This is a genomic window from Brucella pecoris (genome assembly GCF_006376675.1).
GTDB classification, from domain to species: Bacteria; Pseudomonadota; Alphaproteobacteria; order Rhizobiales; family Rhizobiaceae; genus Brucella; species Brucella pecoris.
Genome location: NZ_VEWK01000002.1, coordinates 1 through 110,558 on the forward strand (window position 1 = coordinate 1; position 110,558 = coordinate 110,558).

The following is a 110,558-nucleotide window of genomic DNA, read 5'->3' on the forward strand; positions in this document are numbered from 1 at the left end:
ATAAATCACCGATCAAGTTCGAGATGATAAACCGTAAATTAGTGACAGAACCTCTCCACTAAATAAGGGCAAGTCCACATGACATAGTCTCCGAGGTCGAGGCGAATGAAGCCAGCCTCAGATCCCTCGCGCACGGGCTTGGACTGGATGACCTTGTTGCCGTCCAATGCCCACCAGATGGCGTCAAGGATCGAAGTCTTGCCCTGCCCGTTCTTCCCGGTGATTTCAACGAGGTTGCCCTCTGGCTTAATCTCAACGGCAACGAGCTTCTTTATGTTCTCGGCCTGAAAAGAGATGACTTTCATTATATGAACCTCAAGTTTCTTGCTGCTTCCGGCCTTCCGCAATGAACCCTTCGCGGACGGTGTCTCTGAGGCGGCGCCATCTTCGGACGCATGCCTGTTCCGGGGTTTCCCGGACCTTCTTCCCCTTGACGGTGACCTCCATGCAGGAGCCGTAACCGCCGCGGATGAACTGCTTGTAGAGCTCGAAGCCAGCCTGAATTTCCCACTCGTCATTCATCGGGAAGCCGCATGTCGTGGGCGAGAGAAACCACTCCTGCCTCGTGGATCAGATCCTTCTGCTCTGTCGTGAGCGGGAGGCCCTGATGCCAGGCGCGAATAGCGACTTCCATCTCCGCGCGTCGGTCGGACGCACGTTGTGCTGCATTCAGAATGTTGGTGTTCATTTTGTCGGCTCGAAATCTACGCTATGAATGACATAATACTATACGCATCGTATGTGTCAACAAATAAAATACGAAACGTATTGACGGAGCGCAAAAAAAAGGAACATAAAGAAAAGGCCCCGCTGCATCTAGCAAATGCACGGGGCCGCGACTGGAGAGATTATTCGTTTAGCCGACGAGGAAATCCAGTGACGATTGAATATCATACGTCACGTATTTCCTCAAGACAAAATGAATGAACCGTCCAGTCTGCTGCAAGGTATGACGGAAACCGGTTCGGCCGTGCAGTAGATGATTGAGCAAGGAACGGGATTCGATCTGGCTCAAAGGGTTTCTGGCGGCGAAAGCTGGTGGTCTGCCCTGATCGGCGTGAGTGCTCACGAAAAAGAGGCCAAGATGGTAAGGCGAGCAAATGCGCCGTTACCTGTGGGATAAGCGGCGGTCGGCTCGGTCGGGCATGGACTACCCCTCCTACTCCAGGAGCCCTTCCATGTTATTCATGGCGGGGTTCTTGGTCTGTGGGAGTCACGACGATCTCTCCATCGAGCATAGACGGTGAATCTATATAGAATCGTAAAGTAGATTGGTTTCTGGGTATGAGCCTATGGAGTGCTCAAGCCTTTAATATTATTGCTAAAATGTCATTCCAAAAAAATGCATGGCGAAACGAAGAAAAACGAAAGCTGGCGCGTCACAGCATAGTCACCTTCGCCTTAACCCGTCCGACAATCGGCACGTCCAAGGCACTCCGTTCATAGCCTTCATATCGAGGGTTACGACCGGTTACTCGAACGAGCGGAGTTCCTTCAGAAGGAAGGACTTCGACCATCTTGATCGCAACTGCATCACCATCATACACAGCGAATGCTCCGGGAGGAGTTGGACGAGTGTCGTTCGTGTCGATGATGACGCGGTCACCCGGAAAGAGTGAGCCAGGAGCGGTCGGATTATACGGATCGTACATATAATCGCCGACAATCTCCATGACACGCGCGCAGTCATTGTGAATATCAAGACCGACTTCGAGGAAGTCCTTCGGCATATCCCAAAACTCATCGAGGTTTGTGGATTTGATAAGTTCTGCCGCGTTGGATTTCGCCTTCAAACGAGCGGCCTGCCCTTCGTCATCGGCTGGATCGGCCAATGGGGCGGTCCCGAATAGCAGCCACGCAGGGTCAACGCCGTAATGCTTTGCGTATAAGAGGGCGTCCTTATCAAATCCGCGTGTGCCATTTTCATGCGCTGTGTATGTGACAACCTTCACGCCCATGCTACGGGCGGCATCCGTTGCCGACTTATACCCAGCGTTTACTCGTGCCACCTTGAGGCGATGGAACGGCTCTTCTTGATGCATAACGAAGTCTCCTGACAAATTAAATACGTTTCGTATTTACCATAGCCAATTCGCATTGTATTACATATCCAACACGGAGTGAATAACAATGCGAGATAACACTACCAAATTTCACGACATCCTGACCCGATACAAACAAGTTATGGCGGAAGTTGAGCAGCTTACCCTGACTGGTCGTCAGATAAAGTTCGTCCGCAATGAGCTTGGTGAAAGCCAGATGGCATTCGCCAAGCGTATTGGAAGCACGCAGGTTTCCGTCTTCAGAGCAGAAGAAAAAGACGGAAAACTTTGCACGGGTCTCATTGTCCTCACCTGCCTTGCGGCAGCGGAGGAGCTCGGGTTCGACATTCCGAGTGATGAGACTTTGCGTGATCCTGTTGGGGAGTGAGCCCCGATGGTTGGCACAGGCAACCTGATTTGGACCGCTGAACTCGATCGAGAACTGCGGTCCCTCGTACGCAAAAATACTCCTACTCGTACTATTGCCCACCTCCTTGGTGTGCACCGGATACAGGTGATCCGACGCATCAAGAAGCTTGAGCTAACTGCTGATAATGCAGGCGAAAAAGTATTCGAGGCTCCTCCTCATATCCAGAGTTACAAGACATCCCGCAGGGGATTTTACGTACCTCCTCATCAGGAGGCGGCTTACTACGACCTCCTGAAATCAGGGGTCTCGATAGACGAGGCGCGAAAGCGTCTCAAAATTAAGAAGCAACCTAAATAGAGGTGCATGATGATGACCAGAGACCACAACACCAAGACTGAACAGGAGCTCTACGAAGAGCAGAAGTTCCTCGAAGGCTTCGCAAACCTGAAGAGCATGGAGTCGGATATGGCCGGCACCAAGGGTGACATGAACGCCGAATACAAGCGGCTGAAGGATCTCGGCTGGTCCAAGAAGGACTACGATTTTGCCAAGTCCCTCGAGGACAAGGACGTCGGTCAGGTTATTGCCGACTTCGAACGCAAGCTCCGTATCGCCCGCATGTTCGGTCACCAGCTTGGCCGCCAGCTCGACATCCTCGACAAGGATCGGACACCGCAGGAAGACCGGGCCTACGACGAAGGCTTCGCAGCCGGGCGCCGTCGCAAGAGCGCGACCAACCCGTACCAGCCGGGCTCGCAGGAGTTCCAGAACTGGCAGAAGGGCCTGAATGACGGCACCGAGCTCGCCAATAAGGATCTCTCCTCAGCTGTGAGCGAGCAAGCGCCAGACTGATCCAGCCTACCGCATTCAACCCGGCAATAATGCCAACAGAAGGAAAATGAAATGAACACTTTGGTTTTTAATCTCCGTGACCGTGTCAAGCTCGCTGAAAGCGGAGAGACTGGCGAGATCATCGGCCGCGCTGAATACACCTACACCGAACCGCATTACCTGATCCGCTATAAGGCTGGCGACGGACGTCAGGTGGAAACCTGGTGGGGCGAGAGCGCTCTTCGCGCTGCCTGATCTATCAATACGACCCGGCATTCATGCCACATGAGAGATAAGCCCGGCGCTAAGGCGCCGCGGCTCACCGGTAAGACCGGATACCTCACCCAATCATACTGAAAGGTTCTCGCGATGGTTTCGTCACCACGCGGACGACCTCGGATTCCATGGTGAGACCATGGCTAAGGGGCGTCTTTCGAAGTTCCAGCAGTCCAAACTGGACGCAGCATTTGCCCGAGCCGACAGGGAGTCGGCGCTGAAGAAGCAGGGCGGCAAGTGCATCTACTGTCTCGATCCGCTGACAGTCAAACAGGTAACCCGCGAGCACATCAAGCCGCGGTCGGCCGGAGGTCTCGATAGCAAGGACAACATCGCGGCAGCGTGTGCTCCCTGCAACCGCCTCAAGGGTTCAACGCCATACGGAAAATTCATGCGGCTCATCAGCGAGCCGAGGTCCGGCGAACCCATCAAGTACCGCCTCGTCTGGTTCTCCAGACAGCTCAACAAACGAATAGCACTGATGGAAAAGCGCGTGATGCGCGCCGTCGGGAGGAAAGAATGACCGTCACCGCATCTGGATATGACCTGAAGAAGAACGAGCTTTACGAAACAGAGGCGTGGGCGACAGAAGCCCTGCTCAACTACTTTCCCGTGCGCGGATACAACGTTTGGGAATCAGCGGCCGGAAATCACAAGATGGCTGACGTGCTGAGGGCCAACGGGGCGGAGGTCTACACCTCTGACATCGAGACTTACTACCGCGAACACGACGAGATCTTCGACTTCCTGTCTGACCGGGATGATTACGAGGTCTACGACTCCATCGTCACCAACCCACCTTACGGCAAGCAGAACCGTACTGCGGTCAAGTTTGCAGAGAAGGCGCTGGCGCGTTGCGCTGGCAATGTGGCGCTGCTCCTGACAGCGAAGTTCGACAGCGGCAAGACCCGCAAACATTTGTTCGCTGACAACCCACGCTTCCTCGCAAAGATCGTTCTCGTCGATCGCATTAGCTGGGAAGGCAACGGCCAGACAGGGACCGAAGACCATGCTTGGTACGTCTGGGGGCCGAAACCTCTGTTCCCTGCCCCGGCCCGTCTTCTCTATGCGGAGCGACCGGCATGAGCGATTCACCCGGAAGCTACCTTGTTATCGATCCGGGCCGGTCAATGGGCTTTGCTTATTGTCTGGCCGGTGGAGAGAACATCCGCCACGGCACCTGGAAGTTCAATCAGAAGAGCGCGGGAGAGGCATATGCCACCTTCGTTCAGTACCTGAAGCGCACGCTGAGCGCCCTGCCCGACCCGCTCGTTGGCATAGAGCTGATGACCATCGTCGATCACGGCACCCCCGGTGGCAAGTCAGCCATCGATGCGCAGCAGGTCATCTTCTCTTCGGGCTGGCCCACCCATGCACAGACTCTGTGCCACACGATGGGGCTGCGGGAGCCGCAGTTCATAGCGATCTCGACATGGCGCTCGAAGACACACGGCAAGCTCCGCGTGCCTGACACCATGAAGAAGGCCAAGCAGGCCGAAAGATCCAAGTGGTTCAAGCTGCAGGCGAAAACGTACTGCGACAAGAACGGATGGTCTTACTCGACTGAGGATGAGGCGGAAGCGCTGTGCATGCTCGACGCCCTCCGCATCATGAATGAACCGGACCACGCCTTTGATCGCGGACGGTCTTTCCAGCAGGAGAATTTCCTATGAGCAATCCAATCAAGCCGGTGATGCGCGTCACTCCAGAGCAGGAACAGGCGATCCGCGATGCGGTTCACCGACATCTGGTCCACGCCACGAACCGCGCCTGCGCGGAGACCGGCATCTCTGGGATGGTTTTCGTTCTGGTCGGCGTCAGCACGTTCCTCGAGGAGCTGACCGAAGTTAGTGCGACTGCTGCGGTGGATTACTTCCGCGCTCTCGCCGATATGTACGACGGCACGCTCAGCAAGGACGTGCGCTCGGAAGCCGATGCTCGTCGTTCCACTGCGGTGGCAGCGATATTTGCCAACCTCGATCTGTATATGGCGGGGGCACAGGGTAATGCGTGAGAGAGTTAGCGGCCGGTTTACCGACAGCTTCCTCGAAGATCTGCGAGAACGCATCCCAATATCGGAAGTCATTCGGACCCGCGCCAGCGTCGACAACAAGAAGAGCAAGCCGAACCGTGGAGATTATTGGTTCTGCTGCCCCTTCCACGGTGAAAACCGCCCATCGTTCCACTGTGAGGATCGCAAGGGACGCTACCATTGCTTCGGCTGCGGCGTTACCGGCAACCATTTCAAGTTCCTCATGGAATTGGACGGCGTTTCATTCCCTCGGGCGGTGGAAATGGTGGCCTCTCTCGCCGGGGTTAATCTCCCCGGCAGGGAAGAGACCGAGAAGGAACGCCGCGAGCGATTCCAGCGTGAACAAGACCGCAAAAAGCGCGACGAGCAGCGCGCCCGGCAAGATCAGAAAGACATGGAGAGGAAGACGGAAACGGTTCGCTCCATCTGGGCAGAAGCAAAGCCGATAGCCGGCACACTGGCTGAGGAATACCTCCGGTCTCGTTCGATCGAGCTGGCAGACTTCCCGGAAGGGACAGAATGGATGCCAAGCCTCCGGTTTCATCCGGGGCTTTCGCTTCAAGGAGCAAAGCACCCTGCCCTGATTGGCGGCGTGCAGAACAAGGACCGCAAGCTGATCGCCATCTGGCGAATCTTCCTTCAGCCGAATGGCAAGGCCCTCGTGAATGAGGACGGCCGGAAGGTGAAGCTCGGTCTCGGTCCTGCAAATGGCGGGGCCGTGCGGTTGGGGCCGGTAACGGAGACGCTGCGGCTGACGGAAGGCATCGAGACAGGTCTCGGGGTAGCGCTCCTGTCCAGCAAGCCAGCTTCTGTGTGGGCCACGTTGTCCACCTCGGGAATGATGGGGTTGGAGATCCCAGAAGGCGTCAAGCGCCTTGAGATCTACGCGGATGGAGACAGGCATCGCCTGCACCAGAGGACCGGAGAGATCGTGGATCCACCCGGAATAGCCGCGGCCAAGAAACTTCAGAAGAGGGCCAGAGAGGCTGGCCTCGAAGCAGTGATTTATGCGTCCCCGGAGCCTGATGACTGGCTCGACGTGTGGACCTTGAGGAAGAACGATGAGCAACGAATCCGTAACGTCCAATACCTATAGCAACATCAAGATCGAGCAGCTTATCCTCGGCGCCATCCTCCTGGACGAAGCCAACTACTGGAACATCCAGGAGCTGATGAACATGGAGATGTTCGCATCGAACGATCATCAGAAGATCTTCGCTGTGATCTATGAGCTGGCAAGTGATGGTCGAGCCGTGCGCGTTCCCATCGTGGCAGGCCGTCTCGGCTCGCTGAGCAACGATCAAGACCCGGACGCCTATCTGTCCATGCTCCTGCACGTTGCCAGCCGTGAAGAAGAGCTGCCTCTTTCAGACTATGCCTATGAGCTGCGCAAGACAGCCAGCCGCCGCAAGATCAAGGCACTGGCCGAAGGAATCCTGAAGTCGGCCAACGACATCAACCTCGACCCTGATCAGATCATCGACCGCGCATCCGAGCGCCTTGCCGATATGTCGCGCAACGCCGCCATTGAGCATGAAGCCAGCGTGTCGAGCACGATCCGACAGATCTATACATCTGCGACACAGCACGGAAGCGGCATGGCATTGCGCCCTTGCCTCAAGGGGCTGGAACAGATGGTCGGGCTCTTCCCGCAGGGATCGCTGGTTTTGTGGGGCGGTAACCCCGGCTCGGGCAAGACGGCAGCGGCGATGCAGCAAATGCTGTTCTCTTCCGTCTCCCACCCAACGTCTCTCTTCGAGCTGGAGATGGACAACATGGCGCTGGTCGCGCGCTCGGTGGCCGGGCAGACCGGCGTCTCCATGCGCGACATCCTGCGCGGCATCGACGAGAAGCAGATGGAATCTCTCATGCAGGCGGAGAAGTTTTTCCAAGACCGCAAGCTGACCATTGTGTCGCCGTCGAAGATGACCATCCAGCAGATCCGCAGCCGAGCCTTCGCTCACAAGCGTAAGTTCGGCCTTGATCTTCTCTGCGTCGATCACTTGAAGCTGGTCGATCGTGTAACGAAGAACCGCATGGACCCGGTCGAACGCGCATATGAAAACGCTCGTGATCTCAAGGCATTGGCGAAGGATCTTAACTGCGTTGTGATCGGCCTCTGCCAGTTCACCAAGGCAGCTCGTCAGAAGGAGCATCCGGAGCCTGAGATGGAAGACTTCTACGGTGGCTCGCTCGAAGAACACGCGGACATCATGCTCGCCAACTTCAACCGATACGACTGGCTGAAGAAAAACCCACCCTCTTCCAACGGAAAAGGCCGGGAGAAGTGGGACTCAGACCTCGAGGTTTCGAGAGGGAAGATTGAAATCTACAAGCTGAAGGACCGCTTTGGGTCGCCGCGCGACAGGCACATCTTCGATTGGGATGGGAAGCTTACCCTGTTCAAGGATCAGGTCACACAGACCACCTTGTGGGAAGACACGGCAGGGATGTGAGGTCAGTCATGAACCAGTTTGAAACGTACACGCAGAAGCAGTTCAGCGGCGGGTTCAAAGCCTTCCTGCGGACGTCAATGGACGGCGAAGCCAAGCCCATTCTCGGGGTCGGAGGCAAGCCGCAGATCTTCCCGACAAGGGAGAGCGCACTCGAAGCTTTGAACAAGCACCTTGTCCGCTACGTCAACGGCCATCTCCACCGGTTCGGTGAAATAGCCGGAGCCGAGATGGCTAAAGCGGAAGGCGCGTTCAAGGAATCGGTGAGACAGAAGGGCAAGACCCGCACGATTTCAGTAACCTACAAAGGACGGGCAAAGCGATGCGCAAAGAAGAAACCTTGAAGATTATCAAGCACTCCGATCGCGATGTTTATGTGGCGTGGGTGCTGTGGGTCATCGGAATGTCGGAGCGGAGCATAGCCACCGTCCTGATGAAAAGGCCGAAACAAATATCTGGATTGGTCACCCGCTCCCCTTACGCCAACCGCTCAGCCATGACAGATTCAGAGCGAAGCAAAGCACTGAGCGAGTTGCTGGGGATCCGGGAGCAGGACGACGGAACGCTTACCGATGGCGGGCTTCTCGACCGGATACCAATGAAGATTATCCCGCTGCGTGGTTCGCAGAGGAAGGGCGCAAGGAGTCGGACATGACTGCCAGCAAGAGACTGATGGGCCGGCTGAAGGCAGCGAAGGAACAAGCGAGCGAAACGCTCAAGCCAGGTGTCCTTCCACTGGTCGCCTTCTATGGTCGAGGCGAGGAGCTCGATGAGCAGCGCTCGCGGATGTATGAAATGATTGGCAGGGTGATGGCATCCGACACGCTAGGAGATGACGTCGTCGCCACTATGCCGGAGCGCCGGTCATTCCTCGATGTAAGAGACGCCGTTACGATTCTTAATGCGCAGGCCAGCCCCATCGAATTTCTGGTATCGAATGGGGAAATGGAATTGGGACCGGACGAAGATGGAATGGGCGGTGTGCGGTTTCACACCGCCATTCGCTTTAGGGATCTCGTTCAGGGAGCGCAGGTCAAGGTGCTGAAGTCAGCCAACCTTGAAGGAACAGGCGGCGGAGGCTTCGGCCCGACGGACATCGTCAGTTATCAGGTGGACTGTCGCAAGATCCTGCAACGACTGAAGAGTGCCATCGGTGACGAGTGGGTTTACCAGATGCTCGAGGCGGTTGTCGTTATGGATGAATGGCTTGATCTATGGCCGGAAAGCCGGAAGGCAGACAAGCGAGGGACCAAGCGGAAGCAGAGACTGAAGACGATTCTCGCCCTGCATTACGGTCTGGATAAGGTAGGGAAGCAGCTCGGCTATATGAACAACGCTGCTTTCAAACAGCGCTGGCATCGTGACGTACCGGAGATGCCTCCGTCAGTTCGGCGTCGTAGTCGGGAGTCCAGGGCTGCAAACCAGCTCGCCTTGCTGACATCGCAAGGCGCTCGGTCAAGGTGAGCTCGCGCTTACCATTGAAAGTAAGGCTCGCCGTGACCGAGTTCTGGATGCCAATCGTGTTGGCTGCTGCGGTTATCTGCTTCTGATTGAAGCCCATACGAATGACCCAGACTCGGAAGTGATTGATTGCCGTTTTCATGAGCTCTCTCGATATTCTTCTGTGATTTCTTCTGCGACACGGAAGTTGTCGTCGTTCAATTTCATAAGCTTGACCAGTACATGGGCGGAGTGCGGGATGTCCTGCTCTCCGTCCAGCCATTTCATGACCCGGTGCTGAGGAACGCCAACGATCTCAGCGAAGTAGGTAGGTGTGATGTCAACCTCATCGAGCAATACAGCAAGCTCGGCTCCAGTAAGGCGACGGTAGCCGCCAGCCTTGCGGGTATCGATGGTCCGGCTGTCGTAGAGACGGATCACCGCTTCCATTGCTGCAACGTACGCTTGCTGTTCCGTGTCGAAGAATTGGATGTTGCCATCCCTACCCCGCACGAGATCGGGGATCAGTCCGGGTAATGAAAATTGTCCGGTGAAGCGGTCACCCTTGGGTAGCGCCTTGGCGATAAGCTTCGATGATGGTTTCTGCGACATGGGAATCCCTCGTTGTTACTGACTCACACTTACCCTCTTATCCCACCTTCGGCCAAGTCGGTCTGTCGTAGCGGCCGGTTTTCTTACGTCCGTTCTTCCAGACCGAGATGAACCCGGTGTTCACGTTTGTGCCCACGTCCGAGAAGGAATTGGGCGGTAGATCAGTCCATTCTGCGCCCATGTCTTCCATCATCTTGCGGAAGGCTATGGACTTGGCGGTCTGCCGGAACTCAGTCCCGGCCGACATGATGGCGACGAGCTGCCCGTCCGGCTTGAGGAACTGGATGGCATGCACGACGTGGTCGATGTCCCGTTCCCGGTCGAAGGGCGGGTTCATGACTACTCTGTCATAGAGGCGAGACGAATCCGGCCGGAGCGACAGGAAATCGGCGCAGACTACGCGGCCGTAGACGCCCTGTGCCTCGAGTTGGTGAGCTAGGTGCGGCTGCACCTCTACACAGTCGACCACATTGTCCATGCGGTACTGATCTATGTAGCGGTCGCGGCCGCCGGACCATTTATCGAGGGCAGCCGGGGTGCTAAGGCAGCGTCGGGCAAGGTTGCCGGTCCCGGCCGACGGCTCAAGGATGTGTATCTGGGGCTCGTCCTTTCGCTGGAGCAGGCGTACATGGCTGATAACCTTTTCGGCAGTCGCGTCTGACGTGGGGTAGAATCCGAAGTAGCGAGCCGGTGTGGTCTTGATGTTCTTGAGAGGATCTTCCTCCTTCGTCATCCCGTCGCCGATCACCTCGCCGTAGTGGTCGGCCAGGATCTCATTGACCTTCTTCACCAGATCTTTGCGGCTGAACCAGAGATGGGCGTTGCCGTTCTTGAAGATACGGACCTTGAAGTATTCGGAAACCACCTCAAACTGCACTGCTTGATTCCATTTCCCTGGGTTCTCGCGGTTGATCTTTTCGACGATGCCCGCATAGCTGGCCTTCGCTGACTTGCCGTCGAGCACGAGGAACGTTCGCTCTACATCGGTCAGCATATCTGCGCGATCACCATACAGATGCGTGCTGCTGCGCAGCAGGTAATCGATGATCATGCGCGAGCCGACCTTGAATCCGTCGTGCGAACGGAAGCGACGGTCCAACTTCGTGAAGACATTGACGATGCCGCGCCGAAAGATCATCTCGGCATCACCTTGGAATCGCTCGAGCGTGGCGTAGATGTTCTCCGGGGTGACGGGCGGCAGCATGCGGTCGATCTCATCCTGATTGATGATCTCACCATTGCGGCCGGTGCGCTCCGGGACATACTTCATCTGGTCGCGCAGCTCGTTCTTGGCCTGCATGTCCATGAGCTGTTCGATGCCAGCGATGTCGATGACGTGGGTCCATACGGTAACGTCGATGAGACGGCGCGCGGTGCGCAGATAGCGGTCACGGTCAGGCAGGTTGACGGCCCGGAAGAACTCCTTGACTTCCTCGGCGCCGTCGTAATGGCGGCTCGGCTTACCGGGAGAAGCGGCCTCCCACATCAAGCCTGCCTTCGTGACGGCGGTCGATGCTTCGGCTATTTTCTCAAATGCTTCTTCGTACAAACGAATTGCTTCATCGCGATAAGCGCAGAGTTGTTCGATCGTTGCAGTGGGTACGAGTGTGCTCACTTCAATCTCCGTGGTTGCCATGTTTGGCGGGATGATGGACGGGGCACCGAAGTGCCCCGCTTGTTGTGTGTGGATTATGGGTTAGTGGCGGCCACCCTTTCCGCCACCGCCATTACCGCCTCCGTTTCCATTGCCGCCACCGCCATTGCCGTGACCATTGCCACCACTGTTGCCATGGCCGTTACCGTTACCGTTGCCATTGCCGTTGTTGTGGCCGCCGTTACCAGAACCTGGACCGGAGCCGTTGTTGTTTCCGCCACCATTGCCGTGGTTGCCGCCGTTGCCATTGCCATTACCTGGGCCGTTGCCGGTGTGGTCTCCGCCATTGTGGCCGCCGTTGTTACCGCCGGAGCCGGTGTCGCCACCATTATCCCCTCCGTTGTCGCCACCGTTGTTCCCGCCAGTGTCACCGCCGCCGCCGTTGTCACCTCCGCCGGTATTGCCACCGGTGTCGCCGCCGCCGTTGTCGCTGCCGCCTCCGGTGTTACCGCCGGTATCCCCGCCAGTGTTTCCACCGTTGTTCCCACCGGTATCCCCGCCAGTGTTTCCACCGTTGTTCCCACCGGTATCACCGCCGGAGTTACCACCAGTATCGCCACCGGAATTGCCGGAACCGCCAGTGTTTCCACCCGTAGAACCGCCAGTGCTGCCGGAGTTCGAACCGCTGTTGCTGCCGCCACCAGAGTTGCCGGCATTGCTGGAGCCGCCGGAGTTGTCGTTGCCGGCAGTGCCGCTGGTTCCACCGGTATTGCCGCCAGCATTGGCGCTGGATTCTCCGCCGCTGGCTGCACCGTTATCGCCCGAGGAGCTCTTGGCGCCTGGGGTGCGGTCGCCACCGGAGTGTTCGATAACCCGCACGCTGCTCGGAAGATCGCGGCAACCCTGAAGCCACTTCATAAGCGTGGCACTGCCGGTGCAGCCATCGGAAGCAAGGGCAGACGAGGTCGAAAGAGCGAGGGATGCGATGAAGATGATGCTAAACTTTTTCATATTGTTCTCCGTTGAAAAAGGGCAACACGCCCCGATATGGCGCCCCGAGAGGAGCGCCATCGCAGTGGGTGTTGAGGTGTGACGGAGGGTGGTTAGATGCGCGTCGGCATCTGAACGAAGGTCAGGTAATCATCGTCCGAGTTGCGGATGACGACCGGATCTCCAGCGCCCATGAGCATGAACTTCGCTTCACCATCGACGTGCGAAAGGATGTCGATCAGGTATTGGGCGTTGAATCCGATCTCCAGCGACCGCTCGTTCTCAATCGAGACATCGACGGATGCTTCACCGAAGTCGACATCACGACACGTGAGAGAGGCTATCCCCCGCAGGAAGTTGACCGAGACCGAGCCGCCCTTTGAAGGGAGAACCGCGCTGGCCTGCTTGACGCCGTCAATGAAGGAAGCCGGATAGATCGTGGCGTGGTGATCGTTGTTCATAGGGATGACGCGGGTGTAATCCGGGAATTGTCCGTCGATGACCTTGCTGTCCACGGTCTCGTCCTCGCCGACAGTGAACCGAACGCCGGTCTTGCAAACCGTGATCATCGTTTCTTCCGGGCAGCCCTTGCGCTTGAGGAGCCGCATCAGTTCAACAATTGTCTTGCGAGGGATGATGACAGCGGGGATACCGTTTGCGCCTTCTGGCGCAGGCATCTCATATCGAGCCAGCCGGTGGCCGTCCGTGGCGACGAAGGTGATGTGGTGCGAGTTCTCGATGACGTGCATATACACGCCGTTGAGATAGTACCGCGTCTCTTCCGTGGAGATAGCGAACTGGACCTTGTTGAGAATTTTGAGCAGCGTGGCTGACGGCAGCGTGAACGTATGGTTTGACTCGTTCAATCGGCCCCGGAAGGCGTGGCTTTCGGGGAAATCTTCGACCGGGATGTCCTGATTCAATGTCAGGTTCAGCTTCCCGATGTTGGCGGTGAGCTTCTTCTGTGACATGGCGAAGTTGATGGCCGGAGCATCCTTCACCTTATCCATTGTGGCTTTGAGCTTGTGAGCATCGACCAGAGCAGTGAAATCCTTGGATACATTGCCCGGCACAAAGGTCGTGGTGCAGATGTCAAGGTCAGTGCCGAGAACATAGACGCCATTCGTCGTCGCCTTGATGAGGACGGTATCGAGAACGGGGGTGATGTTGCGACGTTCGACGATCTTGCAGGCGTTCTCAATAGCCTTCCTGAAAACCGAGTAGTCCAGAGAAGCAGTCGAAACAGTGGCGGTGACGTTGTCGATATTGCTCATGGTATAGATCTCCGTGGGGTCGCATGATTGCGAGGGGGTAGAAAAGAAAAGGCCGGGCGAATGACCCGGCCTTTGGTGTGTTTATGAGGAGTGTGTTACTGCCGTTGGACAGGAGCCATCGACCAGAACATCGAGCCAATCCAGCCGATAAGTGTCCACCCGAAAGCTGTATTGATAATCAATATAGCCCACGAGTCTGGTCGTCCGTGGCGAAAAGCAAAGATCGTCGGCATGAAATAGAAGAAGAGAATGATTCCAACAGCGATGATGTTGAATGGTGAATGGAAAAAGCCTTCTTCCATTTGAGCCTCCCTTGCCCGCTAATACTTCGTGGGGAATTGGATAACCTGATACGCAACCACTTCCCGTTGCATGGAACTCAACATCATAGGGTCGTGAGTTTCAAGAAGTTTTCGCAGTCTCTCCGCCATATCTGATGCAGCGCGGCCAGGGTTGTCGGCTTCAACGACACACTTCAGGCTGATCTGAACGATGAAATCCGGCATGGCATCACATCAATGACGTTGCGACATGGCATGCCAGTTTCGACCGGTAAGCGAGCGCCGCTGCAGCCCGAAGGGCATACAGAGCGTCGTCTGTGTCGGTGATGGCTTCGGCCAGCCCTTCCTTATCGCGGCCGTAGACCGTGAAGAACTGCGCGACCCCGCCGGACTGGTTCCCATTGATGTAGGTTTCGTTGTCCTCCGGGTCGTTCTCATTAACGCAGCCGGCCAGTTCGAGGTGTGTGAACTGCGACCAGTCCGGCTCTTTGTAATCAGTGCAGCAATTAAAAAGCTCGTCGGGCCTCTCGGGTGTCATAGCCTTATCCTTTTGCATACTTGCGAGGTTAAATGTCTCGACGAATACCGAGGAAGACTGGAAATCGTGGTGCCCCGTGAGTTCCGACGCCTTGAAATTTGAAGGTAACCTTCAGACCAATGAGGCTGTCACGTTCTGCCCAGAGCTGGTCACGCTGTGCCTGGCTGAAGCCAGTGCCGAGTTCAAAGCGGACGCCTTGCCATTCGCAGGCCAGCGCACCAAGGGTTCCCTTCGGAATCATGCCAGCCTTGTGGCTGGAGCGTTCGGTGTGGCCGAGTGCGTTGACGGTGGCTTCGTTGCCATTCTCCATCTGCTCGACGGTGCCGAGGATGACCGCCTCGTCGTCGGAGAACCGCTTGACCTTGAGAAGGATTCCTTCACGGGTGGTCGACCGGCCGAACTTATAGATGCTGTTCGGCTTGCGAAGCATCACGCCTTCCCACCCCTCTTCGTCAACGCAGCGCTGCTCGTATGCGTCAAGCTCCTCCAGCGAAGTGATCGTGTCAGGCAGGAGTGGAGACATATTCGAGTGATAGATCGCAGCCATGTCGATGATGCGCTTGCTGTAAGCTTCATCCGGCTCGGAGAATTTGTCGAAGGCAACCAATTTGAACTCGGGCTCGCCATCCTTCCGCATCACCTTGGATTGCACGGTGTTGAAGTCATCGCGCTTGCCGTCGGTGAAGGTGAGTATCTCACCGTCGAGTCCGACGAGGACCGGGCTGGATAAGATGGTGCGGATGTGCTCGTTCGGTATGGGTTTCAGCGACCGGGTCACCGCGCCATCCCGCATAATCAGGCAGCGGATACCGTCGATCTTCGGGGTGGCGTAGTAAGGAAATTTCAAAAGGGCGACGTCAGCCGTCGCCGCGAGAAGCGGCTTGAACATATCGTTCTCCAGTGGGTGCAAAGTTGCGGGTTAGTCCTTGGTGCATACAGCCTTGGCGGCTAATCGCTGTCTTCGCCGTCCATCCGGCATTCAGCAGTAAAGGCATCGATAGCATTCGCTGCCGATGCGGCGCGGTCTGCATTTGTAATGTCGGGCATAGTCAATCTCCTGTGGTGCCATGAATGGCGGGTTCATCTTCGAGGTCGACGGTCACCGCCTCGCCGTTGCCGTCGTGCTCGATGACCTTGTAGACATTGGCCGATGTATCCGGCCGGCGGACGATCTCATGTGCCTGCCGAGCCGCGTCATGTGCGGTCTCGGCATCGATGTCGATCTCCCATGTGACGAGATAGCTAGGCATGTCACTTGTCCTTCAGAAACTGGCGCAGATCGACGATCAGTTCCTCGTGCTCTTCCTGCACGGAATCCTCTTCGTCTTCCCACGCATTGAGATTGCGGCGCAGGAGATCCAGCATCACTGTGGAGGCTGCGATCACCGGAGCATTCGATATGTGGCAGTAAGCAACGTGCTCGTAGTTGCCGTCCGCATCGCGAGGGGTGCAGATACCCACCCATTCTCGTGGCGTATTGGCATCGACCTTGAGCATGGTGCAGGCATGTTCGATGTCGAGCGGGCAGTCGTCGACCGCCCACGGTCCTTGTGTGTGGGGCACGGAATTATCCTTTCATGCCGGGTGGTGGTTAAAAATGGAACGCTTCGCTATCGATCATATCAGCTCGTGTAAGGCTGTCCGTGCCGGCGATCGGAGCGTCGATAGAAACGTTCTTGAAGTGGTCGAACTGACGGTTGTAGGCGGTCACTGCCGCTTTGACGGCTTCATTCAGCTTATTGAGCTCGACCCTGTTCCTGAGAGCCATTTCCATAACCGCCGCGATCACGTCCATCTTTGCGGATGGGTCGAGATAGCCGGGGACCATCGGGCGGATAAGCGCTCGCAATTCGTTTGGCTTCTCCCGCGCCATCTTCAAAGACTTGTTGCGGTAGTATCGGCGCATTCTTATTGCCCGCTCTATTTCTGGCGCTCGTTTTTCGTTAGTATATATTCCGGTGCGCGCTCTACTTTCGCGGCGAAGCTGCCTCGCCCTTTCAAGTAGTACGGGATCGTCCCTTATTTTATCCTGCTTTCGCTTGTCTATTTCCTTAGCCTTTTTAGGGTTTTTCTTTCGCCATTGGCGGACATACTCGCGTTTATATTCGCGGTACTTCTCCCGGTTATCCTCGCGCCATTTACGCTTGTATTCGCGCAATTCGTTCTTGAGCCGCTCAACCTCGTCCAGCGCTTCTTCCGGGTCCATCTGCAGGATGCGATCAAAGTCTGCTCTCTTCATCCATTTCGGACACTTCATCTTTAATCTCTTTTCTGCCATGCGCGGCGGGGTGGTCGGGTTTATATGCTTATGTTGATACACTCACCGAAGGGGACCGACAGAGAACCGAAGTCACGGTTGCGACCATAAACGCCCCACAGAACAGGGTGCGGAGGCTCATCACCGAAATCACCGACGTATAAATCGCTGAGGTAAATCGTGGCCTTTGCGTCCGGGTACTCTGCATTGATGAGGCGGAACGTATCGCTAAAGGCAGTACCGCCACCGCCCTTGGGGTGAAGGACCAGCTCGTCGCCGGTCTCAAACTCCTCGACATGGTTCACTGTGGCGTCGGCATAGATGACGGTGAGCCGGTCAACTGCGCCCTCTCCGAAGGCCCCGTTAATCTCAGCGGCAAAGTCACGGAGGATCTCATCATCGATCGAACCGGAAGTGTCGACCGCAATCACGATGTGACTGACGCCATCAGCAATAGTGCCGGGCGTAACGAGACCGAGCGGCAGAAGACGACGGTTCGGCTTCGCCCAGGAAAAGTCACGGGTGCTGGACTCGTCGATGAAGCGGCGGAGAACAGCCCGCCAGTCGACCTTCGGCATGAGCAGCTCGTCGATGATACGCTGCACGCCAGCCGGAAGTTTACCAGCCTGCGCAGCCTTGGCGGTCATGGCAGCCTGCCTGATCTGCGTTTGCATCTCGGCACGCAGCTCGGCCTTGGCTGCCTCGTCGTGCTGTGCGCAGCCATCCATCGTTCCACCGCAACCACCGGTATCGCCCTGCCCTTCAGCGGAGTCGTCGCCGTTGTTCTCGTCGTCGAGGATACGGTAGATCTCCTCGGCTGAAAGACCGGTGAAGCGCGCCTCGAGCAGGCCGCGCTCTGGCATCTTGCCGACCTTGCATTCGACCAGCTCGCCGTTAATGGCGTAGTCGCAGGCATCGTTCCAGCGGCCGGGCTTACGGGACTGGCGTCGGATGTGATGCTCCAGGGCGTTGTGCATGACCTCATGGGCCAGCACGAAAACCAGCTCGTCCTTCTTCAGCTCATCGACGAAGGGCGGGTGGTAGAAGAGATGACGGCCGTCTGTCGCCATCGTATCGACCTTTTTCGGGTCATCCACCTGCACCTTCTTGAGTTGGAGCATGAGGACGCCAAAGAATGGGTGGTCCCACAGCAGCGCCGTCTGAGCGGCGAGGATCTTGTCTTCGGTTTTCATGTTGGCCTCCGTGTATCAGAATGGAATGTCATCCGGGTCGACGCCCTGATCGAGAGTGGATCTCATGCACGCAGCCACTTCGTCTGCATGCAGTGTCGCCTTGAACGCCTGCAGGAGTTCGTCATCTTCGATCGGGATGAAGGGCACGATCTGCTTTCGAGACAGCATGAACCGCCGCTCCTGCTTGATGAACGAAAGGTAGTAAAGGTGGGTGTTGAGAACGGTTTCGGGAAGCGGAGCAAAGCTCCAGCGATTGTCAGCGTGGTCGCTCTTCCTGAAGTTGTTCATGATGACGTCGGTAGTCAGCACGATTCATCTCCTTGCGATTACCAGCGCGGTCGCCCTGGCAATATCCTCTGGTGAGAGTTTCGATTTCAGGATGCTGGTGATGGTGCCCTCCATGACTGGAGAGTCGTCGAGCCAGGCGTCGGGGTGAGCAGTCTCACAATTGACACCCGGATCTATCTTTTGGGCGATCAATGCCTTTCGGCTGCGGCCAATCAAGCCGCCGCTGCTGGTATTGTTGTTGACCCGATAAGTTCGCTTGCGAGGGTCAAAGACCAATGTCCAGTGTGCTGTCGTCTTGTCGTCCTTGATGCCGATGAAATGCCATCGCAGCTCCTCAGCCTGCGTGCCCGGATGGATGTGTTCAGGGTGGAAGGGACCGAAGACCCTGCGAATGATGGCCATCACCCTCTCCTGTATTGGATAGCCAGCGCCGTAGCCCGAGCAATTTGCTCTGGTGAAAGCTTGGCCTTCAGCATGTCAGTCACGCGGCCAGAACTGACTTCCGACCGCGCTGCTTCGGGGAGGCTGAACAAGTCTTTATGGCTTATGGAAGCGGCATACTTTGCTGCCTGCTTGTTTTTGATGACGCGGCACGTATAGCGCCGCGTATCGAATTGAAACCGGAGAGACCACGCCGTGAACTCCCCGTCCGCTCGGACGCCGGAGAAGAACCAAGTGATGCGCGAGGTCTGTTCTTCCGTCTTGTAAGGGCCGAAGATGGCGCGGATTTCTGCCATGGCATCAGCCTAGAGTGACGTCTTGGTTTCTCATGGCCCACGAAGTGAACGTCTGCGTATGGCTGAGCTTCGGTTCACGGCGCACGGCATCGACACACATCATGATTTCAAACTCACGAGGCAGGCGCTGCATGTAAGCCATGCCGTTGTCGAAAGACCGCTCATCAACCTTACGGGCAAGGCCAGACGAGATTGCAAAGCGGGCTGCCGGGTCTTCCGGAACAGGCGCGCTGTTCGGATTGGCGAGTACCAGATCTAGCGAAGGCAAGTTCTGGTAAACACGAAGGAATCCTTCAAGTTCAGCCGCCGCGCCTTCACCAACGATAGCGGATACACCCTGCAGGCGGAGTGCCGTCGGAAGATTCAGGATCTTCGCCGCCTGTTCCCACGAACGGGGCGTTGGGAACGCACGCTCATCATTCTTCGGCATCGAATGGATCAGTGCCGGACGGAACCGAAGGAAGGCAATGAGCTGCGGATCAACGCCGATCTCGTTGAAGTATTCGACGTGGACATTGTCATGTCCGGCGCTCGTATCTGCATCGACGTCGATGTGAGCGAAGCGGTTAGCGAGAGCGGTAGGCATACGCTGTGCCGCAGCACGGTCAGCCTGACGATTGCCAGCCGCAACCACGCGCCAGCCCTTGGGCAGTACGTAGTCGCCGACCTTGCGGTCAAGGACCAGGCCGAACATTGCCGCCATCATCGAAGGTGGTGCGGCGTTCAGCTCGTCGAGGAACAAGATGCCTTCCTCACCGTCACGTTCGGTCTGCGGGAACTCGTCCGGCACTTTCCAGCGGGTGGTCTCGCCGGAAATATCAGGCAGGCCCATCAACGCCACCGAGTCACGGGTCGAAGCGCGGAAGTCTACCATTCCCCATTTGCGCTCGGTCACAATCTGGCGCAGCGAAGCGGACTTGCCGACGCCGGGAGGGCCCCACATGAATGCCGGGATGTCGGCGTCAATGAAGTGGTTGAGCAGAGTCGTTGCGGACTTGAGGTTCATAGAAGGTCTCCGTGTTTGCCATATCTGGCGAGGTTGGGAAGCCCACCGAAGCGTGACAGCCTGACCGCATCAGCAAGATCTTCACCTTGCAGAAGTGAGGCCATCGCATCAGCGAGCGTGTCACGCTCAAAGCGTGGGAAAGGTGTGAGGTTGTATGGCGACAGGTCGTTGGGCGGTAAGTAGTTGTTGAAGTTCGACCGGTATCTCGGAGCCACTTCACCGAAGTAGCCGCGATACCGTGCTCTTGGTCTAGTGTTCGGCGGGCGGTCGAAGGTCAGCTCGTAACGGCGAGTTCCCAGACCGTCATCGAGGACAAGAACAAACCAGAATTTCAGGTGGTATTCTGTGATCTGTCGTGCATACGGGCCGTACATTACGCCGGTCGGCATGTGTTCACTCTATCCAATGTGGTTCGGAGCCTGCCTTGATTTCAGATACCGCCCAACAATGCAGGTTGCCGATCTTTTGCAGCTTTGCTGCTTCGGCGTCTGCCTGTTTCCGTGTCTCGGCGACGATCCAATGATCTTCGATGTTGTTGCCGCCGTGATTGATGGACCAAGCTACGATGAACATGGCATTTCCTTTCTCGCATGATTGCGGGTGGTTATTTCCACACCTGATAGTCCGGGAAGAGAACGGCGGGACCGCATATAAATGGCAGGTTCGAGAATGACGGTTCCCACCCATTGGACAACACATTGTTGCGGTAAATCTCGGTCGCCCGGATGTTTCGGATGTGACGGTCGTTGATCGAACTGGTCTCGCCGACGAACATATCGCGGTACTCGCCCCGATAGAGCACGTTCACGCGCTCTATCGGTTCGTCGAAGAACGTCCGCACATGCTCCAATAGTTTGGCACGGGGAACTACCGTGGCGCGCGCAACCGTAAACCGTTCCTCTTTGATGTCGCCGAGTACCGGGATGAGGAGAAATCGAACAGGCGATGGGTGATTGCGTTCACTCATGCGAGAAAGTCCGACACGCTGTCGAGGATCTTCTGAGCCTCATCGGCCACGTCGCGGCGGATCGCTGGCCTATCGCGCAGAGTCGAGGCATCGTGCTCGGCCAGTGGCTTGAGCCGTTCGACCATGGCGGAAAGCTCACGGTCGCCAGTGATGTTCAATGCTGGCAGGATGCTAATCAGATCGCGCACATTCTCGACAAGGCTGTCGCGAAACACGCCTTCCGTCTTGTCACCCGGACGACCGGCTGGCTTGTAGGCGTTGAGACGCTCGACCATGCGGCCGGTGACGTCTGCCACGCGGCGGTAAACATCGCGCACCGCTTCCGTGGTGGCGTCGGAGACTTGCTGCTCGATTTCCTCGCGGATGCGGTCTGCCTGGGATTCAGACATCTGGACGCGGAAGTCTTCCGAGGTGGGGACCGGAAGAACCTTGCAGGCAACGCCGAACTTGCTGCGCAAGATGTGAGCGTCCGGGTAGTCGTCGTCCTTGAACATGCCGTTCAGGCGGACACGGGCATCGGCCACATATTGCGGGTAGTCGGCGAGGAATTTGTCGACGGCCCGGTCGAACTTGGCGACCTGACCACGCACCCATGACATATGCTGCAAGTATGCATCGCTCGCCATGATGCGACTGCCGTTGTCCATCCATGGCAATGTGCGCTTGAGGAAGTCCGAGCGGGTTTCGCCGACGATGGATACGATTTCCGCCAATGCCTCCTTCGGGAGGAGCAGCTTGTTGTAGCGGCCAGCGTCGGCGGCAGCGCCGTGGTTCTGGTTGACCTCGTCGGTGATCTGCCGGTCAAGGCGACGGCCTGACCATTGCGAGATGGACAGGGAAACGATCATCGCGCGGCTGGCGAGGACCGAGGAAACGGATTGAGGATTGGTCATGATATTCACGGGAGTCTCCGTTGTGGTGCCATAGTTGGCGGAAATGTGGATTATGGTTCGAGGATTGCGCCTTTGGTAACCGCGAAAATGTCCTGTCGGAGGCGCTGCATCGCACGGTAGTTTGTGTCGCGACGGCTCTCGAAATGGAACGCTGATCGGCGAGTGTCGATTTCTTTGACGCCGGTCGTAATGCATGGATATGCGCGGCCAGCATCTGGTCCGGTCATAATTCGGGACATGCAGCGGCAGTCTAGATCCCGGTCAAGGGCGTAGCCAAGCGCACGGTAGCGGTTTTCCATCTCTGCGACCGAAACGCGCTCGCAGCCAATGGCTAGGCGGTGAATAATCTCGGCCTGCAATGCGGGATCAGTCGTCATGGCTGTCTGGCTCCCACAAGGTTTCGAGTTTGTCGGTGAGCGCAGGGAGCCTGACGGCGCGCAGGCCAGACAATTTTATCCCGGCAAGTCGAGCGCGAGCATTCATCTCCTGCGCATCGCGGATGGCTGTTTCGGGATCAGTCTTGCGCAAGAACAATGGGACGAAGTCGCACCAGATTATCGCGAAAATATCCGCAGCCTCTTCGTCATTGCCATCGTCGACGGCAGTATAATGCTCCTCGCAGTCAGGCGAGATGATGAGCTCACGTCCGCTGAAAAAGCACGGACAAGTGAGTGGAACAATGAAAGGACGGGCAGACATGTTCGTCTCCGTGTGCGCATGGTTGCGGGTGAAAGCGTCAACGACCGCGCAACAAAAGGCGGTAGGCGACGAGCGAAGCGGCGATATAAATCAAGCCGATGGCGATAAAGACGGTCTCAAAAGACATAATGTTCTCTGGTGCATGGTTGCGAGGGGGGGGGGCGTGCCGGTTGCGAGGGCGGGCGGTCACGCGGATTTCCCGCCGAGTTGAGTCAGCCGGCTTTAAAAGCCCGGCGCATGGTACACCTCCGGTTTTGAGGGATCGGAAGTCAGCCTCAAGGGGGCAGAGGCCAAACTATCAGGACACGAGCGCTATCGCGGCGGCCCAGAAAGCAAGCATGAAAACCGTGACGACCACGGCAGGCATGACGTCGTAACAAAGGAAGTCAGCCAGTTCGCGGAGTGCATCTTTCACGCGCGCACCTCTATGCGGCAGGAGCCGACGGCGAGAGTCTTTGCGGCGGACACGGCGCGGTAACGACTTTTGTATGTCGTGAGGTGCTCAAGGATTCCGTTCGGGAACTGGATTGCCAGCGACCAGCGGGTCGTCGAGCGGCGGCGTTCGTTCAATATGACGTATGTGTATGCAATGGGCGCTTTCATGGCGCTGATCTCCTCTTTTCGCATGTTTGCGGGGTGTCTGCTTAGTAGTCGAAGGCGCGAAGCGTCAGGCGGTGCGCGAGTTCGCGGCCGCAGTCATAGGCTTCATCAAGCTCGGTGTAGTCGTTGTCTTCACTGCGAGCAGGGTCGGCCCATGTGGAGGACAGCCGGAACTCCCTCATTCCGAGCAGGAAGGCTTTCAGTTTGTGCATGATTCACTCTCCGTGGGTCGCATGGTTGCGGGGTTCGTGGTGCTAGACCGGCACGTATCGCGAGCCATTCCAGACTTGCAGCGTCTCGCGGTTCGCGGAATCGCTGGAGCGTCGGGCTTGGTTCATGGCGTCGTCAGGATCGTGCGCGCCGATCATGATCCAGCCGAAAGGCGAGCGGCACCGGAAGCTGATAAGCCCCGGCGCGGCGAGTGGGAGATGACAGCTCGAAACGCTATTCATTGATTGACTCCGCTACGGGAATGCCCGTGCACGCTTCAAGGTTCGCGTCAGTGGGCTGGATTGCGGCCGACAGGCAGGCGATGGAGTCCGTGGGTTCGGCGAGCGCATACGCTTCAGCCTCACCTGTTACGGGAACGCATGAAGTCCACTGGCCTTCATCGGACGACTGCGCGACGTCGACACATGCTTCAAGGTCGTCAATATCGCGAAATTCTTCGATGATAGTTGCCTTTGTGAAGCCCTTATCGAACGCGACCACGACATATTGCGCAGGCATGTCAGGGCGCGGAATAGGCGCCGTATCATGCGGGAGCGAGACAGGCAGGAAGGCGAGTGCGGCGAGAATGGTTTTCATTGCAGTGACTCCAAGACGCGAGCGGTTGAAAGGCGTGCGCGCATGGCGTCAGACCGCCGAACCGACTCTTCAAGCTCGCGCAGGAAGGCGGCACGTTGTGCGGCCTTGGCAGTCTCAAAATGTGGGTGGCGGAAAGGCGCATAATCAGCCTGCCGCCGGACGGATTCCGGGCGTGAAAGCATGACAATTTCTCCATGAGCGCATGATTGCGAGATCGGCGTGAAGCCGTGAAAAGGCGCACGAAAGCGCCCTTGCAGGGGTTCACGGAAAAGCCGGGCCCTATTCGGACCCGGCCTTGTCGATTTTTCAGGTTAAGCCGCCTTCGCTTCCGCCGTTGCTTCCGGCTTCGCCTTGATAAGGCGTGGGGCAGGCTTCGCAGGCTTTTCCGCCTTTGGCTGCGTCAGGGCACGCTTGTGCATGGCAAGGAAGTTATTCAAGGCGCGAGCGAAAGCCTTGTCGTCACGGCTTGCCGCTTCATCGTCGATGACCTTTTTCGCCGCGGACTCCACACGTTCCATCAGGGACTTGGCCGCCTTGCTCGCGCCTGCATTGGCTTCCTTGGCATAGTTCGCCGGAGCAATTTCCAGCGCCTTTTCAAGGTTCGATTCCTTGCCCTTCGCATAGACGAACGTCTGCGATTCCTTTTCAAACTTCGCCTTCGAGAAAGCGCCTACCCATGCACGCAATCCGGCACGGTAGTTAACCGGCGTGACGGCATAAAGCGCGTTCACATACTTTGCATCGTTGTGTTCATCCAGATGAGCGATAGCCGAATAGGCGAGCTGGTGCTCCCGAGCCGTGAACGTGGCAACATCTTTCCCACGGCCTTCGATTGCCTTGCCGAGCGCGTTGCCTTTGAGAACGTTGAAAGTAGCCATGATGAATTCCTTTTCCATTTGTCGCATAATTGCGGGGTTTGAAGCCGAATAGCTTCACAAAAGGCAGGCTTTCCCTGCCCTTTATGCTGCAATTCAGTAGCCAAGCCATGCCAGAACGGCACCGCCTGCAATGCATCCGCCGTTGATAGCGGCGATTGTTTCGCCGGATACACAATCGAATAGCTCGCAATCGTCAAAATCGATTGCCTTGTGTCCGTGCCGTGCCAATTCAGCGATTGCCGCATTGATTGAGACGTTGCTTTCCATCGCAGTTTCAAAATCCATTGCCTTGCCTTTCCGTTGAAAAAGCCCGGCCTAACCGCCGAGCTATCGCAACGGAAAAAGCCGGAAAGCTTTTTCAGCAATTCCAGCCTTTTCACGTTGAAAATTCTTTGAATGGTTTATCTCGAAACATCCGGCACTTGCCGGGGACTAGCCTTATAGAGCGGCGCATGTTCAGTGCATCAAACCGGGTTATTCCAGCCGGACCGCATATTGCCTATTGTGCTTTGCCTTATCGCCCGTCCCGTTTCCGGCGGCGCATATTCGCAAGCGTCCTATTGTTAAGTCAGGCCGGACTAACATTCACGTTAGATTTTCTCGCAGGCCCCGATTGACTGGCAAAGCTTGTAAGACTTCACACGCATCAATCACCGATTCGCAACCGCGCCTTTGTTGATCCCTAGAACCTATTCAACCCCGCTAATCCACACTGACAAGTCAGTCACGATTTACGTCCGCCTAGCAAGTAACAGGGCAAAAGCCGTTGTCTTGTTTTCAAAGAACCCGCCTGCCCGTTGCCGGTCTGGCGTATCGTTGCCCCGTTGCCGTTGCTTCGATACACATAGAATAATTCAGAGCGTATTAAACGCAAGCGCTATTTTTAATAAATTATACGTTTTGTATCTAACGTATTGAAAACAAACAAAACAAATTTATACGAAACGAATTACATTTCCGCCACAGCTCCCAAAAAACAGGCTATTTTCAAGCCGGTTTTTCAATGGATCGTCGATGCAATAACAAAACAAAAACAATATGTTAGCGCGCTCAAAAACCGTTTGAGCTGTTATGATTTTTGACCGCCGGAAAATTCGATATGAAGCCAGACGGATACTAATGCGTTGATTTTTTTATGAATTTACTTGTTATCAGTTAAAAAAACCATCACCCAGGTATCACGTGCCCGGCCATGCCATGACGGCAGGAAGGCCGCGCCATAGGCCGTCAACCGCATATGCGGCCGGTAGGCGGCAGGCGCTGGCAATGGTGCAAAAGCGGATAGGCTTTTCACTTTTCCCCTTGCGTGGACTCAAATCGGCGAGTCAAACAAATGCCCATAAGCCATTATTGCCAGCGGCGATAAGGTACGGCCCAGACGCCGGACGCCGCGCATGGTGCACATAACCACAATCCACATACGCTAACAGGACTAGCAGAGCGAAGCGAAGGCGAAGCCGGAAGGCACCTGCCATGCCCCACGCCATGCCAGCGCCTGCCCATGCCTGCCCGCTCATGGCGCGCTATGCCCGTGCCCACGTGCACGCCACCCACGCGCCTACCCATGCACCCACGCGCCTACCCATGCGCCCACGTGCACGCCTCATGCACGCCCACGTGAGCCGCCATCAAATGTCATTGCATATCAATGGGTTAGACCCCGTGGCCGGTTAGGTTCTTCTGGCAGGGGGGCGGGGCACCGCGGGTCGGGCGCAGCGCAGTCTTTGAGTGGTTTTGATCATTTCAATTCTACCCTTCCGATTCCGCGAAAGCCGGGTTTGAAAAACCACGATGGGATCACCTGGTCACACGCTGGTAAACGTAGAAAATTCTGGCGACGGGCTACCGGCCAGTAGAAATATTATTCTCCATAGACGCCGCATTGCAGGGTGATCTGTAGAACAAACATATCGTTTGGGGGTCGAAATGCAGATCAAGCTCGGTGTATCCAACATCTCCTCGCTGAAAAGCTTCACCAAACTTTCAGATCGGCTTGCGAGTGGGAAGTTCAGAGACGACCTTCATCGTGGAGTTGTCGATGCTGGTCGCAAGACCAAGACGAAGGTGCAGCGTGCAGTCACCAAGCAAATGAACCTGAAGGCCGGAAACTACAATAAGTACGTTGTCGCCGGTACGCGGGGTATTTCTCGCAAAGCAATTCTTGCCTTTGACATCTTCGGTGTGAAGGGCGGTACGGACATTGATGAATATCGGGGACTTCGCTCGGTTAGCAAACGCAACCGACTGAATGTTGGCCGCACAGCTCTTGAGCGTGGCTCTGTCCGTTCAGGGGTGTGGAACAATCCGCGCATCTTCAAGCGATCGTTTGAAGCCAACGGAAACTTCTACTCAATGCTGCCACCGAGCGCCGGGACGTCTAGTCGCGCTCCGAAAGTGCTTTGGACCTTCGGCCGGAAGCCTAATCAGCCACGAGGTGCAGGCGGCAAGTTCGCCTCCTCGGGGGTGCAGTACGGCAAGATCCGCCGGTTGTTCGGCCCCGCCCTCATGAAGGAAATCCCGGAAGACGAATCCTTGGATACGTTCCTGCTTTTCGGGCCGCAGCTGCTCGAGCTGCATGTTGGTAAGCGCTTAGAGAAACTCATGAGGTTCTAATGGTTACGAAGAAGCCGGCCCCGAAAAAGGCTCCGCTGAAAAAGCCGGCTGCCAAGAAACCGTCAACCAGAAAGCCTCGCGCTTCAATCAAACCAGAGTTGAAGGTCAAGCTGGCGGACATGATTGTCAACCAGACCGACCTTGCTGAAGCGATCGGGATATCGACGCGCCGACTGCGGCAACTGGAGAAAGAGGAAGAGGTCATCTTCTCGGAATCTCTGGGCAAGTACCGGGTGGGCACGGTCTTCCAATCATACGCAACGTATTTGCGCGAAGGCGCCGTCAAGAAGACTGGCAACGAAGGGCTCGATCAGCTGCGAGCTGAAAAGGTAATCGACGCCAGGATGACGCGCATGAGGAAAGACCGTGAGCTCATCTCTCTCGATGAGGCTCTGGGAACGGCTGATGAACTGGCAGGACTCTTCCTCTCGTACTTGAACGGGTTGCCTGCCGAAATCACGAAGGAACCGCGTGAGCGGCAAAGGCTTCATGACATCATTGATAAAGGAAGGCTTCGCCTCGCCGATCGTCTCGGAAAAAAGATCGATACTTTACGCACGGGTCAGGAAGATGCTGACTCCGAGGACGAGGACTAACCCCATCCAATGGGCGATGGACAATCGAGAGTACCCGGAAACTGCTGGTCACCCAGGGCCGAGAGATCCGCACAAGACTCCATACATGACGAAGTTCGCGATGGCTGTTCACGGCCGTACGCACAAGCGTGTTGTGTTCGTTGTCTCCGCCCAAAGTGGGAAAACAGAAACGTTCCTAGACCTTATCGGGGAGCGCTTAGATACGCAGCCGGTTCCGATCTTGTACGTGGGCCCGTCGAAAGACTTCATCACCAACCAGTTTGAGCCTCGCATTGATGAGCTCATGAAGAGCACCTCCCTGAAGGGGCTGTCTGCGGTGAAGTCGAAGCAGAAGAAAACCAAGAAACTCATCAGCGGTGTGCCGCTGCGACTGGCTCACGGTGGGTCATCGACGGCTCTGAAATCAGATCCCTACGGATTGTGCGTAACGGACGAAGTGGATGAGCTGGCTAGCAACCTGAAAGGTCAAGGCGACCCTGTCGGTATGATCGATGCGCGTGGCGACACCTACCCGGATTTCGTCCACGCCATCACGTCAACGCCAAGTGAGGGGGCTGTCGAAGTGGAAACCGACGACGATAGCGGCCTTGAGTTCTGGGCTGAGGCAGATCCAGAAGAGATCAAGTCCACTGTCTGGCGGCTATGGATGACCGGCACAAGGCATCATTGGGCGTGGCCGTGTCCTCACTGCAAGGAATACTTCATTCCTCGGTTCGCTTGCCTGTCGTGGGATAAGCCGAAAGCGGAAGATGGCAGAGAGCTTCCATCGAAGCCTTCATTAGCCATGAAGACAGCGCACCTCGAGTGTCCTCGCAACGGCTGCCTGATTTATGAAATGGACCCCTCTCCTGATGGTGATCCAGTCAAGACGACAAAGGAATGGATGAACGAGCGCGGCGATTATGTTGCGCCTGGACAATCCATCGACACGGACGGAGTCATCCACGGCGAAGAGCCCGAAAGCTGGACCTTGAGCTATTGGGCTTCAGGTCTTGCATCCCCGTTCAAATCGTGGGGCGATCGTGCTGCGGCTTATGTCGAAGCCGTGCGGTCTGGCAATCCTCGGTCCATCCAATCGGTCAAGAACCAAGGCTTCGGTGAGTTGTACTCGCCGGGCGGTGGCGCTGCCCCTGAATGGGGCGAGGTCATGGAATGCACCGACGATTACGTCATGGGCGAAGTGCCTGAAACCGTTAAGGTTCTGACGCTGACCTGCGACGTGCAGCTTGACCGTCTCATCTACGTTATCCGTGGATGGGGTGCTGGCGGCACGTCATGGCTGGTCGAAGCCCGTGAGCTGTACGGCCTGACCGAGGGTGAGGAAGTCTGGGACACGTTCGCCAATGTGCTGACGGATACCTACGACGGCCTACCCCTCAAGCTGGCTTTGGTCGATTCCGGCTATCGGCCGGGTAAAAAGTTCCTTGTTCCCGAGCACCGGGTTTACGCATTCGCTCGTCGCTTCCCACATCTCGTGCGGGCGACCAAGGGATCGTCAAACCCGATGCGCAAGCCGCTCTTGGCAAACAAGATCGACATTCAGATCGGCGGCAAGGAAATCAAAAAGGGTCTGGATCTACTCCGGCTGGACACCGACTATTTCAAGTCGTGGGTACAGCAGAAGATCCGGTGGGCCAAGGACTCGCCCGGTGCGTGGTATCTGCCCGAGGACATCAGCGAAGATTATGCCCGCCAGATCGTTTCCGAGAGCCGCATGCGCGCTCCCGGCGGCAAGGTGAAGTGGGTGCAGCGGGCGAAGGAAAACCACTTCCTCGACTGTGAATCCATGCAGGGCGCCTGCGCAATGATCCTCAACCTGTCCAAGCTGCGAGACGACGTGAACCCTTCGAGGCGCGTTGTTCGTGAAGTTCAACCTACCGAAATGCCAGAAGCACAGCCGACCCGTCCAGCCCCTAACCGGCCTGCGCGGCCATCGAGCGTGTGGGGCAGCAGAGGGAGCATCTGGTGATGGCCGATGAACCAGCACCGAACGTTTTCACGTTCACGCCGGAAGAGAAGGCAGCCTTCCTCCGGGATCTGAAGGAAGCGTATTACCTCGGCGCCATCCGTGTGAAGTTCCGAGAACGTGACGTTTCCTACCGAAACCGCGCTGACATGAAGGCCATCATCGACGAGCTCGAGGCCGAAGTGAACCCGCAACGGCGTCGGAAGCACACGATCCTGACCACGTTCAGCAGGGGGTACTAATGGCGAACCTACTGGACAAGGCCATCGGGTATTTCAACCCGAAGGCCGGGGCTGCGCGCGCGGCGCAACGACGACGCATGGAGATCCTGGATGGCGCTCGTTCATACGAGGGGGCGTCGACCGGACGTCTTGCTAAAGGCATCAACGTTGTATCGGGTACGGCGGATGCAGAAATCCGCAAAGCGGGACAAACCCTCCGGGATCGATCGAGAGAGCTTGTCCGCAATAATCCGATCGCGACAACGATCGTAGGTAAGCACGCCGACAACTTCGTTGGCTTCGGCATTACCCCTCGCGTCAAAGACGAGAAGGTGATGTCGCTGTTCAATAAGTGGAAGAAGGTTTGCTTCTCTGGCACCGGCCTGGACTTCGACGGCGGCATTTATCTGATGGCCCGCATGATGGTTCAGGACGGCGAGGTCTATGTTCGCCGGCGTATCCGCAGTCGGGGCGACGGGTTCCCCGTCCCTCTTCAGCTCCAGATCCTGGAGTCTGAGTATTGCGACTGGAGCAAGCAGGGTGTTCCGCCCGGCAATCCCGGCAATCGGATTGTTCAGGGTGTCGAGTTCGATGCCATCGGCAATCGCCGCGGTTACTGGATGTTCAACGATCATCCGAAATCTGGCCTGTCGTATCTGACCAGTGGCCTCGACAACGTGGCGAGCAAGTTCATCCCAGAGAACGAGATAGCACATCTGTATGAGCCGCAGAACAATCAGGTGCACGGTGTGCCTTGGCTGCACTCGGTGATGAACGAGATTCGCGAGCTGAAAGACTACGAGCTTGCAGAGAACATCCGCAAGAAAGTCGAGTCCTGCATGGTCGGCATGGTCATCCCCGGCGATGATGAAGTCGACGAGAACGATCCGAACATCGGCCTCGACGAGACCATGGACAAGGCAGACCCTGTCGATGTCACGGACATCTACGGATCCCCATTCGAAAGAATGGAGCCCGGCATGTTCGGCGTGTTGCGTGGCGGCAAGGACATCAAGTTCAACAGCCCGGCCATCTCGGCAGGTGTTGAGGCTTACATCCGCACTCGTCAGCGCAGCATAGCAGCTGGTGTCCGCATGCCCTACGAAATCATGACCGGCGATTTCAGTCAGGCAAACTTCGCTTCTGGCAAGCTTGGCCTGCTCGCTTATCAGGGTTTCGTAGAGATCGTGCAGTGGCACTACATCATTCCGATGGTGCTTCAGAAGGTGTGGGATTGGTTTATCCAAGCCGCAATTCTGGACGGTTCAATACCGAAAACATGGAGTGAAGAGGTCGAGTGGGTTCCGCCAGAAGTGGCAAGCATCACCCGCCTTGACGATGCTCGCGCTGATCTCGCTGAGGTCCGCATGGGCAAGCGCTCTATGCAGGATGTCATCGCTGCAACCGGCCGTGACCCGCAGCAAGTCCTTAATGAAATCGATCAATGGAACACTGCTGTCGACAAGACGGCAAGCAAGGTCGTGCTCGACAGTGACCCTCGCAGGGTGACGTCACAAGGCCAAGCGCAGTGGCTTCAGGACGGCGATTCCAACAGCGGAGGCAGCAATGCCAAAACCCCTTAGAGAGGCTCTTGAGAAAGAGATCCGCATCCCTAAGCCTTATGCGGCCTGTGAGGTGCGCTCTGATACCTTCAACGAAGATGACCGAACGGTCGAGGTTTGCTGGACAACCGGCGCCAAGGTCAAGCGGTACTCTTGGGACGAAGGGTACTACATGGAAGAGCTGGCCGTGGACAAGAAGGCGATCCGTATGGACCGCTTCAACGCCATGTCCCTGCTCGATACCCACGAACAGTGGTCCATGGACTCACGCCTTGGCACGGTAATTCCGGGCAGCGTGAAGATCGAGAACGGTCGGGGCTACGCCACCATCAAGTTCTCCCGCAACGAAAAGGCCGAGACGATCCTTCGGGATCTCAAGGACGGGCACCCGCTGTCCATCTCGGTTGGCTACAAGATTCACCGATACGAGAAGACCGAGGGGTCGGACGGGCAACTGCCTATCCTCCGGGCGATCGACTGGGAACCGATGGAGCTATCCGTCGTGCCCGTACCGGCGGATGCCGAGGCCATCTCTCGATCCGAGCCAACCGGCAAGGACGTCGAAAAAGTTCTGGTTCGCCAGGAAACCCCTGAAGCGGTCGAGTCCGCAAACATCACGGAGACTACACCCATGAATAAGCGCGAAGCAGCTAAGTCCTACAACGGAGATAAACTCGCGGCCCTGGCCCTCGGCGCTGGTATTTCCCGCAGCGAAGGCGAAACCGACGACGCTCTGCGCGCTCGCCTCATCGCCGTTTACGACGAGGAAGACAAGCAGCGCAAGGAAGCTGACGATGCGGCCCGCGCCGCAGCTGAAGCCAATCAGACCCGTGCAGCACAGCAGCCGGTAGCGCCTGTCACGCAGCCAGCTGCCGTCAGTCAGGCAGAGGTCGCAGAGCAGTCCCGCGCTGCCGTCGCTGCCGAACGCAAGCGAGTCAAGGACATCAATGACCTGGCACGCACGGCAGGCTTTGAGGTCAACGACGAAATGGTCCGCACCGCTGTCGACGCCGGCACCGATGTGGAAGCATTCCGCAACGCCCTCTTCGACAAGATGGTCGAGCGTCAGGCGGCCAACCCAACCTTCCCTGTCGTGGAGACTCGCGGAATGCAGGACTCTCAGGAAACCATGCGCCGTATGGTTGCTAACGCAATCCTGCATCGCAATAACGTGGTCACCAAGCTCGAAGACGGTGCCCGCGAATGGCGTTCCATGTCCACCATGGACATCGCCAAGGAACTGCTGCGTGCCCGTGGCGAAAGCACCCGTGGCTCGATGCACGACGTCGCACAGCGCGCTCTGCACAGCACGTCGGACTTCCCGATCATCCTGCAGGACATCACGACGCAGACGCTTCTCAATGCGTACGGCCTGTACGAAAACACCTTCCAGCTCTTCGCAACCCGGACTGTCCTCTCCGACTTCCGTGAAACGAAGGTGCTCGATATCGGTTCGGCTCCTGACCTGCTGCCGAAGAACGAGCATGGCGAGTTCCAGTCCGGCACCCTTCGCGAAAGCGAAGAAGGTATGAAGCTCCAGTCGTACGGTCGCAAGATCGGGTTCACCCGTGAAATGCTGATCAATGACCAGCTGAATGCATTCATGCAGCTCGTCGCGAACTGGGGCTTGAAGGCCGCCAAGCTCGAAGGCGACATCGTCTGGGGCGCGATCCTGAACAACGTCCTGAAGCTGAAAGACAACAAGGTTCTGTTCCATACGGATCACAACAACCTTGCTGGCACCGGCACCGCGATCGATCAGGCAGCGCTTGAAGCAGCCCGCCTGCAGTTCCGCAAGCAGAAGAACATCGACGGTGAATCCATCAACGTCACGCCGAAGTTCCTCTTCGTCGGCGCGGACAATGAAACCGTCGCTCAGAAGCTGATCACCGGCATCACCGTTCCGACCACCACGGCGGACGTTGTCCCGCAGGTGATCCGTTCGATCCAGCCGGTTTACGAGCATCGCATCGACGCTCTGGCAACCAAGGCATGGTTCCTGTTCGCTGATGCGGCATCGACCATGGGTCGCGGTATTCACTACCTGCACCTGCTTGGTTCCGAAACCCCGCGTACGAACGAGCGTCTCGGCTTCGACGTTGAAGGCGTCGAATACACGCTGGCTCACGACTTCGGTGTTGGCCTGACCGACTACCGCTTCGCGTACAAAAACGCCGGCACCGCCAAGTAATCTGGCCTTCGGTCACCATCACCAAGGGCGCTGACCCACGGTCGGCGCCCTATCCATTTGTGCGAAACAAGGGAGCATCCCCATGCGCAATTTCATTCAGCCCGGCAAGGTTATCACCGTTGTCGCGGTAGCAGCCGTCACTTCCGGTTCGCTCGTTGTCGTCGGCAAGATCTTTGGTATCGCTGCCACCTCGGCCGCTATCGGCGAAGAGTTCGAACTAGCTCTCGGTGGCGTGTACGAACTTCCCAAAGTGTCCGCTGAAGCTTGGACTGTCGGCGCCGAGATCTACGCTGACGCCTCTGGCATCGCTACGACGATCGCGACCGGTGCCACCAAGATCGGTGTCGCCGTGGCTGCAACAGCCAACCCGTCCGGTGTCGGCAACGTCCGCCTCAACGCCAACTTCTAATACCGGTGCGCGGTGGCTTGGGAACGGGCCGCCGCCCTCCGTATGGAGTGACCAATGAAACAGTACATCGTCAAGCTGGATACCATTATCCAGGGTCGCCCGGTGTCAGAGAAGGACATTGTCTCTCTCTCCGACAGTGAAGCGAAGGGTTACAAGGCCGCCGGTTTGATTTCCGCGGTCGAGGCTGACGAACCAGAGAAGCCGGTAGCGGCTCCTGCCCCAGCCAAGAAGGCTGAAAAATAAAGAGGTTTCGCCATGGCAATGTTCGACCGGATGGACAAAGTTGTTAGCAAGACGGTCGATCGGGTGAATGCGATCCCGTTTGTATTCACCCCCCATGCGTCGACTCCGAATGGTCGGGCTGGCCCGGACGCCACCCGTAAGGTGGTCAACGGCAAAGGCATCTTCGATTACATCTCGGTCGAATACGGTGTGCAGCTCGGAGTGCGTAGATCATATCGTGAAGCGAACGATCTGCGTTCGCTCCAGTCCGGTAGAGATCCGCAGCTATCTGTCGACCGCCTTTATTTCCCGGTTGGCGCAGAGGAGCCCAAGCAGGGCGACCTGGTGGTTTTCCCAACCCGGCCGGAGCTTCCTGACTTTCAGGTCGTCTCATCACAGCGCGACGGTCTATCCCGCATAGTCCTTATGCTGGTGCAGCTCGGAGGTCAGGCATGAGCGTCTATCGCAGCATCACCCGCATGGCAGCAGTCTGCGCGCTCAACAATTATTTGGAAGCGCCATGGCCGACTCTCGCCGGGCCTTACATCTTCGATTCCAAGATCGAGCCGGTTGAAGACATGAAGATCGACAGGGTGTTCCCCTGCGTCGTCATCTATACCGACTACGACAAAGACCCGTGGCCCAAGTCCGGCCGTACCTACGAAGACCGGTTCATGTCTCTCACCTTCGAATTGCTGGTGGTGCAGACGGTGAAAAAGGACGAGGAAGGTAACGCCGAGCCTTACAGTCTCGAATGCCCGTCGACTGACAGCGAGATCGAGACGACGCTGGATGCTCTCGAGCTGCAGGTGTTCCGCGCCCTGACCAAGGGTAGCACCGCCAGTGACGTCTTTAACTATCTCTGCCCTGCTTACCAGAACGTGGTTAGCCGTCGCGGTGCATCAGTTGAAGGCGGCCTGCGTCTCGCGGCTCGTCAGGTGACCGTGGAAATGAAAGCCATCCGGGAAAACGCTATGGGCGTCATCCCACCTGAGATTGGCGCATTCCTCAGCAGGCTCCAGACATTCAGCGATTACAGCGACCGCATCGACGACATCACCGCCATGCTCACGGCAAATGCGAATGACACGCCAAATGACCGGGCAATGAAGACGCTCGGTTATACCCGTGACCTCGCTGAGAAGCTGGGTTCCCCGACAGGCGCGCAGCCTCTCCTGGCAACGCCGATCGTCTGGCATCACCAAGGGATTCCCCTATGAGCTCGTTCACCGTTTTCGATCGACTAATCGAACGGCTTGAGGCGGTGGAGTCTGTTGTCCGCCGCATGACCGTCCGCCAGAACAACATGTTCCGTGAAGGCGTCGTGAAGGAAGTCGACTACGAGAACGGCACCGTCATCATCACGGCTCACGGCATAGACTCCCCGCCGACGTCATGGTCCGAGCAGGCAGGCGACATCAACGAGTGGACGCCACCGTCGGTCGGGCAGCGGGTCATGCTGCTCTCGCCAGACGGAGACATGGCGAAGTCGGTCATGATCAAGGGCGGGTTCACCGACGATACGCCACAGCCCCACAATAAGGGTGCTGAGAAGCGCGTCGTAATCGGCGGGACAACAATCACCCACACGGCGGAAGGCCTCTTCATAGAAGCCAATGGGACGACGTTTCAGTTCACCGGAGAAGGATTCGTCCAGGTCGGTGGCAAGCAAGAGCACGACGAAAAGAACGTCGGCAGCACGCATATCCATGGCGGCGTAGTGCCTGGAGCAGCGAACACAGACGTCCCTGCAAATTAAGGAGCAGAGCAATGAGCAGCAAGAAAACCTACATTGTCAACGCCGACGGCTACATCGCAGGTGCAGGCCGCAAGAAGGGCGACAAGATCCAGCACATTTCAGACCGCGAGGCCAAGTATCTCGTGTTGTCCGGCCTTGTTTCTGAGATCGGCACGAAGTCGGCCGCCGCGCCAAAGGCAGAGCCGGACCCGTCTGCGCTGGATAAGAAGACGCGCTAATGGCTCGAGTAGGCATTGACGCCCAAACGGGCCGATGCCTCTTCGGATGGGACCACTGCCGGCAGAGCATAGTCACCATTCTGACGACCGAGCTTGGCGAGCGCGTGCAACTGCGCGGCTTCGGGTCCGACATCCCCAACATCATCGACCGGCCACAAATCGTCGAAACCATCATCGATCTGTATGTCGCGACAGCACAGGCTCTTGAGCCTCGCATTGTCGAAGGACGTCAGCTCGGTGAGCCAGGGTTCGTCCTCTTGCGCGCCAACGTAGATGCGGGAACGCCGGGCATCGTCAAGCTGGAAGTGGGTGGTGTGTTCTTCGAGAACGGCCATCTCGGTGACTATTCCAACCCCGTCGAACGAACAGCCATTCTCGCCCTGAAAGAAATCGAAGGGGGGATTCTGGCTGTGGCGTGACGCTGTCCCTGCGAGAGGATTCGCCCGTGGCTATCGACCTGACACTTGTCCCACTGCCGGATGTGATCGAGACGCTCGATTACGAAACCATCTTGAGTGAGATGGTCGCCGACTTCAAAGAGCGGTGGGCCGTGGTGCGGGAAACAAAACCAGAGCTCCCGGCGTACAACGTCGAGATGCTCGAGACTGACCCGGTTAAGATCGTCATCGAAGCTTTCGCTTACCGAGAGCTGTTGTGGCGCGCTCGTGCGAATAACGTTGCTCGCGCACTTATGTTGGCGACAACGACCGGGGCGGATCTCGATAACTTCGCAGCCGACTTCGGCATGACCCGTCGCATCATACGGCACGACGCCGATGGCAACCCCATCTACGAAAGCGACGAAGAGTTCCGTCAGCGGCGCAATCTGGCACCGGACGGCTATGCCGCAGCCGGACCAGAGGATGCATATCGTTATTTCGCATGGTCAGCCGACGGCAGCATCAAGCAGGTGCAGGCCATCAAGGGCGAGAACAATCGGTGCGATGTCATCCTCCTCGGACGTAACGGGGACGGCACAGTCGACCAGGATGTGGTCACGAAGGTCTACGATGCGCTGTCAGCAAAAACCCGTAGGCCATTGACCGATAACGTTTATGTCCGATCCGCTACGATTGTCAGCCAGGTCATTCGGGTGAAGGTCACTGCGCAGACAGGACCGGACATCTCCACGACCGTCGCCAAGGCCAAGGCATCGATTCAGGCATACGCCAGTTCAAGGTCTGCAATTGGCACTGTGCTGCGCGCAGACGGTATCGTCGCCGCCGCTCATAACGGCAATGCGCTCGAGAGCGTGGTGGTGGTCGAGCCATCAACCGATGTCGATCCGGGCAAATACGGAACGGTCTATGTACCAGAGGTAATCGTCGAGGTGGCGTGATGGATAGCGGTGAGTCGTTGCTCCCACTGAACGCGACCGATTTTGAGAAGGCGCTTGAAGGACTTGCTGCCTTCTCCGTCAATCGGGTGGATGTCGATCTCGTCAAGAGAATGCGCGATCCGTATCTCACTTCGGTCTCGCACCTTCCATTCCTTGCATGGGGACGCGGCGTTGATCTCTGGAGAGACAACTGGCCGGAGTGGAAGAAACGCCGGATAACGGCTGAAATCTACGGCATGAAGGGCCTGAAGGGCACTCTGCCGGGGATCAATAAGTATCTGTCTTTTGTGGACGCCAGCATCTACGACGCGGTCATCCCGCCTGTCGGCATGTACCTGACGGACTATTCGGCTGAGGCGCTCGACAAGTGGCGGGAACAGTTCGCCGAGCTTCGGCTCTATCCTTACAGCATACCGGGTGAGCGCCCGGCCTTCGCTGTCGGAGATGGACTGCGCACAGTGCCGGGTTACGTTGGCGGATTCTTCGTTATGGAGAACGAGGCTGCACGGTACTACGGGCGTCGGGCCACTATCGTCGAGGATGAGGTGGAGACCGAGATCCGGTCATTCGACCAGATCGGCACATGGGGCAGCGATGCGGCGGTCGACGTCACAACGTTTGCCATACCAGCAGACTACAACCCGATCGATACCGTCGTGGACAATTGCTACGTGGGGCTTTCCTACGTCGCCGACAAGAACCGTGGCCGGCTGATCACCATCGGTCAGGACGGAACCTTCGGCTCTGGGCAGATCCCGCACGGCGTCGAGAGCGTGACTCCGCTGAGTATCGCGCCAGAGCGAGTCTACGAACGGCATAGCGCGCGCTACCTCGAAGCCTTTCTGGCGACGGGAAGCAAGACCGGCGTCAACTACACGCATGTCTATTCGGATGCGTCTGCGCTCCACATCTACGACCGCTGGCGGTTGCTGGATGATACCAAGGCGCGGATCGGACAGGCGGCTGGCCTGTTCTCGCCGTTCATCAACTACAGCTACATCGGCCTCACTTCATACACCGCTCTGCTCAGGGTCAAGGCTACCTACCGCAGAGAGGGAATGTGGAGCTACGTCGGTCACGCTTTCGTCGGCAATTGCCATATCGGTCTCGCGACCGAGCGCGTCAAGGACGTCGGGGAAGCGATCTACAAGTCGCGTTCTCTGCGTGACCAGATCTGGTTCACCACGGCGACCTACCGCCCCATGCGCATCGCCGATCTAAGTTTCACAGCCGACCAGAAATGGGACGGCATGGTTCCCATTGAGAGGACTTCACTATGAAGATTGCCCGCTTTACCGCCAACCAGAACGCGACCCTCAGCGATTTCGAGAACCTCGCTGAGTTCCCTCGCGATGCCATGGATACCTTGATCTCGGCAGCAGTCAGCGGCGCACTCGATGCTTGCTACTCAGGCGCAACGGTCGCCAAGACGGCAACGACGCAGGTCACGGTTGAAACGCCGGTCATCCTTTTCAAGGACGGCAAGCTCTTCACGGGCAGCGACAGCCCCACTGTTTTGAACCTGCTGGCGCATATGCCGACCTCCGGCAACCGTCGCATCGTGGCGGTGCTGCTTCAGGCACAGACGGCGAATGACGGGACTGAGCCTCGCGATTTCGTGGTCAATGGTTCGGTCTATCCGCCGCAGGTGGATCCGCAGCCAACGGCAACCGTCGAATGGCGCAAGGTCAACGTGGCAATCCAGCTCGGCGATCAGGCACCCTCCCCGGTCAAGCCTGTGGTCGACAGTGCCAACACGGTCATTGCGTGGGTGACGCTATCTTCCACGGAAATCGTACTGGTCGAGCAGAGCACAGACAATCGCATCACCACGATGCGCTCGCTGGACTCCCGCGTGCAGGTGCTCGAAGGCTGGATGGATGAAACGCAGCCGGTCGTCGAAGGTCTCAAGACCGACGTGTCCAAGCTGGTTGCATCGAACGCCGACAAGTTGTCGCGCCAGATGCAGATCTACCTCCTCGAGCAGCTCGCTCGCGTGGCGGAAATGACCGGGATGCCGGAAGGAAAGTCCTACTCGAAGTCGGATTACTTCCTCGACGAAACGGACAGCGATCTCGAGCACCTGCAGTCGGTGACGAAGGTGGAAGAAGGCATCCGGTTCGCTGACGATAACTCGGCGCAGATCACCCTCGGCCTTCTGACACCATCTGACACCAGCATTCAGGTGTCGACGGGCGGCATGGTCTTGCCGCGCTATACCGAGAATAACCTGATCTCGATCACGGAGAAATCGACCGAGCACGCTCTTGCAAACGGCGGCTCGCAGACGATCTCCTACACGCTGAAGACTATCTCGAAGACTCGTATCCGCTACGGCGACCCGTTCCTCGTCTGCACGAACGCAGCGTGGTGGGGCACCGGCCGGTACGATCAGACGAAGGGCATCTTCTACAAGAACGACGGCACGAACTATAACGTCGAGTTTGCGCAGGATAACGGCGGCCCGGCGCATTACATCATGCGCCTGCGTCAGATCTTCTACGACACCTACGAAGAGCCATATTGGGCGGCAACAATCGTGCAGGCGTCTTACACCGGACAGGTGGCAGGCAATACCTTCATGATGCCTCGCTCTGGTTGGGTTCCCGGTTTCAACATCTACTTCAGTCGCGTTGATGCGGGTGGCGGTGACGTCCGTCTCGGGCTTTGCGAGGTGTTCGAAAACGGTGCGCCAAACTACGGAAGCTGTCTGGCGGTCACCACTGTTGCGGCGGCCGACCTGAAGATCCACCCGATCGCGACAAAGTTTGCAATCGAACCGGTCTTCCTCGAAGGTGGCAAGCGGTACGGTTGGTTCGTCATCACCTCCGGCAACCACTGGCTGGCGATGGCTGAAAACAATAAGTACGCACAGGGTTCGTTCTTCGTATCGACGGACGGCCTCTGGTCGCAGGGTAGCATTTCTCTCGACGCCTGCTTCGAAGTGCTGGTTGCAGAGTTCAGTGCCCCTCGCGTTACTGTAAACCTGACGGCGTGGAATCTCTCGGGTGGTATCTGCGGCATTGACCTTCTCACCAAGCAGGTCGTGCCGGATGGCTGCGAGATTTCGTATGAGGTTCAGGTCGGCTCGGTCTGGCATACGATTGAAGCGGTGGCGAGCGGGGTCTCGCCGCTGTTCAATCTGCCGGCCAACATCAACGCTCGCATGGTCCTTCTGGGCACCACAGAGCTGATGCCGGGCATTAACCTCGGGCAGTCGAATGTCACGGTCTCGCGCCCGCGTACCACCGGTGTTCACATCACCAAGGAACGCACGGCACCGGGCCCGGTCACAGAGGTTATTGAGATCCTCGTGCTCGAGCATTACGACGAGGTCAACCATGACCTGACGTGTTCCATCCTGACTGGTTCGGGCTATGGCACAGAGACCGCGCCTACGGCCGTTACCGACGAAGTGCAGGCAGATGGCTCGATCCGTCGCGTCTTCACCTGGACGCTCGGAGCGCCCATCACGTCATGGAAGCGCAAGACGACATACGGCACTAGCTCGGCGCTGGCTGTCTTCCTCGTTTCGTCCGCGACAAGTGCGTCATACCCATAACCATTCGTAAGCGAAACTTCGTAGCGAGCCCGGCCTTTGCGCCGGGCTTTTTCATTCAGGAGATAGCCACATGGCAAAGCCAGAGATCGATCCGGCAAAGCTCTACAAGGTCGACCTTGCGAAAAGCGTGAAGATTGGCCGTTTGATCATCAACCCGTCGAACAGCACGCGCATCCGCGGTGATGCACTCGCCGTGCTGGTCGAGCAGGACAAGAACGCAGTAAAGAACTACGAGGCGGTATAATATGTCTGACCTGTCTAGCTTCCTCTCAACCCAGAATAAAGCGTGGAGCACGCAACTTTGGGACGGCCTCATCGAGGCGATCGGGGCTAGACTGGCGCCCCTCGAAGAAAATCTCGGTATTCAGCGTGAGGTCACCGACGCGATTATCGCTCGCGGCCTCACCGTTATCGAACAAGAGTTGGCTCCTATCGTAAACAACGCGGAAGAATATTTCGGCGGTGCTAAAACGGATCTCGATGCAAAGCTTGTTCGGTTTGAAGAAAAGGTAACCGGTGGAACTGTTATTGCACTGTCTGCGAGTTCATCCAAGCTCGTCTTAGGCGAGCTTGTGACGCTGATCCTAAACCCGAAGGATCGAGAGTTCTTTGCCCCTACACCCTATGTCGCCGTGTCCCGCGCGTCGACTGTTGCAAATTGGGCGATCGGGAAAGTGAGCAGCTTCAATCGATCGACCGGAGTTCTTGCCATCACACTTGAAAAAGTGGAAGGCACGGGCGGACCTTATAATGATTGGGTGATCACAAGTCTCCCTGCCGCGACCATGCTTCAGCAGTATTTCTACGAACAAACTGTTACACTTCGGGCGCAGGTGGCGTCGGATAAATCGGGCACCGCAGCGGACAAGAGTGCGACGGCAACCGCCCGTGACGAAGCTATTTCCGCCCGATCCGGGGCCGTAACCGCGAAAAACGCTGCCGATCAGGTTTTCGCCGATATGCGTAAGGCCGTGGCCGCGCCCGTAGTGACGCCCACCAGCCCTGTCGAAGGCCAGCTTTGGTGGGATGGTTCGATAACTCGCGTTTATCAAAGCGGCGTCGGTTTTGTGCCTACGGTCACTGTCTCGATTGGCGGGCGGCGCTATGAAGAGGGAATATTCGGTGCCTCGCCCGACGGCATTATAACAGTCGGCGGCGGTTTCACAGCGGCAATGGTGTTTCTTGATGGCAAGCTTGCAAAGCAAGACACCGATTATACAGCAGACAGTCCTGTCATCACCGTATTGGATCCTGTTGAAGGGCAGCCCTACTTCGTCGAGGCGTATCTGTCTACCGATGCGACCGACTATGACACAAAGGAGCAGGTAAACACCAAGATTGATGCAGCCATCACGTCTAAACTCGGACAGCCAAACGGCGTCGCGTCGCTGGACAGTACCGGCAAGGTGCCTTCCGCACAGTTGCCAGCCCTGACAACGACAGCAACCGTTGGCGCCGCGATGGCCGGTTCCAATGGGAAAACAACACCTGCGGACGGCGACTTCTTTGCCGGCGTCGAGGCAGGCGGCTCGACCATGTTCAAAACGACATGGGGGAATGTCAAGACTGCGTTGCAAACGTGGATCCGTGGATGGATTACGAAGTCCGATGTTGGGTTGAGTGCTGTCGACAATACGTCGGATGCAAATAAGCCAGTAAGTACTGCGACACTGAATGCACTTAATGGCAAGCTAGGTGCAGATTGGGCGTCTGTCGCGGGCTTTGTAGGAAATACTCCTGATACTCCTTACATTCGTCACCGGGATACCACCACACTTGTTACTCTTGCGAAGTCTTCCGACATTTCTAACGTCAATAATCAATTGAACTATCGGGCCACAGATCATCGTTTTGATGGGTTTATCCAAAACGACGTCTATACCACAGGGACGCGAACCTCTCCCGGCACCGGAGCATCTGGGTACGTTGTTACGTCGATTGAAAAGCCGAACGTAGAACTGTTCTGGGTCCGCAGCAGGCAACCGCAAATCTATATACCGGCATTAGGCTGGCGTGCACTCGGAGGTTGGTAATGAAAAGTTTCGGTAAATTTGTGCCGCAACCGCATGTGGTGGACCTTCCCCCCATGCAGGTTGGGGTTAATGAGGATGGCACACCAATTATGGGGAATAGCACGTCAGTAACGATCTTGATTTTCAAGGATGAAAACGGGGTGGATATTATCGATGTAGCGAAATCCTACCCACATGCCTTCTATATCGCCATTGACGACTATGGCCATGTTGTCTCCATGACTGATGACATAGAGAAATCCCAGATTGCCGAGTTCCAAATCATCGGCATTGACAGCGATTTTGGTTTCACGTCCGGCCCCGGCGGCACCGTCTACGGCAAGTTGTGGAATGGCTCGGAGATTGTTGAGCCACAGCCGGAACCCGTTGTGGTTATCATTCCCGCTGTCACTCTTTGGGAGCGTATGACCGAAAACGAAGCGGAGCAAGTGAATGGCGTAATGGCCACGCAGCCATTTCGTACCCGCAAAATCTTCGAAACCGCAAATACCTTTCGTTCCGATCACGAACTTTGGCCCTTGCTTGAACAAATCGCAACGCAACTATTTGGGTTAGAACGTGGGAGCGAATTGTTGGCCCCACCACTCTGAACTCGTAGCGCCGTCAGAACTGGAAGTAGATAAAGCTCACTGGATTTTCACCGCCAATAACCATTAGGCAGTAGACCCAAAGGCCAACCCACAAGACCGCTCCCGACCGCCAAGGCAATAGGAAGCGTTCTACAAAGGCGAGGCTTGTAGGCCCGACGACTGCGACGATGGCACCGGCAGCTATTATCCAGTCGGCTTTATCGAAGCCTCCTAGACCGCCCGAGCCCGCAAGCCCGCTAAACACCGAAATTGCGGTCGAGAAATCGGGGGAACGAAAGAGTACCCAACCGGCCATGACAAATAGCATCGTCAGAAGCCAGCCCGCTATGGCTGGCGTCTGGAATGATCTTCCTTGCCAATATCGGCAGACGATCAGGCCGACGCCGTGCATCGCGCCCCATACTACGAAGGTCCAGCCCGCGCCGTGCCAAAGGCCGCAAAGCGTCATTGAAACAAGCGTGGCAAAGATAAATCTCGCCTGTCCGGCCCTAGAACCGCCCAACGGGATATAAAGGTAATCGCGGATATATCGCGAAAGCGTCATGTGCCAGCGCCGCCAAAACTCGCGGAGCGAAGTAGCGCGGTAAGGCACGTTGAAATTGATAGGAAGCCTCAAGCCCATCATTAGCGACATTCCTATCGCCATGTCGGTATACGCCGAGAAATCGAAGTAAAGTTGCAGCGAGAAGGCAAGAACACCCATCCAACTATCAAGGAGTGGTTGCGGCGCAATTGCCGACGCCGCGAACATCGGATCAGCAATGGTCGCCAGCGGGTCGGCGATCAGAAGCTTTTTTGCAAGGCCAAGCGTGAGCAGAACAAAGCCGCGTCCGAGCCTTTCATTCGCTCCCGGCCGCAGTGGATCTTTCTCAAACTGCTCAACGATTTCATCGTGGCGCACGATAGGTCCGGCTATGAGGCGCGGAAAGAAAAGGACGAACAGCATAAATCGGCTGAACCGATAGTGCTTCTGGTGTCCGCGCATCTGATCCGCGAGGTACGAAACAAGTTCGAACGTGAAGAACGATATGCCTATCGGCAGAACCCAGGATGAATGCGGCAACGAGATGCCGATGATGCCTTCGATATTGGCGATGAGGAAGTCTGAGTATTTGAACAGGCAAAGCACGGCAAGATTTAGGGCTATGCCAATCCAGAGCAGTGCGCGCAGTCGAAAGCGGAAATAGATTTCCGCGCAAGCCCACGTTAGCGCAGCTTGGCCGAGCAAAAGCGGAACGAAACGAGCGTCCCACCAACCGTAAAAAATCAGAGACGCTACGATCAAGACGCCGATACGAACTTCCGTTTTGCGCGCAGCCAAGAAGTAAAAGGCGAGCGTCAGGGGAAGGAAGATCAGGAGGAATAGCTGTGTTTGAAATAACATCTGTTTACTTCTGCGCCGCCGTCACTTGAAGAATGTCCGTCGACTGGCCGTCGCGGTATGCCCGACCAATCGCCCTAACGATTTGCGCCCCTAGCGGGAGGCGATAGTGCATCGGGTCCCAATAGTTGAGGTCGTTCGTCGTAAACGGCGAAGCAAAGGCCATATCGAATATTGGAATTCCCCGCGCCCCGGCTAATTCCTTAGTACGGCGAAAGCATTCTTTTTCAGCTTGTTCGTTTCGTGTTCCGGGCACGGCAAGCGCCGTGACATTGACCGGCATCCGAACGATTAACGTCTTTGTGTCGTCCGGGATTTCGGAAAGTGTTACGGCAAGCCAGTCGAGTGCAGGGAACTTGAGATTGGCCAATTCTTCGGGCGTTAGTGGCGTCAAGTCTGGCTGCGGTATTGGCTTCTCGTGAATATGGGCGTAGGCGCGTTCCGCGTCGTAGTTATCTTCGCCCGGTGTAAAGTCGCCGAAGCCGTCAGCATCTTGGTAGGGTTGGCGCGACCCTGTCGCGACTTTCACTGATTTGCGAAGAGCGTCCCAAAGCTCAAGATTGAGAATATCCGCGAAATCGTTGATGGGATTTTCGTCATAGAAAGTCTTTGGAAAGAGCCGGAAAGTCACACGTTGTTCGTCTGCCGCTTGATTGCACCAAACCATCCAGTCGAGCGACAGAATAACGGTTTCTGGCTTCTCGACTTGCCGCAAGAATAAGCGCGCGAGTTGCGTTTGTTCCCATGCGGTCGATGCATCCATAGACAGATTTGCGAACTTGCCGCCGAACTCATTTTCCAAATCTTGTGGGGTGAGTAGGCGCGATGAAGACGTTCCAAAGATAGCGGATTGATGCCGACCAGAGCGAGCAATGGACGGATACGTGTACCTTTGATTGTGATCGGCGAACACCTGTGAAAGCGGCGTTATCGGAAAGTTGCCGAAAGGATTAAGAATGAAAACGGCCAAGAATAGCAACGCCACGCTTCCGAATGCGCCAATCACTGTCCATCGGGAGAATGTATTCCAACGCTGGTTTTGGGAAGGCGAAGTGGCGGCCTGATACTGATCGTCGCTTCTTAAAAAAGAATTCAAATAATCCGTGACGGCGCGAATAGCCCTCATAAGTCCCCCAACCCAAAATTAATCCGTCCAAAATCCAAGCGATATGGCCCTATCATAATGGCAACTTGTTTGGAAACGTTCGGATACAAAATGTATCAATGCCGCCAGTCTTTGGCGGCATTTTTGCAACGCTCACAGCCCGGCCATCGTGCCAGGCTTTTGATTTTACACCTGACCTACCCGGCCATCGTGCCGGGTTTTGTCGTTTCTAAGGAGCCGATCAAATGGCAGATATCTATCTTCACGGTGTTGAAACGGTGGAGCAGAACAACGGCCCTCGCCCGGTCGAGACCATCGACACCGGTGTCATCGGCCTGCTTGGCGTTGCGCCTGATGCGGACCCGCTTCTCTGGCCGCTGAACACTGTTGTTCCCGTCTACGGTGCTGGTGGCGAAGTCAAAGGCCTCGGCGCAACTGGAACTTTGAAGGACGCGATTGACGGAATTTTCGACCAAGCCGGGCGCGTGTCGCAGACAATCCTCGTCGTTCGCGTCGAGGAAGGCGCGAACATCAACCAGACGATGAGCAACATCATCGGCGACGCGACGAGTTACACTGGCATGCATGCCCTGCGGACGGCGCAGGGAGAGCATGGCTTGAAGCCAAAGTTGCTCATTGCTCCGGGCTTCATGTCGCAACGACCGGCCGATGGCATCAGCGCAATTGAGATCACGGCGGGTGGCGCAGGTTATACCTCCGTTCCGACAGTCACGATTACCGGTGCGGGATCTGGCGCTGAAGCCGTGGCAACGATCAACTCCACGACCGGAGTGGTCGACGAGATCGTGATCACGAAGCCAGGCTTCGGTTACACCACAGCTCCAACGGTAACGCTGTCCGGCGGGGGTGCAACCACCGATGCCACGGCAACCGCCGCAGTCGGTACGGTCGCTAACCCGGTGACCATGGAATTCCTCACGCTGGCGAACCGATTCCGCGCTGGCGTGATCAAGGACTCCACCGCGACCACGACCTCAGCAGCAATCCAAGACCGCCTGGACTACGACACCGACCGCCTTCTGATTGTCGAGCCAATGGTCAAGGTATTCCGGGATGCGGCTGTTGTAACCGAACCAGCCTCCGCCCGTGTCGCCGGTCTCCAAGCTCGGGTTGACTACAGCGAAGGGTTCTGGGTTTCCCCTTCGAACCATGTTGTCGAAGGCATCGTCGGCATTTCGCGACCGATAGAGCATTCGATCACGGACCCGTCGGCAGAGTCGCAACTCCTCAATAAGAATGCGATTGCCGCAATCGTTCGGGCACCGAGCGGCGGCTTCAAGCTGTGGGGCAGCCGAGTGCCTTCCTCGGACTCGTTGAAAAACTTCTGGTCGGTTCGCCGCGCCCACGACACGATCATCGACTCGGTCGAGCTCGCGTCTGAAGCGTTCATCGACAAGCCGTTCAGCCTTCAGAACCTGACAGACATCGCAGAGACCGTGAACTCGGCACTCCGTCGATGGGCTGCCATGGGCGCAACGCTCGGCGGGCGCGTATGGCTCGACGTGTCTCTCAACACCAAGGAGACGTGGGCCTCGGGGCATCTCTACATCAGCTACGACGCTGAAGCCCCTGCTCCGATCGAGCACATCACGTTCATGTTCTCGCGAAACACCGGCTACTACACGGTCCTTGCCGAGAATGCCGCTCGTGAAATCGCTCGTCTGGCGGGCACTGCCCTCCAGACAGCGTAACAAAACCTCCCGCACGATAAGGAGATCATCCAATGCGGCATATCCTGCAAGGCTTCACCATGTTCATGGAAGGCCTCGACTTCGGTATCGACACGGAAGAGGTTGATCTGCCTCTTCCCCGCCCAATGACCCAGGAATATCGCGGCGGCGGTATGGACCTTGGCGTTTCACAGGCGATGTCGGCCATCGAAGCCCTCGAAGTCACCGTGAAGATGGCGGGGCACAACCCTGACATCATGAAGCGCATGGCCCTTCGTCCTGGGCTCACGACCCGCGTGACCTTCCGTGGCGGTATTCTTCGCGAGCTGGACGGCGGTATCGCAGCCCACGTCTGCATCGTGGAAGGTGCCATCAACGGCAGCTCGCGTGATCGCTGGCAGCGTGGCGAAAAAGGCGGCGTCGAGTTCGTCATGAACTCCATCAAGTACATGCGCTACGAGGCGGACACCGACGTCATCCATGAGCTTCAGGCATGGCCTCCGAAGCGCATCATCAACGGCGTTAACCAGCTCAATGAGCTGAACCAGGCGCTCGGCTACTAAGCCGGGCGTTCTGCTTTTCAGGAGAGTGGAATGAACCAGGTCACGAAGTCTCTCAGCCGAGAGGAAATCGCGAGGGTGGAAGCTCGCAAAGCTGAAACGAAAACACTGCAGGAGGCGATTGCAAAGACGCCTCCCCGGTTTGTGAATGGGGACGAGGGTCGACTGATGGTCGTCGATCTGGATTTCCCGGTCGAGTATGATGGAGTCACTTACAGCCAGATTACCATCCGCCGCCCGGTCATCCGCGAATGGCGCGATTATATTCAGGCGTGCATCGACGCTGTGAATGAGCACGGCAAAGGCGCCGACGAACGTGTCGACATGCCGTGGATGAGCGCCCCAGCAGCTGTTCTTGAAAGCCTAGACTTTGTCGACGGTTCCCGTGTGGAGGCGGCGCAAGAAGGTTTTTTCGCGCAGTCAACGTTACCCCACGAGGAGGGTACGGAGAACCAATCCCCGCCCGAATAGAAGCGTGGCTCAGCATCTCCTACAAGGTAATGCGCGAGAGCAACGGCGGGGTATCCCTTGAATCCATTCTGGACATGACCTTCCCGCAGCTTGTCGAGCTATGGGCCGAGGCTATCCAGCTACAGTAGGTGGATAGTTATGGCATCTCGTGTTGCTACCCTTCGTCTTCAGCTGATTGATTCCGCGAGTGGCACGGCCAAGAAAACCTCGGAAGCCCTCAAGGGACTTGAGTCCACGATTTCCAAGCTCGGGCGCAACGGTGTGGCCGGCGCGAAGAACTTGGGAAACCAGCTCGACTACTTACGCCGTAAGGCTGCGGCCGTCGGTGATTTCAAAGACCTGCGCCGTGGTCTGGCTCAGACCTACGGCCAGTTCCGTCAGGCGCGCACTCACGCCAAGCAGCTCGAGCAGGCTCTTGCATCGGTTTCCAAGCCGACAGCTAAGATGAATGCCGACATGCGCTCGGCGCGTAGCGCTTTGAAGGCAGCGACGTCAGCGTTCAAGGATCAGCGTTCGGCCGTTCGTTCGGCCGAGCAGGCACTGAGATCCTTCAGCGTCAACAGCCGCACCGGGATTTCCGCATCGCAGCGTCAAGTCCGAAACGAGATGGCGCAGACCATCCGCAAAATGCGCGAGATGGAGCGTGAGGCCCGTAAGCCGAAGCGCCCGCCATCACCACCCGGTCGGTCGAGCGGTCCTTCGGTTGGAGGAGTCGTAGCAGGCGCAGCTGGTGGGTATGTAGCACACCGCGCAGGTGGTGTTGCCCGCAACGCATTCCTGGACACGGTCTCTTACGATCAGGCGAAGGCTTATCGTGATGCTCTCGGCTATGATGCGTTTGACGCCAAGGGCCGCGAGGCCATGAACGCGCAGTCTGAGAAGATCGGTTATGAAACGCGCTTCACCAACGCGGACGTTGTCCGTGGGCAGGTAGGCTTGCTGCAGGGTGGTATCCGTGATGCGGACGCTATCATCAACGCCATGCGCCCGATCACGGACTACGCTCTGGCTATGGGCGTCAGCTTGGAAGAGGCGACGGAAACAGTTCGAAGCTCCACACAGATTCGTCAGATCTCGCTGACCGATGCGAAGGCTGTCACCACATTCGTTGACAGCTTGGTCTGGATGGCGAAGAACGCCGGTATGGATGACAGCGACGTTCGCCAGTATGTCCGATACGGCGGCAGCGCCATGCAGAGCGTGGGGCTGTCTGATCCAGTTGCCAACGCCATGGGCGTCGTGCTTCGCCGTTCTGGCTATAAGGGCGACGAGGCTGGTGTGTTCGCACGTACGGCCGCTGCAAAGCTCGGCGCTCCGACCAACCCCGGCCGACTGGCTCTTCAAACGATGGGCCTGAACTTCGATGACTACGTGACACAGCCAGAGGCCTTTAAGGTCGGCGGCATCGACAAGATGATCCAGGAAAACTTCGGTGTCCGTCTGGGCAAGGAGATGCAGGATAAGATCACGAAGTACATCGAGGAAGGCACCTTCTTCAACGAGGATCTCGGGGAAGATATGCCTGTCGGTAGTGACCGCGGCATGTTCACTTCTGGAATCATGGACATCATCGAGCCAGCGTTTGGCAAGATGTCAGCCAAGGACAAGAAGGATCTCGCCAAAAAGCTCGGTGACTTCCACAAGTTCAGTGCGGAGAGCGTCGACTCCGAGCGCTTGCTTATGGATATCCTCAAGTCCGATCCCACGATTGCTCAGCTCAATGCGTTCTTCACACAGAGACAGGGCTCACGAGCCAGCGTGCTCGCAAACAGATTCCCTGAGCTGCAGAATGCCATCCAGCTTATGCAGAACACCCCAGAGGGGATCACCAACAAGATCGGCGTTAAGGCGAACGAAGGTCTCTACGGTGACTACACCCGTGCGACGGGTGCGGTGGAAACGGCGCTCATCAAGATCGTCTCCGATTGGGAAAAGCCGATCAGCGGCGCGCTCAAGGGTGTAGACTATCTGGCATCCGAGTTCACACAGCTGAGTGAAACCACCCGTCGGGTCATTGAAGCTTTGGGTGCTCTCGCCCTCGCTGCCGGTGGCTACGCAGCCATGCAGGCAGGACGCGGTCTTCTTGGTCGAATCCTTGGTGGCGGCGCAGGTGCTGCCGCCTCGACGGCAGGAGGTGCGGCGGCTGGTGCGGCTGGCGGTGGGATCATAAAGAGCGCCCTCAAGCTCGGTGGGCGGGTAGTCGCCAGTCCGCTTGGTGCAGGCGCCATTACAGCTACGGCTCTTAACCAGACCGACCCAGACGGAAACCTATGGGGGCTGACAAGCGGCGTTGACGCATGGGTGGAAAAGCACACGGGTATTAACCCTTCGAACGTTCAGCTCGGACGCAAGCGCACACCCCAGGAATCTCTTGAGGTCGACATCTCGCAGCAGACAGCTCAATGGCCTATCGCCGCTCAACAAGGAATGCGCGAGTATATCGGCGTTCTTATGCAGGGCGGCGCAGAGGCTGAGAGCAAGGCCACGGCCACCGGCGAGCAGATCAAACAGGCTCTGACGGTTAATGGCGCACTGACAATCGATACCGGCCAGCTCGAAAGAGCACTGGGTATGGCACGTCAGTTTGCCGCTGTGGCCCGTGGCGGTAGCGCTGCGGCACCAGCCGTGTCGCCGTCTGGCGGCTCCCTTGATCCGAAGCTCGACGGCAAGCGAGCGGCAGGCGGTCCTGTGAAGGCAGGCGGCGTGTACCAGATCAACGAGCGTGGGCAGGAGATTTTCGTACCGGGATCTAACGGAACGATCATCCCGAACCACAAGATCGGTGGCGGCGGGGTGACTGTTCATGCGCCGATCAACCTCGGCGGCATAACTGTCGGTGCTGGCGCAGATGCTGCCAGCATCAAGGCTGCGGTCCAGCAAGGAGTCGATCAGGCTGTCAGTCAGCTTGATGCGAAATTGCGGCGCTCTCTCGAAGTCGCATTCACCAACATAGCTTATGGAGATGCGTGATGCTTATGGCATGGGGACCGTTCCGGTTCACAGTACCGAACTATTCGGTAGAGACAGTCCGACGGTCCCTGTCGCCGCGCATGGAGGAGCAGCCCGTTATCGGCGCCGCTCCTCTTCTCCATCGGTTAGGTCCGGGCGCAGAGGAGATCACCCTCGAGTCAACATTTCATCCCCGGCACTTCAACGGCCGGGGGCTGTCCCAGCTCGCCGGAGTGCGTGAGGCGGTTAACGCTCTAGTCCCTCTTCATCTCGTTCACGTTAACAGCGCAGGCCAGAACATATTCGGTCAATGGCTGGCGACGTCGATCAGCAATGAGGAGACCACCTTCGACACAGCGGGGACTCCACAGACGGTGACGGTCACCCTCGCAATGAAGCGGTACGACCAGTCAGCCGCTCGTCTGGCAGCGCTATCGTTGTCTGCAGGTGGCATCTCGTTGTCCGCAGGCATAGGCGCAGGCGGATCATTCAACGTTTCACTGAGGCTCGGGTTCTAATGCCAGTCCCTAAATTCTCGATCAGCGCCAATGGCGTAGACATCACTGATCGGCTTGCAGGCTCCGGTGTCAGCATGACCATCACAGATGGCGTGGGAACAAGATCGGATACCCTGTCCATCGTCCTGGATGACATTGACGGTTCGATCGCTGCGCCAAAGACCGGCGCGGTGCTTAACCCGATTGGCGGGTACGAAGGGCAGATGCGGGATTTCGGCCTGTTCTCCGTGGACTCGGTGGTCTTTACGGGCTGGCCGCAGCAGATACAGATTCAGGCGAAGTCCGTCGCAGCAAAGTCCCTCACAAAGCAACGAGAGCCAAAGGCATATCCCAAGAAAGACTTCCCAACATACGGGGATATTTTTGCAGATATCGCCGGGCGCGTAGGTTTGTCTCTCAGCATTTCGGACGGCATCAAAGCCACCGTCAACGTCTATGAGGCGCAGACCGAGGAAAGCTCGGTCGAGTTTATGACGCGCATAGGCGAGAAGCTTAACGCGTCCGTTTCCGTCAAGGCTGGACATGTTGCTGTAGTTGCTCGCGGCGATGGCAAGAGCGCTACTGGCGCGTTCTTACCTGACATAATCGTAGCCCGTGGCAAAAACCTCTTGAGCTATTCCGTCACAGAGAAGGATGAGCCAAAGCACAGCAAGGTCGAGGCATCCTACTACGACAGGAAGAAAAACAAGAAGGAGACGGTCGAGGTTTCGACCGGACTTGAGGGGCCGACGTTCTCGATCCGTGTTCCACTTCAGGACAAGGACGAAGCCGAGCGTCGAGCCGACTCCGAGGCTAAGAAATTACAGCGGAGTGCCGCAGAGGCATCGTTCGAAATCAACGGGGAGCCTTTTGCTCAGGCAGGAGCCAACGTCATTGCCAGTGGATGCAGGTCGAATGTTGACGGGGCTTGGTTGGCTGAGACCGTGACGCACAACTTCTCCGCCAGCGGCGCGTACAAAACGTCCATCTCCTGCAAGAAGCCTAATAAAAGCGGTTCTGGCTCTGGCAAGAATGGCTCTTCCTCATCGTCGGCATCGGCAGGGAAGACAAACCCCGCAGGATCTACGCCTCGGAGCACTCCGCAATATGAAGCGGGCGTGCCAAGCCTGACCGGCGATCCCGGCTCCAACATTGGATAGGAGATGGCAATGCTGAACCGCGTCGTCACGAGCTTAACCGGGGAAAAGGTTTACATCACGATCGACGGTGATGTCCTCGACGCCATCGCATACGCCTACTACGGCAAGCACGGGAAAAATACCGAGGCTTTGATGGAAGCGAACGCTGACCTGCTGGCATACGGCCCGACCCTTCCGGCCGGTCTGCGGGTCAAGCTCCCCACGATATCCCAGGAAGAACAGGCACAGGCGTTTAAAACCCTGTGGGACTGATCGTCTCCCTCACGGGATGACGTAGCCCGCCTGCTTCCCCTTCCACCCGGAGCGGGCGGGCACACCAAACACCATTCAGGAGAAACATCATGTCGCGCATTCCGGCGCAATGGATGCCGCACGTCCCTATGAAGCGGATCATCTGCCATTGGACGGCTGGCACCAACACTGCCAACGACGTCGACAAGAAAGCTTATCACATCCTCGTGCAGGGTGACGGGTCGACTGTCCGAGGGGTCGCTTCCATTGCAGCGAACTCCGGCAAGCTGACCGATAGCTATGCGGCGCACACGCTCAACTGCAATACGGATTCCATCGGGATCTCGATGTGCGGCATGGCTGGCGCTGTGGAGTCACCGTTCATTGCCGGCAAGTATCCGATTACGAAAGTGCAATGGGATGCTCTGGTAGAAGCAGTGGCCGAGCTGGCTGCCACCTACGGGATCGAGGTCACGCCGAAGACGATCCTGTTTCACGCCGAGGTCCAGACGAACCTTGGTATCAAGCAGAAAAACAAGTGGGACGTTACCCGCTTGCCATTCGACGGTAGCATTACCGGCGCGACCCACATTGGCAACCGCATGCGTTCGGAGGTTTCCGCGCGCATGAAGGGCGGCTCTACGGTCGCTCTCGAGCCTATGCCCGTCGGCGGCATGGCCCAAGCCGTCACCCTCGCCAAAACCCGAACGCAGAAGGGTGGCCCGGACACCGGAAGTATCCCCGCAGGCACGACTGTTGAAGTGGTCGCGGTCGATGGGATGCTCATCCAGATCGAGACTCCGGCTGGCTATCTCGTATGGGCTGACCGCAGCGACTTCGATGTGGTCGACGGCCCGGCAGTCGAGACAGACACCAAGCCGAACCCGAAGCGTCAGAAAATCGCAGAGATCCGCAGGCTGCTCGACAGTCTCGAAGCTGACCTCGCCTGACCAATCAGCCGCCCAGGCGGTCCTTTAAGGAGTAATCCCCATGAACTATTCCATCAAAGCGCTTTCCGCGTATGTCGTCCTCGCGCTGGTTGGCGCAGCCTTCATCCTCATCGGTGCGGTTGCCGGTGCTCTGGCGCAGGACGCAGCGACATCGGTGAAGGCCTCGACAATCTTCGACGTCTTCATGCCGTACATTCAGGAAGCGGCATTCGCTCTCATCGCGGCCGCAGTGGGCTGGCTTCTCGTGAAATGGACCAAGCTCACCGGTCTGAGTATCGAAGCAAGCCATCGAGACGCCCTGCAGACTGCACTCAAGAATGCGGTGAACTTCGGTCTCAATAAGCTCGAAGATAAAGCCGACAAGGCGTCCATCGATGTTAAGAGCGCCGTGCTCGCCGCCGGGATCGACTACGTTCTCAAGTCAGTGCCGGATGCGGTCAAGTTCTTCGGGCTCTCGCCCGAGCGCCTCGCCGATCTCCTCGAAGCAAAGCTCCACATCTACCCGGATGTCGGCGAGCTCGTGTCGTATGACGAGAAGTCAAAGGGCGAAGGGGCTGCCGGTGCTTGAGGTCGTTCTTTCGGTACTGGCAGGGGCATTCGCCTCGCTGATCCGAGATCTGTTTAGGGACTGGAGCTATGAGCGAAGTCTGAAGGATCTCGGCGCCGCCGACGCCGTGAGCGAAATATCAAAGCAGTTGCAGGGCAAAGCCGATGAACAACATGAAAATGACATGGCCGATAGGGGCACTGCTTCTGATGTCGCTCGCAGGCTGCGTGACCGCATCGGGACCGCAGGGTGAATTGGCATTGGGGCGGGCGTGTCCTGCCCCGACGCCGCTGCCGAGGCAACAGGCAATACTCAGCTACCTTGAAACGGCTGCGCCCTCCAAGGAGCTCGATGTACTGGCGACTGAGTGGGAGCGGCTCGACGAAGGTGCAAGAAGGGCGCGGGAATAATGGGCGATTTTTTCAAAGAGCAAATGGGCTTCATCCTGGCAACTGCCGGGGGGCTGATCGTCTCAGTCATGTCGTCGGAGCGTCACTCGTTCGTGGTCGCCATCACGCGCGTGGCTGCCGGTCTCTTCTGCGCGACGGTCTTGGCGGATCCATTTATTGATTTCATGCAGCTCGAACCGGGGACGTATCGCAACGGCGTCGCCGGACTTTTTGCAATGATGGGCTACGCGCTCACACGGTTCACCGCGAACATTGACGGCAATACTATGCTCGATTTCATTCGCGCGCTCAGAGGTGGAAAATGACGACACCTGCGGAATCTTCACGCATTGGCGACAAGGTCTTCGGGTGGGTGGTGCTGATCGCCTTCCTCGCTTTTCTCGTTCACCGGCCGGTGTTTCGACTGATCGAGGATATCAGCATGACCCGTGAGGAGCTTGTAATACAACTCGTGCCCAGGGCCATGACGGAAACGGCGGGTTATGCCTGCCGTGCCCTTCACGCCCCTCCGTAGGAAAACTGCAATTCTCTTAATCCTCCCAAGGATACGCCCCGCTGCCGAAAGGTGGCGGGGCTTTTTGCGTTTTACCGGTCTGCTTTTCTGGCTTTTCCACAGCCGAAGAAACCCGTGGATAATACCAACCGTCCGTGGGACACCGGGATGCTATCTTATTGAAACGTATTGCGTGAAATTAATTACACGTGGGACACCTAAACCCACCTTTTCCGGGCTATGCGGCGACTTTTCAAATCTTCTCGACCGCACCATCTTCTCTCAAGAACAATTTAAAACGCTTTCCCCGCAAGGGGTTACAGCTATTTCTTGATTAGAGATCTTCACTTCCCATCGACGCATTACCAATGAAAACGCGCCCTTCGAAGAAAAGCGCGTCTGGTTTATGACGATATTCTCGTTCAGTTTTTGCCTATTTCCGCGATGATTGCGTCGCTATGCTCCCCAAGCTTCGGCGAACGCTTGTCGAGCTTCAGTTCGGCATCGGAGAAGCGAATGGGCGTTCTCAGGCCGGGAACGCCTTGCGGATCAATCTTCATTGCCCTTGCCTCGAATTGCGGGTCTGTAAACACGTCGGCCACCGTGTTGATCGGTCCGGCGGGCACGCCGATTCTGGCAAGTTCGGCTAGAAGATCATCACGTTTCCACGCCTTGGTCTTTTCTTCCAGAAGTGCTGTCAGAGCAGCCCGGTTGGCCACACGTGCCGAATTGCTCACGAAACGCTCATCGGCTGCGATGTCGCCAATGCCAAGCAAGGACGTCAGTTTGCCGAACTGTCCATCATTGCCGCAGGCGATGATGAAATAACCATCGCATACCGGCAGCGTCTGATAGGGCGCGATATTCGGATGCGCATTGCCCATGCGCTTCGGCGATACGCCTGATGCGAGATAGTTCATGGCCTGATTGGCCAGTACTGCCGACATACAGTCGAAAAGTGCCATATCGATGTGCTGGCCTGTGCCGGTACGCTCGCGCATGATGAGTGCGGATTGGATCGCGATCACGCTGTAAAGCCCGGTGAAGATGTCGGCAAAAGCTACGCCGATCTTCTGCGGCTCACCGTCAGGTTCACCGGTGAGATCCATGATGCCGCCCATGCCCTGGATCATGAAATCATAGCCCGCACGCTCCGCATAGGGGCCGGTATGGCCGAAACCGGTGATTGAGCAATAGATCAGGCGCGGATTGATGGCTTTCAGGCTTTCATAGTCGAGGCCATACTTATCCAACCCGCCCAACTTGAAGTTCTCGATGACAATGTCAGCGTCGGCTACAAGCTGGCGCACCAGCTCCCGGCCCTCGTCGGTGCGAAAATCCGCCGTAATCGAGCGTTTGCCGCGATTGCAGGCATGGAAATAGGCGGCGGACTGTTCGCCTTCCACATCAATGAATGGCGGGCCCCATTTGCGTGTATCGTCACCTTCAGGGCTTTCCACCTTGATGACATCGGCTCCAAGATCGGAGAGCGTTTGCCCTACCCATGGCCCGGCAAGAATGCGCGCCAGTTCTACCACCTTGAGACCGTCAAGCGGCGTGTTCTGCATTTTCAGCAATCCTGTATTAGAGCGCATCCCGAAAAGTGTGAAACGGTTTTCGGATAAGATGCGCGTCAAAACAAATAGTTAGAGCGCCGATCTGATGCAATCAGATCGAAATGCGCTCTAAATAAAGAGGCCCGCCCGCGAACTGCGAACGGGCCCGAATGGAAGGCTTGGCGATACAGCGATCAGAAGAAAGCCTGAATGCCGGTCTGGGCACGGCCCAGGATCAGCGCATGAACGTCATGCGTGCCTTCATAGGTGTTCACCGTTTCCAGATTCTGCGCGTGGCGCATGACGTGATATTCGATCTGGATGCCGTTACCGCCGTGCATATCGCGCGCCTGACGGGCAATATCGAGCGCCTTGCCGCAATTGTTACGCTTGACGATGGAAATCATTTCCGGGGCCATCTTGCCGTCGTCGAACAGACGACCGACGCGCAAGCTTGCCTGAAGGCCAAGAGCGATTTCTGTTTGCATGTCGGCCAGCTTCTTCTGGTAAAGCTGCGTGCCAGCCAAAGGCTTGTCGAATTGCTTGCGATCGAGGCCATATTGGCGCGCGCGGAACCAGCAATCCTCTGCCGCACCCAGCACACCCCACGAAATGCCGTAACGGGCGCGATTGAGGCAGCCGAACGGGCCCTTGAGGCCGGAGACGTTCGGCAGAAGTGCATCTTCCGAAACCTCGACGCCATCCATCACAATTTCGCCGGTGATCGATGCGCGCAGCGAAAGCTTGCCACCGATCTTCGGTGCGGAAAGACCCTTCATGCCCTTCTCGAGCACGAAGCCGCGAATAGCATTGTCGTGCGCAGCGGATTTGGCCCAGACCACAAACACATCGGCGATCGGGGAGTTTGAAATCCACATCTTGGAACCGCTCAGGCGGTAGCCACCGTCGATCTTTTCGGCGCGGGTCTTCATGCCTGCCGGATCGGAGCCTGCATCGGGCTCAGTCAGGCCGAAGCAGCCGATCAATTCGCCGGAAACAAGGCCCGGAAGATATTTCTTGCGCTGTTCGTCGGAGCCATAGGCGTAGATCGGATACATCACGAGCGACGACTGCACGCTCATCATCGAACGATAACCAGAATCGACACGCTCGACTTCACGCGCCACCAGACCGTAAGAAACATAGCCCGCATTGGCCGCGCCATATTCTTCGGGAAGCGTCACACCCAAGAGGCCGGCCTGCCCCATGAGGCGGAACAGTTCCGGATCGGTCGTCTCATCCAGATAAGCCTTTTCAACGCGTGGCAGCAGAACGTCCGTTGCAAAAGCTTTGGCCGAGTCGCGGATCATACGCTCTTCTTCGGTCAACTGTTCATCCAACAGAAACGGGTCTTCCCAGCTAAAAGCCGCACGTGACATTAGTGTATTCTCCTCAATGAAAATTCGCAGGAAATATGAACCGTGTGGATGTTTGGTGCAATCGACGTTTACTCATCGATCTATTCCATTTAGTAATGGATCATGACCTCGATATCACGCCGCCTGCTTCCATCCACGAGCGCGCTCGCCGCCTTTGATGCGGTTGCGCGACACGAGAGTTTTTCTGCTGCTGCCGAGGAATTATCGTTGACCCAAGGCGCAGTGAGCCGGCAGATTGCAACGCTTGAAGAACAGCTCGGGACCGCGCTTTTCGACCGCACCAGCCGTCATGTCGTCCTCTCTGATGCGGGACGTGTCTATCTGAAGGTGGTGGGGCCAGCGCTTGCGTCCATCCGTGCCGCTTCGCTGCAAGTGATGTCGCAAATGCGTGGCACCACGCTCAATCTGGCTTTCCTGCCGACATTCGGGACACGTTGGCTGATACCGCGCATACCGCGCTTCGTGGCGAAATACCCAGATATCATCCTCAATTTTGCGACACGTATCGGGCAATTCGATTTTGATCGCGAGGGCCTGGATGCTGCGATCCACATCGGCCAACCGGATTGGCCCAACGCCGACAGCATTTTCCTGATGGATGAAACCGTCGCACCGGTCTGCAGCCCTGCTTTTCTTCAACAGAATCCGGTTCGCGCGCCGGTCGATCTTCTACCGCTTCCCTTGTTCAATATGGCTTCCCGTCCCGGCGCATGGGATCATTGGTTCAAAAGCCTCGACATGACAGCGCCCGCTTCTCCAGGCATGCGCTTCGAGCAGTTTTCAAATGTCTCGCAGGCCTGCATTGCCGGTCTCGGCGTTGCTTTGATGCCCTTATTCCTCATCCGCGCCGAGATCGAGAGCGGCCAGCTTGTCGTCGCCTGTCCGCATACGGTCAAAAGTCCAAGCAGCTATTATTTTGTGACGCCGAAGGCTCGTTCGCACACTCCGGCGGTCTCGGCCTTCCGTGATTGGCTGCTGACGGAAATCAAATATGAAAGCGAAGATCAACCGGCTACGAAACCAGCATAACCATCGTCCAGCGTCTTGCTCAGGATCGTCGAATAGTCGGCGAAGGATCGGTCACCGGACCGGACACGCCCGAATGATGGATCGGCGAACAACTTCATCGGAACGAGCGCAAGCGGCGTCGCGACGGGTGTTAGATGGGCACCCTGCCCGGCCCGCAATGTTGTCAGAATACCGAACATTTCGCCTGTGATGCTTGGGCGGGAAAGCACGGCCATGCGGTACTGGCCGGATGTATTCGTCACCAGATAGATGTGACCCGAAAGATGTGGGACGGAAACCGCACCCTGTTGCGAGAACGAGACGTCGGAACGTTCCCGTTCGCGAAAACTGAGATGGCCGGTATCGAAATCCCAACCAATTTCCGTGATGTAAGCGAAGATCGCTTTGTCCTCGCCAAAGGATGGGCGCAAGGTCAGGTAATTGCCTTCAAGCCATGATACCGAGGCGCGTGAATAGGCTCCCAGCTCTTCCGCTGCATGACCGTTGCCATTGTTGGTGGGATGGCCGGGCGCTTCACTCTCCTGCTCTCGCAAGGCGACACCCATAGCCTGTTCGAGCCGGATGATCGTCGCCAGCGTGAACGGCCTGTGTCCCGACAGCGCCTTTTCCAAAGTTGAAAGGCTGATCCGGGCCTCATCCGCCAATAGCTGGCGTGAAATACGCCGTCGAGCAATTTCCTCACGAACCCGTATCGCGACACGGGTATTGATCTGGTCGGGCAAATGGGAGTCCTGATCGGACATAGCTCATCCTGAATTGCGTACTTTTCTTCACAATTCCACACATATGCGTAACCGGCAAGGCGGTTTGCGGAAAGTGGCGGCTGAAACTTGGCAAAGCTTACGCTGGAGTGGAAACACCGCATCCAGCGACAATGTCTCCAGTTCTTCGAGGTGAACAAGGAGCATGTCATGTCACCCGCGATAAGCCTTTCAAATCAGCGCATTAGAGGCAGGGCTCTCTCCCGCTTCTGTTCATTCGTCTGGTTCTGCAACATGGCGCTACTGCCTGCGCTAGCCGTTATCTTCTGTCTGTTGCAGATCGCTCATGCCCGTGCCGAAGTGCCCGCTTTGGTCACTCCAAACGAGGTTCAATCCGGCAGCCTTCTTCTTGAGACAAACGATGCCGGGCGTTATGTCGAAGCGCCCCGGCTTGCAACCGATGTCAATCTCGACGTGAGCGGCCCGACAGCGCGAGCCCGGCTGACGCAGGCATTCGAGAACCCGACGGACGGTTTCGTTGAAGCCTTGTATGTTTTCCCGTTACCGGAAGACAGTGCTGTCTATTCGCTGAAAATGGTCATCGGTGATCGCGTGATCATCGCTGACGTCAAGGAGAAACAGGCAGCGCGCGAAATATACGAACAGGCGAAAAGCGAAGGGAAAAAGGCCACGCTGATCGAACAGCAGCGGCCAAATGTGTTTACCAATGCGATCGCCAATATCGGTCCGCACGAGAAAGTCGTCATTCAGATCGAGTATCAGCAGGCCGTGCGTCTTTCCGATGGCCGTTTCTCGCTGCGTGTCCCGTTGGTCGTCGCGCCGCGTTACAATCCCGACAATGCCTCCCCCGTTGTTCAGGAAGTCGAAATGAAAAACGGTTGGGGCAAGTCGAACGATGCTGGCAAGCCTGATACTTACAATGCGCCGCTTGTGACGCCTTTGACGCCACCGGCTGCCCTGCGAACCAATCCCGTGACCATCTCAGTCGATCTGAAGGCAGGCTTCCCTCTTGGAAAGGTTGAAAGCCCTTACCACAAGGTCAGGATCGATACGACGAATGACACGACACGAGAAATCACGCTGGATGGAACGGCGGCTGCAGATCGCGACTTCGTTCTGGAATGGAGCGCTGTCGCAACCGATACGCCGCAAGTCGGCCTGTTCCGTGAGCATATCGGTAAAGACGATTATGTGCTTGCCTATGTCACCCCGCCAGCGCTTGCGACCACCCGAAATGCCAAGCGAGAGATCATTTTCGTGATCGACAATTCAGGATCAATGGGCGGCACCTCCATTGAACAGGCGAAGGCCAGTCTGGACTATGCGTTGTCACGTCTTCAGCCCGGTGATCGCTTCAACGTGATCCGCTTCGATGACACATTGACAAGGTTCTTCGAGGACTCCGTCGATGCCAATCAGCAGAATATTGCATCTGCCCGCGGTTTCGTAACGAGCCTCGAAGCACAAGGCGGAACGGAGATGTTGCCTGCCCTTCACGCTGCGCTTGATGACAGCAATCAGGGCAATGGGTTGCGCCAGATCGTATTCCTGACTGATGGTGAAATCAGCAATGAGCAGCAATTGTTCGATGCCATCGCAGCCCGCCGTGGACGCTCGCGTATTTTCATGGTCGGCATCGGCTCTGCCCCGAATTCCTATCTGATGAACCGAGCAGCGGAACTCGGACGCGGAACCTTCACGCATATCGGATCGGCGGCTGAAGTGGATGAACGTATGCGGGCACTTTTCGACAAGCTTGAAAACCCGGCTGTTACCGATCTGAAGGCCAATTTCTCGGAAAAGAATGTGAGCATGACGCTCTCCCTTCTGCCCGATCTCTATCGTGGTGAGCCACTTGTCATCGCAGCGCGAATGGGCAAGGCGACTGGAAACCTTGTCATTGAAGGCCAGATTGATAGGCGTCCGTGGACAGTCAATCTGCCGCTCGATCAGGCAATGAATGCTGAAGGTATTTCGAAATTGTGGGCACGTCGCAAGATCGACGATGCGGAAGTGGAACTTACCCTTGGCAACATTACTCAGGACGCAGCCGATGCGCGCATTCTTCGCCTCGCACTGGAGCATCATCTGGTCAGTCGGCTGACGAGCCTCGTGGCCGTCGAAAAAACACCGTCGCGACCGGCAAATGCGCCACTGACCCGCGCCGATATTCCACTGCAACTGCCTGCCGGTTGGAATTATGACACGCTGTTCGGCATTCGCGCGGATCGCAACGTGAACGATCACGCCAGCATGAAATCGGATGAGCAGAGCGATAATGTTCGCGTCCGCAAAAGCCCTGTCTCGCCGTCGTCCCCGACGCCATCCATCCCTTTGCCACAAACGGCAACACCAGCAACAATGCTGCTCATGCAGGGGCTGGGCCTGATGCTGGTTGGCTTGTTCGTCTTCTGGTTCTTCCGCCGCAAGGAGAATGTGTGATGTTCACCAATCCAGTTATAACCGGGAGCGCGCTGAGGCGCTCCCTTCTTCCAGGGGTAGGCATCGTCTTGATCGTGTTCGGTCTGGCAATTGCTGGTCAGGGCGTTTGGATACATGCCAAGGCGTTTGCAGCGCAAATTCTGCTTGAAAGGGCATTTGCGGAAAGTGTCGAAACCGGCGTTCCGGTTAAGCCCTGGACCTGGGCCGATACATGGCCGGTTGCCCGTATCGAGGCCCCGCGCCTCGGTGAATCGGCGGTCGCTCTGAAAGGCGCCAGCGGACAGGCACTGGCTTTCGGCCCCGGTCATCTCGACAATACGGCGATGGCTGGTGAACGGGGAACGGCCGTATATGCCGCGCATCGCGATACGCATTTCGCATTTCTGAAAAACATCGAAAAGAATGATCAGATCGTCGTCACCCGGAGTGACGGGCAGAGCGTTTCCTATCGCGTCAGCCATATGGTTGTCGCACGTTGGGATGAAGCGAGCATCGTTCCAGATAGCGAGGGCCACCACCTCGTGCTGGCGACCTGCTACCCATTCGACGCCATTACACCGGGGCCGCTTCGCTATCTGGTCTATGCAGATATGGAGACCGGTCGGTCAGGCGATTGACTGGCCGATTGATCGACTTGCGATTTCATATGAATGCAGGCGTTTTTTGTGGTCATGGATCATGCCGGTCAGCATCAATTCATCAGCGCCAGTGCTTTCGGCAAAGGCTTTGATGCCCTTGGCCACAGTGTCAGGTCCACCAACGACACGGCATGACAGCATCTGGCGAACGAGCGCCTGAGCAGATGGATCGAGCCGCTCCATATAGCCTTCGACAGGAGCCGGCAGCTTGCCCGGTCGACCGCTGCGAAGATTGACGAAGGCCTGCAATTGTGACGTGAAAAGATAGTTTGCCTCTTCGTCCGTATCAGCCGCAATTACGTTAAGGCCCAGCATCACATAAGGCTTCTGCATATATTCCGATGGTTCGAACCGTTCGCGATAAAGGGCGATGGCGCGTTCCATTTCTGCAGGCGCAAAGTGTGAGGCAAATGCGTAGGGCAGACCCAGCATGGCGGCAAGCTGTGCGCCAAACAGGCTGGAACCGAGAATCCAGACCGGCACATTCAATCCCTCGCCCGGCACTGCGCGCACGCGCTGGCCGGGTTCCGCCGGTTTGAAATAATTCAGCAACTCGACCACATCTTGCGGAAAGGCATTGGCATCGCTGTCGAGATTGCGACGAAGCGCATGAGCGGTAATCTGGTCGGTACCCGGAGCCCGCCCAAGACCGAGATCAATGCGGCCCGGAAACAGGGAAGCAAGCGTGCCGAACTGTTCCGCAATCACCAGAGGTGAATGATTGGGCAGCATGACGCCGCCCGCGCCGACGCGGATTGTCGAGGTTCCGTTGGCAACATAACCGATCACCACAGATGTGGCAGCGCTGGCGATGCCTGGCATATTGTGGTGTTCGGCAAGCCAGTAACGGTGGAAGCCGAGCCGTTCGGCTAGTTGCGCAAGTTCCAGCGTGTTGTGCAGCGACTGCGCTGCATCATTACCTTCGGGAACGGGCGAAAGATCGAGAACGGATAAGGGTATCATACTGGCTCATATGGGTTGGAACGCGGCATCCGCAACGTTAGAAAGTAAAAAAGGCGACCTATTTCTAGGCCGCCCTTTGTCATTGGTTCAACGCAAGTTTCAGTGATGTTGCGCTGTAGCCGGTTCACCGCCTTCTTCTTTTGATGCGATATACTCGCCTTCCACATCCTTCTTGGCGATGAAGGTGTAGAACATCGGCACCACGAACAGCGTGAAGATCGTGCCGATCACGATGCCGGTGAAGATTACCAGACCCATCGAATAGCGAGCCGCCGCACCGGCCCCGGTCGCGATGATCAGGGGTACGACACCAAGCGCCATCGCCGCCGTGGTCATCAGGATCGGGCGCAGGCGGGTTTCAGCCGCGACGATGATCGCATCCCGGCGGGAAAGACCATGCAGGCGGCGTTGCTGGTTGGCGAATTCCACCATCAGAATACCGTGCTTGGTAATCAGCCCGACAAGGGTGATGAGGCCAACCTGTGTATAGATGTTCAGCGTGCCGAGACCGATATTCAGCGGCACGATTGCGCCGAAGATCGACAGCGGAACCGACATCATGATGATGAACGGATCGCGGAAGCTTTCAAACTGTGCCGCAAGCACGAGATAGATCACGATAACGGCGAGGCCGAAGGCGATCAGGATCGTGTTGCCCTGCTCCACTTCCAGACGTGACTGGCCGGAATAATCCAGGAAGAAGCCTTCCGGCATCTTGGATTTGGCCAGATCGACCAGAGTTTGCAGGCCCTGTCCGGTCGTAACACCCGGCAGAGGCAGAGCCGAAATCGTCGCGGAGTTTAGCTGGTTGAACTGCTCGATTGCCGCAGGCGATGCGTTCTGGTTGATCGTGATGACCGAAGATAGCGGGATCATCGAGCCGGAAACACTGCGTACATAGAAGTCACCGAGCTTTTCCGGGTTCGAACGGTATGCATCAGGCACCTGCGTGATGATGTCATAGCTGTTGGAATCGCGGTCGAACTTGGCGACAGATGCACCACCAGTCAGAAGACCGAGTGTCGAACCTATATCGCTGATCTGCACGCCCAGCGTCGCCGCGCGGTCGCGATCAATAGTGATCGTGATCTGCGGTGCGTTGAAGGAAAGCGAGTTCTGCACAATGATGTACTGGCCGGAGGCCTGTGCTTCGTTCTTGATTTCTTCAGCCAGTGCGAAAACCTGATCGGCCGGGCCGGTCGATTGCAGAGCAATCGAGATCGGTAGACCGCCACCCGTTCCCGGCAGGGATGGAGGTGCGAAGATGAAGGCCTGAACGCCTGCGACCTTGGAGATACGTGCGGTCAGGTCTTCCTGAATTTGCTTTTGCGAGCGGCTACGCTCGTTCCAGTCCTTCAGAACCCACAGCGCGATACCCGATGTCGTGCCGCCGTCCATGCCGACGATCTGGAAGCGGGTCTTCAATTCCGGAAGATCCTTGGTCAGTTCGTCGATCTGTTCGGCATAGAGATTGGTATAGGCCGAGGTTGCATATTGCGGAGCCTGGAACATCGAGAACAGCGCGCCGGAATCTTCTTCCGGTGCCAGTTCGCTCGACGTGTTCATGAACAGGAATCCCGTCAGTCCCATCAGCGCTATAACGATCATCAGCGTGATGCCGCGATAATTGAGCGAGTTGGAGACGCGGCGGTGATACCACTTCTCGAAGCGCGAGAAGGTCCGGTCGATGAACTTCTGGAACCGTGTCTGATCCCCATGCTTGAGCATGCGCGCGCACATCATCGGCGAAACCGTCAATGCGGCAATGCCTGAGATGATAACGGCACCGGCCAGCGTGAAGGCGAATTCGCGGAACAGTGCGCCTGTCAGGCCGCCTGTGAATCCGAGCGGCGCGAACACCGCTGCCAGCGTGATTGTCATGGCGATGATCGAGCCGGTGATTTCCTTCATGCCCTTGAACGCGGCATCCATGGGCTTGAGGCCCTCTTCGATATGCCGGTGAATGTTCTCCAAAACCACGATGGCGTCGTCGACCACAAGGCCGATGGCGAGAACCATAGCAAGCAGCGACAACAGATTGATCGAGAATCCGAGCACGTAAAGAAAGAAACACACGCCGATCAACGAGATCGGAATTGTGACAATCGGAATCAGCACCGACCGGAACGAGCCGAGGAAGACGATGATAACCAGGATGACGATGGCGACGGCTTCGCCGATGGTCGTGAAGACTTCCTTGATCGAGGAGCTGATCTGCTCGGTCGCGTCGTAAACGAGAACGAGTGACATGCCTTCCGGCAGCGACGCCTGGATCGACGGCAGTTCCTTGCGAACCGCAGCCGCCATATCGATGGGGTTTGCTGCCGGAGTCGGGAAGACGCCGAGGAACGTACCCGCCGAGCCGTTGAAGGAAACGATGGTGTCCGTGCTTTTCGCCGCCAGTTCTACCCGTGCGACGTCACGCAGGCGAACGACATCGTCACCCGATGCCTTGATCGGCATTGCGCCGAAGGCCTCCGGGGTCTGCAAAGTCGATTTCAGCGTGATCGAAGACGCCACATATTCGTTCTTCGTCGTGCCCGGTGCCGACAGGAAGTTGGAGGCCTTGATTGCCGCCAGAACTTCCGGTGCCGTGATCTGGCGGGCCGCGAGCTGGATCGGATCGAGCCAGACGCGCATAGAATAAACCTGACCGCCCAGAATTTCAGCCTTCGCAACGCCCTGAATGGTGGACATGCGCGGCTGGATAACACGCTCCAGATACTCGGTGATCTGTTCGCTCGTCATGTTCGGGTTCTGCGCCGCCAGATACATGGTAGCGAAGTTCTGGCCCGTTCCCTTGACGATGACAGGGTCGTCGGATTCGTCCGGCAAGTCGCCGCGAACCTGATTGACCTTGGCGATGACTTCCGTCAGCGCCGCATCCGGGTTTGCCCCGAGCTTCATCTGCACGGTCACTGTGCTCGACGATGGACGGCTTGAAGACGTCACATAGTCGATGTTTTCAGTGGTCGCGACCGCTTCGGCGATCGGCGCGGTAATAAAGCCCTGAATGAGATCAGCGCTCGCACCGGCATAGTTCGTCGTAACTGTGATGACGGTTTCATCGACCTTCGGATATTCGCGCACCGTAAGCTGCGCGATCCCCTGAAGGCCCAACAGGATGATCATCAGGGCGACCACCGTGGCAAGCACGGGGCGCCGGATGAAAATATCGGAAAAGCTCATCGTGATCGCCTATTGCTTGTCAGCCGGTTGGCCGGCTGGGATCGGATTGACGGTGTTGTCGATTTTCACCGGTACGCCAGGCGAAAGCCGGTTCTGACCTGCCGTAATGATGATATCGCCAGCCTTGAGACCGCTTGTAATCTCGACGATACCGGAATAACGGCGTCCAAGCTTGATGAAGACCTGCTGTGCGACCTGCTTCTCGCCCTCTTCCGGCTTTGCATCGGCGGCTGGAGCCTTGGTGGCATTTGTGTCTTCCTGCTTTTGTTCAGGACGAACAGCGTAGACATAATCGCCATAAAGACTGGAAATGATCGTGGTCTGCGGCAGCGCGATGACGTTGTCTTCTTCCGGCAGTTCAACGCGAACCTGCACGAACTGGCCCGGCGTCAGCTTGTGATCCGGATTCTGCACTTCGGCGCGCACGGAGACGAGACGGGTCGTCGGATCAATCTTCGGGTCGATACCGACAATCGTTCCGGTGAAATCCAGCGCTTCTGCAGTCGAGCCAACCTTCACGGTCTGTCCGAGCTTGATTGATGACAGCGACTGTTCCGGGACGGTAAAGTCGATACGCATCACATCGGTGCTCTGCAACGTGGCAATGACCGTACCCGGTGTCAGATACTGACCTATATCAACCTTGGAAATGCCAATGACGCCGGAGAATGGAGCCTTGACGGACTTCTGGGCCAGCGTTGCACGCATTTTTTCAACGCGCGCGCTTGCGGCATCGGCGACCGAAGCTGTTGTATCGACATTCGACACAGCACCAACACCGCGCGTGCGCAACGTATCAGCGCGCTTCAGGTTCTGCTGGGCAAGAACGGCTTCAGCTTCAGCGGCGGCGAGGTCCGCCTTCTGAATGCTATCTTCCATCTGAAGCAGCAGGTCGCCTTCCTTGACCTCCTGATTGGCCTTGAAGTTGATCGTCTTCACAAGGCCGTCAAGCTGTACGGTCAGATCAACGCCATTGAGCGCATTGGCCGTGCCGATGGCTTCCACACCCGGCTTCCAGACGCCCGGCTCCACTGTGACGGTCGAAACCGTCTGGGCGGGTTGCTGCATGTTGGCGAAAAAGTCTTTGATGGCCTGTGATCGAAACAGGTTAAAGCCAACGAGGCCTCCAACGACGATCACCAGGAATATTATTGCCAGAATAAGGCGCTTGATCATTGCGGATGCACTCCAGATGGCTCCCTGATCGATCAGGGTTGGGGGATTGGCCGCGGCGCCTTCTTTTGCAGTCACGCAAAGGTCGCGCGTATTTTACTTGTATGAAAGTGGCGAATTACTGTACCGTCTGGACGGTATTGTCAACATGCGAACTGTCAGGAGACGCAAGTCAGTTGTTAGCGAAAAAGAAAGTCTCGTCGCGCGAACGTATTTTGCGCGCTGCTACCGAGCTTGCCCGTGAGATCGGACCTGCTCACCTCTCTCTCGATGCCGTAGCAGCCCGTGCGGGGCTTTCAAAAGGCGGGTTGCTTTATTCTTTTCCGACGAAAGCCAAACTGCTCGAAGCAGTCGTAGAAGAATATATGAAAGAGCACGAACATGCCATGGAAGTTCAGGAGACACTCCAAAAAGGCGATAAAAACCGCTTAGCGCGGGCTTTTCTTGATGTTTACCGGGTTCAGGCTGATGACGAGCCGCCCGCTTGCGGCGTGCTTGCAGCGCTGGCCGAAGACCCCGGTTTCATGGTGCCTGTTCGTCAGTATCACCGGGCATTGCTGGACCGTATGATCAAGGATACGACCGACGCGGATACGGCACTGATCGTTTATCTCGCCGTCGCCGGACTTGAATGTTCCAAACTGATGGAATGTGAAATTCTGAACGATGAAGAACAGCGTACCGTTCTCTGTCGTCTGGAAAACATGCTGACAGAAAACTGACAGTTGGAAAGAAAAGGGCGCTATGCGCCCTTTGGTTTAACAGGCTGCGAATCAGAGCGGAGCCATATCGCCCCTCGCCCATCCTTCCGAGGTTTCGGCGGCAAATTCGCCAAAGCGCCCATCGGCAATCGATGCACGGATGCCCTCCATCAGATACTGATAATAGGCCAGATTGTTCCAGGTCAGGAGCATGGCGCCGAGCGCTTCACCGGATTTCACCAGATGGTGCAGATAGGCGCGGCTATAGTCGCGCGATGCAGGGCAATCCGATTCCGGATCGAGTGGGCGATGATCATCCGCATGGCGCGCATTGCGCAGGTTTACCTTGCCGAAACGGGTGAAGGCAAGACCGTGGCGGCCTGCTCGCGTCGGCATCACGCAATCGAACATATCGATCCCGCGCGCGACAGACTTCAAAATATCGTCCGGCGTGCCGACACCCATCAGGTAGCGGGGCTTTTCCGATGGCAGGATCGGGCAGACGACTTCCAGCATGTCGAGCATGACCTGCTGCGGCTCGCCGACCGCAAGCCCGCCGACCGAATAGCCCTTGAGGTCCATTGCCTTCAGCGCTTCTGCGGATTTTTCACGCAGACGAGCGACATCGCCGCCTTGCACGATACCGAACATCGCCTTGCCCGGTTGATCGCCGAAAGCGACCTTGCAGCGTTCAGCCCAGCGTAGCGACAATTCCATGGCGCGCTCGGTGTTCTTTTCCGGCGAAGGCAGCGCCACGCATTCATCGAGCTGCATCTGTATATCGGAATCGAGCAATCCCTGAATCTCGATGGACCGCTCCGGCGTCATTTCATACGCCTTGCCATCGATATGCGAGCGGAATGTTACGCCGTTTTCGTCGAGCTTGCGCAATTGCGCCAGAGACATGACCTGAAACCCACCGGAATCGGTCAGGATCGGACCCTTCCAGCCGCCGAACTCATGCAAGCCGCCGAGCTTAGCCACGCGCTCCGCACCGGGACGCAGCATCAGGTGATAGGTGTTGCCAAGGATGATATCGGCACCCAGTTCCTTCACCTGGTCCATATACATGGCCTTGACCGTACCGGCCGTACCGACGGGCATGAAGGCAGGCGTACGCACCACGCCGCGCGGCATGGAAATCTCGCCCTGACGAGCCGCACCATCGCGTGCAAGCACCTTGAATTCGAAGTTTTCGCTTGTCTTTAAGTTTTCCAGAGTCATGCGGTGTCTTTAGCTTTGTCGGCTCGCTCAAGCAAGCTGCCGTCACCATAGGAATAAAAGCGATAGCCGTTGTTGATGGCATGATCGTAGGCAGCGTGCATCGTCTCAAAGCCGCTGAAGGCTGATACCAGCATGAACAGCGTCGAGCGTGGCAAATGGAAATTGGTCATCAGCAGATCGACTGCCCTGAACTTGTAGCCGGGCGTGATAAAGATGTCGGTCGCGCCAGACCATGGGCGGACGATACCGTCCTCGCCCGCAGCACTTTCGATCAAGCGCAGCGATGTCGTGCCGACACAGATGATCCTGCCGCCTCGCTCGTGTACGGCATTGAGCGCATTGGCAGTCCGTTGCGAGACATAACCGATTTCCGAATGCATCTTGTGGTCGGTCGTATCGTCGGCTTTGACCGGCAAAAACGTTCCCGCTCCCACATGCAGCGTTACAAAATGCTCTTCGATGCCTTTGGCCTTGATCTTTTCAAGCAGGTCGGGTGTGAAATGCAATCCGGCAGTGGGGGCAGCAACCGCGCCTTCTTCACGTGCGTAGACCGTCTGGTAGTCCTTCCGGTCACGTTCGTCTTCAGCGCGCTTCGATGCGATATAGGGGGGCAGCGGAATGTGTCCGACCGATGCAATCGCCTCATCCAGCATGGCGCCCGAAAGATCGAATACGAGAAGCGCTTCGCCTGCATCGCCCTTTTCGGCCACGGTGGCGTCAAGCGTGCCGAGGAAGCAGCTCGAACCGGAGTGGCCGAAACGAATACGATCGCCTTCTTTAACGCGCTTGCCCGGCCGCAAAAATGCTTTCCAGCGATCAGGGCCGGTGCGCATATGCAGCGTGGCGCTGATCTGCGAAATATTGCCGTCACGTTCGCGCATGCCTTCAAGTTGCGCAGGTATCACCTTGGTATCATTGAAAACAAGGGCGTCGCCCGGCTGCAGAAGATCCGGCAGTTCGAATACTTGTCGATCTTCGAATGGCTGGCCAGGACGGACGCACAACAGCTTGGCGTGGTCACGCGGCTCCACTGGACGTAGAGCAATGCTCTCTTCCGGCAATTCGAAATCGAAAAGATCAACGCGCATTATGAACCTCTAAAGCATGTCCAGCAAAAGTGCGAAGCGGTTTTGCGTCCGGAAATGCGGTGAACAAATTACGGCCCCGGCATGAACCGGAGCCGTAATTTCTCAATGGAATTGGCAGGATCAGACGTCGGCAGCGATACGGGCCGTCACGATCGTATCCGGATCGGCAACAGGCTCACCGCGCTTGATCTTGTCGACATTGTCCATGCCTTCGATAACCTGACCCCAGACGGTATACTGACGGTCGAGCCACGGAGCGTCGGTAAAGCAGATGAAGAACTGCGAGTTGGCCGAGTTTGGGTTGGCCGAACGTGCCATTGAAGCAGTGCCGCGCTTGTGCTGCGTGTTGGAGAATTCCGCCTTCAGGTCTGGCTTGTCCGAACCGCCCATGCCGGCGCGCGAACCATTGAAATGAGCGCCACCCGTCTTGCCGAACTTCACGTCGCCGGTCTGGGCCATGAAGCCATCGATCACGCGGTGGAACACAACGCCGTCATAGGCACCTTCGCGGGCCAGTTCCTTGATACGCGCAACATGATCCGGCGCGAGATCCGGATAAAGTTCCAGAACGACGTTGCCCTTGGTGGTTTCCAGAACGAGCGTGTTTTCAGGGTCTTTGTAAGCCATTGGGCCTCTCCTTGTATTTTACTTCTTGTCGGCCTGAAGCGTGGCCTTGATGATCTTGTCGGGGTTTTCCACGGCGCCATTATCGGCTTCGCTACCCTTCTTTATCTTGTCGACGATATCCATGCCGCTGACAACCTTACCGACCACAGTGTACTGGCCGTTGAGGAACGCGCCGTCCGCAAACATGATGAAGAATTGCGAATTGGCCGAGTTCGGGTTCTGGCTGCGGGCCATGCCGACCGTGCCGCGCACGAAGGGTTCCTTCGAGAATTCTTCCGGAATATCCGGGTAGTCCGAACCGCCGGTGCCAACGCGCGAGCCATCGAAGCCCTTGTCCATATTGCCGAACTTCACGTCGCCGGTCTGGGCCATGAAGCCCGGGATGACACGGTGGAAGGCAACGCCGTTATAAGCGCCTTCACGAACCAGCTTTTCGATCTGGGCCACATGCTTGGGCGCGAGGTCGGGGCGGAGCTGAATAGCGACGTCGCCGTCCTTCAGCTTGAGAACCACGGTGTTTTCGGCATTGGCGGCAGCAGCCGTCTGAACTGCCCCTTGCGACAGCGCGAAAAAGGCAACAGCGGCAAGTGCCGAACGAAAGAAAGACATGATCGAAAAACTCCCTGCGGTCAGGATTTAAATTTGGCGTTCAAAGCGGCAGCGACTGCCGCAGGAACAAAGGGCTTTATATCGCCGCCCATGGAGGCAATCTGGCGAACCAATGTGGCGGTAATCGTGCGCACCGCCGGGTCGGCAGGCAGGAACACGGTTTGCAGTTCCGGCGCCATGGTGCCGTTCATGCCTGCCATCTGCATTTCATAATCGAGATCAGTGCCATCGCGCAAACCGCGCACCATCAATTGTGCGGCATGTTTGCGTGCCGCATCGATGACCAACCCGTCGAAGGAAATGACGGAAACCCGGCCCGCATCCGTGCCCAATAAGGCCTTGGAACTTTCACCGATGAGCGCCACGCGCTCCTCGAAGGTGAAGAGGGGCTTTTTGCCGGGATGAGCGCCAATTGCGACAATAACCTTGTCGGCAAGGCGCAGGGCACCTTTGAGGACATCCATATGGCCATTTGTCACCGGGTCGAAGGAACCCGCATAAATCGCGATCGTCATTTCTTCCAGCTAGCCTTTTCTGACGGGATTTTCAACAAGAACCACTACGATAAGAAAACAGAAACCAAGAAACCAAATGAATGCGATATGAACAGCGATTTCACGACAAGTTCACAACCGATTTACCAAGATAGGTGCAAGTTCGGTGCAACCTTTTCGCTTCTGAAGCGTATGTATGTCGAAAGGATAACACGATGATGATCTTTCTTCTGGCATTATCCATGATGGTCGCGATGGCTGCGTCGGCAATCATATTGCTTCTCGATGAGAACGAAGCCAAGCGTCAACGCGTACGTCAGGTGGCATTCGACATCAACAGCTTGCGTAACATGCGTTCGCGCTGAGTATGAACAGTCGAGTTCACGCATCAGCGTTGGAGCTTGCTGAAAAAGAGTTTCTGTGATCGCCAATTCCTCCAGTCTTGGCATCTGAAAAAGGCCGATGGTTCCCGCCATCGGCCTTTTTCATTGTTCAGAACAAAAAGCCGGGGCTTTTTGATTATTCTTCGGTGTCAGCAGTTGGCGCTTCGCCTTCGGAAGCGGCCTCGCCGTCATTGCCGTTTTCTTCATCGCTATCCGCTTCGGATATGCGTTCGACCGAGACGACCTTTTCACCATCCGCCGTGTTGAAGATCGTGACGCCCTTGGTGGACCGTCCGGCAATACGGATACCGTCAACCGGTACGCGAATGAGCTGTCCGCCATCGGAAACAAGCAGAATCTGATCGCTTGCCTCGACCGGGAACAGGGCAACAAGCTTGCCGATTTCGTCGGTCTTCGACGTATCGGTAGCGCGAATGCCCTTGCCACCACGACCGGAAACGCGGAACTCGTAAGACGAGGAACGCTTGCCGTAACCGTACTCGCTGACTGTCAGCACGGTTTCTTCGCGTGCTTTCAGTTCCTGATAGAGTTCTTCCGAGAGATCGGCATCAACACCGACTTCTTCACCGACCACAACAATATCATCGGCATCGTCCGCACCTTGCGCCCTGCGCTCGGCAATCGAACGCTTGAGATAGGCGGAGCGTGTCGAGGCATCGGCATCGACATGATGCAGGATGGCCATCGAGATGACTTTGTCGCCCTCGGCCAGATTGATGCCGCGCACGCCGATGGAATTGCGGCCTGCAAAGACACGCACATCGGTAACCGGGAAGCGAATGCACTGGCCACCGGCACAGGTCAGAAGCACGTCGTCGAATTCCGTACAGGTATCGACCGAGAGGATTTCATCGCCCTCGTCTTCGAGCTTCATCGCGATCTTGCCGTTGCGATTGACCTGAACGAAGTCCGACAGCTTGTTACGGCGAACCGTACCGCGCGTGGTCGAGAACATGACATCGAGGTTTGCCCAGGACTCTTCATCCTCCGGCAGCGGCATGATCGTGGTAATGCGTTCGCCCTGCTGCAATGGCAGCATGTTGATGAGCGCCTTGCCGCGCGATTGCGGATTACCGACCGGCAGACGCCAGACCTTCTCCTTGTAGACAATGCCACGCGAGGAGAAGAACAGAACCGGCGTATGCGTATTGGCCACAAACAGACGCGTGACGAAATCTTCGTTCTTCGTCGCCATGCCGGAGCGGCCTTTGCCGCCGCGGCGTTGCGCACGATAGGTCGTCAGCGGCACACGCTTGATATAACCAGCGTGACTGACGGTAACGACCATATCTTCACGGGCGATAAGATCTTCATCGTCCATTTCTGCGCCACCAAGACCGAACTCGGTGCGACGTGGCGTGGCAAACTCGTCGCGAACAGCAATCATCTCTTCCGTGACGATTGTCATAACGCGGATGCGAGAACCCAGAATATCCAGATAATCGCGGATTTCTTCGCCGATCTTGTTCAGCTCGTCCGCGACTTCATCGCGGCCAAGTGCTGTCAGGCGCTGTAGGCGCAGATCAAGAATAGCACGCGCCTGCTCTTCCGAGAGGTTATACGTGTTGTCTTCATTGATCGCATGACGCGGATCATCGATGAGGCGGATGAGTGGTGCCACATCGGCAGCGGGCCAACGACGTTCCATCAACTGTTCACGCGCCGTTGCCGGATCCGGCGCACGACGAATAAGAGCGATGATCTCATCGATATTCGCAACTGCAATTGCCAGACCAACCAACACATGCGCGCGGTCGCGCGCCTTGTTGAGCAGGAATTTTGTGCGGCGCGTAACCACTTCCTCACGGAAGGCGACGAATGCGCGCAGCATGTCGAGCAGATTGAGCTGTTCCGGCTTGCCGCCGTTCAGCGCCACCATGTTGCAGCCGAAGGAGGTCTGCAGCGGCGTGTAACGATAGAGCTGGTTCAGCACGACATCGGCAACGGCATCGCGCTTGAGTTCCACCACGACGCGATAACCTTCGCGGTCGGATTCGTCACGCAGATCGGAAATGCCTTCGATACGCTTGTCGCGCACCAGTTCGGCCATTTTCTCGATCATCGACGCCTTGTTCACCTGATACGGAATCTCGGTGATGATGATGGCTTCGCGATCACCGCGCATTGGCTCGATTGTAGCGCGTCCGCGCATGATCACCGAGCCGCGACCGGTCGTGTAGGCGGAATTGATGCCAGCGCGTCCGAGGATGATACCACCCGTCGGAAAATCCGGGCCCGGAATGATTTCCATGATTTCTTCCAGCTCGATGGCCGGATTTTCAATCAACGCTATGCAGCCATCAATGACTTCGCCAAGGTTGTGCGGCGGAATATTGGTCGCCATACCGACCGCGATACCGCCAGACCCATTGACAAGCAGGTTCGGGAAACGCGCAGGCATAACCACCGGTTCCCGCTCGCGACCGTCATAATTGTCCTGAAAATTGACCGTATCCTTGTCAATGTCCGACAGGAGGGCTTCGGTGAGCTTTTCCAGACGGCATTCGGTGTAACGCATCGCTGCCGGTGGATCGCCATCGATGGAGCCGAAATTGCCCTGTCCGTCCACGAGCGGATCGCGCATGGAAAAATCCTGCGCCATACGCACGAGAGCGTCATAAATAGATGCGTCGCCATGCGGGTGATACTTACCCATGACCTCACCGATCACACCCGCCGACTTACGGTACGGGCGGTTATAGGCGAGGTTCATCTCGTTCATGGCGTGGAGAATGCGGCGATGTACGGGCTTCAGGCCGTCGCGCACATCGGGCAGCGCACGGCTCACGATAACGCTCATCGCGTAATCGAGATAGGAGCGCTGCATCTCCTCGATAATGGAAATCGGTTCGATACCGCTAGGGCCGCCGTTTGGGCCACCATTCATATCGTCGGAACCGGGTGGAGGCGTTTGATCTGACACTATTCAGATTTCTTTCTCAACAGAATCGATAAAGTCACTTTATAACGGAAACCAGCAAAAAACGCCAATTTCACGACCGTTTCGGCGGGCTATTTCCGCCTATTAAATCAAGGACTTAAAAGATATTCACATAAAGATTGAGCAAGGATGTTGCTCGTCACGGCGCTTTGCATCGACCATGTACCCCTGATCGTCTACAATTCATGTATCCGATTGAGCATAACATGCCAACAAGAAGGGCGCGTGCAGTATGGGGTTCTACGATACGGTTTTCAGCGCGTTCGTCACCCTTCTTGTTACAATCGATCCGCCCGGACTGGCGCCGTTGTTTCTGGCGCTAACGCCGGGCATGGAGCGGCACCACCGCGGACAGGTGGCGCTTCGCGCCTCCATCATCGGTTTTATCGTGATGGCGCTGTTTGCCATTGCGGGTGCGCAGATCCTCGGCATGTTCGGCATAACGATCGGTGCGTTCCGCGTCGCCGGTGGCTTGCTTCTCTTCTGGATTGCCTTCGAAATGATTTTCGAGAAACGAACCGAGCGCAAGGAAAAGAGCGCCGAGGTAGCCATCACCAAGGACCATATCCGCAATATAGCCGCCTTCCCGCTCGCCATTCCGCTGATTGCCGGTCCGGGAGCGATCTCGGCTATCGTGCTGACATCGGACTCGTTCCATGGAATTGGACCGCGAGCCGCTCTGCTTGGCGTCATCGCTGTCTGTTTGCTGATTACCTATTTTGTGCTGCTGCTTGCAGAACGCGTTGACCGGTTTCTTGGCGAAACCGGCCGTTCCATTCTGACTCGTCTCCTGGGCGTCATTCTTGCAGCGCTTGCCGTTCAGTTCGTTGCAGATGGCATCAAGACACTCATCAGTGGTTAAGCAGACTTCTGCGCCTTCTTGCCGATCATGGCGTGACGAAGCTTGGACGAGAACCAGTCGATCACGGCAACCGCGATCAGGATCATGATGATCAGGAAGGAAACATCCTGAAGGTTCAGAACCTTGATCTGTTCTGCCAGATGCGCGCCGATGCCGCCTGCCCCGACAATACCGATGATCGTTGCCGAACGGGTGTTTGACTCGAAGAAGTAAAGCACCTGACTGCCGATCAGTGGCAGAACCTGTGGCAGCACACCGAAGCGATAGCCATGCAGCCTGCCACCACCCGATGAGAGCACGCCTTCGACCGGCTTCTTGTCGGCGCCTTCAATGGCTTCGGAGAACAACTTGCCAAAAGCCCCGAAATCCGAGCAGGCGATCGCGAGAATACCGGCGAATGGTCCAAGCCCCACAACCGACACCCAGATCAGCGCCCAGATCAGCGTATCGACGCCGCGAATGGTGTCGAGGAAACGGCGTATGCCGAAATGCAGGAAGACATTCGGGATAATGTTCTTGGCGGCCAGAAAACCGAATGGAAAGGCCAGGATCGCCGCCAGCAATGTGCCGAGATAGGCGATTGCCAGCGTTTCCATCATCGACCACAGATAAAGGCTGAAACGCCCGCCGGACGATGGCGGCATCATCATCAGCGCGAAATCGCCGAGACGACCAAGACCATTGAGAATGCGCAACAAAGAGAAATCGAGCCAGTAGAAGGCGAACCAGACGGAAGCAACCAAAGCTACGGTTAAAATCGCCAGATTTCGCCAGGCACGCGCGTTTCCGAACAATTCGGCATGTTCTGCCCGAAGTTCCTTTTCATGCGCGTGCGCCTCACGGGAGAGACTTTGTGCAATATCGGTCATAATTCTCTCCTCAACCAATACGGCCCAGAAGCGCGTGGCGAATACGCTGCGTAATGAGATCGATGGCAACAATGGTCACGATAATCAGAAGCAGGATGGCGCTGACATCGCTGTAATAGAACTGGCGGATCGAGGTGAGCAGCTCCTGACCGATACCGCCCGCACCCACAAAGCCCATGACCGAAGCGCCACGCACGTTGATTTCAAAGCGCAGCAGGCCATAGGAAGCAAAATTGGCGGCGACTTGTGGAAGCACGGCAAAGCGGATGACCTGAAAACCGGAACCACCCGATGCACGAATGCCTTCCACCGGGCGCATATCGATGTTCTCAACAACTTCGGAGAACAATTTACCCAGCGCCCCCGTTGTATGAAGCATCAGCGCCAGCACACCGGCCATCGGCCCAAGACCGAAAGCGATAACGAAAAGCAGCGCGAAGACAATTTCAGGAACCGTACGCAGCAGCTCCAGCCCGCGACGAACGACGAAACGCACCGTCGAATTGGGAGCCATATTCGATGAAGCTGCAAATGACGCGGCAAAAGCGATGATGCCGCCGATCAAGGTTGCCAGGTAGGCAATCAACAGCGTCTCAAACAGCATCTTGAGCCAGCCGCCAAGGTTCCAGTACCAGGCTGCCATATCGCCCCAGAAATTGGCGATGGTCAGGTCTGGTAGAATCCGGCTGAGATAGCTTGTAAAGCGAAAGAGATTTTCGACCAGTGTGCCCGGCCGAACATCGGCAACGACGGAGGCAGCTATGGCGATAGCGACAAGCGCAAGGAGGAGCGCGATACCGTAGAGACGTCGTTTGCCGACTTCTCTCCGATAATCGGCAAGCAGGCTTTTTGCTCCGTTGCCGTCCAGTGAGGATACCGTCATGCGAGATTCCCTAACAAAAATGCCCGAAGCTTGTTGAGCTTCGGGCATTTCGATTACTTTGCGGATTAGGACTTGCGAGCCTTGTCGTTGAACTTGAGCATCTCGATGATCGGCTCATATTCCTTGGCTTCGGTCGCTACGAATTCCTGATCCTTGCCGTCGGAAAGGGCGTCAAAACCAGCCTTGTCCTTCTTCGGCATATCGAGGAAAGCCTGCTTGATGTCGGCCTTGAGCTGGTCTGGCAGGGTGCTGAGAACAGCGAACGGGCCTTCTGGGAGGAAGTCCGACTTGAAGATGATACGGAAATCATCCTTCGTCATCACCTTGCCGTTTGCATCTTTCAGAACGCCGCGGCTGATCATGCGGGTCAGGTTGGAATCGTCTTCCGAGTTCCAGGAGTTTGCGGCAGCGTCTGCGGTGCCCTGTGCGAGAGCGAGAACTGCGTTTTCATGGCTGCCAGCAAAGAAGTTCTTACCAAAGAACGTATCGACGCTATAGCCATCGCGGTTGAGGAAGAAGCGTGGCGCGTTGTTACCCGATGTCGAGTTAGGATCGACGAGAGCAATTGCTTTGCCCTTGAGGTCATCCATCTTCTGGTATGGGCTGTCGGCGCGAACATAAACAACCGAATAGTAGCCGTTTACGCCGGTGTCATGACGCTGGTTGACGAGCGGCGTGGTTTCAACGCCGGTCATGACAGCGCGGGCATAGGACGCCGGGCCATAGAATGCGATCTGAATGTTGCCAGCGCGCTGACCTTCGATAACAGCGGCGTAGTCGTTCGCAACGCGCAGCGTAACCTTCGTGCCCAGTTCCTTGCCGAGGTAAGCTGTCAGAGGCGCATAACGGTCGGAAGTGGTCGATGCGTTTTCTGCCGGAATCACGCCCAGAACGATTTCCGGATAGTCCTTGCTCCAGTCTGCAGCCTGTGCAGTGGAAGCCAGCATTGGCATGGTCAGCGTAGCGGTGAGCGCTGCAGCCGCCAGAAAGTTTCTACGGTTAAGCATAGCTATCTCCTGTTAATCCTGAGTTTGGAGCGTAATTTTTCCGGCGTTTAGGCGGAAAGCTGGCGCAGAACGGCTTCAGCCGACTGCGGAACAGGCATCGGCATTGGCTCGGCCGCATCATCCTGATCGATGACGTCATCGGCTTCCATGCCGTAAAGGTCGCGTGATGCCATATCGGTGAGCATCGACGGTGTGCCGCGGAATACGATCTTGCCGGCAGACATGCCGACGAGGCGGTCGCAATAGCTGCGCGCAATATCGAGCGAGTGCAGATTGCAGAGAACCGTGATGCCATACTCGCGATTGATGCGACGCAGAGCGTCCATGACGCTGCGGGTGTTGCGCGGATCGAGCGATGCAATCGGCTCGTCGGCGAGAATGATGCGCGGCTGCTGAACGAGCGCCCGGGCAATCGCCACGCGCTGTTGCTGACCACCGGACAGCTCATCGGCGCGATGCGCTGCAAGATGCGCAATATCGAACTGCTGCAGGGCGGAAAGAGCGATCAGACGCTCTTCATCGCTCCAGATGCGCAGAAGCGACTTGGGCGTCGAAACATAGTTCAGACGGCCCATCAGAACATTGGTCAGAACATCAAGGCGATCGACCAGATTGAAATGCTGGAAAATCATCGCGCATTGTGCGCGCCAATCGCGCAATCCCGAACCCTTGAGCCCGGTAACGTCGCGACCATCCCAGTGAATTGTTCCCTCCGAAGGTTCAACCAGGCGATTGATCATACGCAGCAGCGTCGACTTTCCCGCGCCCGAGCGACCAATAATTCCAACAAACGAGCCCGGCTCGATCTCGAGGTCAACACCCGAAACCGCCACCTTATCATTATAGCGGCGCGTTACGTTTTTTAGTTGAAGCATGAATTCGTCTCCATTCATGCTCACTATTGATCCGTTCAATGACACTGTAATGAACGGACCATGACGTTTGTGTAAACTTACATTCCGCTTTAAGATTTTAATTTAGGCAATTGTTTTAATGCTCATTTCCTGCAGGTGACGCAGGAAGGCATCTGTGGAAGCAGCGACTTCACCTGAATTGTCTATTATGACAACATCGTCTGCACCGTCATCGAAGCTCACTTCGCGCTTAAGTCGCAAAGCGATTTCTTCTCGACTTTCACGTCCGCGCGATGCAAGCCGCTCTGCGAGTACTTCCGGCCTAGCCGAAATGACGACCACGGACCGTTCCGAATAAAGCCTGCGGATATCGCCAAGCACACGCCGCGAGACATTGGCAATCACGACGATACCGTCGGCGATTTCAGCCTCGAGCGATTTCGGTAATCCATAGCTTAGACCATGCGCCTGCCAGTGCAGGGCGAAAGCACCCTCGCCTGCGGCTTTCGTAAACGCTGCTTCATCCAGACTGTCATGATCTTCCGTTCCCGGCATTTGCGGGCGGGTGATGATGCGACGCACAAAATGAAACCGCGTGTCGCCAGCAAGAGCGACACGCGCTGCATCCATAATCGTGTCTTTGCCGGCCCCACTGGGGCCGACGACGGCAACGAAACAGCCTTTCGGCGTATTGGACTGCATCGGCATCAGAGCACCCGCTCGCCTTCGCGCCAGACAGTGCGCACAACCGGAATTGCGCCTTTCGGACGCACGCGAACCAGATCGGCACGCTTTCCGATAGCGATTTCGCCGCGATCATCCATCGCCATGGCATCGGCCGGGTTCTTGGTTATAAGGCGGACAGCCTGTGGCAGTGCAATCGGACGTTCGCCCGAAGCAAGACCGAAAGCCGACTGAATGAGGCTGAACGGAATGTAATCCGAAGACAGGATGTCGAGGCTGCCATTATCGACGAGATCGCGTGCAGCGATATTACCGGAATGCGAACCACCGCGAACGATATTCGGCGCGCCCATCAGGATCGACAATCCGGCCTCCTTGGAAGCCTTCGCTGCTTCCATAGTCGTAGGGAATTCGGCAATCCGCACACCATGATCAAGCGATTCATCGACGTGATTGCTCGTCGCATCATCATGACTCGCCAAAACGATCCCGCGATACGCCGACAAATCAGCAATCGCACGGCGATGTTTGGCCGAATAGGCGTCCGAATCCGCCATACGCTTCTCACAATGCACCCGGAACTCCTCATCCGTGAGCTTCATCTTGCGCATGTAATAAGTGCGATACGTATTAAGATCAACGAATTGACGCTGTCCCGGTGCATGATCCATCAGCGAAGCGAGTTTAACGCGGTCATCGCCTGCGAAAAGCTCGAATGTTTCAAGGCAATCTGCTGAGGATACTTCGCAGCGCAGGTGCAGAAAGTGGTCTGCACGCAGGCGATTTTCGCGAACACCGCTTTCGATCGCATCCGCAAGCATCCGCATATCCTCGCCCACGAAGTCACGGTCATAGTCTGAGCCGACACGCATGGCATCGAACACAGTTGTGATACCTGATGCTGCGACCTGCGCATCATGCGCCTGAACTGCAGCGTCGACATTCCAGCGGACTTTCGGGCGTGGTGCGTAATGGCTTTCGAGCTGATCGGTGTGCAGCTCGATCAGACCCGGAATGACATAGTCACCATCCATGTCATCGCCACCATTGGTATTACCTTGATCAATGGCTTCAATTTTGCCGTCACGGATCAGGATAGAACCGGAGACAATCTCGTCAGCAAGCACGATGCGGGCATTTTTAAGAACGATTTCATTAGCCATTGGATAGCTCTTTCATGACCGCTTTTGTGTTGGCAGCCGTTTCGTATTTCGAAAGGAAAGCCTCGATATCAAGCGTACGGAAATCATCGAGCCCATCACGCAGACGTTCGTGATCCCAGTCCCACCAGGCCAGTCGATCGAGGCGATTACCGATCGCAGCGTCGAAGCGTTCGCGAATGAGACGCGCCGGGACCCCGCCAACAATCGTATAGGGCGCTACGTCCCTGCTCACGACAGCTCCGGCGCCGACAACCGCACCATTGCCAACCGTCACACCCGGCAAGATGGTGGAGCCATGGCCGAGCCATGTGTCATGACCGATCTTCACGGCATTGCCGCGTCGCCACTCGAAAAACTCGGCTTCATCCTTTTCGCCCGGCCAGTAATCACCTGCACGATAGGTGAAATGATGCAGTGTCGGACGCCATGTCGGATGATTGGTCGCATTGATGCGCACATGGCTGGCAATATTGGAAAACTTGCCAATCTCTGCGCACCAGATTTCACAATCGATGCCGAGATAGGAATAGTCGTCCAGCACAGTCTCCGAAACGCGGCTGCGCGCGCCGATCTCCGTATATCGACCGAGCTTGCTACCGTTGACTTCAGCCGTTTCGTGAACCAGTGGTTCTATCGAAAGCTTGGTCATGCCGCCGCCCTCGGCGAGAAGGCGGTTACGTCGATAATACGACCAGCAACCTGTTCACGCACATCTTCATCGTGGAAAATGCCAAGCATTGCGATGCCTTGCGCCTTCTTGGCCTTGATAAGATCAACAACGACTGCCCTGTTTTTGGCATCGAGCGAAGCGGTCGGCTCATCAAGCAGCAACACCGGATGATCCGTGATGAAACCGCGCGCAATGTTTACGCGCTGCTGTTCACCGCCGGAGAAGGTTGCTGGTGGCAATGCCCAGAGCCGTTCCGGCAGGTTGAGCTGCGCGAGCAATTCGCTTGCACGATTGCGAGCAGCATCGCGATCAACACCACGAGCCACCAATGGCTCCGCAACGACATCGATTGCCGCCACGCGCGGCAATGTGCGCAGGAACTGGCTGACATAACCAATCGTATCACGCCGAACGGCCAGCACTTCGCGCGGATCGGCTGTTGCCAGGTCCACCATACGGTCTTCGTGACGAATGAGGATAGAGCCTGCATTCACGGCGTAATTGCCATAGACCATCTTGAGAATGGAGCTTTTACCGGCACCGGAAGGTCCGCCAAGCACGGCGCATTCGCCTGCTTCCAGATTGAAGTCCACGCCGCTTACCACTGGCAACTGAATGCCACCCTGCAAATGCATCGTGAACGTCTTCGCCAGACCCGACACGGCCAGCGGAGAGGATGTTCTAACTTGTGTCATTTTTCACCTCACGCATGAAGTTTCGCTAATTTACGAACAACACGCTGCAAACATCTGTTTTAATTTACTAAACCGGCAAAATAGACGACACGAGCAGCTGCGTGTAAGGCGCTTGCGGGTCATCCAGAACGCGGTCGGTCAGGCCCTGTTCGACAATATGGCCATCTTTCATGACCATGATGCGATGGGACAGAAGACGCGCCACTGCGAGATCGTGGGTCACGATGACAACCGAAAGGCCGAGATCGCTCACTAAACCGCGCAGCAGGTCGAGAAGGCGTGCCTGCACGGACACGTCGAGACCGCCGGTCGGTTCATCCATGAAAACAAGGCGCGGAGCCGTGACGAGATTGCGCGCAATCTGCAGACGCTGACGCATACCGCCGGAGAAAGCGCGGGGCTGGTCGTCGATGCGGTCAGCAGCGATTTCGACACGTCCGAGCCATTCGGTTGCTGTATTACGGATATTGCCATAGTGGCGCTCGCCAACAGCCATCAGCCTTTCACCGACATTGGCACCTGCCGAAACGGTCATGCGCAGACCATCGGAAGGGTTCTGATGCACAAAGCCCCAATCGGTACGCATCAGAAAGCGGCGTTCAGCCTCTCCGATCTTGTAAAGATCGCGGAACTCGCCATCGCGCATCCGATATTCCACGCTGCCCGATGTCGGTTCCAGACGTGTCGCCAGACAGTTGAGCAAAGTCGTCTTGCCCGAACCGGATTCACCGACAATGGCCAACACTTCGCCCGGCCAGAGCGAGAAATCGATATCTGCGCAACCGCGGCGGCTGCCATAAAACTTCGAGAGATTGCTGACTTTCAGCAGAGGTTCGACGCTCATTCCGCGGCCTCCTTATTCGCTGCCAGATGACCAAAGTGGCCATTCGCCTGACGATCTTCACAATAATCGGTGTCGGAGCAGACAAACATCGAGCCACCACGGTCATCGAGCACGACTTCGTCCAGATAGACGCCGCGAGCGCCACACAATGCGCAAGGCTCTTTGAATTTCTGCACTTCGAATGGATGATCCTCGAAATCGAGGCTCACGACATCCGTATAAGGAGGCACGGCATAGATGCGCTTTTCACGACCGGCACCAAAAAGCTGCAGAGCTGGCGACATATGCATCTTCGGATTGTCGAACTTCGGTGTTGGCGACGGTGCCATGACATAGCGCCCTTCGATCATCACCGGATAATCATAGGTCTTGGCGATATGGCCGTGGCGCGCGATATCCTCGTAAAGCTTCACATGCATGAGGCCATATTCAGCAAGCGCGTGCATCTTGCGCGTTTCGGTTTCACGCGGCTCCAGAAAGCGCAGCGGCTCAGGAATTGGCACCTGATAGACAATCACCTGCCCTTCAGTCAGCGGATATTCCGGAATGCGGTGACGTGTCTGGATGATAGTCGCCTCACCCGTATGGGTGGTCACGGCAACATCGGCAGTTTTCTGGAAGAATGCCCGGATGGAAACGGCATTGGTCGTATCATCAGCGCCCTGATCGATAACTTTGAGCACATCATCCTGACCGAGAATTGCCGCCGTCACCTGCACGCCGCCCGTGCCCCAGCCATAAGGCATCGGCATTTCACGGCTTGCGAACGGAACCTGATAGCCCGGAATAGCGATGGCTTTCAGGATCGCACGGCGGATCATCCGCTTTGTTTGCTCATCCAGATAGGCGAAATTGTAATTGGCTAGACCGCTCATTCTGCTGCTTCCTTTGCCAAACCGTCTTGCGGGCCTTCAGTCTCGTTGTTCGCTTGGTCATATTCCGCACGCATACGACGGATGAGGTCGAGCTCGGCCTGAAAGTCCACGTAATGTGGCAATTTCAGATGCTCGACGAAGCCGGTCGACTGCACATTGTCGGAATGGGAAATGACGAATTCTTCGTCCTGCGCCGGTGCTGTCACGTCAGCATCGAATTCACGGACACGCAGTGCCCGATCGCAAAGCGACATCGACATGGCTTTGCGCTCGCTCTGTCCGAACACCAGACCATAACCACGGGTGAACTGCGGTGCCTGCTTGGACGAGCCTTTGAACTGGCTCACCATCTGGCATTCGGTCAACTGAACACGGCCAAGCGAAACGGCAAAGCCCAGTTCTGGCACGTCGAACTCGACTTCCACCTCGCCAATGCGGATTTCACCGACAAATGGATGCGTGTTGCCATAACCGCGCTGCGTGGAATACCCCAGCGCCAGCAGGAAGCCTTCATCACCCCGCGCCAAAGCCTGCAAGCGCAGATCGCGCGGCATCGGAAAGGTCCATGGTTCGCGGGTAAGATCGCCCGGCTCATGCCCTTCCGGCATCGCACCGTCTTCTTCGATCATGCCGTTGACACCGAGAATATCGGTCACGCGTGGCGTTTCTTCAGGCTCAGCCGCACGCACTTCCGGCTCAGGAACGCTCACATCGCCAGCCAAATCCGGATCAAGCAGTCGGTGCGTATAATCGAATGTCGGCCCCAATAGCTGCCCGCCGGGCAGATCCTTATAGGTGGCCGAAATTCGGCGTTCGATCAGCATATTCGCCGTTTCCAGCGGAAGCGAATAACCAAAACGCGGCAATGTCGTGCGGTAGGCGCGCACCAGAAAGATTGCCTCAATCAGATCGCCACGCGACTGGCGCACGGCAAGTGCTGCGAGTTCGCGGTCATAAAGCGATCCTTCGGCCATGACGCGATCAACGGCGAGACCCAACTGTTCGGCAATCTGGTCAAGACGCAACGCCGGAACCGAACGGTCGCCGCGGCGACGGTCATCAAGCAGACGGTGGGCATTGCGGATAGCAGTTTCACCGCCCTTTACAGCAACATACATGAATCAGCCCTCCAAATTCTCTACGCGAGTGGTGCGGGGAAGCGCTGCGACTTTGCCGTCAGCGACGAGCACCAGATCGATACCCAGCGGAAACAACGCGCCATTTTCACGCCATTGCGCAGCAAAATCCTGCGGCAAACCATCAACGGTCAGCACAGTTTCATCCTTGATACCGGGGCCTTTGAGGCTGAAACCCTGCCCGCTCGTCAGAGACGAAACTGCTAGAACAACAGTCGTCGAACGATTCGGAAATTCAGGGTCTCCCTGCGCGAAGGAAGAAAGTGCCGGCAACGATTGCGCATCCGTTACAAGTGCGAACTGTGCTTTCGACTGATCGCCGACGATTGGTGTACCGGTATGGAATGTCAGCCAGGCCGTTGCGTCCTGATTGGCTGCAATTTCAGCATCGACCCAGACGCTGGCATCGTGATCCAGAAGCGTTGCTGCGATCAGGCCAAGCTCAGGCGTGAGCGGCTTTGATGGCGCAGCCGCACTAGGCAGCGAATGGATACGACCAGGATTTGCCATTGCGTGCATGACTGCATGAAACGCCGACTGCGCTTCATTGACCGGATCAGCCAGTCCGCCTTCAAATGCAGAAGAAGAATGGAGCATCAGTTGTCTCCCCGAACCATAGTGAAGAAATCGACCTTCGTGGCAGCAGCTTCGCCGCGCCGTTTTGCATCCGCGGTATCGACCCGACCACGCAATGCGTTGAGCACGCTGCTTTCGGTCGCATCGCGGGTGGTTTCATCGAGCCAGAGCGCATCAAACAATGCAGCCAGCTTCGCCTTTTCCTGATCGCGCCCCAGCGCATAGGAATGTCCAACCGAGCCATTCGCCAGACGAACAGTTGCGCGGGTAACGGTTGCCTCGCCAACATTGAACGCAGCGCCGCCACCGCCAATACGGCCGCGCATCATAACCAGTCCGGTTTCCGGACCACGCAAAACTTCAAATTCAGGCTTGTCTGCCCAGTTCTGCCAGAACGTTTTCAATTCTTCGCCGCTTGCGCGTGCGAGAAGCGCCATACTGGTCTGACGTGCTGCCTGCGTTGCATCCGGCGCCAAATTGCTTCCAGCGGTGGAGCTGGCTCCACTTTCACCTGTGCTGTGCTGCGTAGTTTGCCGGGGAGTATGCATGAGCTTATCCGCCCTATCTAATCTTGTTGACGTGATGATATTAGTTATCTAGTTATATAGACAACTATACAATACCAGAATAGATATACCCTGCCAATGACAGGACGATGACAGTTGATGACAAAGAACAGGCGAATTGAGAGAAACAGCGGTGTCGCTATCTGGCGGCAGATTGCCGACGAGATACGCGGCGACATCATGGCCGGGAAACTGCAGTCTGGGGCGCGCATGCCCGCTGAAATGGAGCTTGCCGACAGGTTTGGGGTCAATCGCCATACGGTGCGTAGCGCCATTGCAGCTCTGACACAGGAAGGTGTGTTGCGGGCAGAACAAGGGCGCGGCACCTTTGTGGCCAATGCAAAACGCCTCACCTATCAGATCGGCCGCCGCACCCGTATTTCGCAATCGCTGGCTTCGCAGGTACGCGATATGAAGGGAAGTCTACTCGCTTCCGGCACAGTCCCAGCCTCACCGGATATAGCCGAGGCCCTTGAGATTGAGCCCGGTTCGCCTGTCACGCGGCTGGAAACCTTGCACAGTGCCGATGGGCGCCCGGTGTCGCGTGCAACCCTCTGGATCAGTGCCGAAAATTTTCCTGAAATTGCGATGGACTATGCGGAAAGTGGTTCAATCACCGTGGCGTTCAGAAAAGCAGGTATTGCGGATTATTTTCGTAAATCCACAGTCATATCCGCCCGCCATGCCGATTCTGACGACCTGAAACATTTGAAACTTTCGCCCGGCGCTATTGTGCTGACAGCCAAGGCTATCAATGTGAAGCCAGATGGGAAGCCAATCCAGTATTCGCTGACACGGTTTTCAGCCGACAATATGGAGTTCTCAATCGAGACCTATCCCGGCGATCCGTTGGTGAACGGCGCGCTTTGATCCAATACCGATCTGCTAAGACTATCTCCACATTACGTCGAAGCATTGTATGAACGTGGCATCGACAGGAAGCCATCGCCCAGACAGGGAAAATCTGATGACCATCGCTATTTTTCACAATCCGAAATGCGGCACCTCGCGCAATACTCTGGCGATGATCCGCGCCAGCGGCGAAGAACCCGTCATTGTCGAGTATGTGCAAAATCCGCCCACGCGGGAACGCTTGGTCGGGCTGCTTGCGGCCATGAACCTTACACCGCGTGAATTGCTGCGCGAGAAAGGTACACCCTTTGCCGAACTCGGCCTGTCCGATCCAAAATGGACAGACGATGAGCTGATCGACTTCATGATAACTCATCCGATTTTGATCAATCGCCCCATTGTTGAAACACCGAAAGGCACCAGACTGTGCCGCCCCTCCGAACTGGTTCTGGCTCTTCTGGAAAACCCTGTTGCTTTGTTCACCAAAGAAGACGGCGAGCAGATTACATTCGGAGAAAAACCGCGCTGACAGGGATTGCCAGCTCGCAATCGACACTGTGTAATCAGCGACTTTAGAAAAATTCGCCAATAGAAAAGGCGCTGTAAAACAGCGCCTTATCGAATTTTACTTATAAACTGGATGAGGTTTATTATCAGAACGGAATTTCGTCATCCAGATCGCGCGAAAAGCCACCGCCGCTACCGCCGCCCGAAGACGGGCCGGACGAACCGAAATCACCGCCGCCGCCGGAATAATCCGACATCTGGTTGCGGTTGCCGCCGCCGCCAAACGAACGGCCCTCACCGCCACCTTCGCCACGGCTGTCGAGCATCTGCAGTTCACCGCGGAACTTCTGCAGCACAACTTCCGTCGAATAGCGGTCGTTGCCGTTCTGATCCTGCCATTTGCGAGTCTGGAGCGCGCCTTCGATATAAACCTTAGCGCCCTTCTTCAGATATTGTTCCGCGACCTTGGCAAGGTTCTCATTGAAAATGACGACGCTGTGCCATTCTGTACGATCCTTGCGTTCGCCGCTCTGACGGTCGCGCCAGCTTTCCGACGTCGCAATGCGCAGATTGGCAACCACATCGCCCGAATTCAGACGACGAATTTCCGGATCGGCACCAAGATTGCCGACCAGAATGACTTTGTTGACGCTACCAGCCATCGAAAAATTACTCCGGGTCTTGCATGCACGCTCTTTCCGTACGGCTTCGCACAGACAAGAGGCACGTTCCAAATGATAGATCAGGCGCAACGATGCGCCATCACCAGAAACTCATATGTTCACCTTACAGGACTGACTCAATGAGCGCTCAATCCAGGGCGGTGAATTCGTCAATGTCCACAGAGTTTATGTTCTTGTTTTGTTCAAAATGCAACCTTCCGACATTAAAAAGTCACACGTTCGCCACACATTTTGATGGGTTTTTGCACCGTTTCCTGTGCTGAAAATGCAACTAGCCTCATTTCAGGGCCTGAAACTGCATCTGCCTTAATTTCAAAACAGCCTCATCGACCATCCTTATGAAGCCATGACGTCCCCACTTCGCAGACCGCATCAACTGCCAAGGAAAAGCCCTGCCGCTCACTGTATCTTTGGCGCGCAGGGCTTGGGGTTTGAGCAATGCTCATGTGTCGACATTAATTCGTCGGCAGGTCTTTTCGGATCACAAAGGCGCACGGCCATTTGCATTCCGCGCAAATTCAAATTGTCGGCAATCACACTTTCAATCAACGAGGCATCATTCCTTGCGAAAAGATGCTGCCGCAACCGAAACGGATTGTGCTTTCATCTCTGTGAAAGCTAGGCACTGTAGTCAGGTGGACTCATGCTCCTTTACCTCCCTACTGGGTCTCCCCGCCTCCTGCGGACCTCTTGCCGATGCCGTATCATCCCACTGCGGCACCTCTCCGCTATCAGCGAGTAAAGGTAGTCTGCTCCTGTCAGGAGTGACAGTCAACGCTCTTGCGTTCACATTTCGTATCGCCTATCAGAAGGCTGGTTGTTCGATATTTGTTCTAATGATAAGAGTGCACCGATGAATGACCGGAGCCCCCTTCTTATTGGAGGGTTTCACCCCATATTAGAGACCGGCCCGACGTGTTTCACCATTCGGCGCCGTTTATCCATGGCATCTTGAGCAGGCAGGACGCGGAATGAGCGATCAGAAATTCATTTCCATACGTGGCGCGCGCGAACACAATCTGAAGAATGTCGATCTCGATCTGCCTCGCGACAAGCTGATCGTGATGACGGGACTTTCCGGCTCGGGCAAATCCTCGCTTGCCTTCGATACGATCTATGCGGAAGGCCAGCGCCGCTATGTCGAAAGCCTTTCGGCTTATGCGCGTCAGTTTCTCGAAATGATGCAAAAGCCGGATGTCGACCAGATCGACGGCCTGTCGCCCGCCATTTCGATCGAGCAGAAGACGACGAGCCGCAATCCGCGTTCGACAGTCGGCACCGTCACGGAAATCTACGACTACATGCGCCTGCTCTTTGCGCGTGTCGGTGTGCCCTATTCGCCGGCGACCGGCCTTCCCATTGAAAGCCAGACAGTCAGCCAGATGGTCGACCGTGTCATAGCACTGGAAGAAGGCACACGCCTTTATATCCTCGCGCCCATCGTTCGCGGCCGCAAGGGCGAGTACAAGAAGGAGCTGGCGGAGCTTCAGAAAAAGGGCTTTCAGCGCGTCAAGGTAGACGGCACCTTCTATGAGATCGCCGACGTTCCGGCGCTGGACAAGAAGTACAAGCACGACATTGATGTGGTCGTCGACCGCGTTGTGGTCCGCGCTGACCTGTCGACCCGCCTCGCCGACAGCCTTGAAACCAGTCTCAAGCTTGCCGAAGGTCTGGCCGTTGCCGAGTTCGCGGACAAGCCGCTGCCGCCCGAAGAAACGGCAGAAGGTGGCGCAGCCAACAAATCGGCCAACGAAACGCATGAGCGCATTCTGTTCTCGGAAAAGTTCGCGTGCCCGGTTTCCGGTTTCACCATTCCTGAAATCGAGCCCCGCCTGTTCTCGTTCAACAACCCTTTCGGCGCCTGCCCGACCTGTGACGGCCTCGGCACGCAACAGGCCATCGATCCGAACCTGATCGTTCCTGACGAAACGGCAGCATTGAAGGACGGCGCGATTGCGCCATGGGCGCGATCCTCGTCGCCCTACTACAATCAGACGCTGGAAGCGCTTGGCAAAGCCTATGGCTTTAAGATCGGCGCACGCTGGGCGGATCTTCATGAAGAAGCCAAGCAGGCCATTCTTTATGGTACGAAGGGCAAGGAAATCACCTTCCAGTACGATGACGGCTTGCGCTCCTATCAGACGACAAAGCCTTTTGAAGGCGTGATCCCTAATCTGGAGCGCCGTTGGAAGGAAACCGATTCCGCCTGGTCGCGTGAAGATATCGAGCGCTTCATGGCCTCGACGCCCTGCCCTGCCTGTAATGGCTATCGCCTGAAGCCGGAAGCGCTGGCGGTCAAGATAGGCATGAAGCACATCGGCGAGATCACGGAAATGTCGATCCGCAAGGCCGATGCCTGGTTCCGCGACGTCGATGGCAGCTTCAATGACAAGCAGCGCGAAATTGCCGCCCGCATCCTCAAGGAAATTCGCGAGCGCCTGCAGTTCCTCAACGATGTCGGCCTCGACTATCTGACGCTGGCGCGCAATTCCGGCACGTTGTCGGGTGGTGAAAGCCAGCGTATCCGTCTTGCCTCGCAGATCGGCTCCGGCCTGACCGGCGTGCTTTACGTGCTGGATGAACCATCCATTGGTTTGCATCAGCGCGACAATGCCCGACTTCTCGACACGCTGCGCCATCTGCGCGATCTCGGTAATACGGTTATTGTGGTCGAGCATGACGAGGATGCGATCCTGACCGCCGACTATGTGGTTGATATAGGCCCGGCGGCAGGTGTTCATGGCGGCAAGATCATCGCTCAAGGTTCGCCGCAGGATGTAATGTCCAACGCCAATTCGCTGACCGGCAAATATTTGTCCGGCGCGATGGAAGTTGCCGTTCCGGCGGAACGCCGCAAGATTTCCAAGACCAAGCGTATCAAAGTCGTGGGCGCGCGCGGCAACAACCTGAAGAATGTCTCGGCGGACATTCCGCTCGGCACGTTTACCGCTGTCACCGGCGTTTCAGGCGGCGGCAAGTCCACCTTCCTGATCGAAACCCTCTACAAGGCTGCTTCGCGCCGCATCATGGGCTCGCGCGAACACCCGGCGGAACATGACCGTATCGAAGGGCTGGAATTCCTCGACAAGGTGATTGATATCGACCAGTCGCCGATCGGTCGCACACCGCGCTCCAACCCGGCAACCTACACCGGCGCCTTCACGCCGATCCGCGACTGGTTTGCGGGCCTGCCGGAAGCCAAGGCGCGCGGCTATCAACCGGGCCGCTTCTCGTTCAATGTGAAGGGCGGACGCTGTGAGGCCTGCCAGGGCGATGGCGTCATCAAGATTGAGATGCACTTCCTGCCGGATGTCTATGTGACGTGTGACGTCTGCCACGGCAAGCGCTACAATCGCGAAACGCTGGAGGTCTTGTTCAAGGGCAAGTCCATCGCCGATGTGCTGGATATGACGGTAGAGGAAGGCGCGGAATTCTTCTCCGCTGTTCCTGCAGTGCGCGACAAGATGGAAACGCTCGTCAAGGTTGGCCTCGGCTACATTAAGGTTGGCCAGCAGGCAACGACGCTTTCGGGTGGTGAAGCGCAGCGCGTGAAGCTTGCCAAGGAACTGTCGCGCCGTGCAACAGGCCGCACGCTCTACATTCTGGACGAGCCGACAACCGGCTTGCACTTCCACGATGTGGCGAAGCTGCTTGAAGTGCTGCACGAGCTGGTCGAACAGGGCAACACGGTCGTAGTGATCGAGCACAATCTGGAAGTCATCAAGACTGCCGACTGGGTGATCGATCTTGGACCGGAAGGTGGCGATGGCGGCGGTGAGATTGTCGCCGTGGGCCGTCCGGAAGACATCGTGCAGGAGAAGCGGTCCTACACCGGTCACTTCCTCAAGGAATTGCTGGAGCGCCGCCCCAAGCGCAGTTCGGAGGCTGCTGAGTAAGCGGCAGGCAAAAGAGAGTTATTGGAAGCCGGGCCCAGTGTCCGGCTTTTTTGCTATTCAAGTCGGTTTGATCGGTATCGATCAATCATCCACAGGTGAAGGATTTGCGCGGCAATTACCACGATAAACACCATTCCGACTGATTGCAGGGTGTACTTTTCGGGATCACGCTGCGCGGCCGAAATCAACACGCTTGCCAGCAAGGCATAGAGCAATGGAATGAAGGCGAGAGCTGGAATTCTCGGAGCTGTCCAGTTTACTTGCCCGGATAATCCCCACTGCATGGGAAGCCGCTCTAGCTCCTTGAACCGGCGGTTAGCGATCACGGCAAGCAGCACACTTGTTGCGAAGCCAATTAAAGCAGATGCAAGCATAGGCCCCTCCAGATTGGTGTGTGACCTTCAAGGTGCCACATCGCGACGGTCTGTAGAAGCACTCACCGGCCCCCAAAACGAAAAAAGCCCGGATAAACCGGGCCTTCTCGACAGCCATTCGCGACAATGCCGCGATGGCCGGAAATTTATGGTCACGATCCGTTCGAAGAGCTTTCACTCTTCTGATCATGATTAGCCGTTTACGGCGTCCTTCAGGCCCTTGCCAGCCGAGAACTTCGGCACGTTGCGAGCCGGGATAGCAACTTCCTTGCCGGTCGATGGGTTGCGGCCGGTCGAGGCAGCGCGATGCGAAACGGAGAAAACGCCGAAGCCAGGCAGACGGACTTCTTCACCAGCCTTCAGGGCACCCGTAACAGCAGCGAGTACGGCGTCAACAGCAGTACCGGCATCAGCCTTCGTCAGACCGCCCTTTTCCGCAACTGCGGCAACCAATTCGTTCTTGTTCATTGGCATTTCCTTTCTTTATCTACCGGAACGGATAACGTGACCGGATTGAGGGGAGTTTATTCAAATCGGTTCACAAACCAAGCCTGTCAATGTGAAAAAACCCCGGAAAACCGGGGTTAAACACAGAAATGCCGGGCAAATTGCCCGGCATTTCGTTTGTTGGTCCTGATAGACAGCTTCCAGCGGGACTATTCGACTGAATCAGAATCGCCCGCTAAAAGTTCATTTCTATGCGCACCCTGTCTGCAAACCGCTTCGCGGTTCCCGAGACGCGCACTTTGTGACCTAGCATTATCCGATGCAAAACCGCTTCGCGATTTCGCCGGAAACGCCTTAATGGGCGGTCGAGATCCCTGCGTCTTCCTCGACCGAAGGCACGGTCGCCGGGGTTGCAGGTTCCGTCCATTCGATCGGCTCAGGTTCGCGAACCAGAGCGTGCTTGAGGACTTCACCCACGCGAGACACCGGAACGATCTCAAGATTGTTCTTCACATTGTCCGGAATATCCGCCAGATCCTTGGCGTTTTCTTCCGGGATCAGAACCTTCTTGATGCCGCCGCGCAGAGCCGCGAGAAGCTTTTCCTTCAGGCCGCCGATTGGCAGGACACGACCACGCAGGGTGACTTCGCCCGTCATTGCGATGTCCTTGCGAACCGGAATACCGGTCAGCACGGATACGATCGCCGTGACCATCGCAATACCGGCAGACGGACCGTCCTTCGGTGTTGCGCCTTCGGGCACGTGCACGTGGATGTCGCGCTTATCGAACAGCGGAGGCTCGATGCCGAAATCGATTGCTCTGCTGCGGACATAGGATGCAGCAGCGGAGATCGATTCCTTCATCACGTCGCGGAGGTTACCCGTGACGGTCATGCGGCCCTTGCCGGGCATCATGACGCCTTCGATGGTCAACAGCTCGCCGCCGACTTCAGTCCAGGCAAGCCCTGTCACGACGCCAACCTGATCTTCGCCGTCGATCTGACCGAAGCGGAACCGCTCGACACCCAGATAGTCGGAGAGGTTCTTTTCGGTGACTTTCACCGACTTCTTCTTCGACTTCAGGATTTCGGTCACGGCCTTACGTGCCAGGGTCATCAGTTCACGTTCGAGGTTACGCACACCTGCTTCCCGCGTATAGAGGCGGATAACATTGCGCAGGGCATCGTCCGTGACCGAAAACTCCTTCGGCTGCAGGGCGTGATCCTTGATCGCCTTCGGCAGCAGGTGCCGCTTGGCGATCTCGAGCTTTTCATCCTCGGTGTAGCCGGCAATACGGATGACTTCCATACGATCCAGCAACGGACCCGGAATGTTCAGCGTATTGGCCGTCGTCACGAACATGACGTTCGACAGATCATATTCGACCTCAAGATAGTGATCCATGAAGGTCGAGTTCTGTTCAGGGTCCAGCACCTCGAGCATGGCCGATGACGGATCGCCGCGGAAATCCTGGCCCATCTTGTCGATTTCATCGAGCAGGAAGAGCGGATTGGACTTCTTCGCCTTCTTCATCGACTGGATGACCTTGCCGGGCATCGAGCCGATATAGGTGCGGCGGTGACCGCGGATTTCGGCCTCGTCACGCACGCCACCAAGCGACATACGGACATATTCACGACCGGTAGCCTTGGCAATCGAACGCGCGAGCGAGGTCTTACCCACGCCGGGAGGTCCGACGAGGCAAAGAATCGGACCCTTGATCTTGGTCGAGCGGGCCTGCACTGCGAGATACTCGACAATGCGTTCCTTGACCTTTTCGAGACCAAAATGATCGTCACCGAGTACGCCCTCGGCGAAGTTCAAGTCTTGCTTGATCTTCGACTTCTTGCCCCATGGAATGGACAGCAGCCAGTCGAGATAGTTGCGGACGACCGTTGCTTCGGCAGACATCGGGCTCATGCTGCGCAGCTTCTTCAGCTCGCCTTGCGCCTTTTCACGGGCTTCCTTGGAAAGCTTGGTCTTGTTGATGCGTTCTTCCAGTTCAGCCGTCTCATCACGACCGTCCTCGCCGTCGCCAAGCTCTTTCTGGATCGCCTTCATCTGCTCGTTGAGATAGTACTCGCGCTGCGTCTTCTCCATCTGGCGCTTGACGCGGCTGCGAATACGCTTCTCGACCTGCAGAACCGAAATTTCGGCTTCCATGAAGGAAAGTGCCTTCTCAAGGCGCTCACGCACCGAGAGGATCGACAGCATTTCCTGCTTTTCGGGAATCTTGATCGCGAGATGCGAGGCAACCGTGTCGGCAAGCTTCGAATAGTCGTCGATCTGGCTGGCGGCGCCAACCACTTCCGGCGAAATCTTCTTGTTCAGCTTGACGTAGTTTTCGAAGTCGGAAACCACCGAGCGGGACAGCGCCTCGATCTCAACGGCATCTTCCTCAGGCTCCGGCAAAGCCGCAGCATAGGCCTCGTGATAATCTTCGCGATCGGTAAACTTGGAAACCTTGGCGCGTGCCGTACCTTCGACCAGCACCTTGACGGTACCGTCCGGCAGCTTCAGGAGCTGCAATACATTGGCAATCGTGCCGATTTCATAAATCGCATCCGGTGCCGGATCGTCATCGGCAGCGTTTTTCTGGGTGGCGAGCAGAATCTGCTTGTCCACACCCATCACTTCCTCCAGCGCGCGAATGGACTTTTCGCGACCGACAAAAAGCGGAACGATCATATGCGGGAAAACGACGATGTCACGCAACGGCAAAACGGCATAGAGCCCGTCTGCACCGCCCGCTTCAGAACCACCCAACGGTGTCTTCTGTTCAATACCCGTCATAACTCAGTCCTTTCTCAGGTCTTTCAACCTGACTGCCACGTCCGCGCCCCCTTTCATTATGAGGCAGGTCGCGAATGTGCTTCGGTCCATACTTGGAGAGCCGAACCCGGCAATTCAATAGCCTGTCGCGGGATGGCTTTCATAGAATCGTCATCTATCCTGCGCTGTCGCGTGGATTAGTACAATATCCAGCTTAGGCTGTACCCCGATTGCTGCGCCTGCAATAGTGACAGGAACAGCCTGGCGCAAGTCTGCACATGAAAAAGGCCGCTTGCGCGGCCTTTTTAAGGATTAATTGTTACCGCTTAAGCGGAAACGTTACCCTTTTCGTCCTGCCGCTCGGCATAGATATAGAGCGGACGAGCGCTGCCATCCACCACATCGCCGGAAATGACCACTTCCTGTACGCCTTCCAGCGTTGGAAGCTCGAACATCGTGTCGAGCAGGATCTTTTCCATGATCGAACGCAGGCCGCGTGCACCCGTCTTGCGCTCGACCGCCTTGTTGGCAATCGCCCGCAAGGCATCGTCGTGGAAGCTAAGCTCAACACTTTCCATGTCGAACAGGCGTTGATACTGCTTCACGAGCGCATTCTTCGGCTCGGTCAGGATCTGCACCAGAGCATCGACATCGAGGTCTTCGAGTGTCGCGATCACCGGCAGACGGCCGACGAATTCCGGAATGAGACCGAATTTCAGCAGATCTTCCGGTTCCAGCTCCCTGAACACTTCACCGATACGACGATCGTCAGCCGACTTCACGTTTGCACCAAAGCCTATGGAGGTCTTCTCGCCACGCGCGGAGATGATCTTGTCGAGACCGGCAAAAGCGCCGCCGCAGATGAAGAGGATGTTCGTCGTATCCACCTGCAGGAATTCCTGCTGCGGATGCTTGCGGCCACCCTGCGGCGGCACGGAAGCGACGGTGCCTTCCATGATCTTCAGAAGTGCCTGCTGGACACCCTCGCCCGACACGTCGCGCGTGATGGACGGGTTATCCGACTTGCGGCTGATCTTGTCGACTTCGTCGATATAGACGATGCCGCGCTGTGCGCGTTCCACGTTGTAATCGGCAGCCTGAAGCAGCTTCAGGATGATGTTCTCGACATCTTCACCGACATAGCCTGCTTCCGTCAGCGTCGTCGCATCGGCCATGGTGAACGGCACATCGATAATGCGTGCGAGCGTCTGGGCAAGATAGGTCTTGCCGCAACCCGTCGGACCGACGAGAAGGATGTTCGACTTAGCAAGCTCGATATCGCTGCTCTTGGACTGATGGGCGAGACGCTTGTAGTGATTGTGAACCGCAACCGACAGAACGCGCTTGGCATCCTTCTGGCCGATGACGTAATCGTCAAGAACGGCCATGATTTCCTGCGGCGTAGGCACGCCCTCGCGCGACTTCACCATCGAGGATTTGTTTTCCTCGCGGATGATGTCCATGCAGAGTTCGACGCACTCGTCGCAGATGAAAACGGTCGGGCCTGCAATCAGCTTGCGCACTTCATGCTGGCTTTTGCCGCAGAACGAGCAATAGAGCGTATTCTTGGAATCGCCGCCGCTGTTGCTGACTTTGCTCATTGCAGTTTCCTTTCAATGGACCGAAATGAACCTTGGGCGCTCAAATCGATCGTTTCTTCCGGTTCGGACCCAGTGCTGGAGGAGAAACGCGCCTCCCGCCGGTCACAACGGCAGCAAATACGCGCCACCTGTAGCCTTGGGTCTGTAATCAAGGGCCTGTAGTCTCAGGATTCCTGTCACCGTGTGGCTCCCCGACCGAAGGAGCCATTTGGCGACTTTTGCAGAAGCTGTACCGCCGAACAAATGAAAAATAAGTTCCCGGCAAAGATTCGGCATAATCTGACCAAGTTTAGCGCCCCGAACCCCAACAGATGCTTAACGCGGCGCGTTAACCATCACGTAGTTGCAAGAATTGGGCCCCTTTTGTGGCAAAGGGCGCTAAAAACAGGTGCGAGCCGGAGATTCCGGCTCTTACTTCGATTCGTCCGCGCCCACGTCGCGCGATTCAACCACCTTGTCGATAAGGCCGAATTCGAGCGCTTCCTGCGCGGTCATGAAATGGTCGCGGTCAAGCGTGCGTTCGATTGTTTCGTAATCGCGGCCCGTATGCTTGACGTAAATCTCGTTCAGGCGGCGCTTCATCTTGATGATGTCCTGCGCATGGCGTTCGATATCCGACGCCTGGCCCTGGAAGCCACCCGATGGCTGATGGACCATGATACGGGCATTCGGCAGCGCATAACGCTGGCCGGTCGCACCAGCGGTCAGAAGCAGCGAGCCCATCGAAGCAGCCTGGCCCATGCAAAGCGTGGATACCGGCGGGCGGATGAACTGCATCGTATCATAGATCGCCATACCGGAGGTTACGACACCGCCGGGCGAATTGATGTACATGTTGATCTCTTTCTTCGGGTTTTCTGCCTCGAGAAAGAGAAGCTGCGCGCAAACCAGCATCGACATTCCGTCTTCAACCGGTCCATTCACAAAGATAATGCGCTCCTTGAGAAGGCGCGAGAAAATATCATAGGCCCGTTCGCCACGGTTGGTCTGCTCAACCACCATCGGGACGAGGTTCATGACGGTTTCGATCGGATCTCTCATTATGGGCCTCTGGATATATTTATGGCGAAGTGAATAGTTCTGAATCGTGAGTGTTCCATACATAGGGCGTTGCGCCCCTGTTCCGCAAGTGGCGCAATACTCCCCGCCTTAGTCCCAGTCCGACTCCGGCTTTTCAGGTCGAATGCCGCGCTTCTCGTCCAGCGTTTTGCGGGCCACTTCGGTCAGTCGGGCCTTGATGCGCACGGAGCCGTCTTCCAGATTCTCGCGTTCGACATTGCTGCCATGCTGGTAAATCCAATCGAGAAGATGAAGCTCGAAAGGAGACAGCAGGACATCGACCGAACCGAGTGCACCGGCTATCCGTGTTTCGATAAGCGAAAGCAACCTGTCAACGCCTTCACCGGTAATGGCCGAAAGAGGAATAGGACGCCCCTCCTCGCTGCCGGCTGCCGCAAGGCGCAGGGCAGCTTCCCGCCCACTTTCGTCAAGGTTGTCGATCTTGTTCCAGATTTCGACGACACGCTTGCGGTCCTGCGGCTCTATACCCAGCCCCGCAAGAATGTTTTCCACGTCTTCCGCCTGAGCAGCATTGTCCGGATCGGAAATGTCGCGGACATGCAGAATCAAGTCAGCCTCGACCACTTCCTCAAGCGTAGCGCGAAATGCAGCGACGAGATGGTGCGGCAGGTTTGAGATGAAACCAACCGTATCCGACAGGATCACGGTTTCGCCATGCGGAAGGCGAATGCGGCGCAATGTCGGATCGAGCGTGGCGAAGAGCATGTCTTCGGCCAGCACTTCCGCACCGGTCATGCGATTGAAAAGCGTAGACTTTCCCGCATTGGTGTAGCCGACGAGTGCGACAATCGGATGCGGCACCTTGCGCCGCTTCTGGCGATGAAGCGTGCGGGTGCGCACGACCGTTTCAAGCTCACGCTTGATCTTCAGGATCTTGTCCTGCAACAGACGTCGGTCGGCTTCGATCTGCGTTTCACCGGGGCCGCCGAGGAATCCGCCACCACCGCGCTGACGCTCAAGGTGGGTCCAGCTTCTGACCAGGCGGCCCTTCTGATAATTCAGATGCGCCAGTTCGACCTGCAAGGCACCTTCCTTGGTGTTTGCACGCTCGCCGAAAATTTCGAGAATGAGTCCCGTACGGTCGATGACCTTGACGTTCCATTCCTTTTCCAGATTGCGCTGCTGCACCGGCGTCAGCGCATGATCGACGATGACCAGCCCAATGGCCTTTTCCTCGACAGTTTCGGCAATGGCCTCTACTTTTCCCGCGCCGAGCAAGGTCGCAGGTCGCGGATTGGCAACAATGACGATTTCGGCATGCTCGATGTCGAGATTGATCGCTCTGGCAAGCCCTACGGCTTCCTCAAGGCGTGCCTCATTCGAACGCTGAAACTGCGAGCGCGCGCCCTCGTCAGCGGTCGCACCGGCATTGTATCGCTCCGGCAGGACAGGAACGATGACGGCTGCCCTGGTGGGTTCAGGCTCTGAAATTTCAAAACCTTTATCTGCATCGGCAGATGTCGGCTTTTTATCCTTGAATTTGGACAAGTATATGCACTCCGGGACGCGGAAACTGTGAAGAGCGCATTCAATCTGAAGAGATCAGATCAATGCACTATCTGACATTGCAGATAAGTCACCGCCAAAGCTGTTTCAAATGAAAGACGCCCCGGATTGTTTGAACATGACGAACCGGACAAGCCGTGCGTGTCCGGTCATCATCAAGCAGAAACAAAAAACTGGAGCGAGACGACATGGATCGTCACGCTCCAGCGAAAATCGGAAAGCGTCAGGCTTCTTCGCCTTCGAACATCTGCACAGGCTGGCTTGGCATGATCGTCGAAATCGCATGCTTGTAAACAAGCTGCGAATGACCGTCACGGCGCAGAAGCACGCAGAAATTATCGAACGACGTTACAATGCCGGTCAGTTTCACGCCATTGATAAGAAAAATCGTCAGTGAGATTTTCTGCTTGCGTACAGAATTCAGAAAAAGGTCTTGTAGATTTTGCGATCGTTCAGCCATTGTTTTTATTCCTTTAATCGATCAGCAGCCAGCTCGCGATGTGTTAAACGAACACGCGCATGCACATAAATCAAGCACCGGAGCGTGCAAAACCGGTACTCGACCGCAATTGCTGTGGAAAGACAACTGCTTCGCTATTTAGCTTCGGTTAACAGGATGGGAATCTTTGCGCAACCGTCAATTTCATTAGCGTATCGGCAATTCCTGGCGGGCAAGATCGCATCAGGCTCTCAGCCTGTCATGGCAAGCTCTTCTTTTTGCTGCGATTCAAGTAAAGGTTGCACCCTGTCCAATGCCCACATGTAAAAACTTCCGGGCTGGAGAGAAACAACTTCCTTGTGCTTTTTATGTATATGAAAGCCTATAAAATCAGGATGATTGATCGGCTCCAGGCCATAGGCAGGATCATAGATGCGCGTGGCATCCTTCCCGACCCAATAGTAGAAGTTTTCCTGCGGTGCTGAACTCTTGAAAATCCCGTATTTGCGGGCGAGGCGCGAGATGCCGTCATTACCAAAGACAGTGATGCCGATCGAGGCGGGCGTTACTTCCTTGCCGATCAGGCGATAGTAAATTGGACGTAATTTTCCTCTGCGCACGCCCAGCCAGTTAGGCAGAGGATAGTTAGCCGATATGTAGGTCTCAAATTCGCGAATAATCGGATGATCATGCGGAAGATAGAGCGCGGACACGCCGACCCGAAAACGATTCTCCCGCGCGAGATATGGTTTGTTCGGATCGGGATGAAACTGCTTTAGCAGATAGACATCCGTATCCAGCCAGACGCCCTGCTGATATTTCATCAGCATGATACGGAAAATATCGCTGAATTGAACGATAGTCCGTTTGGAGCTGAAATTCGGATAGTTCGGGTCAAGCCGTTTGAATGTCGTTTCAGGCAGAATACTGCCAGCATCGTGCAGCTCGACGCCCGGTGGTACATTCTCGATCGGAGCGTAGGCAAAGAGCTTTACCCTTTGACCGGTCATAACCATTGATGCAAGACAAACGCAATCGACCTCTCGCAAACGCGAGCCGTACCAGAACGTACAGATATCCATGTCAGCCCCTAAGCCTTAACCCCGGCTGAAGCTAACACAAAGTTGTGATCAGAAGAACTCCAGACTGACGCGGAACATCTGTTCCACATGCTTTACCGCGTCAGATGTTGCGAAAATGACGACGCGATCCCTGGGCTTGATCCGCACATCGCCATTCGGGCGGATCACCTGCCCGTCACGATAGATCGCTCCGATTCGCAAGCCTTCCGGCAGGTCGAGATCACGCAATGGAGCGCCAACGAGCGAGGAGGTCTCGAGGGCTTCGGCCTCGATCAGTTCAGCCATGTCGCGGTAAACGCTATACACGGCTCGAATGCGGCCCCGTCGCACATGCTGGAGGATTTTCGAGATCGTGACAGCCTTCGGATTTATATAGGCGTCGATCCCCACCATATGGGTGAAATCCTGATAGGCAACCGTATTCAGAAGAGCCATATTGGACTTGCAACCAAGACGTTTTGCCATGATGCTTGATAGAATATTGACCTGATCCTGATTGGTCAGCGCGACCATCAGATCGGCGTCCTGAATATCAGCTTCCTGCAAAATATTCTGGTCCAGCGCGCTGCCGTGCAACACCATGGTGCGCTTTAGCTGATCTGCAATCGCGAATGCGCGGTCGTGTTCGCTTTCGATCATCTTGACGCGCGTATGCCACTTGCGATCCTCGATGGCCTTGGCCACGTAGAGACCGATATTGCCGCCGCCTGCGATAACGATGCGGCTGGCTTCCGGCTTTTCATGCCCGAACAGACCCAATGTGCGACGGACCTGCTCACGCGTGGTCACGACATAGGCCAGATCCCCCGCATTCAGCTCGTCGGAAGAACGCGGGATAAACAGGCTGTCATTGCGCACCACACCGACGACGGTTGCTGCGAGATCGGGAAACAGATCGGTGAGCTGTTTCAGCGGCGTATTGATGACCGGGCATTCCTCAAGACATTCGATAGCGAGACCGATGATCTTGTCGTCGGCAAAGCGCAGCACGTCTGTTGCACCCTGCAACGCGATGCGCCGCAGAACCACCTCACCCACTTCCAGCTCTGGCGAGATGATGACGTCGATTGGCAGGTTTTCGCGCAGGAACAAATCCTGATATTCGGCCTTGAGATAGGAGTGGGCACGGATGCGGGCAATCTTGGTCGGCACGTTGAAGACAGAATGCGCCACCTGACAGGCCACCATATTGACCTCATCGGACAAGGTGACCGCGATGATCATATCCGCTTCGTCGGCACCGGCGGCCGCAAGCACATCAGGCTGCGAACCGTGGCCGACAAAGCCCCGGACATCGAGCGTGTCGCGCACGATTTCGATGTGGCGTGCCGATGTGTCGATGACGGAGACGTCGTTCTCCTCGGCGGCAAGCCGCTCGGCGATGCCGTATCCGACCTGCCCTGCTCCGCAAACGATTACCCGCATGACCGCTCCGCCTGAGACAATTAGAGCATTTCCAGCAAAAGTGCGAAGCGGTTTTGCGTAGGATAATGCGACAAAACTAATATTTAGAGCGTCTCCAGCATCTCCGCTTTAGCTGGAGCGCTCTAACTACTTATACGCCCAGAGATTTCAGTTTGCGATGCAGCGCCGAACGCTCCATGCCAACGAACTCCGCCGTACGCGAAATATTGCCGCCGAAGCGGTTGATCTGCGCAATCAGATATTCCTTCTCGAAACGCTCGCGTGCCTCGCGCAACGGGAGCGCCATGATGTGCTGGTCCGACTCTGTCGGAGCACGCGGCAGCGTGTCTCCGATTTCAGCCGGCAGAAGATCAGCCGTCACCGGTGCTTCGGGATCGTCGCCACGCGCCAGAATCATCAGGCGTTCGACATTGTTGCGAAGCTGGCGAAGATTGCCCGGCCAGCTATGCGCCTGCAGAACCGCCATGGCATCCGGGCCGATCTTGCGCGGCTTGATACCTGCCTGTTCGGCAATCTGCTTCATGAAGTAATCGACCAGGGATGGAATATCCTCGCGCCGGGCAGCCAGCGGCGGTACCTGCACCGGAACCACCGAAAGACGGTGGAACAGATCCTCGCGGAATGTGCCTTCCGCAATCATGCCCTCAAGGTTCTGAGCCGTCGAGGAGATGATGCGCACATCCACCTTCACACGCTTGGTGCCCCCGACGCGTTCGAATTGCTGGTCGACAAGTACGCGCAGAATCTTGTTCTGTGTCTCGCGCGGCATATCCGCCACTTCATCGAGGTAGAGGATACCGCTATGGGCTTCTTCCAGAGCACCAACCTTGCGCTCGCCGCCGTCCATTTCCGTGCCGAAAAGCTCGATCTCCATGCGCTCCGGCGTGATGTTCGCCGCATTGACCGTCACAAACGGCCCGTCGGCCCGGCTCGACTGCGCATGGATGGCACGCGCAACAAGTTCCTTGCCCGCGCCTGACGGACCCGTGATCATGATGCGGCTGTTGGTCGGCGCGACGCGCTCGATCGTCTGGCGTAACTGGTTCATTGCCAGCGAGGCGCCGATCAGTTCGAGATGGTCGCCGGTACGCTTGCGCAGGTTCGAGACTTCACGCTTCAGCTTCGAAGTTTCGAGCGCCCGTTCCGCGACGAGAATGAGGCGGTCGGCCTTGAACGGCTTTTCGATGAAATCGTAAGCGCCGCGTCGGATCGCCGACACCGCCGTTTCGATGTTGCCATGACCGGAAATCATCACCACCGGTAGGTCGGGATGCTGCTTCTTGATTTCATCGAGCAGCGCCAAGCCGTCCAGACGGCTGCCCTGCAGCCAGATGTCCAGAAAAACCAGTCGGGGAACGCGATCATTGATCGCTGCAAGAGCGCTGTCCGCGTCGAAAGCCGTGCGTGTCTCATGGCCTTCATCGCTCAGAATGCCTGCAACAAGTTCCCGGATATCCGTTTCGTCATCAACTACAAGAATATCGGCAGCCATATCAAATCACCTGTCCAGCTCTGTTCTTTTCGTCATTTTCCGTATTCGTGCCAGCTTGGCTGGCAGGTCCCGTGCTCACGCCCACCTCGTCGGCAGGCGCTTGCGGAAAGACCATACGTATCATCGCGCCCCGTCCTCCATGGAAGTCCGGAGGCGCGTCATGCAATTCCAGATGCCCGCCATGATCCTCAACGATCTTGCGGACAATCGCGAGACCAAGACCAGTGCCCTTCTCCCGCGTCGTCATGTAGGGTTCGAGCAGCTTCTGGCGATCGTCACCCGGTAAGCCCTTGCCATTGTCGATGATATCGACAACCAGATGCCCATCCGCCTGATAAGAACGAATAAGAATGTGTCCCTCATCGCGATCTTCCTTCGGAAGTCCGTCAATGGCTTCACTGGCATTCTTGATGACATTGCCAAACGCCTGCCCGATCAGGCGGCTGTCAAAGGAACCAACCAGCTTTTCTGTCCCAAAATCATTCTGGAACCGGATATCGCTGCGGCTGACTTCAATCAGGAAAGAGGCTTCGCGCAATGCCTCGCGCATATCCATAAGCCGCATTTCCGGCTTCGGCATGCGGGCAAAAGCCGAAAATTCATCGACCATGCGCCCGATATCGCCCACCTGGCGAATGATCGTATCCGTGCACTGGTCGAAAACTTCACGATCCTCGGTAATCACCTTGCCGTAACGGCGACGAATGCGTTCTGCGGAAAGCTGGATCGGCGTAAGCGGATTCTTGATCTCATGCGCAATGCGGCGTGCGACATCCGCCCAGGCGGACGAGCGCTGCGCCTGCACCAGATCGGTGATGTCATCCACCGTCACCACATAGGAATGATCTTCGGATTCCGTATCTTCGACAGTCACCTGCACATTGAAGGTGCGGGCCACCCCACCACGGGTCATGCTGACCTGCTCACGGTGTACGGCGCGCCCCGTTGAACGGGTGACCTCGAAAGCCTGCCCGATCTCAGGCGCGATACTGGTGAGATTCTTGCCGACAGCATCTTCCGATGTGACCCCGAACATATGCTCTGCGGAACGGTTCAGAATGGAAATACAGCCGTCCGTTTCGATACCAATGACGCCTGCCGTCACCCCCGAAAGCACGGCTTCGGAGAAACGGCGGCGCTCATCGATCTGGTCCTTGGCTGAAATCAGTTCGTTACGCTGGCTCTTAAGTTCCGCGACCATGTTGTTGAAAGTACCGGACAAAGCACCAACGTCGCCATCCGAAGTCCGCACAGGCACCGAGACGTCGAGATTGCCCGCCGCCACGTCATCCGACGCTCCGATCAGCAGTCGGATCGGGCGAACCAGCCGGTCAGCGACGGCAATACCGGTCCAAATCGCCGAAAGCAGGACAATCAGCGTCAGGCCGAAATAGAGCAGTGCGAACGCGATCTGTGTCGGAATGCGGTTCGCGTCCATGTCCTGATAGCGCTGGGTGTTGGCTTCCATCAGGCGCATGGCGTCGATAATCTGCGAATCCACAGCCCGAACAGTATAAAGATAGACATCAGGTATCTCGCGCATCTTGATGATGGCGCCGACGAAATTACTGTTTCCTGGAGGAATGATAACCGGCTTGCCGTCCAGAGCCGTTTTCAACGCATCTTCCGTCGGTGGAGGCAAATGACCTTCAACACCGGTGTTGCTCTTTACGACCACATCACCGTTTTCGCGCACCAGAAACGCGCCAAGCAGACCGCGACCGCGTGCCTGCAGCGTCATCGTATCAATAAATCTTTGGCGATCGAGACTGTAAACAGTGCGTTGCCCGTCCAGATCCTGCAACATCGAATAGGACGTGCTTTGCAGATTGAGTGCGGTTTCCCGAATATAGGCGGTCGTCAGGCTCTGCGATGAACTCACAATATCGCGTGTATTGGTATCGAACCAGCGATCCAGACCGAGATTGAGCGTTACTGAGGCCACGATGGCGACCACGATAGCGGGCACCGCCGCGATCAGCGAAAACAGCGCTACGATACGGACATGCAGGCGCGAAGCGGCTTTTCCAAGCCGCCGCGCCATGATGATGCGATAGACTTCGCGGCAGATCAGCAGAATAAGGAACAGGATCAGCGCGACATTGATGATGACCAATGTCAGCGTGACGGTCCGGTCCGGCGTGATAGGCGTGATGCCAATCAGAATGGCAAAGGAAGCCGACGCAGTAATAAGCGCTGAAACAACAGTGATAATGCCCGGAAGCGCCAGAAGCCTGCGCCCTTCGCCGCCTTGCGATGATTGTGTCTCGCTGTTCATGTCCGCCGTCAGACTCGCCGTGTTCATGTTAACCATGTTACCCAATACCGTTGCATCTATGCAACGCATTGTGGCGAAAATGCAACGTTTGTTTCGAACTGAGCTGTTGATGAAGAACAACTCGCGCTCGGAGGCGGTTCGGACGTCCAGCGATCAGCCCTACAGGCTCACATACGGCTCTCAATTTCGAGAGAAATACTTCAGAAATTGAGCCTGGCCATCGCCAGTGAGTCGACAAACGCACCGGCTCTGAAGGCATCTTTTTTCCGAAGACCTTCCGAAACGAAACCGAACTTCTCATAGAGCCGGATTGCGGCGGCATTATCGACATAAACGGTCAGTTCAAGCCGCTTCAGACCGAGCCAGTTGTCGGCGACATCGATCAGCTCGCTCATCAGTGCTGTGCCGATACCCTTGCCGACATGATCGTCATGTATGCCTAATATGATATCTGCTGCATGGCTCCGTCGTCCTCTG

The 110,558-nt window shown here is 56.6% G+C and carries 125 protein-coding genes and 3 pseudogenes (1 of these 128 running past the window's edge); 55 read left to right on the forward strand and 73 right to left on the reverse strand.

The window, feature by feature from the left end; translation table 11 throughout:
• Positions 1–38: 38 nt before the first annotated feature.
• The 4 genes from FIB18_RS24720 to FIB18_RS03150 all read right to left on the reverse strand — a co-directional run bounded on the left by FIB18_RS24720 (position 39) and on the right by FIB18_RS03150 (position 2,042).
• Entirely contained in the window at positions 39–305 is a 267-nt protein-coding gene (locus tag FIB18_RS24720) for an ATP-binding protein (RefSeq protein ID WP_158295679.1), read from the reverse strand.
• Positions 306–315: 10 nt separating this feature from the next.
• The gene (locus tag FIB18_RS24725) at positions 316–522 is read right to left on the reverse strand and encodes a hypothetical protein (RefSeq protein WP_158295680.1); all 207 of its coding nucleotides are present in this window, start codon (positions 520–522) and stop codon (positions 316–318) included.
• Positions 515–688, reverse strand: a complete 174-nt coding sequence (locus tag FIB18_RS24730) for a hypothetical protein (RefSeq protein ID WP_158295681.1) — start codon at positions 686–688, stop codon at positions 515–517. Before FIB18_RS24730 ends, FIB18_RS24725 begins: the two co-directional genes overlap by 8 nt.
• 691 nt (positions 689–1,379) lie before the next feature.
• Positions 1,380–2,042, reverse strand: coding sequence for a LexA family transcriptional regulator (locus FIB18_RS03150; protein ID WP_140019406.1), 663 nt, complete (start codon positions 2,040–2,042; stop codon positions 1,380–1,382).
• 88 nt (positions 2,043–2,130) lie between these two features.
• Here FIB18_RS03150 and FIB18_RS03155 point away from each other — a divergent pair, with 88 nt between their 5' ends.
• The 14 genes and pseudogenes from FIB18_RS03155 to FIB18_RS03215 all read left to right on the forward strand — a co-directional run bounded on the left by FIB18_RS03155 (position 2,131) and on the right by FIB18_RS03215 (position 9,468).
• Entirely contained in the window at positions 2,131–2,430 is a 300-nt protein-coding gene (locus tag FIB18_RS03155; RefSeq protein ID WP_140019407.1) for a hypothetical protein, read from the forward strand.
• A 6-nt stretch (positions 2,431–2,436) separates the two neighbouring features.
• Complete coding sequence (locus FIB18_RS03160) at positions 2,437–2,769, forward strand: AsnC family protein (RefSeq protein WP_140019408.1); 333 nt, start codon at positions 2,437–2,439, stop codon at positions 2,767–2,769.
• A 9-nt stretch (positions 2,770–2,778) separates the two neighbouring features.
• Positions 2,779–3,264 (forward strand): hypothetical protein, encoded by a 486-nt coding sequence (locus FIB18_RS03165; RefSeq protein ID WP_140019409.1) that lies wholly within the window; start codon positions 2,779–2,781, stop codon positions 3,262–3,264.
• Between the two features lie 51 nt (positions 3,265–3,315).
• On the forward strand, positions 3,316–3,498 hold the full coding sequence (locus FIB18_RS03170; RefSeq protein ID WP_140019410.1) for a hypothetical protein: 183 nt from the start codon (positions 3,316–3,318) through the stop codon (positions 3,496–3,498).
• 160 nt (positions 3,499–3,658) lie between these two features.
• A complete protein-coding gene (locus tag FIB18_RS03175; protein WP_109369053.1) occupies positions 3,659–4,042 on the forward strand; it encodes an HNH endonuclease in 384 nt (127 codons plus the stop codon).
• Complete coding sequence (locus FIB18_RS03180) at positions 4,039–4,605, forward strand: TRM11 family methyltransferase (RefSeq protein WP_140019411.1); 567 nt, start codon at positions 4,039–4,041, stop codon at positions 4,603–4,605. Before FIB18_RS03175 ends, FIB18_RS03180 begins: the two co-directional genes overlap by 4 nt.
• On the forward strand, positions 4,602–5,192 hold the full coding sequence (locus tag FIB18_RS03185) for a hypothetical protein (RefSeq protein WP_140019412.1): 591 nt from the start codon (positions 4,602–4,604) through the stop codon (positions 5,190–5,192). The genes FIB18_RS03180 and FIB18_RS03185 overlap by 4 nt, the downstream gene beginning before the upstream one ends.
• A complete protein-coding gene (locus FIB18_RS03190) occupies positions 5,189–5,533 on the forward strand; it encodes a hypothetical protein (protein ID WP_140019413.1) in 345 nt (114 codons plus the stop codon). The genes FIB18_RS03185 and FIB18_RS03190 overlap by 4 nt, the downstream gene beginning before the upstream one ends.
• Positions 5,526–5,847, forward strand: a pseudogene (locus FIB18_RS25115) (CHC2 zinc finger domain-containing protein); the annotation flags it as partial. The gene FIB18_RS03190 and the pseudogene FIB18_RS25115, both read left to right, overlap by 8 nt.
• Positions 5,848–5,963: 116 nt before the next feature.
• Positions 5,964–6,647 (forward strand): annotated as a pseudogene (locus FIB18_RS25525) (DUF7146 domain-containing protein); the annotation flags it as partial.
• Positions 6,613–8,007, forward strand: a complete 1,395-nt coding sequence (locus tag FIB18_RS03200) for a DnaB-like helicase C-terminal domain-containing protein (RefSeq protein WP_140019414.1) — start codon at positions 6,613–6,615, stop codon at positions 8,005–8,007. The pseudogene FIB18_RS25525 and the gene FIB18_RS03200, both read left to right, overlap by 35 nt.
• Positions 8,008–8,015: 8 nt before the next feature.
• On the forward strand, positions 8,016–8,348 hold the full coding sequence (locus FIB18_RS03205) for a hypothetical protein (RefSeq protein ID WP_109369047.1): 333 nt from the start codon (positions 8,016–8,018) through the stop codon (positions 8,346–8,348).
• A complete protein-coding gene (locus FIB18_RS03210; RefSeq protein ID WP_140019415.1) occupies positions 8,327–8,659 on the forward strand; it encodes a hypothetical protein in 333 nt (110 codons plus the stop codon). The genes FIB18_RS03205 and FIB18_RS03210 overlap by 22 nt, the downstream gene beginning before the upstream one ends.
• Positions 8,656–9,468 (forward strand): hypothetical protein, encoded by an 813-nt coding sequence (locus FIB18_RS03215; RefSeq protein ID WP_109369045.1) that lies wholly within the window; start codon positions 8,656–8,658, stop codon positions 9,466–9,468. Before FIB18_RS03210 ends, FIB18_RS03215 begins: the two co-directional genes overlap by 4 nt.
• A 135-nt stretch (positions 9,469–9,603) precedes the next feature.
• Here the strand turns inward: FIB18_RS03215 and FIB18_RS03220 are convergent, their stop codons facing one another.
• Positions 9,604–10,056 carry a hypothetical protein gene (locus FIB18_RS03220; protein WP_109369044.1) on the reverse strand — a complete coding sequence of 151 codons (453 nt, stop codon included), beginning with the start codon at positions 10,054–10,056 and terminating at the stop codon, positions 9,604–9,606.
• Positions 10,057–10,093: 37 nt separating this feature from the next.
• Positions 10,094–11,671: a DUF4942 domain-containing protein gene (locus FIB18_RS03225; protein ID WP_158295683.1), complete on the reverse strand. Its 1,578-nt coding sequence runs from the start codon at positions 11,669–11,671 to the stop codon at positions 10,094–10,096.
• Between the two features lie 84 nt (positions 11,672–11,755).
• Between FIB18_RS03225 and FIB18_RS03230 the strand changes: the two genes are divergently transcribed.
• Positions 11,756–12,676 carry a hypothetical protein gene (locus FIB18_RS03230; RefSeq protein WP_158295684.1) on the forward strand — a complete coding sequence of 307 codons (921 nt, stop codon included), beginning with the start codon at positions 11,756–11,758 and terminating at the stop codon, positions 12,674–12,676.
• A gap of 77 nt (positions 12,677–12,753) precedes the next feature.
• Here the strand turns inward: FIB18_RS03230 and dnaN are convergent, their stop codons facing one another.
• The 26 genes from dnaN to FIB18_RS24745 form a co-directional block, all read right to left on the reverse strand.
• Positions 12,754–13,914, reverse strand: a complete 1,161-nt coding sequence (gene dnaN / locus FIB18_RS03235) for a DNA polymerase III subunit beta (protein WP_140019417.1) — start codon at positions 13,912–13,914, stop codon at positions 12,754–12,756.
• 95 nt (positions 13,915–14,009) lie between these two features.
• Positions 14,010–14,216: a superinfection immunity protein gene (locus tag FIB18_RS03240; RefSeq protein WP_140019418.1), complete on the reverse strand. Its 207-nt coding sequence runs from the start codon at positions 14,214–14,216 to the stop codon at positions 14,010–14,012.
• A gap of 208 nt (positions 14,217–14,424) precedes the next feature.
• Positions 14,425–14,733 (reverse strand): hypothetical protein, encoded by a 309-nt coding sequence (locus FIB18_RS03245; protein ID WP_140019419.1) that lies wholly within the window; start codon positions 14,731–14,733, stop codon positions 14,425–14,427.
• Positions 14,734–14,761: 28 nt separating this feature from the next.
• Positions 14,762–15,622 (reverse strand): hypothetical protein, encoded by an 861-nt coding sequence (locus tag FIB18_RS03250; RefSeq protein ID WP_140019420.1) that lies wholly within the window; start codon positions 15,620–15,622, stop codon positions 14,762–14,764.
• Between the two features lie 160 nt (positions 15,623–15,782).
• Positions 15,783–15,983 (reverse strand): hypothetical protein, encoded by a 201-nt coding sequence (locus tag FIB18_RS03255; RefSeq protein ID WP_140019421.1) that lies wholly within the window; start codon positions 15,981–15,983, stop codon positions 15,783–15,785.
• A 1-nt stretch (position 15,984) separates the two neighbouring features.
• Positions 15,985–16,296, reverse strand: a complete 312-nt coding sequence (locus tag FIB18_RS03260; RefSeq protein WP_109369035.1) for a hypothetical protein — start codon at positions 16,294–16,296, stop codon at positions 15,985–15,987.
• Positions 16,297–16,324: 28 nt separating this feature from the next.
• Positions 16,325–16,990, reverse strand: coding sequence for a hypothetical protein (locus tag FIB18_RS03265; protein WP_140019422.1), 666 nt, complete (start codon positions 16,988–16,990; stop codon positions 16,325–16,327).
• Between the two features lie 41 nt (positions 16,991–17,031).
• On the reverse strand, positions 17,032–18,183 hold the full coding sequence (locus FIB18_RS03270; RefSeq protein ID WP_140019423.1) for a vWA domain-containing protein: 1,152 nt from the start codon (positions 18,181–18,183) through the stop codon (positions 17,032–17,034).
• 15 nt (positions 18,184–18,198) lie between these two features.
• On the reverse strand, positions 18,199–18,492 hold the full coding sequence (locus FIB18_RS03275; protein WP_109369032.1) for a hypothetical protein: 294 nt from the start codon (positions 18,490–18,492) through the stop codon (positions 18,199–18,201).
• Positions 18,493–18,495: 3 nt separating this feature from the next.
• Positions 18,496–18,873, reverse strand: a complete 378-nt coding sequence (locus tag FIB18_RS03280) for a hypothetical protein (RefSeq protein ID WP_109369031.1) — start codon at positions 18,871–18,873, stop codon at positions 18,496–18,498.
• Positions 18,873–19,208 carry a hypothetical protein gene (locus FIB18_RS03285; protein WP_140019424.1) on the reverse strand — a complete coding sequence of 112 codons (336 nt, stop codon included), beginning with the start codon at positions 19,206–19,208 and terminating at the stop codon, positions 18,873–18,875. Before FIB18_RS03285 ends, FIB18_RS03280 begins: the two co-directional genes overlap by 1 nt.
• A gap of 4 nt (positions 19,209–19,212) precedes the next feature.
• Positions 19,213–20,214, reverse strand: coding sequence for an AAA family ATPase (locus tag FIB18_RS03290; protein WP_140019425.1), 1,002 nt, complete (start codon positions 20,212–20,214; stop codon positions 19,213–19,215).
• A complete protein-coding gene (locus FIB18_RS03295) occupies positions 20,211–20,603 on the reverse strand; it encodes a hypothetical protein (protein ID WP_151589698.1) in 393 nt (130 codons plus the stop codon). The genes FIB18_RS03290 and FIB18_RS03295 overlap by 4 nt, the downstream gene beginning before the upstream one ends.
• Positions 20,604–20,607: 4 nt before the next feature.
• Entirely contained in the window at positions 20,608–20,787 is a 180-nt protein-coding gene (locus FIB18_RS03300) for a hypothetical protein (protein WP_140019427.1), read from the reverse strand.
• Positions 20,788–20,818: 31 nt separating this feature from the next.
• Complete coding sequence (locus tag FIB18_RS03305) at positions 20,819–21,181, reverse strand: hypothetical protein (RefSeq protein WP_140019428.1); 363 nt, start codon at positions 21,179–21,181, stop codon at positions 20,819–20,821.
• Positions 21,178–22,083 carry a hypothetical protein gene (locus FIB18_RS03310; RefSeq protein WP_140019429.1) on the reverse strand — a complete coding sequence of 302 codons (906 nt, stop codon included), beginning with the start codon at positions 22,081–22,083 and terminating at the stop codon, positions 21,178–21,180. The genes FIB18_RS03305 and FIB18_RS03310 overlap by 4 nt, the downstream gene beginning before the upstream one ends.
• A 41-nt stretch (positions 22,084–22,124) precedes the next feature.
• Positions 22,125–22,451 (reverse strand): hypothetical protein, encoded by a 327-nt coding sequence (locus tag FIB18_RS03315; RefSeq protein WP_140019430.1) that lies wholly within the window; start codon positions 22,449–22,451, stop codon positions 22,125–22,127.
• Positions 22,441–22,773 carry a hypothetical protein gene (locus FIB18_RS03320; RefSeq protein ID WP_140019431.1) on the reverse strand — a complete coding sequence of 111 codons (333 nt, stop codon included), beginning with the start codon at positions 22,771–22,773 and terminating at the stop codon, positions 22,441–22,443. Before FIB18_RS03320 ends, FIB18_RS03315 begins: the two co-directional genes overlap by 11 nt.
• Before the next feature lie 411 nt (positions 22,774–23,184).
• Positions 23,185–23,376, reverse strand: a complete 192-nt coding sequence (locus tag FIB18_RS03325) for a hypothetical protein (protein ID WP_140019432.1) — start codon at positions 23,374–23,376, stop codon at positions 23,185–23,187.
• A 41-nt stretch (positions 23,377–23,417) separates the two neighbouring features.
• A complete protein-coding gene (locus FIB18_RS24740) occupies positions 23,418–23,585 on the reverse strand; it encodes a hypothetical protein (RefSeq protein WP_158295685.1) in 168 nt (55 codons plus the stop codon).
• 42 nt (positions 23,586–23,627) lie between these two features.
• Positions 23,628–23,825 carry a hypothetical protein gene (locus tag FIB18_RS03330; RefSeq protein WP_140019433.1) on the reverse strand — a complete coding sequence of 66 codons (198 nt, stop codon included), beginning with the start codon at positions 23,823–23,825 and terminating at the stop codon, positions 23,628–23,630.
• Positions 23,818–24,180: a hypothetical protein gene (locus tag FIB18_RS03335; RefSeq protein WP_140019434.1), complete on the reverse strand. Its 363-nt coding sequence runs from the start codon at positions 24,178–24,180 to the stop codon at positions 23,818–23,820. The genes FIB18_RS03330 and FIB18_RS03335 overlap by 8 nt, the downstream gene beginning before the upstream one ends.
• Positions 24,177–24,362, reverse strand: a complete 186-nt coding sequence (locus FIB18_RS03340; protein WP_140019435.1) for a hypothetical protein — start codon at positions 24,360–24,362, stop codon at positions 24,177–24,179. Before FIB18_RS03340 ends, FIB18_RS03335 begins: the two co-directional genes overlap by 4 nt.
• A gap of 129 nt (positions 24,363–24,491) precedes the next feature.
• Positions 24,492–25,058, reverse strand: a complete 567-nt coding sequence (locus FIB18_RS03345; protein ID WP_140019436.1) for a hypothetical protein — start codon at positions 25,056–25,058, stop codon at positions 24,492–24,494.
• A 93-nt stretch (positions 25,059–25,151) separates the two neighbouring features.
• Positions 25,152–25,343 carry a hypothetical protein gene (locus FIB18_RS03350; protein ID WP_140019437.1) on the reverse strand — a complete coding sequence of 64 codons (192 nt, stop codon included), beginning with the start codon at positions 25,341–25,343 and terminating at the stop codon, positions 25,152–25,154.
• Between the two features lie 856 nt (positions 25,344–26,199).
• Positions 26,200–26,352 carry a hypothetical protein gene (locus FIB18_RS24745; protein ID WP_158295686.1) on the reverse strand — a complete coding sequence of 51 codons (153 nt, stop codon included), beginning with the start codon at positions 26,350–26,352 and terminating at the stop codon, positions 26,200–26,202.
• 632 nt (positions 26,353–26,984) lie between these two features.
• On the opposite strand from FIB18_RS24745, the gene FIB18_RS03355 reads away from it, so the two are divergent.
• From FIB18_RS03355 to FIB18_RS25125, 19 genes are all read left to right on the forward strand, one after another.
• Positions 26,985–27,671: a hypothetical protein gene (locus tag FIB18_RS03355; RefSeq protein ID WP_140019438.1), complete on the forward strand. Its 687-nt coding sequence runs from the start codon at positions 26,985–26,987 to the stop codon at positions 27,669–27,671.
• On the forward strand, positions 27,671–28,267 hold the full coding sequence (locus FIB18_RS03360) for a hypothetical protein (RefSeq protein WP_140019439.1): 597 nt from the start codon (positions 27,671–27,673) through the stop codon (positions 28,265–28,267). Before FIB18_RS03355 ends, FIB18_RS03360 begins: the two co-directional genes overlap by 1 nt.
• Entirely contained in the window at positions 28,161–30,236 is a 2,076-nt protein-coding gene (locus FIB18_RS03365; protein WP_407921843.1) for a terminase gpA endonuclease subunit, read from the forward strand. Before FIB18_RS03360 ends, FIB18_RS03365 begins: the two co-directional genes overlap by 107 nt.
• Positions 30,236–30,475 carry a phage head-tail joining protein gene (locus FIB18_RS03370; RefSeq protein WP_140019440.1) on the forward strand — a complete coding sequence of 80 codons (240 nt, stop codon included), beginning with the start codon at positions 30,236–30,238 and terminating at the stop codon, positions 30,473–30,475. Before FIB18_RS03365 ends, FIB18_RS03370 begins: the two co-directional genes overlap by 1 nt.
• Positions 30,475–32,037: a phage portal protein gene (locus FIB18_RS03375; protein WP_140019441.1), complete on the forward strand. Its 1,563-nt coding sequence runs from the start codon at positions 30,475–30,477 to the stop codon at positions 32,035–32,037. The genes FIB18_RS03370 and FIB18_RS03375 overlap by 1 nt, the downstream gene beginning before the upstream one ends.
• The gene (locus tag FIB18_RS03380; RefSeq protein WP_140019442.1) at positions 32,021–34,207 is read left to right on the forward strand and encodes a prohead protease/major capsid protein fusion protein; all 2,187 of its coding nucleotides are present in this window, start codon (positions 32,021–32,023) and stop codon (positions 34,205–34,207) included. Before FIB18_RS03375 ends, FIB18_RS03380 begins: the two co-directional genes overlap by 17 nt.
• Before the next feature lie 82 nt (positions 34,208–34,289).
• Positions 34,290–34,616 (forward strand): DUF2190 family protein, encoded by a 327-nt coding sequence (locus FIB18_RS03385; protein ID WP_140019443.1) that lies wholly within the window; start codon positions 34,290–34,292, stop codon positions 34,614–34,616.
• Positions 34,617–34,670: 54 nt separating this feature from the next.
• Positions 34,671–34,859, forward strand: coding sequence for a hypothetical protein (locus FIB18_RS03390; RefSeq protein ID WP_140019444.1), 189 nt, complete (start codon positions 34,671–34,673; stop codon positions 34,857–34,859).
• A gap of 30 nt (positions 34,860–34,889) precedes the next feature.
• Positions 34,890–35,294 (forward strand): hypothetical protein, encoded by a 405-nt coding sequence (locus tag FIB18_RS03395; RefSeq protein ID WP_140019445.1) that lies wholly within the window; start codon positions 34,890–34,892, stop codon positions 35,292–35,294.
• A complete protein-coding gene (locus tag FIB18_RS03400) occupies positions 35,291–36,058 on the forward strand; it encodes a hypothetical protein (protein WP_140019446.1) in 768 nt (255 codons plus the stop codon). Before FIB18_RS03395 ends, FIB18_RS03400 begins: the two co-directional genes overlap by 4 nt.
• Entirely contained in the window at positions 36,055–36,597 is a 543-nt protein-coding gene (locus FIB18_RS03405; RefSeq protein WP_140019447.1) for a phage baseplate assembly protein V, read from the forward strand. Before FIB18_RS03400 ends, FIB18_RS03405 begins: the two co-directional genes overlap by 4 nt.
• Before the next feature lie 11 nt (positions 36,598–36,608).
• Complete coding sequence (locus FIB18_RS03410; RefSeq protein WP_140019448.1) at positions 36,609–36,815, forward strand: hypothetical protein; 207 nt, start codon at positions 36,609–36,611, stop codon at positions 36,813–36,815.
• Positions 36,815–37,234, forward strand: a complete 420-nt coding sequence (locus FIB18_RS03415; RefSeq protein ID WP_140019449.1) for a GPW/gp25 family protein — start codon at positions 36,815–36,817, stop codon at positions 37,232–37,234. The genes FIB18_RS03410 and FIB18_RS03415 overlap by 1 nt, the downstream gene beginning before the upstream one ends.
• A 26-nt stretch (positions 37,235–37,260) precedes the next feature.
• Positions 37,261–38,154, forward strand: a complete 894-nt coding sequence (locus FIB18_RS03420; RefSeq protein WP_140019450.1) for a baseplate assembly protein — start codon at positions 37,261–37,263, stop codon at positions 38,152–38,154.
• Positions 38,154–39,434, forward strand: a complete 1,281-nt coding sequence (locus tag FIB18_RS03425) for a phage tail protein I (RefSeq protein ID WP_140019451.1) — start codon at positions 38,154–38,156, stop codon at positions 39,432–39,434. Before FIB18_RS03420 ends, FIB18_RS03425 begins: the two co-directional genes overlap by 1 nt.
• Positions 39,431–41,716, forward strand: a complete 2,286-nt coding sequence (locus tag FIB18_RS03430) for a hypothetical protein (protein WP_140019452.1) — start codon at positions 39,431–39,433, stop codon at positions 41,714–41,716. The genes FIB18_RS03425 and FIB18_RS03430 overlap by 4 nt, the downstream gene beginning before the upstream one ends.
• Before the next feature lie 70 nt (positions 41,717–41,786).
• Positions 41,787–41,960 carry a hypothetical protein gene (locus FIB18_RS24750; RefSeq protein ID WP_158295687.1) on the forward strand — a complete coding sequence of 58 codons (174 nt, stop codon included), beginning with the start codon at positions 41,787–41,789 and terminating at the stop codon, positions 41,958–41,960.
• Position 41,961: 1 nt separating this feature from the next.
• Complete coding sequence (locus FIB18_RS24935; protein WP_174977388.1) at positions 41,962–43,749, forward strand: hypothetical protein; 1,788 nt, start codon at positions 41,962–41,964, stop codon at positions 43,747–43,749.
• Positions 43,749–44,339, forward strand: a complete 591-nt coding sequence (locus tag FIB18_RS25125) for a hypothetical protein (RefSeq protein ID WP_235894826.1) — start codon at positions 43,749–43,751, stop codon at positions 44,337–44,339. Before FIB18_RS24935 ends, FIB18_RS25125 begins: the two co-directional genes overlap by 1 nt.
• A gap of 13 nt (positions 44,340–44,352) precedes the next feature.
• Here FIB18_RS25125 and FIB18_RS03445 read toward each other — a convergent pair whose 3' ends face one another.
• A complete protein-coding gene (locus tag FIB18_RS03445) occupies positions 44,353–45,723 on the reverse strand; it encodes an MBOAT family O-acyltransferase (RefSeq protein WP_140019453.1) in 1,371 nt (456 codons plus the stop codon).
• 4 nt (positions 45,724–45,727) lie between these two features.
• Entirely contained in the window at positions 45,728–46,846 is a 1,119-nt protein-coding gene (locus FIB18_RS03450; protein WP_140019454.1) for a hypothetical protein, read from the reverse strand.
• Positions 46,847–47,070: 224 nt separating this feature from the next.
• Between FIB18_RS03450 and FIB18_RS03455 the strand changes: the two genes are divergently transcribed.
• From FIB18_RS03455 to FIB18_RS03510, 12 genes are all read left to right on the forward strand, one after another.
• Entirely contained in the window at positions 47,071–48,537 is a 1,467-nt protein-coding gene (locus FIB18_RS03455; protein ID WP_140019455.1) for a phage tail sheath subtilisin-like domain-containing protein, read from the forward strand.
• 32 nt (positions 48,538–48,569) lie between these two features.
• Positions 48,570–49,079 carry a phage major tail tube protein gene (locus FIB18_RS03460; protein WP_140019456.1) on the forward strand — a complete coding sequence of 170 codons (510 nt, stop codon included), beginning with the start codon at positions 48,570–48,572 and terminating at the stop codon, positions 49,077–49,079.
• A 30-nt stretch (positions 49,080–49,109) separates the two neighbouring features.
• Positions 49,110–49,547 carry a phage tail assembly protein gene (locus tag FIB18_RS03465; protein WP_140019457.1) on the forward strand — a complete coding sequence of 146 codons (438 nt, stop codon included), beginning with the start codon at positions 49,110–49,112 and terminating at the stop codon, positions 49,545–49,547.
• Positions 49,548–49,685: 138 nt separating this feature from the next.
• On the forward strand, positions 49,686–52,517 hold the full coding sequence (locus FIB18_RS03470) for a phage tail tape measure protein (protein ID WP_140019458.1): 2,832 nt from the start codon (positions 49,686–49,688) through the stop codon (positions 52,515–52,517).
• A 5-nt stretch (positions 52,518–52,522) separates the two neighbouring features.
• Positions 52,523–53,014 carry a phage tail protein gene (locus FIB18_RS25440; RefSeq protein WP_407921844.1) on the forward strand — a complete coding sequence of 164 codons (492 nt, stop codon included), beginning with the start codon at positions 52,523–52,525 and terminating at the stop codon, positions 53,012–53,014.
• Positions 53,015–53,088: 74 nt separating this feature from the next.
• The gene (locus FIB18_RS03480) at positions 53,089–54,153 is read left to right on the forward strand and encodes a phage late control D family protein (protein ID WP_158295688.1); all 1,065 of its coding nucleotides are present in this window, start codon (positions 53,089–53,091) and stop codon (positions 54,151–54,153) included.
• A 9-nt stretch (positions 54,154–54,162) separates the two neighbouring features.
• A complete protein-coding gene (locus tag FIB18_RS03485; RefSeq protein WP_140019461.1) occupies positions 54,163–54,405 on the forward strand; it encodes a tail protein X in 243 nt (80 codons plus the stop codon).
• A gap of 89 nt (positions 54,406–54,494) precedes the next feature.
• Positions 54,495–55,334: a peptidoglycan recognition protein family protein gene (locus FIB18_RS03490; protein WP_140019462.1), complete on the forward strand. Its 840-nt coding sequence runs from the start codon at positions 54,495–54,497 to the stop codon at positions 55,332–55,334.
• Positions 55,335–55,374: 40 nt separating this feature from the next.
• Positions 55,375–55,902 (forward strand): hypothetical protein, encoded by a 528-nt coding sequence (locus tag FIB18_RS03495; RefSeq protein WP_140019463.1) that lies wholly within the window; start codon positions 55,375–55,377, stop codon positions 55,900–55,902.
• A 143-nt stretch (positions 55,903–56,045) separates the two neighbouring features.
• Positions 56,046–56,291 carry a hypothetical protein gene (locus FIB18_RS03500; protein ID WP_140019464.1) on the forward strand — a complete coding sequence of 82 codons (246 nt, stop codon included), beginning with the start codon at positions 56,046–56,048 and terminating at the stop codon, positions 56,289–56,291.
• Complete coding sequence (locus FIB18_RS03505) at positions 56,291–56,596, forward strand: hypothetical protein (RefSeq protein WP_140019465.1); 306 nt, start codon at positions 56,291–56,293, stop codon at positions 56,594–56,596. Before FIB18_RS03500 ends, FIB18_RS03505 begins: the two co-directional genes overlap by 1 nt.
• Positions 56,593–56,805, forward strand: coding sequence for a hypothetical protein (locus tag FIB18_RS03510; RefSeq protein WP_140019466.1), 213 nt, complete (start codon positions 56,593–56,595; stop codon positions 56,803–56,805). The genes FIB18_RS03505 and FIB18_RS03510 overlap by 4 nt, the downstream gene beginning before the upstream one ends.
• A 401-nt stretch (positions 56,806–57,206) precedes the next feature.
• On the opposite strand, the gene FIB18_RS03515 is transcribed toward FIB18_RS03510, so the two are convergent.
• Both FIB18_RS03515 and FIB18_RS03520 read right to left on the reverse strand, forming a co-directional pair.
• Entirely contained in the window at positions 57,207–58,352 is a 1,146-nt protein-coding gene (locus FIB18_RS03515) for a CaiB/BaiF CoA transferase family protein (RefSeq protein WP_140019467.1), read from the reverse strand.
• Between the two features lie 182 nt (positions 58,353–58,534).
• The gene (locus FIB18_RS03520) at positions 58,535–59,719 is read right to left on the reverse strand and encodes an acyl-CoA dehydrogenase (RefSeq protein ID WP_140019468.1); all 1,185 of its coding nucleotides are present in this window, start codon (positions 59,717–59,719) and stop codon (positions 58,535–58,537) included.
• A gap of 102 nt (positions 59,720–59,821) precedes the next feature.
• Here FIB18_RS03520 and FIB18_RS03525 point away from each other — a divergent pair, with 102 nt between their 5' ends.
• Complete coding sequence (locus FIB18_RS03525) at positions 59,822–60,748, forward strand: LysR family transcriptional regulator (protein WP_140019469.1); 927 nt, start codon at positions 59,822–59,824, stop codon at positions 60,746–60,748.
• On the opposite strand, the gene FIB18_RS03530 is transcribed toward FIB18_RS03525, so the two are convergent.
• Positions 60,724–61,491, reverse strand: a complete 768-nt coding sequence (locus FIB18_RS03530; protein WP_140019470.1) for a helix-turn-helix domain-containing protein — start codon at positions 61,489–61,491, stop codon at positions 60,724–60,726. The two genes, FIB18_RS03525 and FIB18_RS03530, sit on opposite strands and share 25 nt — an antisense overlap.
• 168 nt (positions 61,492–61,659) lie before the next feature.
• On the opposite strand from FIB18_RS03530, the gene FIB18_RS03535 reads away from it, so the two are divergent.
• Positions 61,660–63,912, forward strand: a complete 2,253-nt coding sequence (locus FIB18_RS03535; protein WP_140019471.1) for a marine proteobacterial sortase target protein — start codon at positions 61,660–61,662, stop codon at positions 63,910–63,912.
• A complete protein-coding gene (locus tag FIB18_RS03540) occupies positions 63,912–64,529 on the forward strand; it encodes a class GN sortase (RefSeq protein WP_140019472.1) in 618 nt (205 codons plus the stop codon). Before FIB18_RS03535 ends, FIB18_RS03540 begins: the two co-directional genes overlap by 1 nt.
• Here FIB18_RS03540 and FIB18_RS03545 read toward each other — a convergent pair.
• The 3 genes from FIB18_RS03545 to FIB18_RS03560 form a co-directional block, all read right to left on the reverse strand.
• Complete coding sequence (locus FIB18_RS03545) at positions 64,518–65,513, reverse strand: LLM class flavin-dependent oxidoreductase (RefSeq protein WP_140019473.1); 996 nt, start codon at positions 65,511–65,513, stop codon at positions 64,518–64,520. The genes FIB18_RS03540 and FIB18_RS03545 overlap by 12 nt on opposite strands.
• A 99-nt stretch (positions 65,514–65,612) precedes the next feature.
• Positions 65,613–68,702 (reverse strand): efflux RND transporter permease subunit, encoded by a 3,090-nt coding sequence (locus FIB18_RS03555; protein WP_140019474.1) that lies wholly within the window; start codon positions 68,700–68,702, stop codon positions 65,613–65,615.
• 9 nt (positions 68,703–68,711) lie between these two features.
• The gene (locus tag FIB18_RS03560; RefSeq protein ID WP_140019925.1) at positions 68,712–69,878 is read right to left on the reverse strand and encodes an efflux RND transporter periplasmic adaptor subunit; all 1,167 of its coding nucleotides are present in this window, start codon (positions 69,876–69,878) and stop codon (positions 68,712–68,714) included.
• Between the two features lie 101 nt (positions 69,879–69,979).
• Here FIB18_RS03560 and FIB18_RS03565 point away from each other — a divergent pair, with 101 nt between their 5' ends.
• A complete protein-coding gene (locus FIB18_RS03565) occupies positions 69,980–70,597 on the forward strand; it encodes a TetR/AcrR family transcriptional regulator (RefSeq protein ID WP_407921845.1) in 618 nt (205 codons plus the stop codon).
• Positions 70,598–70,648: 51 nt separating this feature from the next.
• On the opposite strand, the gene tgt is transcribed toward FIB18_RS03565, so the two are convergent.
• The 5 genes from tgt to coaD form a co-directional block, all read right to left on the reverse strand.
• Positions 70,649–71,800: a tRNA guanosine(34) transglycosylase Tgt gene (gene tgt / locus FIB18_RS03570; RefSeq protein WP_140019475.1), complete on the reverse strand. Its 1,152-nt coding sequence runs from the start codon at positions 71,798–71,800 to the stop codon at positions 70,649–70,651.
• Positions 71,797–72,888, reverse strand: a complete 1,092-nt coding sequence (queA, locus tag FIB18_RS03575; RefSeq protein WP_140019476.1) for a tRNA preQ1(34) S-adenosylmethionine ribosyltransferase-isomerase QueA — start codon at positions 72,886–72,888, stop codon at positions 71,797–71,799. The genes tgt and queA overlap by 4 nt, the downstream gene beginning before the upstream one ends.
• A gap of 120 nt (positions 72,889–73,008) precedes the next feature.
• Positions 73,009–73,515: a peptidylprolyl isomerase gene (locus FIB18_RS03580; protein WP_140019477.1), complete on the reverse strand. Its 507-nt coding sequence runs from the start codon at positions 73,513–73,515 to the stop codon at positions 73,009–73,011.
• Between the two features lie 18 nt (positions 73,516–73,533).
• Positions 73,534–74,124, reverse strand: a complete 591-nt coding sequence (locus FIB18_RS03585; RefSeq protein WP_140019478.1) for a peptidylprolyl isomerase — start codon at positions 74,122–74,124, stop codon at positions 73,534–73,536.
• A gap of 20 nt (positions 74,125–74,144) precedes the next feature.
• Positions 74,145–74,639 (reverse strand): pantetheine-phosphate adenylyltransferase, encoded by a 495-nt coding sequence (gene coaD, locus FIB18_RS03590; protein ID WP_140019479.1) that lies wholly within the window; start codon positions 74,637–74,639, stop codon positions 74,145–74,147.
• 194 nt (positions 74,640–74,833) lie between these two features.
• On the opposite strand from coaD, the gene FIB18_RS24940 reads away from it, so the two are divergent.
• Positions 74,834–74,983, forward strand: a complete 150-nt coding sequence (locus FIB18_RS24940; protein WP_168436506.1) for a hypothetical protein — start codon at positions 74,834–74,836, stop codon at positions 74,981–74,983.
• A 154-nt stretch (positions 74,984–75,137) separates the two neighbouring features.
• Here FIB18_RS24940 and gyrA read toward each other — a convergent pair whose 3' ends face one another.
• The gene (gyrA, locus tag FIB18_RS03600) at positions 75,138–77,909 is read right to left on the reverse strand and encodes a DNA gyrase subunit A (RefSeq protein WP_140019927.1); all 2,772 of its coding nucleotides are present in this window, start codon (positions 77,907–77,909) and stop codon (positions 75,138–75,140) included.
• Between the two features lie 286 nt (positions 77,910–78,195).
• Between gyrA and FIB18_RS03605 the strand changes: the two genes are divergently transcribed.
• Entirely contained in the window at positions 78,196–78,825 is a 630-nt protein-coding gene (locus FIB18_RS03605) for a MarC family protein (RefSeq protein WP_140019481.1), read from the forward strand.
• Here the strand turns inward: FIB18_RS03605 and phnE (FIB18_RS03610) are convergent.
• From phnE (FIB18_RS03610) to phnG, 13 genes are all read right to left on the reverse strand, one after another.
• Positions 78,822–79,694 carry a phosphonate ABC transporter, permease protein PhnE gene (gene phnE, locus FIB18_RS03610; RefSeq protein WP_140019482.1) on the reverse strand — a complete coding sequence of 291 codons (873 nt, stop codon included), beginning with the start codon at positions 79,692–79,694 and terminating at the stop codon, positions 78,822–78,824. The genes FIB18_RS03605 and phnE (FIB18_RS03610) overlap by 4 nt on opposite strands.
• 10 nt (positions 79,695–79,704) lie before the next feature.
• Positions 79,705–80,577 carry a phosphonate ABC transporter, permease protein PhnE gene (phnE, locus tag FIB18_RS03615; protein ID WP_140019483.1) on the reverse strand — a complete coding sequence of 291 codons (873 nt, stop codon included), beginning with the start codon at positions 80,575–80,577 and terminating at the stop codon, positions 79,705–79,707.
• A 65-nt stretch (positions 80,578–80,642) separates the two neighbouring features.
• The gene (gene phnD, locus FIB18_RS03620) at positions 80,643–81,584 is read right to left on the reverse strand and encodes a phosphonate ABC transporter substrate-binding protein (RefSeq protein ID WP_140019484.1); all 942 of its coding nucleotides are present in this window, start codon (positions 81,582–81,584) and stop codon (positions 80,643–80,645) included.
• A 47-nt stretch (positions 81,585–81,631) separates the two neighbouring features.
• The gene (gene phnC, locus FIB18_RS03625) at positions 81,632–82,459 is read right to left on the reverse strand and encodes a phosphonate ABC transporter ATP-binding protein (RefSeq protein ID WP_140019485.1); all 828 of its coding nucleotides are present in this window, start codon (positions 82,457–82,459) and stop codon (positions 81,632–81,634) included.
• A gap of 102 nt (positions 82,460–82,561) precedes the next feature.
• Positions 82,562–83,140: a phosphonate metabolism protein/1,5-bisphosphokinase (PRPP-forming) PhnN gene (gene phnN / locus FIB18_RS03630; RefSeq protein ID WP_140019928.1), complete on the reverse strand. Its 579-nt coding sequence runs from the start codon at positions 83,138–83,140 to the stop codon at positions 82,562–82,564.
• A 5-nt stretch (positions 83,141–83,145) separates the two neighbouring features.
• A complete protein-coding gene (locus FIB18_RS03635; protein WP_140019486.1) occupies positions 83,146–84,285 on the reverse strand; it encodes an alpha-D-ribose 1-methylphosphonate 5-triphosphate diphosphatase in 1,140 nt (379 codons plus the stop codon).
• Complete coding sequence (locus FIB18_RS03640) at positions 84,278–84,934, reverse strand: DapH/DapD/GlmU-related protein (protein WP_140019487.1); 657 nt, start codon at positions 84,932–84,934, stop codon at positions 84,278–84,280. Before FIB18_RS03640 ends, FIB18_RS03635 begins: the two co-directional genes overlap by 8 nt.
• Positions 84,931–85,650, reverse strand: coding sequence for a phosphonate C-P lyase system protein PhnL (phnL, locus tag FIB18_RS03645; protein ID WP_140019488.1), 720 nt, complete (start codon positions 85,648–85,650; stop codon positions 84,931–84,933). Before phnL ends, FIB18_RS03640 begins: the two co-directional genes overlap by 4 nt.
• 67 nt (positions 85,651–85,717) lie before the next feature.
• A complete protein-coding gene (gene phnK / locus FIB18_RS03650) occupies positions 85,718–86,494 on the reverse strand; it encodes a phosphonate C-P lyase system protein PhnK (RefSeq protein WP_140019489.1) in 777 nt (258 codons plus the stop codon).
• Positions 86,491–87,369, reverse strand: a complete 879-nt coding sequence (locus tag FIB18_RS03655; RefSeq protein WP_140019490.1) for an alpha-D-ribose 1-methylphosphonate 5-phosphate C-P-lyase PhnJ — start codon at positions 87,367–87,369, stop codon at positions 86,491–86,493. Before FIB18_RS03655 ends, phnK begins: the two co-directional genes overlap by 4 nt.
• Entirely contained in the window at positions 87,366–88,487 is a 1,122-nt protein-coding gene (locus tag FIB18_RS03660) for a carbon-phosphorus lyase complex subunit PhnI (RefSeq protein ID WP_140019491.1), read from the reverse strand. Before FIB18_RS03660 ends, FIB18_RS03655 begins: the two co-directional genes overlap by 4 nt.
• 3 nt (positions 88,488–88,490) lie before the next feature.
• Positions 88,491–89,102, reverse strand: coding sequence for a phosphonate C-P lyase system protein PhnH (gene phnH / locus FIB18_RS03665; protein ID WP_140019492.1), 612 nt, complete (start codon positions 89,100–89,102; stop codon positions 88,491–88,493).
• Positions 89,102–89,629 (reverse strand): phosphonate C-P lyase system protein PhnG, encoded by a 528-nt coding sequence (gene phnG, locus FIB18_RS03670; protein WP_140019493.1) that lies wholly within the window; start codon positions 89,627–89,629, stop codon positions 89,102–89,104. Before phnG ends, phnH begins: the two co-directional genes overlap by 1 nt.
• Before the next feature lie 114 nt (positions 89,630–89,743).
• Here phnG and phnF point away from each other — a divergent pair, with 114 nt between their 5' ends.
• Together phnF and arsC are read left to right on the forward strand one after the other, a co-directional pair.
• Positions 89,744–90,517, forward strand: a complete 774-nt coding sequence (gene phnF / locus FIB18_RS03675) for a phosphonate metabolism transcriptional regulator PhnF (RefSeq protein WP_168436508.1) — start codon at positions 89,744–89,746, stop codon at positions 90,515–90,517.
• Positions 90,518–90,614: 97 nt separating this feature from the next.
• Positions 90,615–91,028 (forward strand): arsenate reductase (glutaredoxin), encoded by a 414-nt coding sequence (gene arsC / locus FIB18_RS03680; protein WP_140019495.1) that lies wholly within the window; start codon positions 90,615–90,617, stop codon positions 91,026–91,028.
• 124 nt (positions 91,029–91,152) lie between these two features.
• Here the strand turns inward: arsC and ssb are convergent, their stop codons facing one another.
• Positions 91,153–91,668, reverse strand: a complete 516-nt coding sequence (gene ssb, locus FIB18_RS03685) for a single-stranded DNA-binding protein (RefSeq protein ID WP_140019496.1) — start codon at positions 91,666–91,668, stop codon at positions 91,153–91,155.
• Positions 91,669–92,660: 992 nt separating this feature from the next.
• Here ssb and uvrA point away from each other — a divergent pair.
• A complete protein-coding gene (gene uvrA, locus FIB18_RS03690; RefSeq protein ID WP_140019497.1) occupies positions 92,661–95,585 on the forward strand; it encodes an excinuclease ABC subunit UvrA in 2,925 nt (974 codons plus the stop codon).
• A 53-nt stretch (positions 95,586–95,638) separates the two neighbouring features.
• Here uvrA and FIB18_RS03695 read toward each other — a convergent pair whose 3' ends face one another.
• The 13 genes and pseudogenes from FIB18_RS03695 to FIB18_RS03755 all read right to left on the reverse strand — a co-directional run.
• On the reverse strand, positions 95,639–95,959 hold the full coding sequence (locus FIB18_RS03695) for a hypothetical protein (protein ID WP_140019498.1): 321 nt from the start codon (positions 95,957–95,959) through the stop codon (positions 95,639–95,641).
• A gap of 192 nt (positions 95,960–96,151) precedes the next feature.
• The gene (locus FIB18_RS03700; RefSeq protein ID WP_006470422.1) at positions 96,152–96,427 is read right to left on the reverse strand and encodes an HU family DNA-binding protein; all 276 of its coding nucleotides are present in this window, start codon (positions 96,425–96,427) and stop codon (positions 96,152–96,154) included.
• A gap of 333 nt (positions 96,428–96,760) precedes the next feature.
• Positions 96,761–99,199: an endopeptidase La gene (gene lon, locus FIB18_RS03705; RefSeq protein ID WP_140019499.1), complete on the reverse strand. Its 2,439-nt coding sequence runs from the start codon at positions 99,197–99,199 to the stop codon at positions 96,761–96,763.
• Positions 99,200–99,504: 305 nt separating this feature from the next.
• Entirely contained in the window at positions 99,505–100,779 is a 1,275-nt protein-coding gene (gene clpX / locus FIB18_RS03710) for an ATP-dependent Clp protease ATP-binding subunit ClpX (protein ID WP_105541868.1), read from the reverse strand.
• 411 nt (positions 100,780–101,190) lie between these two features.
• A complete protein-coding gene (clpP, locus tag FIB18_RS03715; RefSeq protein ID WP_010660144.1) occupies positions 101,191–101,820 on the reverse strand; it encodes an ATP-dependent Clp endopeptidase proteolytic subunit ClpP in 630 nt (209 codons plus the stop codon).
• 108 nt (positions 101,821–101,928) lie between these two features.
• Positions 101,929–103,347 carry a GTPase HflX gene (gene hflX / locus FIB18_RS03720; RefSeq protein ID WP_140019500.1) on the reverse strand — a complete coding sequence of 473 codons (1,419 nt, stop codon included), beginning with the start codon at positions 103,345–103,347 and terminating at the stop codon, positions 101,929–101,931.
• Positions 103,348–103,588: 241 nt separating this feature from the next.
• Positions 103,589–103,825, reverse strand: coding sequence for an RNA chaperone Hfq (gene hfq, locus FIB18_RS03725; RefSeq protein WP_002964239.1), 237 nt, complete (start codon positions 103,823–103,825; stop codon positions 103,589–103,591).
• 5 nt (positions 103,826–103,830) lie between these two features.
• Positions 103,831–104,043 (reverse strand): annotated as a pseudogene (locus FIB18_RS24945) (hypothetical protein).
• Positions 104,044–104,055: 12 nt separating this feature from the next.
• Positions 104,056–104,886, reverse strand: coding sequence for a glycosyltransferase family 32 protein (locus tag FIB18_RS03735; RefSeq protein WP_140019501.1), 831 nt, complete (start codon positions 104,884–104,886; stop codon positions 104,056–104,058).
• A 48-nt stretch (positions 104,887–104,934) separates the two neighbouring features.
• Positions 104,935–106,311 (reverse strand): Trk system potassium transporter TrkA, encoded by a 1,377-nt coding sequence (gene trkA / locus FIB18_RS03740; RefSeq protein WP_140019502.1) that lies wholly within the window; start codon positions 106,309–106,311, stop codon positions 104,935–104,937.
• Positions 106,312–106,441: 130 nt separating this feature from the next.
• The gene (ntrX, locus tag FIB18_RS03745; protein WP_140019503.1) at positions 106,442–107,803 is read right to left on the reverse strand and encodes a nitrogen assimilation response regulator NtrX; all 1,362 of its coding nucleotides are present in this window, start codon (positions 107,801–107,803) and stop codon (positions 106,442–106,444) included.
• 1 nt (position 107,804) lies between these two features.
• Positions 107,805–110,150, reverse strand: coding sequence for a sensor histidine kinase NtrY-like (locus FIB18_RS03750; RefSeq protein WP_140019504.1), 2,346 nt, complete (start codon positions 110,148–110,150; stop codon positions 107,805–107,807).
• 131 nt (positions 110,151–110,281) lie between these two features.
• Positions 110,282–110,558, reverse strand: partial view of a GNAT family N-acetyltransferase gene (locus tag FIB18_RS03755; RefSeq protein WP_140019505.1) — the 3' portion only. 221 nt of this gene lie beyond the right edge of the window; the window shows 277 of its 498 coding nt (coding positions 222–498); its start codon lies beyond the right edge, outside the window; its stop codon occupies positions 110,282–110,284.

Excerpts from the sequence above, each read along its gene's own strand:
- FIB18_RS03340 (WP_140019435.1), bottom strand. The coding sequence starts at position 24,362 with ATGCTTTCACGCCCGGAATCCGTCCGGCGGCAGGCTGATTATGCGCCT.
- FIB18_RS03295 (WP_151589698.1), bottom strand. The coding sequence starts at position 20,603 with ATGCCGACCGGCGTAATGTACGGCCCGTATGCACGACAGATCACAGAA.
- FIB18_RS03270 (WP_140019423.1), bottom strand. The coding sequence starts at position 18,183 with ATGAAAACCGAAGACAAGATCCTCGCCGCTCAGACGGCGCTGCTGTGG.
- phnE (WP_140019483.1), bottom strand. The coding sequence starts at position 80,577 with ATGACGGTATCCTCACTGGACGGCAACGGAGCAAAAAGCCTGCTTGCC.
- FIB18_RS24725 (WP_158295680.1), bottom strand. The coding sequence starts at position 522 with ATGAATGACGAGTGGGAAATTCAGGCTGGCTTCGAGCTCTACAAGCAG.
- FIB18_RS03695 (WP_140019498.1), bottom strand. The coding sequence starts at position 95,959 with ATGCTTGCATCTGCTTTAATTGGCTTCGCAACAAGTGTGCTGCTTGCC.
- FIB18_RS03425 (WP_140019451.1), top strand. The coding sequence starts at position 38,154 with ATGGATAGCGGTGAGTCGTTGCTCCCACTGAACGCGACCGATTTTGAG.
- phnK (WP_140019489.1), bottom strand. The coding sequence starts at position 86,494 with ATGAGCGTCGAACCTCTGCTGAAAGTCAGCAATCTCTCGAAGTTTTAT.
- phnH (WP_140019492.1), bottom strand. The coding sequence starts at position 89,102 with ATGCTCCATTCTTCTTCTGCATTTGAAGGCGGACTGGCTGATCCGGTC.
- FIB18_RS03285 (WP_140019424.1), bottom strand. The coding sequence starts at position 19,208 with ATGGCAGAAATCCGCGCCATCTTCGGCCCTTACAAGACGGAAGAACAG.
- FIB18_RS03560 (WP_140019925.1), bottom strand. The coding sequence starts at position 69,878 with ATGATCAAGCGCCTTATTCTGGCAATAATATTCCTGGTGATCGTCGTT.
- FIB18_RS03345 (WP_140019436.1), bottom strand. The coding sequence starts at position 25,058 with ATGGCTACTTTCAACGTTCTCAAAGGCAACGCGCTCGGCAAGGCAATC.
- phnN (WP_140019928.1), bottom strand. The coding sequence starts at position 83,140 with ATGCAGTCCAATACGCCGAAAGGCTGTTTCGTTGCCGTCGTCGGCCCC.
- FIB18_RS03580 (WP_140019477.1), bottom strand. The coding sequence starts at position 73,515 with ATGGCTTACAAAGACCCTGAAAACACGCTCGTTCTGGAAACCACCAAG.
- FIB18_RS03355 (WP_140019438.1), top strand. The coding sequence starts at position 26,985 with ATGCAGATCAAGCTCGGTGTATCCAACATCTCCTCGCTGAAAAGCTTC.
- tgt (WP_140019475.1), bottom strand. The coding sequence starts at position 71,800 with ATGACTCTGGAAAACTTAAAGACAAGCGAAAACTTCGAATTCAAGGTG.
- FIB18_RS03530 (WP_140019470.1), bottom strand. The coding sequence starts at position 61,491 with ATGTCCGATCAGGACTCCCATTTGCCCGACCAGATCAATACCCGTGTC.
- FIB18_RS03405 (WP_140019447.1), top strand. The coding sequence starts at position 36,055 with ATGAGCTCGTTCACCGTTTTCGATCGACTAATCGAACGGCTTGAGGCG.
- FIB18_RS03175 (WP_109369053.1), top strand. The coding sequence starts at position 3,659 with ATGGCTAAGGGGCGTCTTTCGAAGTTCCAGCAGTCCAAACTGGACGCA.
- FIB18_RS03185 (WP_140019412.1), top strand. The coding sequence starts at position 4,602 with ATGAGCGATTCACCCGGAAGCTACCTTGTTATCGATCCGGGCCGGTCA.
- FIB18_RS03215 (WP_109369045.1), top strand. The coding sequence starts at position 8,656 with ATGACTGCCAGCAAGAGACTGATGGGCCGGCTGAAGGCAGCGAAGGAA.
- FIB18_RS03545 (WP_140019473.1), bottom strand. The coding sequence starts at position 65,513 with ATGATACCCTTATCCGTTCTCGATCTTTCGCCCGTTCCCGAAGGTAAT.
- FIB18_RS24750 (WP_158295687.1), top strand. The coding sequence starts at position 41,787 with ATGGCAAAGCCAGAGATCGATCCGGCAAAGCTCTACAAGGTCGACCTT.
- FIB18_RS03385 (WP_140019443.1), top strand. The coding sequence starts at position 34,290 with ATGCGCAATTTCATTCAGCCCGGCAAGGTTATCACCGTTGTCGCGGTA.
- lon (WP_140019499.1), bottom strand. The coding sequence starts at position 99,199 with ATGACGGGTATTGAACAGAAGACACCGTTGGGTGGTTCTGAAGCGGGC.
- FIB18_RS03455 (WP_140019455.1), top strand. The coding sequence starts at position 47,071 with ATGGCAGATATCTATCTTCACGGTGTTGAAACGGTGGAGCAGAACAAC.
- FIB18_RS03305 (WP_140019428.1), bottom strand. The coding sequence starts at position 21,181 with ATGAGTGAACGCAATCACCCATCGCCTGTTCGATTTCTCCTCATCCCG.
- FIB18_RS03390 (WP_140019444.1), top strand. The coding sequence starts at position 34,671 with ATGAAACAGTACATCGTCAAGCTGGATACCATTATCCAGGGTCGCCCG.
- phnE (WP_140019482.1), bottom strand. The coding sequence starts at position 79,694 with ATGACCGATATTGCACAAAGTCTCTCCCGTGAGGCGCACGCGCATGAA.
- FIB18_RS03210 (WP_140019415.1), top strand. The coding sequence starts at position 8,327 with ATGCGCAAAGAAGAAACCTTGAAGATTATCAAGCACTCCGATCGCGAT.
- gyrA (WP_140019927.1), bottom strand. The coding sequence starts at position 77,909 with ATGAATGGTGGCCCAAACGGCGGCCCTAGCGGTATCGAACCGATTTCC.
- FIB18_RS03160 (WP_140019408.1), top strand. The coding sequence starts at position 2,437 with ATGGTTGGCACAGGCAACCTGATTTGGACCGCTGAACTCGATCGAGAA.
- FIB18_RS03495 (WP_140019463.1), top strand. The coding sequence starts at position 55,375 with ATGAACTATTCCATCAAAGCGCTTTCCGCGTATGTCGTCCTCGCGCTG.
- FIB18_RS03430 (WP_140019452.1), top strand. The coding sequence starts at position 39,431 with ATGAAGATTGCCCGCTTTACCGCCAACCAGAACGCGACCCTCAGCGAT.
- FIB18_RS03510 (WP_140019466.1), top strand. The coding sequence starts at position 56,593 with ATGACGACACCTGCGGAATCTTCACGCATTGGCGACAAGGTCTTCGGG.
- FIB18_RS03350 (WP_140019437.1), bottom strand. The coding sequence starts at position 25,343 with ATGGATTTTGAAACTGCGATGGAAAGCAACGTCTCAATCAATGCGGCA.
- FIB18_RS24940 (WP_168436506.1), top strand. The coding sequence starts at position 74,834 with ATGATGATCTTTCTTCTGGCATTATCCATGATGGTCGCGATGGCTGCG.
- FIB18_RS25125 (WP_235894826.1), top strand. The coding sequence starts at position 43,749 with ATGAAAAGTTTCGGTAAATTTGTGCCGCAACCGCATGTGGTGGACCTT.
- FIB18_RS03480 (WP_158295688.1), top strand. The coding sequence starts at position 53,089 with ATGACCATCACAGATGGCGTGGGAACAAGATCGGATACCCTGTCCATC.
- queA (WP_140019476.1), bottom strand. The coding sequence starts at position 72,888 with ATGCGCGTTGATCTTTTCGATTTCGAATTGCCGGAAGAGAGCATTGCT.
- FIB18_RS03250 (WP_140019420.1), bottom strand. The coding sequence starts at position 15,622 with ATGTTCAAGCCGCTTCTCGCGGCGACGGCTGACGTCGCCCTTTTGAAA.
- FIB18_RS03155 (WP_140019407.1), top strand. The coding sequence starts at position 2,131 with ATGCGAGATAACACTACCAAATTTCACGACATCCTGACCCGATACAAA.
- FIB18_RS03395 (WP_140019445.1), top strand. The coding sequence starts at position 34,890 with ATGGACAAAGTTGTTAGCAAGACGGTCGATCGGGTGAATGCGATCCCG.
- hfq (WP_002964239.1), bottom strand. The coding sequence starts at position 103,825 with ATGGCTGAACGATCGCAAAATCTACAAGACCTTTTTCTGAATTCTGTA.
- FIB18_RS03380 (WP_140019442.1), top strand. The coding sequence starts at position 32,021 with ATGCCAAAACCCCTTAGAGAGGCTCTTGAGAAAGAGATCCGCATCCCT.
- FIB18_RS03170 (WP_140019410.1), top strand. The coding sequence starts at position 3,316 with ATGAACACTTTGGTTTTTAATCTCCGTGACCGTGTCAAGCTCGCTGAA.
- FIB18_RS03375 (WP_140019441.1), top strand. The coding sequence starts at position 30,475 with ATGGCGAACCTACTGGACAAGGCCATCGGGTATTTCAACCCGAAGGCC.
- FIB18_RS03485 (WP_140019461.1), top strand. The coding sequence starts at position 54,163 with ATGCTGAACCGCGTCGTCACGAGCTTAACCGGGGAAAAGGTTTACATC.
- FIB18_RS03750 (WP_140019504.1), bottom strand. The coding sequence starts at position 110,150 with ATGCGTTGCATAGATGCAACGGTATTGGGTAACATGGTTAACATGAAC.
- FIB18_RS03240 (WP_140019418.1), bottom strand. The coding sequence starts at position 14,216 with ATGGAAGAAGGCTTTTTCCATTCACCATTCAACATCATCGCTGTTGGA.
- uvrA (WP_140019497.1), top strand. The coding sequence starts at position 92,661 with ATGAGCGATCAGAAATTCATTTCCATACGTGGCGCGCGCGAACACAAT.
- FIB18_RS03640 (WP_140019487.1), bottom strand. The coding sequence starts at position 84,934 with ATGACCAAGCTTTCGATAGAACCACTGGTTCACGAAACGGCTGAAGTC.
- FIB18_RS03165 (WP_140019409.1), top strand. The coding sequence starts at position 2,779 with ATGATGACCAGAGACCACAACACCAAGACTGAACAGGAGCTCTACGAA.
- FIB18_RS03565 (WP_407921845.1), top strand. The coding sequence starts at position 69,980 with ATGAAAGTGGCGAATTACTGTACCGTCTGGACGGTATTGTCAACATGC.
- trkA (WP_140019502.1), bottom strand. The coding sequence starts at position 106,311 with ATGCGGGTAATCGTTTGCGGAGCAGGGCAGGTCGGATACGGCATCGCC.
- FIB18_RS03335 (WP_140019434.1), bottom strand. The coding sequence starts at position 24,180 with ATGAAAACCATTCTCGCCGCACTCGCCTTCCTGCCTGTCTCGCTCCCG.
- FIB18_RS03470 (WP_140019458.1), top strand. The coding sequence starts at position 49,686 with ATGGCATCTCGTGTTGCTACCCTTCGTCTTCAGCTGATTGATTCCGCG.
- FIB18_RS03400 (WP_140019446.1), top strand. The coding sequence starts at position 35,291 with ATGAGCGTCTATCGCAGCATCACCCGCATGGCAGCAGTCTGCGCGCTC.
- clpP (WP_010660144.1), bottom strand. The coding sequence starts at position 101,820 with ATGAGAGATCCGATCGAAACCGTCATGAACCTCGTCCCGATGGTGGTT.
- FIB18_RS03535 (WP_140019471.1), top strand. The coding sequence starts at position 61,660 with ATGTCACCCGCGATAAGCCTTTCAAATCAGCGCATTAGAGGCAGGGCT.
- FIB18_RS03300 (WP_140019427.1), bottom strand. The coding sequence starts at position 20,787 with ATGTTCATCGTAGCTTGGTCCATCAATCACGGCGGCAACAACATCGAA.
- FIB18_RS03325 (WP_140019432.1), bottom strand. The coding sequence starts at position 23,376 with ATGAAAGCGCCCATTGCATACACATACGTCATATTGAACGAACGCCGC.
- FIB18_RS03255 (WP_140019421.1), bottom strand. The coding sequence starts at position 15,983 with ATGCCTAGCTATCTCGTCACATGGGAGATCGACATCGATGCCGAGACC.
- ntrX (WP_140019503.1), bottom strand. The coding sequence starts at position 107,803 with ATGGCTGCCGATATTCTTGTAGTTGATGACGAAACGGATATCCGGGAA.
- phnC (WP_140019485.1), bottom strand. The coding sequence starts at position 82,459 with ATGCTTCAACTAAAAAACGTAACGCGCCGCTATAATGATAAGGTGGCG.
- FIB18_RS03150 (WP_140019406.1), bottom strand. The coding sequence starts at position 2,042 with ATGCATCAAGAAGAGCCGTTCCATCGCCTCAAGGTGGCACGAGTAAAC.
- FIB18_RS03465 (WP_140019457.1), top strand. The coding sequence starts at position 49,110 with ATGAACCAGGTCACGAAGTCTCTCAGCCGAGAGGAAATCGCGAGGGTG.
- FIB18_RS03500 (WP_140019464.1), top strand. The coding sequence starts at position 56,046 with ATGAACAACATGAAAATGACATGGCCGATAGGGGCACTGCTTCTGATG.
- FIB18_RS24730 (WP_158295681.1), bottom strand. The coding sequence starts at position 688 with ATGAACACCAACATTCTGAATGCAGCACAACGTGCGTCCGACCGACGC.
- FIB18_RS03180 (WP_140019411.1), top strand. The coding sequence starts at position 4,039 with ATGACCGTCACCGCATCTGGATATGACCTGAAGAAGAACGAGCTTTAC.
- FIB18_RS03445 (WP_140019453.1), bottom strand. The coding sequence starts at position 45,723 with ATGTTATTTCAAACACAGCTATTCCTCCTGATCTTCCTTCCCCTGACG.
- FIB18_RS03190 (WP_140019413.1), top strand. The coding sequence starts at position 5,189 with ATGAGCAATCCAATCAAGCCGGTGATGCGCGTCACTCCAGAGCAGGAA.
- FIB18_RS03415 (WP_140019449.1), top strand. The coding sequence starts at position 36,815 with ATGGCTCGAGTAGGCATTGACGCCCAAACGGGCCGATGCCTCTTCGGA.
- coaD (WP_140019479.1), bottom strand. The coding sequence starts at position 74,639 with ATGACGATCGCGATTTATGCGGGTTCCTTCGACCCGGTGACAAATGGC.
- FIB18_RS03200 (WP_140019414.1), top strand. The coding sequence starts at position 6,613 with ATGAGCAACGAATCCGTAACGTCCAATACCTATAGCAACATCAAGATC.
- phnL (WP_140019488.1), bottom strand. The coding sequence starts at position 85,650 with ATGACACAAGTTAGAACATCCTCTCCGCTGGCCGTGTCGGGTCTGGCG.
- FIB18_RS03490 (WP_140019462.1), top strand. The coding sequence starts at position 54,495 with ATGTCGCGCATTCCGGCGCAATGGATGCCGCACGTCCCTATGAAGCGG.
- FIB18_RS03265 (WP_140019422.1), bottom strand. The coding sequence starts at position 16,990 with ATGAAGTGTCCGAAATGGATGAAGAGAGCAGACTTTGATCGCATCCTG.
- FIB18_RS03555 (WP_140019474.1), bottom strand. The coding sequence starts at position 68,702 with ATGAGCTTTTCCGATATTTTCATCCGGCGCCCCGTGCTTGCCACGGTG.
- FIB18_RS03660 (WP_140019491.1), bottom strand. The coding sequence starts at position 88,487 with ATGTATGTTGCTGTAAAGGGCGGTGAAACTGCTATCCGCAATGCCCAC.
- FIB18_RS03290 (WP_140019425.1), bottom strand. The coding sequence starts at position 20,214 with ATGAACCTCAAGTCCGCAACGACTCTGCTCAACCACTTCATTGACGCC.
- phnD (WP_140019484.1), bottom strand. The coding sequence starts at position 81,584 with ATGCTTAACCGTAGAAACTTTCTGGCGGCTGCAGCGCTCACCGCTACG.
- FIB18_RS24720 (WP_158295679.1), bottom strand. The coding sequence starts at position 305 with ATGAAAGTCATCTCTTTTCAGGCCGAGAACATAAAGAAGCTCGTTGCC.
- clpX (WP_105541868.1), bottom strand. The coding sequence starts at position 100,779 with ATGAGCAAAGTCAGCAACAGCGGCGGCGATTCCAAGAATACGCTCTAT.
- FIB18_RS03220 (WP_109369044.1), bottom strand. The coding sequence starts at position 10,056 with ATGTCGCAGAAACCATCATCGAAGCTTATCGCCAAGGCGCTACCCAAG.
- FIB18_RS03360 (WP_140019439.1), top strand. The coding sequence starts at position 27,671 with ATGGTTACGAAGAAGCCGGCCCCGAAAAAGGCTCCGCTGAAAAAGCCG.
- FIB18_RS24935 (WP_174977388.1), top strand. The coding sequence starts at position 41,962 with ATGTCTGACCTGTCTAGCTTCCTCTCAACCCAGAATAAAGCGTGGAGC.
- FIB18_RS03460 (WP_140019456.1), top strand. The coding sequence starts at position 48,570 with ATGCGGCATATCCTGCAAGGCTTCACCATGTTCATGGAAGGCCTCGAC.
- FIB18_RS03520 (WP_140019468.1), bottom strand. The coding sequence starts at position 59,719 with ATGTCACGTGCGGCTTTTAGCTGGGAAGACCCGTTTCTGTTGGATGAA.
- FIB18_RS03315 (WP_140019430.1), bottom strand. The coding sequence starts at position 22,451 with ATGACGACTGATCCCGCATTGCAGGCCGAGATTATTCACCGCCTAGCC.
- FIB18_RS03505 (WP_140019465.1), top strand. The coding sequence starts at position 56,291 with ATGGGCGATTTTTTCAAAGAGCAAATGGGCTTCATCCTGGCAACTGCC.
- dnaN (WP_140019417.1), bottom strand. The coding sequence starts at position 13,914 with ATGAGCAATATCGACAACGTCACCGCCACTGTTTCGACTGCTTCTCTG.
- FIB18_RS03245 (WP_140019419.1), bottom strand. The coding sequence starts at position 14,733 with ATGACACCCGAGAGGCCCGACGAGCTTTTTAATTGCTGCACTGATTAC.
- FIB18_RS03635 (WP_140019486.1), bottom strand. The coding sequence starts at position 84,285 with ATGGCTAATGAAATCGTTCTTAAAAATGCCCGCATCGTGCTTGCTGAC.
- FIB18_RS03605 (WP_140019481.1), top strand. The coding sequence starts at position 78,196 with ATGGGGTTCTACGATACGGTTTTCAGCGCGTTCGTCACCCTTCTTGTT.
- FIB18_RS03410 (WP_140019448.1), top strand. The coding sequence starts at position 36,609 with ATGAGCAGCAAGAAAACCTACATTGTCAACGCCGACGGCTACATCGCA.
- FIB18_RS03365 (WP_407921843.1), top strand. The coding sequence starts at position 28,161 with ATGACATCATTGATAAAGGAAGGCTTCGCCTCGCCGATCGTCTCGGAA.
- FIB18_RS03450 (WP_140019454.1), bottom strand. The coding sequence starts at position 46,846 with ATGAGGGCTATTCGCGCCGTCACGGATTATTTGAATTCTTTTTTAAGA.
- ssb (WP_140019496.1), bottom strand. The coding sequence starts at position 91,668 with ATGGCTGGTAGCGTCAACAAAGTCATTCTGGTCGGCAATCTTGGTGCC.
- FIB18_RS03585 (WP_140019478.1), bottom strand. The coding sequence starts at position 74,124 with ATGTCTTTCTTTCGTTCGGCACTTGCCGCTGTTGCCTTTTTCGCGCTG.
- FIB18_RS03700 (WP_006470422.1), bottom strand. The coding sequence starts at position 96,427 with ATGAACAAGAACGAATTGGTTGCCGCAGTTGCGGAAAAGGGCGGTCTG.
- FIB18_RS25440 (WP_407921844.1), top strand. The coding sequence starts at position 52,523 with ATGGCATGGGGACCGTTCCGGTTCACAGTACCGAACTATTCGGTAGAG.
- FIB18_RS03330 (WP_140019433.1), bottom strand. The coding sequence starts at position 23,825 with ATGAATAGCGTTTCGAGCTGTCATCTCCCACTCGCCGCGCCGGGGCTT.
- FIB18_RS03540 (WP_140019472.1), top strand. The coding sequence starts at position 63,912 with ATGTTCACCAATCCAGTTATAACCGGGAGCGCGCTGAGGCGCTCCCTT.
- FIB18_RS03320 (WP_140019431.1), bottom strand. The coding sequence starts at position 22,773 with ATGTCTGCCCGTCCTTTCATTGTTCCACTCACTTGTCCGTGCTTTTTC.
- FIB18_RS03525 (WP_140019469.1), top strand. The coding sequence starts at position 59,822 with ATGACCTCGATATCACGCCGCCTGCTTCCATCCACGAGCGCGCTCGCC.
- FIB18_RS03205 (WP_109369047.1), top strand. The coding sequence starts at position 8,016 with ATGAACCAGTTTGAAACGTACACGCAGAAGCAGTTCAGCGGCGGGTTC.
- phnG (WP_140019493.1), bottom strand. The coding sequence starts at position 89,629 with ATGCATACTCCCCGGCAAACTACGCAGCACAGCACAGGTGAAAGTGGA.
- FIB18_RS03655 (WP_140019490.1), bottom strand. The coding sequence starts at position 87,369 with ATGAGCGGTCTAGCCAATTACAATTTCGCCTATCTGGATGAGCAAACA.
- FIB18_RS03735 (WP_140019501.1), bottom strand. The coding sequence starts at position 104,886 with ATGGATATCTGTACGTTCTGGTACGGCTCGCGTTTGCGAGAGGTCGAT.
- FIB18_RS24740 (WP_158295685.1), bottom strand. The coding sequence starts at position 23,585 with ATGCACAAACTGAAAGCCTTCCTGCTCGGAATGAGGGAGTTCCGGCTG.
- FIB18_RS03280 (WP_109369031.1), bottom strand. The coding sequence starts at position 18,873 with ATGGCCATCATTCGCAGGGTCTTCGGTCCCTTCCACCCTGAACACATC.
- FIB18_RS03515 (WP_140019467.1), bottom strand. The coding sequence starts at position 58,352 with ATGCAGAACACGCCGCTTGACGGTCTCAAGGTGGTAGAACTGGCGCGC.
- FIB18_RS03370 (WP_140019440.1), top strand. The coding sequence starts at position 30,236 with ATGGCCGATGAACCAGCACCGAACGTTTTCACGTTCACGCCGGAAGAG.
- arsC (WP_140019495.1), top strand. The coding sequence starts at position 90,615 with ATGACCATCGCTATTTTTCACAATCCGAAATGCGGCACCTCGCGCAAT.